Source organism: Dyadobacter sp. HNCC25DJ186 (assembly GCF_056895235.1).
In genome coordinates this window covers 115,344-230,686 of sequence record NZ_JBXHAS010000001.1, presented here as the reverse complement: position 1 = coordinate 230,686, position 115,343 = coordinate 115,344, and the positions used below count along the sequence as shown (strand labels likewise).

Here is a 115,343-nt window from a genome sequence, read left to right as displayed (position 1 = left end):
TTACTAAAAACAATACATAATTAGATTCGTTGCATTTTGGGACACACGAATAGCGCGGATTGTTTAAATTCATTACCTTATGCCTGATCATACCGACCCGATAACCAATAGCGAAAAAAGAGGAAGACTTTCTGGTCTGTTTTCATTTTTTAAAAACCCAAAAGAAACAACTATGGACGAAACAAAGCTTGTAAGTCCTACTGAAAAGGTGAATTCCCTGGTCCAGCAGAGCGATTTTATCAGTCGTGACCTTAGCTGGCTAAAATTTAACGACCGGGTATTGGATCAGGCACAAAATGAAGAAAGAAATTTATTTGACCGGTTAAAGTTTCTGGCCATTACCTCCTCCAATCTTGATGAGTTTTTGTCGATCCGTCTGGGTAGTTTGTATAATTATCTCGATTACGGAAAGGAGCGCGTGGATTATTCAGGATTGAGAGAAATTCCATTCCGGAAGATGCTCATGAAAGAACTGCACGAATTTGTCCGTTTGCAGAATGCTTGTTATACCGATAAGCTTCAACCTCTTTTCGCACAACATGGTTTTCGCGTCATTGGTATGGAGGATATCGTCGGAGAGGAAACTACCGTAATCGAGCAATATTTCGAGCGCACGGTTTATCCGATGTTGACACCAATGTTGTTTGACTATACCCACGCTTTCCCGGTTTTACTGGCCAAGGTCTTGATATTGGGCGTGATCACCCAGGTAAAAGGTACTTCCTCAGAAGAAGATCGGAAATTGTCTTTTGTACAGCTTCCACTTAATCTTCCTCGTTTTTATGTGATAGAACGAGACAATGAGATCCTTTTCCTTCCTATTGAAAAAATAGTCAGAGCGCATATCTACAAGTTGTACCGGAACGTCGATATCGTGTCGACCAACTTGTTCAGAATCATCAGAAACGGAGATTTTTCTCTGGAAGAAAGTGATGATATGGAATCTGATTTTATCGACGAGATTAAGCAAAAGATTAAAAACCGTCGCCTGGGTCGTGTTGTTAGCGTTGCGATCGAACCGGACACCAATCCCGATCTATTTAATTTAATAAAAAAGAGATGGGAAATTGATGATTACAATGTTTTTAAAGTGGAGGGACTGATCGATTATACCTCCCTTTGGGCCATTGTCAAACATCCTGAATTTAAGGATCAGATTCCGCCAATACATCCGCCGGTACCACCGCTGGGATTGGAGAGAGAAAGAATTCCTGATGTTTTTGAGGCGATGAAAGAAAGGGATATTCTTTTGCATCATCCATACAATAACTTTGAACCGGTGCTTCAGTTGCTGGAACAGGCCGCTGATGACCCGAAAGTACTCTCAATTAAGTTGACCATTTACCGTCTGGCGAAAAATTCCCGTGTTACGGACGCGTTATTGCGCGCTGCCGAAAACGGGAAACACGTAGCGGTACTGTTCGAAGTAAAAGCGAGATTTGATGAAGAGAACAACATTCGCGAAGCGCAGCGTTTGCAAAAAGCAGGCTGTTTTGTGATATATGGTATTGGTCAGTTGAAGACGCATACGAAGTTGTTGCTGATCGTTCGTAACGAAGGAAATCGTGTGTTACGTTACGCGCATTTATCGAGCGGTAACTACAATGAGGATACTTCCCGTTTATATACGGATACTGGCTTGTTGACTACCAATGAAGAATATACCCAGGATATCTCGGAGTTTTTCAATGTTATTACCGGTCATTCCAGCCCGACAGAATACCAGAATCTGATCACAGCTCCTCGTTATATGAGGAATAAGCTGATCGAGTTGATCCGTAAGGAAGCTGAGAATGCGAAAGCAGGTCTACCTTGCGGAATTTGTATCAAAATTAACTCGCTGGAAGATAAGGAAACAATTCAGGAACTCTATACGGCTTCGCAAGCTGGCGTGCCAGTGCGGCTGATCGTGCGTGGTATGTGTTGCCTGCGTCCCCGGAGAAAAGGTTTGAGCGAGAATATTTCAGTTCGTTCTTTGGTAGGAGATTTTCTTGAACATTCCAGAATATTCTATTTCCATCAGAACGGCGATCCGCTTGTTTATGGTGGCAGCGCCGATGCTATGGTCCGTAGTTTTGACCGTCGTATTGAATCGCTTTTCAAACTGGTTGATAACCGGGTAAAACAGGAGGCTATTCACATTTTGTATTTCAGTTTACTGGATAACGTGAATGCTTATGAAATGCAGGAAGATGGTACTTACATCAAATGCCTGGAACCAGATGAAGAGCCGTTAAATATTCACAAGGCATTTTTTGATGTGACGCTGGAAGATGTTTTGAAAGTAAAACTTTTTGTGCCGGATCAAAAACCGGCTGATACGATTGTTGAAGATTTAGCAAGGCAGCAACAGTCCGCCGAATCAGAACAGCAGATTTGTGAATGAAAAAATTGATAGAAGTAAACAAAAGCCGCCCAGATTTTTATTTGAGCGGCTTTGGTTTTTTTATTATTCTTTGAAAAATACCCTTTTAACCCGTTCTCCAATACCTGTCAATATTTCATAAGGTATCGTTCCAATTCGACTTGACAGATCAGTGATTGGTAGCCCGTTTCCAAAAATAATCACTTCATCTCCTTCCTCAACTTCGGCCCCGGTGACATCGATCATCGTCATGTCCATGCAAACATTACCAATCGTCGCACATAATGTGCCATTTACATAAACCTGGCCGACTCCGTTTCCCAGTCCACGGTCATATCCGTCTGCATAACCAATTGCCAACGTTGCGATGGCAGAATCATGGTTGACCATACCTCGTCTGCTATAGCCAACAGTTTCGCCGGCAGCCAGATATTTTATCTGGGAAACTACCGTTTTTAAAGTTCCTACGGGCTGTAAAAAATGTTGTTGTTGCCCCGTCGCTTCAACCCCGTATAAGCCAATACCCAGTCGCACCATATCCAGTTTGAAATCAGGGAAACGTACAATTCCGGCAGAATTTAAGATATGTTTCGTTACATTATAACCCAAGGCCTCCTCAATTTTCGAAGCGCCTTTTACGAATCTTTCATATTGCAAATGAGAGAAATTGTTGTGAACTCCTTCATCTGCGCCAACCAGATGACTAAAAACCGTGGAAACTTTTATAGAAGGATTAGCGGAAAGTTGCTTGCACAACCAATCATAATCATCTTCTACAAACCCAAGTCTGTGCATGCCGGTGTCCAGTTTCAAATGAACAGGAGAAATCTCTGACGAATTATTTTTTCGATTGACAAACTCAATCCAATCTGTCAGTACTCGTTTGCTGTATATTTCCGGTTCAAGATGATATTGCAAAAGCGTATCAAACGTGGGTGCCGTAGAATTCATCACCATAATAGGTAATGTAATTCCGCTCTGCCGCAAAGAAACACCTTCGTCCGCGTAGGCAACGCCTAGATAATCAACACGATGATATTGCAGTAAATTAGCAACTTCTGAACTTCCGCTTCCATAAGCAAAAGCTTTAACCATCACCATAATTTTTGTATCAGAACCGATTTTCGACCGGTAAAAATTTAGGTTGTGGGTCAATGCGTCAAGATTTATTTCAAGAACTGTCCCGTGTAATTTTTGCTGGATACGATGGACGATTTTTTCAAATGAAAACGTCCTGGCACCCTTAACTAAAACTAGGCTATCGACCAAAGAGCTGAATGGAAACTTTTTGAGAAAAGCTTCGGTGTCTTTGTAAAACTTGTTTTCAGAGATATCAAATTGTTTAACCTGCCTACTCATTTCCGGGCCGATTCCTATAAGGCGGTCAATCTTTTTTTCGCGCAATAATTGTGAAATAATGCCATATAATTCTTCCGGCGCTTGTCCGGATTGTAATACGTCTGAAAGTATAACAGTTCGGTGACTACGCTGTTCTTGTTGGGATAAAAAGTTAAGAGCCATTGTCAATCCCTGTAAATCATTGTTGTAAGTATCATCAATAACATAACAATTATTGATACCCTCTTTCAATTCCAAACGCATTGATACAGGGCGTAATGTCAGTATCCTTTCCTGAATAACCGACGCGGTTAATCCGAAATCAAGTAAAAAGGTGATGCAATGTGTAAGGTTTTCAAGAGAAGCCTCGTCCCGGAAACCAGTTTCAAATTGCAGTTTTCCAAAAATGCCATCAAGCTTTATTATGGCCTTTTCTTTTCCGGTTTCAAATGAAACCTGTATATCGGAGTTCGTTTTACTTCCCCAGGTAATCGTTTTCAGAAAAGGGTTGACGGGGCGAAGAATTAATTGGATCTCTTCATCGACCTCTGTATAATCCTTACAATAGATTAACGTTTTGACTTTTGTGAAAAGACGAAGTTTTTCTGTGATTTTCTGTTTGCGGCTGCGAAATCCATCATCATGTGCCGAACCGATATTGGTGAAAATTCCAACAGTTGGGTTGATTACCGGTTGTAGATATTCCATCTCATGCGAACGGGAAACTCCTGCCTCGAAAATAGCAAGCGTATGTTCTTTCTTCAAATTCCACACAGAAAGTGGGACACCTATTTGCGAATTGTAACTTTTAGGACTGGCAACAACACGTTGGCCGGGAGCGGTCAATTGTGCAAGCCATTCTTTTACAATTGTTTTACCGTTACTCCCTACAATTCCCAAAACAGGTATAAAAAAATGTCTACGATGCTCTGCAACGATTTTTTGCATGGCACGAATGCTTGAACCAACAATCCAGACGGTCGCATCTTTCCAGGACTTGATTTCTTGACGTAGATTGTCATTTAACGACGATTCTTCAACGACAAATTCCCTTACTCCTTTTAGATAAAGTTCTTTTAAAAATTGATGGCCATCGTGACGCTCGCCTTTGATGGCAAAGAAGATACTTTGTTCAGGGAAAGAAAGCTGGCGGCTATCGGTTAGCAGGTAAGTCGCCGTTGTTTGTACGGATTTGGTGGTATTTTCAGTCAGAATCATTCCAATGGTATTTGCAAAGCGCAAAGGTATTAAAGAATGACGTTTTTGTGTGGCATTTTTATATAAATCGAGCGGTTAGCAACCTGGTAAAAAGAAGACTGATTTTACATCCATTTTTTTAGTTTGAAGTACAGAATCATACCAAGAGTAACAATCGCCATAACGCCCCAGGTGTAATAATAACCGTTTGGATTTTTTAGCTCAGGCATATTGTCAAAGTTCATTCCATAGACGCCGACGATGAAAGTTAAAGGCATAAAAATAGCTGAAAAAATCGTTAGGGTTTTCATCACAGCATTCATCCGGTTGCTGATCGTTGAAAGATGAACGTCAGCCAGGCTGGCAAGAAGTTCGCGGTAAGAATCTACCGTATCTAAGGCCTGCATGGTATGATCGTATAAATCACGGTAGTAGGGTAGAACCTCTTTACTGATCATAGAATTGTCTTCGCGTATCAGTTGGTTAATCATATCGCGAAGTGGCCATATTGCCCTTCTCACGAACGTAAGTTCTCTTTTTAAAGCATACAAGTCATTCAATGATTCTCTTTTAGAACCGCTGATGATACTTTCTTCGACCAGATCGAGTTTTTCCCCAAATTTTTCAAGAACCAGAAAATAGTTATCCACGATCACATCCATCAGTGCAAATGCGAGGTAATCTGTACCATTTCGACGTGTTTTTCCGACTGAGGCGTTCAAACGATCAATTACCGGACTGAAAATGTCATTAGATCGTTCTTCCTGGAACGAAATCATATAATTTTTGCCAGCAACGAAACTTACATGCTCAGACGAAATTTCCAAGGGGTCGTCTGAATCAACATGTAGCATTTTAAGCGTCAGGAAAATATATCCGGTGTCATAAACTTCCAGCTTAGGCTTATGTTCCGTATTGACAATGTCTTCAAGAATTAACGGATGAAGGTTATATAGATTACCTATTTTGCCCACCAATGTCGTTTCATGAATACCATCAACATCCAGCCAGGTAATATGTGGCTCTATATCTGGATTCGCTGCACATTCTGCAAGACTTGTGACAGCTTCATTGCTATAGAATTTCTCATTGTACTGAATTTTGCGAATCTTCGTTTTTAACTCATTTTCAGGCCCGATGTATGTTAAAGTACCTGGTGAAGTTAATAAATTCTCCCTTTTTGGACGATGCTTCCGTTTCGACATTCTGTTACAATGAGACGATATTACCTGGATGGATTAGTGTTTTGGTCTTTGACCAAGTTATTTGCGAAGGTGATAAATAAGTAAGGGAACATGGGTATCTACAACCAGTTTTTTTGTCACACTCGGATTGATGAGAAATTCTTCAATGAACGAACGTTCTCTTGTTGACATAATCAGCAGATCCGCATTAACCTCATCGCAATAATCTTCAATACCGTCAATCACACTGTCTGCCTTTCTGTAAACAACTTCGTCTTCACCGATAGTGAACTCCCCTTTAATTTCATCAAGAAATTGATTGTCCGGTTGAATATCGGGCTGGTGTTCAGCATTGACTTTAAGCAAAGTTAATTTACTTCCCAAGTGGTTCATCAGGATGAAAACTTCACGAAGTATATCATTTTCTTCGTACTCAAATTGCGTAGCATATACAACCTTACTAAATTTTTTTGGCTCAGCCTGCGGAGGGATAATCATCACCGGGCAGGGAGAGTGTAACGCAATATCGGTTGCAGAGCTGCCAATCAGCTTATCCAGAAATCCACCAGTTCCGGTTCTTCCTGTTATAACCAAATCAGGGTTATAAGCTTCAATCGCATCTTCAACAGCGGACTGAATGCCGCCGACAGACCAAATTCCCTCGGCTCTGTATCCTTCCGCTACTATGCCAGCTACATAGCCGTCCAGTTGATGACGAAAATTTGCTTCCAGATCATCTCCGATACCGGAGTAATCAGGTGATCCTATTCCTGGTAAAACGCTACCAGGCATGACGCTAACATCAGGAATATAAGGCTGATAGGCATGTAAAATCAGTAACTCAGTTTTTTCTTTATCCGCTATAATTTTCGCTGCGGCCAGGGCGCGTTCAGCGTTTTCAGAAAAGTCAATGGGGATCAGGATTCGGTTCATAGTAGTCTGGTTTCGTGGAGTATGTTAGTTTTAGTCCAATATACCTCAATAGTTCTTATATCATATTAAGAAATTATAAAGAATAATGCCAGAACGTAACGACTGTTATCCAATTATTATTCATACTTGCGCCAAAAGCCCAAAATAAATCCAGTCAGGCTGTATACGACAACACTTACACCACCATCAATCAACGAAAGTTCAAGCGGGCGCATAGAAAACATGTCTTTAACCACGGTTTCGAAAAGAACGAAAACGGTTCCAAAAAGCAGACCAATTAAAAAACCAAAATATCCGGATTTTACAGGGATTTTAGTGAAAACCCAAGCCACTGTATACGCCATGAAGGAAGTGGCAACAATACTGGACAAATAAGGGATCGGGCTCATGGCCGAAGGCATTGGTTGTTTGTCCAGGCCATTCAGCGTAGCCCATTCTTCGGAAAAAAAGTAATACCACAAAGCAGGAATGATTTGTCCAACTACCACACAAACCAGCACAGCCCAAAGATTGACGGATTGTTTTCTCATATCAGAGTTGTTATTCAGTCATCGAACAGGAAATTATAGACCGCTCATCAGTGAAAATTAATCAGAGGTCTCCTTAATGTAACGGTTTAAGAAAGTCAATATTTCTTTTCAAACCGTCATACTTCGTTCGCTTAAGCGGCGAGCGTCTGAATAGTTCACGGAAAACTTCTTCAGTTATTTCCTCCCAGTCGTTCCTTTTGAAGTCGGCGAGTTCCTGAGGCAGAGCGAACTCCGGAATTTTTGTAGGTTGGGAAAAACGGTTCCATGGACAAACATCCTGGCAAATATCGCAGCCAAAAATCCAGTTATTAAATTTGCCTTTGGCCTCTTCCGGAATGGCATCTTTCAACTCGATCGTGTAATAACTGATACATTTACTGCCATCGACCACATACGGTTCAGTGATTGCATCGGTTGGACAAGCGTCGATACAGCGCGTGCAAGTTCCGCAATAATCTTTTACAGCTCCGTCGTAAGCCAATTTTAAATCACAGATAATTTCTCCAATAAAGAAAAAACTACCCATATCCCGGTTAAGTAAATTGGAATGACGACCAACCCACCCCAAACCACTTTTCGCCGCCCATGCCTTATCCATCACAGGCGCCGAGTCGACAAAAATTCTCCCGTTCACTTCACCGATCTCGTGCTGAATTGCTTCCAATAGTAATTGAAGTTTTTCTTTCAGCACAAAATGATAATCTTTCCCATAAGCATATTTGGAAAGTTTGAGATCGTCAGCACCTTCCGGAAGCCTTTCGGCCGGATAATAGTTTAACAAAACGGATATGACACATGCTGCTCCGTCAACAAGTTTTCTGGGATCAAGCCGTTTATCAAAATGGTTTGCCATATAGCCCATCGCACCATTATGATTTTGGTTGAGCCAGTTTTCAAGTCGGGGAGCTTCTTCTTCCAGGAATTCAGCTTTGGAAATACCGCAAAAGTCGAAACCAATTTCGGCTGCTTTCGATTTAATAAACTGGCTTCTTTCCGCGCGTATGAGTTCTTCCGTAGTCATTCTGCAAAGTTACGAAATGCAGTCGGAATGTCATCTTGTCAGTTTTTTTTGTGCTGGCAAAGTAATTTAGTATCCTCTGGTACATGAAAATTCATGGAAGTGCAGGAAAACTATGCCGAAAAATACGAAGACAACATATAAAAGGACATGGAAAACCAAATAAATGAGGATGCCAATTCAGTAAATACTGACAATGTGGAAAACGAAGAAAAAAAAGTTGCAGAAAATGGCCTTCCAATGGACAATGCGGGCGAAGTAATCGGAGAAATTGAAGAAGTAGATCCGGCCGAAGCTCATAAAACAGAAGTTGCTGAGCTTAAAGATAAATACATGCGACTGTATGCTGATTTTGAAAATTTCCGCAGACGCACAGCAAAAGAAAAACTTGAAATGATCTCGGGTGCAAGTGCTGATCTTATCAAAGCGGTATTACCTATCGTTGATGATTTTGAGCGTGCAAAAGTTTCATTCGATTCTTCAACTGAAATCGAAGCTTTGAAAGAAGGTGTTGATTTGATCTATACCAAATTATACAAAACACTTGAATCAAAAGGATTGAAACCAATGCAGTCAAAAGGTGAGGTTTTTGATGCAGAACTTCATGAATCAATCGCACAGTTTCCGGCTCCTACCGAAGATTTGAAAGGAAAGGTAATTGACGAAATTGAAAAAGGATATTTTCTTAATGAAAAAGTGATTCGCTATGCAAAAGTAATTGTTGGCGCCTGATCATATCAAATAATAATGGTAATGTATGCATTAACGGACATCCATTATTGAATTTTTACTGCGGTAAAGACTGCATACATTACTCATTGAAATATTAAAATGGCAAAGAAAAGAGATTTTTACGAAGTTCTTGGCGTGGATCGTGGCGCTGCTGCTGACGACATCAAGAAGGCTTATCGCAAGCTTGCGATTAAGTTTCACCCGGATAAAAACCCTGACGATCCAACGGCAGAAGATAAATTCAAAGAAGCTGCGGAGGCTTACAGTGTTCTGAGCGACGAGAACAAACGTCAACGTTATGACCAGTTTGGTCATGCTGGTGTTGGTGGAGCCGCAGGCGGAGCTGGAGCAGGAGGTTTCGGCGGCGGTGGTTTTTCTATGGATGATATATTCTCGCAGTTCGGCGATATTTTCGGAGGCGGCGAAAGTCCTTTCGGTGATATTTTTGGACGGGGCGGCGGAGGCGGTGGCCGTAGAGTACGTCGTGGTTCTGATTTAAGAATTAAGCTGAAACTTAATCTTGAAGAAGTCGCAAACGGTGTCGAGAAAAAAATTAAAGTCAAACGTCATGTCAGCTGTAACACTTGCGGAGGTAACGGCGCAAAACATGGTACAGCACTGACAACTTGTACGGGCTGTAACGGCACGGGTCAGGTACGTAAGGTGGTGAGTACGATGTTGGGGCAAATGGTTTCCACAACAACTTGCCCTACCTGTAACGGCGACGGAAAAATTATTAGCGAGCGTTGCGATTCATGTGCGGGTGAAGGCCGTTTGTTACAGGACGATCTGATCACGTTAAACATTCCTGGTGGTGTTGCCGAAGGCATGCAGCTTTCAATGTCAGGTAAAGGTAACGTGCCTTCAAGAGGTGGTGTTGCCGGAGATTTGCTGATCGTGATCGAAGAGGAAGAAGATCTGAACCTGAAACGTGATGGAAATAATGTGGTATTTGATATGCACATGAGTTTTATTGATGCAGCATTAGGTACTTCAACCGAGATTCCGACCATTGACGGTAAAGCAAGAATCACCATTGAACCAGGTACGCAGGCAGGAAAAATTCTTCGTTTGAAAGGAAAAGGTATCAAAGATCTGAATGGTTACGGAAAAGGGGATCAGCTGGTGCATATCAGTGTATGGACGCCACAGCAGTTATCTTCTGATGAGCGTGAAACGCTTGAATCACTTCGTAATTCTCCAAATTTCCAGCCAAAACCTGGTAAGAACGAAAAAGGATTTTTTGATAAAATGAAGGATTTCTTTCATTGATCTGTATTGAAGGATAAAATATAGAAACGAGCCGGTCAGTCATGATTCGGCTCGTTTTATTTTTAATGTAAATGTAACGTCTCATTTGAAAAATAGTCACTTTGTGATTTTACCTTTGCTGTTAGATTTAATTTAAAATTATGACTTACAAAACTTTAAAGGCAGCTGCGATAGGTCTCGCTATGCTTTGTTCAGGAATGCAGACTGAGGCACAAAACAAACCAACGGAATTGACCTTCGCTACTTACAATGTGAGTATGGAGGCCGAAAATTATGTTAAAAAAGGAACAGCAGGAATTTCTGAGAAAGTCTTAATCGGTGAACTGGCATCCGGAAATAATGCGCAGATAAAAAACATTGCCAAAATTATTCAGACCGTAAGGCCAGATGTGATTTTGCTGAACGAGTTTGACTATATCAAAGATCCAAAACAGGGTGTTCTGCAATTTGTGAAGGGATATCTTGAAAAAGGGCAGGGTGGAGCCAAAGGAATTGAATATCCATACTATTATTTTGGAACATCAAATACCGGACAGCCAAGCCCGTATGACCTGGATAACGACGGCGTAGCAAGCAAGACTGGTGCAGATGCCTGGGGATTTGGTTTATATCCGGGGCAGTATGCTATGGTATTGATTTCAAGATATCCGATTGACCTGGCCAATGTCAGGACTTTTCAGAATTTCAAATGGAAAGATATGCCAGGTGCTTTGAAAACAGTTAAGGCGGATGGCAGCGATTGGTATACGGCTGAAGCATGGGCAAATTTCCCGCTTTCGTCAAAATCGCATTGGGATGTTCCGGTTAAAGTGGGGAATAAAACAATTCATTTTCTTGCAAGTCATCCGACCCCACCGTCATTTGATGGTGCCGAAGATCGTAATGGAAAAAGGAATCATGACGAGATCAGGTTCTGGAATGACTATATCAGTGATTCAGGAAACGAATATATTTATGACGACAAAGGGAAAAAAGGAGGTTTGCCTGCCAATTCTTCTTTTGTAATTCTCGGCGACCAGAATGCTTCGCCTGTTGAAGGAAATGCGGTATCAGAAGGTATTAAAGCACTTCTGGCAAGTCCGAAAGTGAATAGTGACAATGCCCCTGAAAGTAAAGGTGGAGCAGAACACTCACCTAACAATCCTTTTGCGAAAAATCATACGGCCTTCTGGCGAATGAGAGCTGATTATGTGCTGCCTTCCCGTTCAGGTTTTAAAATGATGGATAGTGGCGTTTTCTGGCCGGCAAAAGGTGAGCCAATGGCTGAACTTGTGGAGAAAAGAGAGTCCAGCTCGGACCATCGATTGGTTTGGATAAAGGTGATATTTGAATAAATTTAATTCCAATAAAAAAAGAGAAGCGAAGGCTTCTCTTTTTTTATTGGGCGATCACGACTGAATCTTCCTTTATTTCGAGATTGTAGATGTGGTCGGTATCTTCATCATTTTTGCTGCTGAATTTTCCGAAAGTCCTGTTCCATTTCTTTTTTGAACCAATGGCTACCAGCCGGTAAAAGCCAGTCGCGGCTGGGTTTTTATTGATATCGTATGTCAGTCTGACCGCAAGATTTTCGGGAATATTGGTAATAAAAACTGAATCAATAATGCTACTTGACGAACTGTCCCCACTTTCAACAAATACTGTTAAGCGACTTATTTTGTCTGTGGATTTATTGGTAACTAAATATTGAACGTCAGATATGGCTGTTTCAGATTCATTGCAAGATTGTAACACTGTGAAGATAAACGAGAGCGTAACCAGACAATATAACTTTGGTAAAATATTTCCATGCTTGTTAGCGGTAATCATAACTTTTAGCGTAAGTTTTCAGTCGAACTCAAAGCTAGTAACAAGTTGTAGTATTTTATTATAGAATTTATTCTATAATATTAATTCTAGTATATTTTCCGGTTAAAATTTTATTGATTATTTATTTTTTACAAATATGATCAATAGATTTTACTGCATGACCTTGGTGCGTTTTTCAGAATCTATTTTTTTTCTCACTCTAAAAAAAGTCGCCAGGTTCATACGAAGATAACTTGCTATGTGCTGGTCCGCGATAAAATTCTGAATTTGACTGTACTCCCTTTCAAACTTTTGATATAATTCGTCTTCTGTGAGCATGTATAAGGCCTGCATTCGTTTTTCCAGCCTGATAAGCCTTCTCTCCATAATCTCCTGATATACTTTTTCCATATCCGGATAATGCAGGATAAGCGATCTGAAATTCTTTTTAGATATACTGTACAAAACGACGTTTGTGCATGTTTCGACGTAATCTATTGAAGGTTGATCGTAAATGAAATTTGAAGAAGTCATGATACAGTCGCCAACGGTGTCAAAACCATTGGTCCATTCCTGCCCGATACGGCTGTAATAATTACGGGTGATACCTTCTCCAATAAAATGAACCATGTCCTGCGGCTTATCCGGAGAGATTAATATGGACTTGTCAGAATGTTCGGTGGTAATTAATTTTGAGAGAACAGCTTCATAGGTTCGCTCACTTATGATGTTGTAGTTACAGAGTAACGAGAATATTTTGTGCATACGTCGGCATGAAAATTAAGCTTTTTCAAGAAATACCGATTACTGATTCTCATACCGTTGAGCTTAAAATTAGTTATTTTTACACACAAAAAATAGAAAAACTTTCGATTATAACAAAAGAGGGCTGTAAACCAGCCCTCTTTTGTTATTCAGCGGTTAATTTTACTGAGCACCATTTCCATACATGTTAAATGCGGCGAGGTGTTTCTGGAAAATTGTTTCATACTTTTTAGCGGCAACTTCCTGCTTCGCTTCACGACATTCATGGACAATAGTTTGCAGGATGTAAAGATCAACCTGGCTGTCGCGACGTTTTGTCGTCGGATTTTCTTTGGACCATGTGAGGTTTTCATCCGAGCGGGAAGCCATCGTTTCAGCAATTTCAAGTGCTTTTTTGTTTTCCCCCAGATCGAATAATGTTCCAATAAAATTGGAAGAAATCTGATCGTATGGAATGCTCTTATCAGGCATTACTGCCAGAGCTTTATTCATTGCTTTTTTAGCTTCTTCAATTTTACCATCGGCAATCAACTGCCCAGTCAAACGAAGGAAAGCGATACGTGCTGTGAAAATAGGAGAACCAAGATAAGTATTATCGTAATAAGTATTCGGGTTATCCAGATCTCTCCAGAACATTTTAGTCATCAGATTATTATACATCACGGTTGAGTTGACATAACCGTCCGTAGCACCCGGTACTTTTACAGGAAGCAAACGGTAAGCATATCCTTCCAGCTGCATATATTCTTTCAGGTTCAGATAGCTCGAACCACCCAACGTTGATGAGAAATAGATCGGACGCTTCCAGTCATTGGTTGCGATCATGTCCAGCATCATCAGGTCCGATTTATACAAATCACCTTTACCAACCGTCCAGCTAATTGAATCGCTCAAATAGGGAAGAAGGTCGCTTTTGATAATGTTCATCTTTTTAATAGCTTCCGTATCCACAGGCAGGAATAGAACAGAAGAGGGCAGGATTGAGGTCATGTCGCCACTTGTCAACGGTACCTGAATCGCCTTATTTTCCTGCTTCACAAGACCCATATATTCCTTCAAATTTATTCCGTCTTTTACACTTGGAATTTCGTAGAATGGAACAATATCGTTTTTACCAAAAGCATAGTTGTTTTTATCCAGCGAAATCGGAAGTGCCTCCGACAAATACGTTTTGCGTTTCATCTGATCGATATACCAGTCAGTACCAAGTAAGCTCAGGTTACAAACGCGAACGTCTGTTCTGAAACCTTCCACTTCCTGAACATACCAGAGAGGGAATGTATCGTTATCACCACCTGTGAAAAGGATCGCATTCGGCGCGCAGGAATTAAGCAGGTTTTTAGCAAAATCAACTGAGTGGTAACGATGATTTCTATTGTGATTATCCCAGCCTTTGGCTCCCATCATCATAGGAACGATCAAACTCAGACCTGTCGCAACGCCGGCACGTGTCACTGCACTTTTGACAAACTTATTCAATCCGTCAGCCAAAGCAATTACACCAAATCCAATCCACATACAGAAAATGTAAAATGATCCTACATAGATATAATCACGTTCGCGCGGTTCAGTTGGCGGGGAATTCAGATAAATTACCAGGGCAACACCGGTAAGGAAGAATAACAAACCCAGTACCAGCAAGTCGCGCTGACGACGGAAATACATCACAACAATTCCAAAAAGACCCAAAATGAATGGGAGCATGAAAAAGTTGTCATGCGCTTTATTGTTTTCAATTATCGATGGAAATTTGGTAAACGCATCCCATGGAAGCAGGTTTCCTGCACCTTCTTCATCACTTTCGCGACCAACAAAGTTCCAGAGGAAATAACGCCAGTACATGTGCCCGATCTGATAGGAGAACATAAAGTGCAGGTTATTGCCCATTGTCGGTTTTTGGCCTTCTGCCAAACCTGTCATTTGCTGATAAAGCTGCGGATGGCCTCCCTGCGTACTGTACATACGAGGCAAAAGCATGCTGCTTCCCGGCTCATATTCATACTCGGGACGGTAGTCGTAAATCGTATATTTTCCATCCTGTTTGCGATACATCGGAGCGCCACGTTTTTGATTGATCGGACGGGAAACAAACGATGGACCAAAAAGCAAAGGACGGCTTCCGTATTGCTCTCTCTTTAGATAAGATACAAAACTTAAAACATCGTTTGGATTATTTTCATTGATTGGAGGATTGTATTCGGCACGTACCAAAACCATCAGGTAACATGCATAACCAACCAGAATAAAAGCAAGAGAAAGAAGCCCTGTGTTCAAAAGAACTTTTGCCTTTTTCTGAGAATAAATAATTCCCCAGACCAGTGAGCCAAGGAAAAGAATAATAAAAAATATTACACCGGATTTGAAAGGAAGGCCCAGATTATTGACAAAGAATATTTCAAACTTTCCGGCCATACTCGGCAAACCAGGGATAATTCCCGAGTTGATTATTACCAGAATTACAAGACCGCCGACAAAGGCGACGATACCGCCTAATGCCGTTGGCTTTGGATATTTTTTGAAATAATAAACCAGAGCCAGCGCAGGTATCGTAACAAGGTTAAGCAAATGGACACCAATTGACAAACCTACCAGATAGGCGGTGAAAATCAACCAGCGGTTTTCGGCAGCAGGATCTTCGATTCGCTCCCATTTGAAAACAGCCCAGATAACGATCGCAGTGAAGAATGACGACATTCCATAAACCTCAGCCTCAACAGCTGAAAACCAGAATGAATCAGACCAGGTATAGGCCAGCGCGCCAACAACGCCTGAACCCATCAAAAGGATTATGTCACCTTGTGTCAGCTCTTCATCTTTTTTGCCGATCAGTTTACGAGAAAGTAAAGTGATTGTCCAGAAAAGAAAAAGAATGGTAAATGCACTGCTTAAAACCGAAACCATATTGACCCAATAGGCAACGTTGGTAAGATCACCAAAAGCAAACATCGAGAATAATCTTCCAATTAAAAGAAAAAACGGGGCTCCCGGAGGGTGAGGTACCTGTAATTTAAATGCGCAGGCAATAAATTCGCCGCAATCCCAAAAGCTGGCCGTTCGTTCAACGGTGAGGGCGTATGTAAGAAATGCAATTGCGAAAACAATCCAACCCGTAAGGTTGTTGGAACGGTTGAAACGGGTCATTATAATAATTTATGGTTATAAGTTTACAGTAAGATCCAAAAGTGAAGACGGATAATAATGGCCGCAATACTCCAAAAAATAACTGCATATTTAATCGGTGCCTCAAAATTAGCAAAATAACCTCAACGGCAAGGGTTAGGCACTCTTAAAAAGTGTTAAACAAAATACCTCCGACAGATTTCGACCATGAATTTATAGCCGGTGCGTGTCGGAGGCATACGAAAGAAGGAAATTATCGTATTGTTAAACTTTGTAAAATATCCATTTAGCGAGCTCTTTGTAAGAAACTTTTTTCCCATACATCAAAATTCCTACCCGATAGATTCTGGAAGCGACCCAGATCGTTCCCATAAAACCAAGCACAAGCAAGGCCATCGAAAGGGCGATCTGCCATGCTGGTACGCCAAAAGGAATTCGGACCATCATAATGATCGGAGAAGTAAATGGAATCATGGATGTCCAGAATGCCAGATTGCCGTCAGGATCCCGCAGCACAACCTGTGCAAAAACAAAAGAGAAAATAATGGGAAGTGTGATCGGAAGCATAAATTGCTGGGTATCCGCATCATTATCAACCGCAGCACCAACGGCCCCGAAAAGTGCGCTGTAAAATAAATATCCTCCCAGATAGTAAAACAGGAAACATCCAATAATAAGGGGGATGTTTAGGCTATTAACTGCTCCAAGAACTTCTGCAACCGGATTGTCCACGTTTCCTCCCGGCATGTTGGAAGCAGGCATACCATGCTGCATTTTGCTCATTTCCTGTTGAAGCTGCTGAGAATCTTTCGGCATTTTCGAGCTCAGAACCGTAGTCGCAAGTGTTGTTAAAGATATGGTAAGGAAAATCCACAATACAAATTGGGTCAGTCCTACCAGCGCGACACCGATGATCTTTCCCATCATTAACTGATAAGGTTTTACGGAAGAAATAATCACCTCAACAATCCGGCTTGTTTTTTCCTCAGTCACGCCCCGCATAACCTGTGTTCCATAAATGAACACAGACATGTAAATAAGAAATGCGCAAATTCCGCCTATGATCGTTGCCGCTCCGGAACTGCTTGTTTGCTCACCTTCATCGCTAAGGCTGATGGTTTCGGAGCTCACGTTGACTCTGGAATCTTCCAGAATTTTGTGCGTTATGCCAGCCTGGGAAAGTTTAATATTTTCAATTTCTTTTTCAATGACCTTTTCAATTTCCGATTTCAGGTCCATGCTTACGTTTTTCGCGGCATAAATGCGAACGCTTTTTGGAGATGCAATCACATTCGCCGGAATGTAAACCAGCGCATTGGCCTGACCATCCTTAAACTGAGCTTTGGCGGAATCGATTGAACCTTTTAAGTAAGAAAACTTCAGCGATTCGGAATCTTTAAATTCATTGGTGAAAAGCCCGCTTTCATCCACAACCTGCACGGTTTTGCTGTCAACTGAACTGATCGCCATCCATATAACCAAAGCATAACCGCCAACAAAAAGCACAGGAGCAAGAATGGTCATGATCAAGAATGACTTTTTCTTAACCCTGACCAGGTATTCTCTTTGAATAACAAGTAATATATTTCGCATGTTTTTAATTTTAGAGCGTAATTGAAGTGGCGAACGTTACGTTTTAAGCTTCCGGGATTTCGTTAACCGCCCGCATGAAAATGTCGCTCATGGTTGGGATATTTTCGCCGAAAGCACGAATTTCTATCTGCGGTAAGAGATCAGTCAAAAGTTCGTTTGCAGTAACGGAAGCCGGCAGATGAATATTGGTTCGCAGATAATCATTCTCCAGCATAGTCGTTTTTTCAAGCTGATACTTATGCTCAAAGTTGTGTAGGTGACCGCGGTATTCAACAAAAAACGTATTGGTCTTAAATTGTTCTTTGATAACCAGTTTCGGCCCGTCAAGTACTTTTTTCGCCCTGTGGATCAACGCAATGTTGTCACAAAGCTCTTCAACCGTTTCCATTCTGTGCGTGGAAAAAATGATTGTGCTGCCTTTTTGTTTCAGTTCGAGAATTTCATCACGGATCAAATTGGCATTTATAGGGTCGAAACCTGAAAACGGTTCATCCAGAATGATCAGTGCCGGCTCATGCAGCACGGTTGAAACAAACTGTACTTTTTGCTGCATACCTTTCGAAAGATCCGAAACGCTTTTGTCCCACCAGGTTTTGATGTCAAATTTAACAAACCAGATTTTTAGTTTTTCCATCGCCTCACTTTTGCTGAGGCCTTTGAGTTGTGCCAGATAAAGGAGCTGTTCACCTACTTTCATCTTTTTATACAATCCTCGTTCTTCGGGAAGATACCCGATTTTTGATATATGTTTCGGACCTAACAGCTCACCATCAAAGAAAACCTGACCGGAATCGGGACCTGTTATCTGGTTGATAATCCGGATCAAAGATGTTTTTCCCGCTCCGTTCGGGCCGAGTAGTCCGAAGATGCAACCAGTTGGAATATTGATACTAACATCATCCAGAGCACGATGATTGGAGTAATCCTTCGTAATGTTTTGTACTTCAATAATATTCATTCTTGTATAGGGTAATGGCCTGAACTGCGAATTATTCGCAATTTCTGATGAAGATTGCCAGACTATTTTAATCTGCGTTCCAAAGATGCAAAGTATCGCAGCCTTTACAAAAGCGGAAACTGACAAATGTACGTATTATGCGGATTAGTGGTAAAAAGAAAGAGTAAGCAGAATCTCCGCTTACTCTTTAAACCTGAAAGAGGTAATTTTCACAAAATATATTTATCCCTGATTTGAAATAAAACCCAAAAACCGATCACCCCGCTGATGATCGCAGAAAGAAGCGCAAGTTGTATAAGACTGGATAACAAGCTTAATAATAACGCGTAATACAAAAGATTCCATCCTGCCTTTTTTCTTGCCCGAAGTGGTGAAAAAGCCATCAGATACATAATGGCTATTATGGTGGTTATAAATAATGCAATGTACATCATAAAACCGCTGCCATAAGCCATGACTCCTATACCGATGGCAGCTGTGCCTATACCAAAAGCCGCAAGCAATCCAAATAACATAAACACGGCCCCAAAAAGTATGAGATAAGGGCCGTATTTCACCAGAAATTCTTTAATATCGTCAGGGAAAGGCGGGAATTTTCCTAGAAAAATAGGTTCTAATTCATTTTCGAGAATAAGTCGGGGGGCCATTGAGAAAGGAAGTTTAAGAAATAAGATAAACAATTGATTATTTTTAGAAAGCTAAAAAAAATAATACAAATATTCAATCAAATCGTCCAATGTATATAATAAATTTCGCGAAAGGTTGAATTTGTAAATAACTTTAATGCTAGCGTTTATCTGAATTTAGCTAAGTTTACTGATCCAAACTGTTACGTCATCTCCAAAATTCTTTTATGAAGAACAAAATTACTATTGTAAATCTGGCTCTTATCACGATTGCTGCGCTTGCCACAGTACTTAATGCCTATCAGATTATTTCCATTTCAACAGACATTTTAGTAGCGCTTCGTTGGACAGCGATAGCAGGACTGATCGTTTTTGCAGTTATCAAAAGAAATTTAACGACCTCCATTCTTATTTCCATGGTTGTCGGAACAGAAATCGGATATGATTTCCCTGAAATCGGAACAGGTCTTCACTTTCTGAGACAGATTTTCCTTCAAATGATCAAAACGGTCATCGCGCCGCTTCTTTTTGCGACTTTGGTAACAGGTATCGCAGGTCATTCAGACTTGAAGCAAGTTGGGCGTATGGGTTGGAAATCACTGGTGTATTTTGAGGTTGTTACCACATTTGCGCTTTTAATCGGTTTGTTTTTCGCTAACTGGTTCAAACCGGGTGCCGGAATTATTCCCCCTGCAAACCTGAACGCTGCACTTCCAAAAGTTGCCGACCAAACCTGGCAGGATATTATTGTCCATTCATTTCCTGAAAATATTGCCAAATCAATTTACCACGGAGAGGTTCTTCAGGTGGTTGTGTTCAGTGTGCTTTTTGGGATAAGTCTTGCTTTGATACCGGCAGTTAAGAAGGAGAAATTTGTTGCGGGAATCGAAACACTGGCGGAAGTGATGTTCAAATTTACAAAGATCATCATGCTTTTTGCTCCGATTGGTGTAGGTGCCGCTATTGCTGAGACAGTTGGTCACATGGGTATTGATGTGTTAAGAAATCTTGCGTTGATGCTTGCAACACTTTATTGTGCACTTGCTGCTTTTATTTTGCTGGTATTTGTTCCGATCATGTTGTTTGCGCGTATTCCGATTATAAAATTTGTTAAAAATATTTTTGAACCGGTTTCAATCGCTTTTGCCACAACGAGCTCAGAATCTGCCTTGCCGAAAGCGATGGAAAAAATGGAGAAATTTGGTGTTCCGCGTCAAATTGTTTCCTTCGTTATGCCGACAGGATATAGTTTCAACCTCGATGGATCTACACTTTATCTTTCTTTGGCCACTGTATTTGTTGCGCAGGCTACCGGGACAGAAATGTCAGTAGGACAGCAGCTTTCCATGGTTTTCTTATTGATGTTAACCAGTAAAGGTGTAGCCGGGATCCCTCGTGCGACATTGGTAATCTTACTTGGGGCGATTGCAAACTTCGGAATGCCTGAGTGGCCGGTGTTGCTTTTAATGGGTATTGATGAGCTTATGGATATGGCGCGTACTTCTACGAACGTAACCGGAAATTGCCTTGCTACGGCTGTGATCGCGCGTTGGGAAGGGGAACTTGATGATGAGAAAATGCAGTTGTCAGACAAGGTGGTAGAGGAGGAAGTTATTGCTGCCTGATTTTGATTATTAATTGACAAAAAAAACATGTTCATTGTATACGGAATTCCAAACTGCAACACGGTAAAAAAGGCAAAAACCTGGCTGGACGAGAAGGGTATTTCTTATACCTTTCATGATTACAAAAAGAAAGGCATAAGTGCTGAAAAAATTAATAGCTGGTTTCCATATTATCCCTGGGAAAAACTGGTTAATAAGGCCGGAACTACCTGGAAGCAGTTGTCTGACGAAGAAAAGGCAACTGTGATAGATGAACAGTCGGCAACGGTTCTGATGATGTCAAAAAATTCGGTCATCAAAAGACCGCTTGTAGAAGATGCTTCCGGTAGAGCAGTCGCGCTGGGTTTTTTAGAAAAAGAATATGAAGAAATTTTCTTGTAATTAACTGAAAGTTTTAAACATTTGCTCTGGCGGACAGTATTATTGCTGTCCGCTATTTTTTTGCTATAAAAACACATGGAACAAGAAATTGATAGTATAATTTGTGATATATCTCTTTACCATGTAACCTAACCTCCCTAACAAATGCAGCTTAACAATTCCTTTGAAGGCTTGGTTGCTGATCGTGTGCAAGCCATTGACACAATAGCCGACCAACTTCCTGTCATTGTTGTCATCCAGAAAATAGTAGATTTCTCGGTATTGTATATGTCTCCGAAAGGATTGGAATTACTTGGTCTTACATTATTGGAATTGCAGGAAATAAAAACAGAATACCAACACCGATTTTTCAATATCGATGATTCTGAAGAATACTGGCCGAAATTCAGAAACTTGCTGCTTGTAAACAATCCGGATCAGAATCTTTCTTACTTACAGCAGGTAAAACATAAAGATCGCGTGGACTGGGCCTGGTATATCAGTGCTACCAGAATATTCCTGCAGGACGAAAATGGAGCTCCGTTTCTGATGATAACAACGGCAACGGCGATAGATGACATGAAACACATGCCCTCCAAGGCTGAGCGACTTTTGAAAGAGAATAATTTTCTCAGGAATAACTATCAGAAATTTTCTGTGCTGGGCAAAAGAGAGAAGGAAATTTTGAAAATGGTTGCGCTGGGGCACAGCTCTCCTGACATAGGCGAGAAATTACATATTGCCTCGGCAACAGTAGACGCTCACCGGAAAAATATCAAGCGAAAACTTTCGATCAGTTCCTATTACGACTTCGCCGAATATGCCAGGGCTTTTGATCTTATTTAGTTTTGATCATGCAAAAAAATGAGTGAGACTGTTGCCGGCCTCACTCTTCAATTATGATGTCAGAGATATTTATTTAACACGGCTCCGCGCGGCTTCCAAGGTTTTTTGTTTATTCTGCAGATCAATCAACGAATTATCTGCTTCCAGTTTTTTCTTTTCCAGTTCGGCGCGCATTTCGATGAGTTTCTTTTCCGTTTTTTCTATTTCTTTCGTAGTGTTGTCATTATCCTTGATTTGTTTCTGATAACTTTTTTCGGAGGTTGTGAAAATTTCATCAGCCACACGTGCCTCTTCCCGTACTCCTGCATAATCCGAGAAATCTTTTAAAATACTTTCTGCATTTTTATAGGTCTCATCTGAGGCATTGGTAACATATTGCCCATTGACATAGAGAGCCAGGAATACCTGCGAAAGATCTTTTCCCGAATTAATATGGCTCGTAAGCTGAACCGGCGCATTGGATATGGACGGGATGGATGCTTTTTCAATGCTGTAAATCCCGCGTTTGCTCTTCACCTTACCGAATCTGTCGAGATAACTTTCCCAATATTTGCTGAGATACTTTTCAGCAATATTCTGATTCAGATTTAAACCGAAATATTCCTGTTTATCAATCGTTTGTTTGCCCGGAGAAATCGTTTGGGCACTTAATGAAATTGTAGTCAATAACAGCGCAACGGCGATGATTGAACGAATTCGAAGTTTCATTTTCTTAAAAATTTAAAGTCAAAAATTGAATAGACATTTATAGTTTTTTTGTTACAACTACTGTCTTTTTCTGATTAAAAAGTGTTGTAGCAAAGAGGTAGATATTACCACCTTCTTTAAGACGCCACTTTTTTCTCAGGTCATCAATTTTTGCAGGAAAATTTCTAAGGGTCAGATTTGCTTTATTGTCGGTAACATAAGAATTGATTTCTTTCGCGTCAGGTTTAGACACCCCGATTATTTCAAATATTCGCCCGGGGAAGTCGGACACGAGTTTTTCTGAAGTATACAAGTGACTATGGACCGCCAGTTTTTTTACTCCGAAAGCAGCACCGAGATACTTGAATGCACCCGCTTTTAAAACGGCAGGGTGTGGTTCATATAAATAGACAAGTGGTTCGCACAGCTCGATTTCTGCTTCACGCTCTTGTTTTCTGGTAAAGGCAACACTGCTAACAACCCTGCCCTCTGAATTAATGATCTGAGCTTTTATTACAAGATCCCCTTGTTCAAAATTTTTATCAATGTTGAAAAGTAATTCTTTACACTCATGTTCGTAACCGATGACGTGTATCTCTTTCACGGATTTCAACTCCTGTGCCGCCAGGTCAATATCGAGCAGCGGTGAGGTTTTTAATAAAATATTAGACGTATGCTCAAATAGAGTCGGTAAGTGAAATTTAATATCGGGCATGCAGTCGGATAATAAAACCACTTTTTGTCTGTTGGCATCTCTGCGCGCCGGATCTGCATAAACCCAGTCAACCTTATCGTTTGTATTTGTAAGTGAGGCGATTGAATCCTGATGATGAACAGAAATGCCTTTTGCATTTAGCAAATCGAAATTGTAAGACGCTGTCTTCGCAACCTCTTCCTGTTGTTCGTAATAATGCGTTGTTTTGAAATTTTTGCTCAGGTAAAAAGAATCAACACCCATTCCCCCGGTGATATCAACGAGCGTTTTTCCGGAAATAAGGGATGATTTATATTTGGCAGTTGCTTCCGAAGAACACTGTTCAACAGATAAGGCCGGCGGAAAAATCAGTTTTTCAACGGCTGACCATTCCGGTAATTTTTTAGATGCTTTTTGACGTGAAAGAATTTGAGCGGCTAACTTTTTGACATCCAGCCCTTTAAACTGAGCGGATTTCAATACCAGTTTGGTTACATCTTCCTGCTTGTATTTTTGTATAAAATCAAGTTCAGCTTCACTGAAACCAATAGTGGGTAAGTTATTATTCAGTAAAATCTCGTCCATTAGTGCCTGCATTAACAGGAGTGAAGTCCTGTTTTAATACCCGAAAGTACTCTTTTTTTATTTATAAAAGTTCGTCTTTAATCATGCCCTCACCTAGATCCCTTTGAATCAGAGGGATATATGCTAATTCTGATCTTTTTCAGGCCTATCGGTCAAATGATTCAGTTTTGTTTTAAGTTGGACGAACCAAATGAAAATTATAAATTGTCGGTTATTATAGCAATTTCCTAAGTTAACCTTTTTTAATCATGAGAATTAAGACCTTTGAAGAGTATCAGGTTGCCTACCAGCAAAGTGTGGACGATCCCGAAGGTTATTGGGCCGAAGTCGGCCAGCAATTTCAATGGCGCAAACCATGGAAAAAAGTTTTAAGCGGAGATTTCTCCGAAGCAAGCATAAAATGGTTTGAGGGCGGTCAGCTTAACATCACCGAAAATGCGCTGGATCGGCACCTGGCCGAAAAGGGAGATCAGCCTGCCATTATCTGGGAGCCAAATGATCCGGATGACCCGTCGGTAACAATAACGTACAACCTTTTGCACGATCGTGTTTGTCGCTTTGCCAATGTTTTGAAAAAACATGGCGTGAAAAAAGGGGACAGAATATGCATCTATCTGCCGATGGTTCCGGAGCTTACCATTGCAGTACTTGCCTGCGCACGTATCGGAGCAGTTCATTCGGTTGTTTTTGGTGGTTTTTCTGCAAAATCCATTGCCGATCGTATCAATGACGCGGAATGTACCATGGTGATCACTTCCGATGGATCGTATCGCGGTCAAAAGGTGATACCGATGAAGGAGACCGTTGATAATGCGTTGGATCTATGTAAAACGGTCAAAAACGTAATTGTCATGACTCGTACCCGCACACCGGTTTCGATGCTGAAAGGCCGCGATTTGTGGTGGGAAGAAGAGGTAAAAACAGTAGATTCTGTTTGTCCCGCTGAGCCGATGGATGCAGAGGATACACTTTTTATTTTATATACTTCCGGGTCTACCGGAAAACCGAAAGGGGTTGTGCATACAATCGGCGGGTATATGGTTTTCGCAACCTATACTTTTGCTAATGTTTTCCAATATGAGCCAGGTGAAATTCATTTTTGTACAGCCGACATAGGCTGGATTACCGGACATAGTTATATCGTTTACGGACCGCTTTGTTATGGAGCCACATCTTTGATTTTTGAAGGTGTTCCGACTTATCCGGATGCTGGCCGTTTCTGGCAGATTGTTGCAAAACACAAAGTGAATATTTTGTATACGGCTCCGACCGCGATTCGTTCGCTGATGAGTTTTGGTTTATCTTATGTAAAAGACTTCGATCTGTCATCTCTGAGAAAACTTGGTTCTGTTGGGGAGCCGATCAACGAAGAGGCCTGGCATTGGTTTAAAAATAATATCGGAAAGGGGCTTTGTCCGCTGGTAGATACCTGGTGGCAGACAGAAACCGGCGGGATTATGATTTCATCACTGGCCGGTGTCACACCTGAAAAGCCTACCTACGCAACTTTGCCACTACCAGGTATTCAACCGGTTTTGGTTGATGAGAAGGGCGAAATTATTGAAGGTAACGATGTGAACGGGAATCTTTGTATCAGATTTCCATGGCCGGGAATTATCAGAACGACCTACGGAGATCATGACCGTTGTAAACAAACGTATTTTTCAACCTATCCCGGAATGTATTTTACAGGTGACGGATGTTTGCGCGATGCGGATGGATATTATCGAATCACCGGCCGTGTCGATGACGTAATGAATGTTTCCGGACACCGTATTGGGACCGCAGAAGTTGAGAATGCCATTAATATGCACCTTGGCGTTGTTGAATCAGCTGTTGTCGGTTATCCGCATGAAATAAAAGGTCAGGGAATTTATGCCTACATTATTACAGAAAACAGACCTGACGATCCTGAAATGATGCGTAAGGATATAGCGGCGACCGTATCAAGGCTGATCGGGCCAATCGCCAAACCGGATAAAATCCAGTTTGTCGCAGGTTTGCCAAAAACGCGGTCAGGAAAAATTATGCGTCGTATTTTGAGAAAAGTTGCAGAAGGAGAAATGGGAAGTCTGGGCGATACTTCGACTTTACTGGATCCAAACGTTGTTGAGGAAATCAAAGCAGGTGCTTTGTAAAATATAAATGGCAGATTATTTTGGAGTTTTACTCTGAATAATCTGCCATACTTTAAGCTATTTTTTTATCGGTACTGCATCCGCAGCCTTTGCTGCATCCACTGCTGCTATCGAACGATTTCCAGATTTTCCATCCGACGTAGCCCGTTGCTCCAAGAAATAGTACGAAAATAATCAGTTGCTGTATCATGTATTAAAAACAGATATTTAAGACCAATTGTTCCGTGCCGCCAACTGAAAAGCATGCTGATAGTGGTGCTCGCTGTGCCATGCGTAATTGGCAATAACCGCATCCAGGCGGTTAACACTCTGATTGGCCGGGTGTACATAAGTCCGCGCAAGATCCGCATCGCTTAATGAGTTTAGCAATAATACCCAGCGCAAATGAATATAACGCAGCAACTGCAACGACAATTCCACAGGCGCTTCTTTTGCATCCGGCAGTTCAGCCCAAAGCGCTTCTTCATAGGGTTTAATCGTTGGATTGTCTTCAGTTAGCGCCAACCGAAATCTTGTATATGCATTCATGTGGCTATCTGCAACATGATGTACAAGCTGGCGAACTGTCCAGCCATCAGGACGATATGGGGTATTGTACTTATCATTGTCCCAGCCGCCCAGGAGATTAATGAATTTAGATGGCAAAGCACTGATAATCTGAATATTGGTTTTTATTTCAGCTGGTGTATAGCTTTCCTTGGCTGTGAATCGGCCGATCGGAAAACGTAATTGTTCAAGTTCCATGGTTATGTCATTTTGTGGTGAAAATAGCCTCGAAACTGGGCTACTAAAAAATAAATAGAATTTAGAAATTCTCTTTAATCGTGGCGACCAGCTCGGCGTGTCCGCCTGCTGCTGCGATAATATCACCGCCAAAAAGATAATTGTCTCCTCCGTTAAAATCAGTTACCGTGCCGCCAGCTTCTTTGATCAGCAGAACACCTGCGGCCATATCCCAGGAATTGAGATTATATTCATAAAACCCGTCAAAACGTCCTGCGGCAACATAAGCCAGATCTACCGCTGCTGCCCCCATTCTCCTTATGCCATGCGTTTTTTGCATAAGCAGTTCAAGAATGTACATATAGCGTTTTTGCTTTTCAAATTTATAATACGGAAATCCGGTCGCGATCAGACTTTCCTGTAACGATGTCACCTTCGAAACGTGCATTTTGACGCCATTACACCAGGCACCACCGTCTTTCCATCCATAAAAAATTTCATCAAGGCTGGGTTCATGAATTACGCCTGCGAGCAATTCCTTGCCCTTCGCAAGTCCGACACTGACGCAGTAAACCGGAATTCCGTGAATGAAATTTGTCGTTCCATCCAGTGGGTCAATAATCCAGTTGAGTGCTTCCGGATCGGGTTCAATTCCGGTGGTTCCTTCCTCGGTGATAAAACTGGCTTCCGGTAATAATTTGCTTAACCCGGCAACCAGCAATTTTTCTGCTTCTTTGTCAACGTAGGAAACAAGGTTATTTAAATCTTTATACTCAATTTTTTCTCGTGAAAAAGATTTGGCTTCACGTTGGATAAACGCGGAGGCCTGTTTTACAATTTCAATGGTTTCTCTTGTGAGCAATTCCAGATCCATGCGTGTACTATCCTTTTTGCGGGATTTTAGAAAGTGAATTATTCATGTAATAAATCCTGATAATGATGATAAGCAATATCGGGATAACTACGAAATTATGTTTTACCAAATTAGCGGTCGCGGCCATAACCATCACAGCATAAATGATCAGAACAAACTGAAACCATACCGGTTTTTTATTTTCTGAGATATACCAAATGAGCGGCAGCCAAAGCGGAAATGCCCAAAGTATGTCATAATTCCAGGTTGTCACGCCGTGATTTGTTCCAAACCAAAGCAGTAAAATCAGCCAGCCGACCAAGCCAACAATAGTAAAAAGAATTTTATCGAATGTAAAGCTGACCTGTTCTTTTTTTGTCTGATAATAGGTATATGCTAAAACCAATACAGCCAGCGTCCAGAAGAAAACCATCGGCGTGAGCCATTCCTTTTCGGTCACTGGGGCGGCAACAAACAGATCTCTGGTCGATGCAACCAGCGGCACGAACTGATCGCCCACTTTAATTTTAGAATCGTCAAAAGCACTACTTAAATTATCAGGCAAAAAAGTCGCCTGGGCTGGCGTGGCGATGTCGTCCGAAGGTGCACCGATTGCAAGATCCATCCCAAAATCTGACCAGGGTTTCTGCTTGAATGCATACCTGTCGATCCATTGGCGGAAGCTGAGTGTATCTTTGGTATATCCCGGAAACTGTAAACTATCGCCGACCGCGGCTTTCAGGACATCAACCATCCGGGTTGAACAATTGTCATAGAAAAATTTGTACTGATATTTTCTGTTTTGTGGCAGATAATTGGTTTCGAGAACATTATACAATTTCTGTTTCTGGCTCGGCGACAGATTTAAAACCTGCTCTTTGATTGAACGGTTTTCTTCCTGCCAATACGGAGCCTGCTGTGTCAACGGAGCGACGGAAAGTGTATAGGGCAAAGTTCCTCTCAAAAATTTCACATAAAAATTGCCTTCCTTAAAGCTGAACGTTCCATAATTATAGGCGTTGTCCAGGCCAGTGACAGGATCGTAAATCCATAATACGCTGTGGCCAAATCCTGAATACAATTCTTGTCCGGGACCTATCGTAACCAAACTTATTTTGGCCTGAGGGCTCAGCGTACCAAATTGTGCGAAAGTTTTTTTACAAGAAATAGTGAGCGCAAAAATAAGTGCGAAACAAAAGGCTGTCTTTTTTAACAAAACAGTAGCGGAATGTAAGGTCATCCGATCGTAATTTTTTATAGAGGGTTTCAAATTTTTCATATCAATTTTCATCATCGTAATCTGAAGATTTTTTCTTCTCGTCAGGTTTTCCGCCGACAATGATCACGATTTCGCCTTTTACTGTTTTTTCTGAAAAATAGGTTATGATTTCCTGAACCGTTCCTCTGACATTTTCCTCATAAATTTTGGTAAGTTCACGGCTCACACAGGCCTGTCTGTCGGGGCCGAAATATTCTGAAAATTGCTGCAAGGCTTTTAGCAAACGGTGCGGAGACTCATAGAATATCATCGTCCTGTCTTCATTGACCAGATTTTGCAATCGTGTTTGTCTTCCTTTTTTATGTGGTAAAAATCCTTCAAAAGTGAACCTGTCGCTTGGCAATCCTGAATTCACCAAAGCCGGAACAAAAGCAGTCGGGCCAGGTAAACATTCAACCGTGACGCCATATTTGATACATTCCCTTACCAATAAAAAACCCGGATCAGATACCGCCGGGGTTCCCGCGTCGGAAACCAGCGCCATCGTTTCACCTTTCAGCATTCTTTCGATAATTCGGGTAATACTCTGGTGTTCATTGTGAATGTGGTAGCTGTGCATGGGTTTACTGATGCCCAGATGTTTTAGCAGTGAACCGGAAGTTCTGGTGTCTTCCGCCAATACGACATCCACACTTTTTAACACATTGATTGCACGAAGGGTAATATCTTCAAGGTTGCCAATTGGCGTAGGTACTATGTAAAGTTTCATTTAATATTTTTTGTTATAATACGACCGAGGCGACAGATCTTTCTATCCGACAGTCAGGAATCGGGACAAAAAGCTTTAAACCATGTCCGCGTAAATCGCATCGATTGATTCTGCCAGATGTTTGTCTTTTTCCGTTACTTTATCTCCTGCATCATGTGTTGAAAGCTCAAATTCAACCTTATTATAAGCATTTGACCACCAGGGATGATGATCCAGACGATCGGCAACAGCGGCTACTTTCGTCATGAATGCAAAGGCAGCGTTAAAATCCTTAAAAACGAAAGTACGTTTTAATTTATCATCTTCTTCTTTCCACATGGTTTTAGTAGTTTACTTTAGTGAATATTTAGTTTTTTAAAACACGGTATTCGACGTGTTCGTCAGGAAAATTCGCTTTTATGCAGTCAGTAGTTTCGATAAAATATAGGCTACGGTCTTTAAAATAACCATTCCCGGTCATTTTCGTAGCACCGCAGTCGTCTTCACCAGTTCCGCGGTCATAAGTAAAATTTAATCCGGTCAGATCAATACTGAAATAATGGGCGAAAGGCCGGGTTTCCGTCACTGTATATTTTGTCTCAGTATTTTTCTCAACTTTAATCGATACCGCAACAGAATCTGTCTGAGATTTATTAAAGGTTTTATATCCTTCATAAGATCCCGTTAAGTCATTATTTACAAGTTCATTATCAATTTCTGGTGCCGCCTGATCTTTATCACTTTTACAGTTAAAAGCGAAAAGTAAAACGAAAAGCAGAATAATATTTGTTCTATGCATGAGTAGTAAAATCATTAGATGAACGAATATACTAGCTTAAACGCTCATTTTAAATTTTTCCGGGAAATAGCCGTTTCGGCTACGATCCAGTATATTTGAACTTTTAAGTTGTAATATCCGTCAGAACATTATAATCTGAATAAGCAACAGAGAATCAATTAAAATTATTATGAAAGTAGAACTGGTTCGCGTGAATGATGCATTTCATTTTGAAGGCACAGGATCGTCAGAAGTGAAAGTAAATACCGATGGATCTCCTGAAATCGGAGGACATAATCTTGGTGTCAGGCCAATGGAGTTGCTGCTCATGGGATTGGCGAGCTGCAGTGCCATTGATGTCGTTTTGATTCTTAAAAAACAAAAGCAGGATATCACTGATTTTCGGATGACCGCTGACGGGGATCGGGTGGAAGAAGAAGGAACAAAACGCAGCCCCTTCCGAAATATCCATCTGACATATAAATTTGTCGGTAATGATCTGGATGAGAAAAAAATTGATCGTGCTATTACGTTATCCCTTGAAAAGTATTGTTCAGCTACGGCGCAGCTTGAACCGCTGGCAAAGATTACGCACAGCGTTGAAATTGCGACGGTATAACTAACAGATTAAAAACACGGGAAGGTTTTCCCGGACAATATTTAAAACATGCAGCAATACCACGATTTACTTCGTCATATTCTTGAAAACGGAGTTCGTAAAACGGACCGCACCGGAACGGGCACGATCAGTGTGTTTGGTTATCAAATGCGTTTCAATCTGAAAGATGGATTTCCGCTTGTTACGACCAAAAAAGTGCATACCAAGTCGATCATCTATGAACTGTTGTGGTTTTTGAAAGGTGATACCAATATCAAATATTTGAAAGACCACGGTGTTTCGATCTGGGACGAGTGGGCCGACGAGCGCGGTGATCTTGGACCAGTGTATGGAAAACAATGGAGGAGCTGGGAAGGCGCGAACGGGAAATCTTTCGACCAATTGAAGGAAATCCTTCACCTGTTAAAAAATAGCCCTGATTCGCGTAGAATCATCGTTTCTGCCTGGAATCCATCGGAGCTTTCGATGATGAAACTTCAACCTTGCCACGCCTTGTTCCAGTTTTACGTTGCACCTCCGGATTTGGTAGCCGGGGAAACAAAAGGAAAATTGTCTTGTCAACTTTACCAGCGAAGTGCGGATGTGTTTTTAGGCGTTCCATTTAACATTGCAAGTTACGCGTTACTGACGATGATGATCGCACAGGAATGTGACCTTGATCTGGGGGATTTTGTATGGACCGGCGGTGACACACATATTTATGTGAACCATCTGGAACAGGTGGAATTGCAGCTCAGCCGCGAATTTCGTCCGTTGCCTCAGATGGTGCTCAACCCTGAGGTAAAAAGTGTATTTGATTTTGAATTTGAGGATTTTTCTCTGGAAAACTACAATCCATGGCCAGGTATCAAAGCACCTGTCGCCGTTTAACGGATTAGAAAATGAGTATCCAGTATATTTTAGAGATCGTCGGAACATTTGCATTTGCCATTTCCGGCGCTCTTTCTGTAAAAGATCAGCAGCATCAGGACTGGTTTGGGGCCAGTTTTACAGCGTTTCTGTGTTCAATAGGGGGAGGAACAATGCGGGATGTTTTATTGGGAAGTTATCCATTAGTCTGGATCAGTGATATAACCATTCTTTATGCCATATTGGCAGGAATTATTACCACTTTTATTTTTTACAAATATCTGATCAAATTACGTAGAACGCTTTTTTTATTCGATACCTGTGGAATTGCCTTATTCACCATTGTTGGTACTGAAAAGGCTTTGCACCTTGGCGTGAGGCCTGAAATTGCAGCCATTATGGGGGTTTTTACGGCCATCATGGGCGGAGTTGTGCGGGATATGATGAATAACGAAATCCCGATTATTTACAGAAAAGAAGTTTACGCCACTGCTTGTCTGGCTGGTGCAGTTTGTTATCTAGTGCTCGATAAAGTAGGAGCGGAGCGAAACACGGCGTTTATCGCAGCTTCCTTAGTTATTATCGTGATCAGGATTTTGGCGGTACGTAATCAATGGTCCGTGCCAAAATTCTTTCGTTCCTAATTTTATTGATTTGATATTAAAACAAAAACGCTCGGTTCTTTTCAGAATCGAGCGTTTTTGGTATTGAACTAAACCTTATTTTTTCTTCTTTTTCCCTTTGGCTGCCGGCGTTGCAGGGAGTTTGGCCTGCATATCTGTTATGGCTTTTTCAATTTGGGTTTTATAAAAATTGTAAGCGCCGTCTGGAGCTGCCGCTCCCACTGTCAATGCTTTTTGAGCCAACGGCAAAGCCGCTGCTGTTCTTCCCAAACGATCCAGGATTTGCGCTTTTGTCCAAAGATTTGACCAGGTTTCCTTCAAACCGATTGCTTTATCCGTCAAGGCCAGTGCTTTTGGCAGATCGTGATTCTTAGATAACAAATATCCAGCCGCGCTTTGAAGTGTCTGAAGATCTTCCGGTTTGTCCTGAACGGCTCTGTCTAACGAAGCCAAAGTTAGTTGATGTGTGGAAACAGAAATTTTCACAGGCACTTTTACAGCAGCCCAATCGATGTTCAAAGTCGCTGAACTATCCGATAAATTGGAAAAATTAATTTCAAATGATTCCTTAAACTCACCGGCCAATGGCGAAACATCGACGCGCGCAACGTCTTCGCTTTCCTTATACGTTTCCGAACTGCTGTTCACGTCTTTGTTCAGGATAACTACCCATTTAGCTTTGTCAGGGATAGAATATAATGCATATTTTCCAGCGGGTACTTTTTTATCACCAAACGTAAAATCGGTTGAAGATTCGAATGTCGTTGCCTGATTTGCACCCGTGCGCCAGATTTTTCCGGTCGGGGCAAGAGGGGAACTTTCTGCAAAAACGCTTCTTCCTTTGATGCCGGGACGAGAATATTTAACTGTGAAATCAGTAATTCCAACTGCCTGAACGATACTTGCGCCAGGACTTGGCTGAGGTGTGCGTTGCGCCACGGAAGCAGTTGCGACAATAACTGCAAACGAGAAGGATAATAAATACTTTTTCATTTTAATAATGCTCTTTGTTTATTGAACTGTTAAACTTGTGGTGAAATTAGAATGAAATAATCAGATAGCCTATTAATGAAACGAAGCAATTTATTTTCCTTGTTAAATGCCTATACGCCGATCGATTCCGAGGAGCAGAAAATGTATCTTGAAACTCAGAAATTTGTGAACGAAAATCCGGATTGTTTCGAAAGGACACTCCAGATTGGGCATGTAACAGCTTCCGGCTGGATAGTCTCGTCAGACAGGAAACAGGTTTTATTGATGCATCATCGTAAACTCGACCGCTGGTTTCAGCCGGGTGGTCATTGTGACGGAGACCCTGATGTGCTTCATGTAGCTTCGAAAGAAGTGGAAGAAGAAACTGGTGTTAGTAAATTTACTTTGGCGCAGGAAGGAATTTTTGATGTGGATGTACATTTAATTCCGGCAAATTCTAAGGATCCTGCCCACAACCATTATGATATCCGTTTTGTTTTCGAAGCCAATCCCGAAGATGAACTCATCATTAATATTGAATCAAAAGATGTTCGCTGGATACCGATCGATGAAGTTGAAAAGTATAATAAATCAGAGTCGCTGATGCGAATGGTACGGAAGACGGTTTCGAGTGAAAATTAGGATTAGTTGATAATACAACTAGACCAGGTTTGTTAGAAGTCATATCCTTTCACTTCGTAATTTAAAAGATCGCCAATATCGCTCTTCTTGTAGCTAGACCAGTTTTTCGAACCAGCAAAATTCACTCCGTTATAACGATCCCAATCCGGTATGCCAATCCTGAAAGGATGATAGTATTATAGAAAATGATGCGAAATTGTCTGGATTAAACCCTGAATGGGTGACATCGTTGGTACGTTAGGCAAATCACAATTCTTTTTTATCACACATTCAGTTGTTCGGAACAGTAAATTTCACTCCGGTATTACAATCTTAAATTGGTATGACAATTCTGAAAGGATGATAGTATTATAGAAAATGGTGCGAAATTGTCTGGATTAAACCCTGAAAGGGTGACATCGTTGGGACGTTAAGCAAATCATAATTCTTTTTTACTGTACTACCCGCATTTAGGACTAGTATAAGATCACTCCGGTATGCCAATCCTGAAAGGATGATAGTATTATAGAAAATGGTGCTAAATGACTAAATCAAACCCTGAAAGGGTGACATCGTTGGGACGTTAAGCAAATCATAATTCTTTTATACTGTACTACCCGCTTTTAGGACTAGTAAAAGATCACTCCGGTATGCCAATCCTGAAAGGATGATAGTATTATAGAAAATGGTGCGAAATGACTAAATCAAACCCTGAAAGGGTGACACCGTTGGTACCTTAGGCAACTTACTGCTTAATAAATTTCAATGTCCGGCTTCGATTCAGCACATCAACTTTTATCAGATACAATCCTGCATGTAAGCTGCTTGTCGGTATTGGCTGGGTTTTGCTCAGAATTACCTGATTTGTTGAAAGGGTTTTTCCGCTTTGTGAAATAATACTGATCGTCGATTTTTTTCCAATCAAGGCAGGGGGAAAGATTAAGGTAATATCCTGTTCAACCGGGTTTGGAGAAAGAATAACAGCGTCGATTGCCTCCGGTTCTGTTCCAAGGACAACACCGTTTTTAAGTATTTCTTCCGCCAGTGCTGTATTGGGAACACCATATCCCAGGAAGTTATTGGGATTTGCTGCCAAATGCCCTGATTTCTTTAAAGCCTGGATAATTTCCTGAACGGTCAGATTTGGAAAAGCCTGCCATAATATTGTAGCTAATCCTGCAATCAACGGAGCGGAATAGGACGTGCCATTTCCGGATGTTACATTGCCAGTTCCGGTGCTATTGCCTAACACCGTGCCGGAGCCAACGGCAGATACATCCGGTTTCTGCTGTCCAATGGCATTTGGCCCGATGGAGCTGAATGCAGCGTAACTTTTATCTAATGTCGTAGCGCCAACGCTTAAAACAGAATCAACATCAGCGGGGGCGGAGACGTATTTCCATGCTTTGTTTCCTTCATTTCCGGCAGAGTTAACGACCAGCATCCCTTTTCTGGTTGCGATTCTGGCGGCACGGGAAATAATGGTGGTCTTGCCATCCATATTTTGATAGGTATAATTGTAAGCAGGTGTATTGAATTCTCCTTCGAAGGTATTGTAACCCAAAGAGGAATTAATTACATCCACGCCGATACTGTCAGCTCGCTCAGCCGCCAAAAGCCAGGTTACCTCCTCATAGGGCGTTTCCATAAAAACATTTTCAGTTCTGTATAAAACAAAATTTGCCTTGAAAGCGGCACCGATCATAGTACCTGGCTGGTTTGCCGCGATAATAGACAACACATTTAATCCATGGGTATCATCATCGTAAACGTTGCTGTTTCGACTAATAAAATCATGTGTATCCAAAACTCTGTTCTCGGCGAAAAGCGGTTTTAAGAATTCCAGCTCATTGGCCCGGTTAAATCCTCCATCAAAAACGGCGACCAGCATATTCTCTCCCTGAAAACCTGCCTGATGCAAATGTTCCACACCCATTAGTGTCAGCTGCTCGCGCATGCGTCCGTAATCCAGGTCGGCTGTTGCTTGTGTCCCATTTTCAGTAGCGCCAATTCTCAATCCCGCAGAAGGCGTGGTCAGGTTGGCAAGCGCATGATTTTGCTCGATGCCTTTATAAAAGTTAAGGTTTTGAATGGCGGCCAGTTGACCTGCAGATGCTTCGACCAAAGTACCGTTGAACCACCGGGATGAATAAATTACCGTAGCGCCGGTTTGTTTGATCGCTGTTACATAAGCCGGATTTACAGGGAAATCATTTTCTGTTATAGCAATATTTTGCTTGTTGCGCCTTGCGATAGCTTTGGCAGAAAGAAACTCCGTCGGCCTGTTGATGGAATACGGGGAGGCAGCTTTATCTTTAAATAAAACCAGATATCTCGGGTTTGTTTGCGCCTGACTGAATTCGGATAGGAGCAGTGTTAATATAGAAGTTAACAGTAAAATTTTTATTTTCATTTTCCAAAGCTATTTGTTGAGCAAGACCTACTTTCCTAAAACATACGTTTAAAAAATGGAAAGCGTTGCCCAATTTAAGCAATAGTTTTTACCGGTTCGTTTTTTCCTCCCAAATTAGAACAATCAAGTAGTTCCTGGATGTTTTTGAAAGGGACAGGTGTTTTCAGGTAACCGTAATTATCTGCCAGCGCAAGGGTTCTGTTGTTATCGCCCATTGAAATATCAATGTCGTTCATGCCAAACTGACACGGATGTTCGTAACCCGCAGCGTTCGTTATTTCTATAATTTCTTTCGCTAATGTTTTCATATAGTTATGAAAACGCTCACTTTTTAATGCAGGATCAATCCCTGATTCCAGCCATTTGTTATTGGTAGTTATCCCGGTCGGGCAGCGATTGGTATGGCAAATTTGGGCTTGGATACAACCGATAGACATCATCGCTTCACGCGCAACGTTGATCACGTCGGCTCCCATGCAAAATGCCATAACAGCCTGAGCAGGAAGTCCCAGTTTTCCAGAGGCAATAAAAGTGATTTTGTCAGTTAAGTTTCTCTTCTGGAATATTTTGTAAATGGTGCTGAAACCATAAACCCAGGGAAGTGCCACATGGTCTGCAAAAGATGGCGGGGCTGCACCCGTTCCGCCTTCACCGCCATCCACTGTGATGAAATCAGGACCTTTACCGGTCTCAACCATAATATCAGCGAGCTGTTCCCACATATCTGTTTTCCCGATTGCCGCCTTTATTCCAATAGGTAATCCGGTTGCTTCCGCCATCTCTTCGATAAAATTTACCATACTTTTTACATCAGAAAAAGCACTGTGGTATGGTGGCGAAACGACATCTTTCCCCATTGGAACGTGGCGAATGGCAGCAATTTCGGCAGTTATTTTACTTCCTGGTAACACACCACCTTTTCCTGGCTTGGCTCCCTGCGAAAGTTTCAATTCGATCATTCTGACAAATGGATTTTCCTGCGTCATCTTGACCAGTTTTTCCATGACAAAATTTCCTTCATCATCACGCACACCGAAGTAAGAAGTGCCCATGTTAAAAACAATATCAGCCCCGAATTTGTGGTAGGGTGAAAGTCCGCCTTCGCCGGTGTTGTGGTAATTCCCGAACTGCAAAGAGCCCTTGTTCATCGATTCTATTGCTCTGGCCGACAGCGATCCGTAACTCATCGCACTGATATTGACCACTGAATGAGGCCGATATGGGCGTTTTCTTTTGTGATATGCACCGATAACTTTTGCGCAGGGGATGGTATAATGATCCGGATCTTTACCATTCATGGCGTGATGCGGATGATTCAATGGTAATTGATGTGGCAGCATGGCAGGTTTGATAAAGACAAAACCTGCTTCATTCATATCCTGGTCGGAGCCAAAACCCTGATAATTATTTTCCTTTTTTGAAGAAGCGTAAATCCACGAACGCTGACGTCGGTTAAATGGCAATTCTTCTCTGTTATTTGCCACAATATATTGTCTCAATTCCGGTCCGATCTGCTCGATCATATACCTGAAATTTCCTACTACAGGGAAGTTATGACGGATCGTATGCTTTTTCTGCAAAATGTCGCGAAGCGCAAAAATCAAAATAGCAACTACAATGTAAACCCAGATGGGGATATTTGAAAGAAAAGCTAGAACAGTCATATCAGGATAGTGTTGCGGATTAAGGGGTGGGGACGTCAGCTATGAAAGTTTTCGCAGCTGAACGGCCCCTTCAAGTTCAGGATAGTTGCATTTCTTCCCAGGTAGTTACCGTCGCCAGATCTTTCCAGTATCCCGGATAGGATTTGACAACTACGCCTGGTTCTTCAATTATAATGTCCTGAACCATACCGACAGGGGCAAACGCAAGCGCCATACGGTGATCGTCGTAAGTGAAAATTGAAGGAGTCGAACTTTGTTGCCAATCAGTTTTACGAACTACCTCATATTTTTGATCTTTTTCAACTTCATTAAGTTCAGCGCCCAGTTTTTTCAGTTCTTCCTGAAGAGCAAAAACCCGGTCTGTTTCTTTTATTTTTAAACTTTCAATTCCTGTTAAAGTCAGGTGAATATTTTTTACTGCACAACATACCGCAACCGTCTGAGCAAGATCAGGGCAATTGGTGAAATCCCAGGCGATTGCTTGCGCCGCAGGAATTTTTTTCAATAAAACACCGCGGTTTGTGTAAGTGCTTTCCACTCCAAGCTGAGCCATGATATCAACAATTGCACTGTCACCTTGCAATGAGTTTTGTTTTAATCCAAGCAATTCCACTTCGGCATCGGCTGCAAGCGCAACGATGCTATACCAGTAACTGGCACCAGACCAGTCAGACTCGATGGCGTAGGGCTGCGGTTGATAAGTACCTGGTTCCACTATTAGAACATTCGCTTCCCAGTCAGCTGAATATTTGATACCAAAATGCTCCATTTGTTTTAACGTCATTTCGATATACGGACGGGATCCAACTTCTCCTTCAAGATTAATTGTCAAGCCTTCCGGAAGAGACGGAGCGATCAGCAGCAAGGCAGAAATATACTGACTGCTCACGTCGCCACGAATATTCAGCTTATTTTCTCCCGAATAATGAAAACCTTTTAATTGCATTGGCGGATATCCCGCAACATTTTGATATTCAATTTCAGCGCCCAGAATGCGCAAAGCATCAACCAAAATTCCAATCGGTCTTTCGCACATACGCGGCGTTCCGGTCATCAATTTTTGCTGATTTGTTACAGTAAAGTAAGCAGCAAGAAAACGCATGGTCGTTCCCGCATCAATGACGTCTGCAACGGCATCTTCCGATTGCAGCAAACGAAGCATTGTTTGAGAATCACGTGCTTCCGAAATATTTGAAAGATCACACTGAAAACCTGTCAAAGCATTAATGATCAGCGCACGGTTGCACTCACTTTTTGATGCCGCCAATTTAATTTCGGCACGAATTTCTTTTTGGGGTGGATGTACTAAAATGGATTTCACAGTATCAATTATTTCAGAATTATATCTTTGAACAAGCAGAAGAAGACCTTGGAAACGCCTAAAAATTTAATAAGTTTCTAATACCTTCAATTTATTCTTTCCGTTTATTTTCAGCGACGAAAAAGTCATTTTATAACAGAAAAGTCCGGCGACCATAAACGCTCCTCCAACAACAAAGGTAGAGGCGTCGGTTGTATATCGCTTATTATCAATGCCTCTATTGAAAAAATCGGCACCGATATAAATCAATCCCGCCAAAGGCAGCAAAGGTGCAGCCTGAGAAACAAAAGGAATTCTTCTGGTTGTCTTAATCAGTTTGATTTCTTTCAAAGGGATTTCCTGATACGTCATTTGGTTGAGCGCATCATTGATTACAGCTATCGCGAAAGAAGTATCGCTTATCGTTGCGATCGTTTCGTTGAACTTTATTGTCTCGTTTTTCATCCTGAATTTGATATCATCTCCTGGGAAAAAACGGTAACGGTGGAAACCACCAATGGTTGGGGATGCATCTAAAACGAGGTATTTCTGGCCCGGAGCACCGACAACGCGGTTGCCACTGCCTTGTTTGAGAAACAGTTCTTCACTTGTAAGTGCTTTTCTGGGATCGTAGTTGTCCTGAGCCCAAGCGGGAATATTCCCCAAAATAAATAAAACTAATAATGTCAGAACTTGTCTCATAAAGAAAATAGAAAGGTTCAAAGATAGGGAATCATTCTTTAAACGGGTAATTCGATTGCATTGTTGTTCCTGGATCATAACCGGATTTATCCCTCCTCGGTTATTTCTTCATGCGGCGGCACCTTCACAGAAACGCCCCCGGATACCACCATTTTCATGACATCCGTTGTGGTAGCTTCAAGTTTGATCACACTTTCGGTAGGTACTATAAAAAGCTCTCCAGACAAAGAGTACGACAATGGCATATAAACGGCGACGTGATCGTGGATATGTAAATGGCTCAGATCATTTTGTGTAATGAAGCCTATTTTTTTGATACCGGTATCCTTATACATTGTCACCAGAACAGGCTGATTAAATTTCTTTTTATCTCCAACAAAAGCTAAAACTAGGTCTTTGATTGAGTAATAAATAAGGCTGACCAGCGGAATTCTGCGCATGATACTTTCCGTAATCTGAAAAAATGACTGCGGAATGATCGTTGAAAATATAAATCCAAGCAAAATAATGCCCGATGCAATGATCAGAACGCCCAGGCCTGGAAGGTATAATGTCTGGTTATTTGATATAGGAATGTTGATCGGGATAATATTGTCAAGAAACTCCACGCCCGTCCAGATGATGATGCCGGTAACGTAAAGCGGGGCGACTAAAACCAAGCCTCGTATGAAGTAGCTTAGTACGCGTTTGAGGAAAGTATTTTTTAATTCCATTAATTATTTATCAAAGTAGACTGTATTATTTTTCCCAAAACCAAATCTCCCCAATACCTGTTGAAACTACGGTTTTTGGCGGTTTTAAGTTCAAAAAACACGATCGCCATGATTGTTTTTTGAGGGTGATTTTCCAATAAAAATCCCTTATCAGGTTAATAAGTATTGTAAGCTGGTTGTTGAATGCAGATATTTGCAGCCTTAAATGCCGCAAATCTCAAATTAATGGCATTTTGCAGAAATCTTAGCAAATTATTTAGTTAACGTATATGTATCAGGCTGATTATTTAAAGCATTTCACGGAGCAGGTTTTTTTGTCCATTGGATGCTCGCCCGAAGAGGCTGCTTTGGCATCCACCGTTTTAATCAGTGCTGATTTAAGGGGGGTTGATTCTCATGGTATTGCACGTCTGGCCGGCTATGTCCGCTTATACGATAATGGAAGGCTGAACCCTACGCCGGTTGTAAAGGTCGTTTATGAAACACCAAGTACCGCAGTAGTTGACGGAGATCGTGGTCTCGGTTTGGTTGTGGCACCGAGAGCTATGGAAGTGGCCATGGAAAAAGCTGAAAAAGTGGGTTCTGGCTGGGTTTCGGTTCGGAATTCGAACCATTTCGGGATTGCCGGATATCATGCTATGCTTGCTTTACAAAAAGATATGATCGGTTGGACAATGACGAATGCGGCTCCGCTCGTGACACCAACTTTTTCTCTTGATAAGTTATTGGGTACAAATCCTTTGGCTGTGGCCGTTCCGGCATTTGAAGAACCTGCTTTTGTTGCGGATTTTGCTTCCACAGCCGTAGCGTACGGAAAATTTGAAATATTACAAAGAAAAGGTCTTCCGGCACCGTTGGGCTGGGCGCAAGACTCAGAAGGAAATCCGACAACAGATTCCAACGCGGTGAAAAGTGGAGGAGGATTATTGCCGCTGGGTTCCGACCGGGAACATGGCAGTCATAAAGGATATGGCTTGGGGGCGATCGTGGATATTTTTTCGGGCGTACTTTCGGGTGCTAACTTTGGTCCATGGGTTCCGCCTTTTGCAACCGCCGGATTCATGTCAGCCAATGAAGGTGTAGGTCTGGGGACAGGACACTTTTTAGGCGCCATGCGTGTGGACGGATTTCGCCCTGCTGATGATTTTAAAAAGGATATGGACAAATGGATACGAGCGTTCCGTGGCGCTCGTGCCGTAGAGGGGAAACAGGTTATTATTCCCGGAGATCCTGAGCGTGAAATGGAAGCATTGCGAAGCGTTGAAGGAATTTCTTTGCTGGAACCAGTGCAGGATTCTCTTGCGGAATTGGGAAAACGTTTCAACATTTCTTTTGAAAAAAGAGTCGATTAAAATACACATATAAACTGTTGACAACGAATTGTTGTTGAAACATTCAGAAACTAAAAAACTTCACAGTACCATATGTCTCGCAATTTTAAAGTAGGATTGTTTTTAGTTATTGCAATTCTCACAACCACTTTTACATTTTATTTCTGGCAGATATTCAAAACGCCGAACCTACAGGTTGATAAAAAGGAAAGCTTTGCATTGCTCATTCCGGAAGGTGCTACTTATCAGACTGTTCTTGATTCGCTTGACAAACACCAGGTGATCAATGACAACATTTCATTCCGCTTTTTAGCCAAGCTTTTAAAATATTCTGAAAAAGTGAAACCGGGGCGGTATGTCATCAAACCTGAAACGAGTAACTATAAGGGTATAAAAAAACTTATCTCCGGAGATCAGGATGCCGTTAAATTGACTTTTAATAATATTCGTCTTAAAGAAGACCTGATCAAGAGAATAGGAAGTCGTTTTGCATTTGGAGAAACAAAATTCCGGGAGGCGCTGAACGATCAGAAAGTATGTCAGAAATATGGTCTGGACACACTTACCATTGTTTCGATGTTTTTACCCAATACTTATGACATTTTCTGGACAACCGGAACAGAGAAATTTCTTGACAGGATGCATAGTGAGTACAAAAAATACTGGAATGCAGAGCGTGTAGAAAAAGCAAAATCCATAGGCCTGACGCCTATACAGGTATCCATTCTGGCCTCCATTGTGGAAGAGGAACAGGCGCGAAAAGTGGATGAAAGACCGATGGTGGCGGGGTTATATATCAATCGGTTGAATGCGCAAATGCCTTTGCAGGCCGATCCGACCATTAAATTTGCATTGCAGGATTTTGCAATCAAAAGAATTCTGAATGAGCAGCTTCGTGTAAAATCTCCTTATAACACTTATGTGAATATCGGTTTGCCTCCTGGGCCTATCCGCGTGGCTGATTTTAAATCTTTGGATGCTGTTTTAAATTATAACAAGCACGATTATTTATACATGTGTGCAAAAGCAGATCTTTCAGGATACCATGCTTTTGCCAAAACTTATCCTGACCATTTGAACAACGCGAGAATGTATCAGGCAGAATTGAACAGACTGAAAATCATGAAGTAGATTCAGATTGACGTCTAATAAATTGTTGAAAATGTTTACCTACGAAGTCAAAGGAATCAGAGTGCGATATGCGGACACGGACCAGATGGGGTACGTGTATTACGGAAACTACGCAAGGTATTATGAAATCGGCCGCGTCGAAGCCTTACGTAGTATCGGATTTAGCTACAAAGAAATGGAAGACGCGGGGGTGATGATGCCGGTTTACGAAAACCGCTCGAAGTATCTCAGACCTGCGCGTTATGATGATGAACTCACAATCAAAGTCATCATGCAGAAAATGCCTGGTACGCGTGTCGTTTTTGAATATGAAATCCGGAATCAGGATGATGTTTTGCTTAATGTCGGAGAAACAACATTGGTTTTTCAAAAACGTGATACCGTGAAACTATGTGTCGCACCGGCTCCGCTGATACTAAAACTCAGTCCTTACTTTCAAACATTGTAATTAAAAAAATACCATGCTTGAAAAACTGTTGAAAAGCCGTCAGGTAAAGTTATTGGTCGTGTGGCTGCAAAGAAACCTTCTTTTTCGCGGAACCGTCTCGATATATGACATTCTAATCAATATCAAGCGAAATAATCACAAATACGACATAGACCAACGCGCATCAGCGGTCGCATACAGTTTGACATTGGCCTGTTTTCCAGCCATTATCTTTTTGTTCACACTGGTACCTTATATACCCATAGAGAATCTGGATGATCAGATTATGGGTGTTTTAAAAGAATTGATGCCCCGCGGAATATTTCAGGATGCGCAACAAACCATTTCGGATATTCTCAGCCGGCCCCGAAGCAGCGTACTTTCCTTCGGTTTTATTTTTGCAATGATTGCTTCTACCAACGGAATGATGTCGCTGATGCGCTCATTCGATATGGTATTTGAGGATGCCGAAACCAGGGGATTTTTAAAACAAAGAGGTGTAGCGACCTTACTGACAATGGTTTTAGTAGCCGTAATGTTTTTGCTGATCGTTTTGCTTATCGTCGGGGATGCTCTTAAAGGGATCATATCGGAGTGGGAAATTATCAGGTATAGCTGGATTGTATCTTCTCTTAATTTTAGTAGGTATCTGGTCAGTTTTGGTGCTTTGATGTTAGCGATTTCCATTATTTATCGTTACGCTCCGTCGCGAATTAACCGATACGCATTTTTCAACCTTGGCTCTATTATTGCTTCCGTCCTGATCCTGGTCGCAACATACGGTTTCTCTTTTTACCTGTCCAGATTCAGTTCCTACAATAAACTTTACGGCTCGATTGGGACAATGATCGCGCTGATGATCTGGTTTTACCTGCTGGCCTTATTATTAATTTTTGGATTTGAGGTGAATGCTGGTATCGCTTCTGCACGTAAAAAAAACCGCTCAAAGACTTTTTAAATTACCGAAAACTAAGTACCCGTCAATATACTTTTTAATCCTTTTTAATTTCGTGACTTTTGATTGGAAGAAACGTCCAAGAAGTCATAAAAGTTAAGGTGGAAGGTGAACAAACGGGTAATAAATGAGAGAGATTGAGAAACCTTTGGTGACTGTGGTTTTAACCGCTTACAATCATGAGAAATACATAGGTGAAACGCTAAGTTCCATCTTTGTTCAGACGTATGCTAAGATTCAGGTTATTGTAATTGATAATGCAAGTACTGACGGGACTATGTCGGTAATTGAAAAAATGCTTCCGGAAGGATCGGATTTTCTTCTTGTCCGAAATCTGACAAACCTGGGTTTATGCCGGGCTTTTAATCAAGGACTTTCCTTAGCCAGAGGTAAGTATATTATTGATCTGGCGGCTGATGACATCATGTTGTCGACCCGTATTGAAAACCAGGTAGAAGCTTTTGAAAAACTTGGAGAGGATTATGGCGTTGTTTTTACCAATGCACGGTACATAGAGGCAGGTGGGAAATTGCTGAATTTTCATTATCCTGTCAATAACAAAGAGAAGGCAAGGAAGATAATCCCTTCCGGCGACGTATACAAAAGTGTGCTGGAAAACTATTTTATCTGTACACCCACGATGATGATGCGCACGCAAATGCTCATCAACATGGGCGGTTATGACGAATCATTATTTTTTGAGGATTTTGATTTTTGGGTGAGATCTTCCGTAGAATTTAAATATTTCTATCTCGATGAAGTGCTTACATTGAAAAGAAATGTACCGGATTCTTTGAGCAAACAAGTATATAAAAAGGGAAATAATTTACTGGAAACCTGTTACATTGTTTGTAACAAGGCCTATGATCTAAATCGCGACCAGGAAGAGTTTGATCTGCTGGCGGCCAGAATTCGTACGTTTATCAGAAAATGTTTTTACGCAGAAGAATTTGAACTCGCAGTTCGTTTTCGCAGGCTGCTCAACTATATTGAGAATCCAGGATTTACTACGGAAATGATTGTTGCCATGTGTCGTTTACATCTTCCAGTCAATGGGTTGTATCGGTTTTATCTAAATAATTTACAAAAAAAAGTAGCCGTGCCGGAAGGATTTAGCCTTTTGAATTGTTAGTTCAGAAAAATAGTACAAACTATGCCAGCTGAATTAATCCGAATATATCCTGAAAATCCTGATGAAAGAAGAATCCGTCAGGTCGTTGATTGCCTCCGTGACGGAGGTTTAGTGATTTATCCGACAGATACTGTTTACGGTTTGGGCTGTGATATTTTTAATACAAGGGCTGTTGAAAAAATAGCTAAGATTAAGGGTATTAAACCTCAGAAAAATGATTTTTCATTTATTTGTTATGATCTGAGCCACATTGCTGATTATGCCAGAGTAGGTAACTCAGCTTTTAAATTGATGAAAAGAGTGCTTCCGGGACCTTATACTTTCATCCTCGATGCGAATAATCAGGTGCCCAAATTATTGAATACCAATAAGAAAACAGTTGGGATCCGTGTTCCTGATAATTTGATACCTCGTTTGATCGTTAAAGAACTGGGCAATCCGATTGTGACAACCTCCATAAAAGATGATGACGAGATCATCGAATATTCAACAGACCCGGAATTGATTTTTGAAAAATTTCAACATCAGGTTGATATTATCATCGATGGGGGATACGGCGGCAATATCGGTTCAACCATTGTGCTCGCTATCAATGATCAGTTTGAGGTTGTCAGAGAAGGTCTTGGCGATACGAGTCTCTTTATATAAATATTGCAATTATTTTAGTTTAGATTGTATTAAATAATTGTAGTTAAATAATTGTTATCATTTTTTTGATAATATCATCCGCCTTTCTCATATTTGATAGTGCCAGAATTTATTACCAACAATACGCCTGAAAAAATAGTAAGGATTGAATTACAGTATCTTCCATGTCTGGAATATTTTGCTTGCATTTTAAGTAACGATCTGATTTGGATAGATATTGAGGAGAGATATGTGAAGCAGACATACCGGAATCGGTGCGATGTGATGACGACGAATAAAATCGACACCTTAACCGTTCCGGTCCAGTCCTACACCCAACAATCCCTAACGAAAGACATTAAAATAGATTACAGTCAGCATTGGATCAGGCGTCATTGGGGATGTTTCAGATCAGCATATGGAAAATCTCCCTATTTTGAATTTTTTGCTGATGAGCTCGAGGCAGTTTATTTGAAAAAGCCACAATTTCTTACAGACCTGAATTATGATTTATTGACAATTTGTCTTAGATTGTTGGGCACAAGGAAAGAGATAAGGTACAATTTGTCAGTGCCATTTCAAGGCGATAGAGCGGTTATTGACGCTTTGTCTACTATTAATGATAAAAAAAATAAAAATATAAATAATTATTATCAGCCAATTACGTACTATCAGACTTTTGGGAATGATTTTGTAAGTAATTTAAGTATTGTCGATTTATTATTTAATATGGGGCCAGAGGCGAGAAGTATTTTGCTGAGATCTTGTAAGCAACAATAAATCTGCTACTTTGAACAAAGATTAAAAAAGTAGCGTTTAGAATATTAAGACACATTTTTATTGCTACACATGGAAGCAAAATTTTCAAATAGAGTAAAAGAAGTAATCTCTCTGAGTCGGGAAGAAGCTTTGCGACTTGGTCACGATTATATCGGTGCCGAACATCTGTTACTCGGAATGATTCGTGAGGGTGATGGTGTTGCTATTGGTTTACTTAAAAAGCTGGGCGTATCCCTTGATGACGTTCGACAGACGATCGAACAGGCAACCAAAGGTGCGGCGACTAATAATGTTAAAAATCTGCAGAATATCCCGCTCACAAGGCAGTCTGAAAAGGTGTTGAAAATTACATATCTGGAGGCCAAAATTTTTAAAAGCCCCTTGATAGGAACTGAGCATTTGTTGCTGTCAATCTTACGTGACGAAGACAATGTTGGTACCCAGATCCTGCATAAATTTAATGTTAACTACGAAGTCATTAAAGAGATGTTAGAATATCAATCATCAGGAACTAAACCCCACATGGGTCCGGAAACCGAGGACGGCGACGACGAGGCTAGAGGCGGCATGTTTGGTGGTGGAGGCGGAGGCGCAGCTTCCGGAAAAGAATCAAAAGGTGCAGAAAAGTCTCGTACTCCTGTGCTGGATAACTTCGGACGTGATCTTACGAAAATGGCTGAGGTTGGAAAACTTGATCCAATCGTGGGACGTGAAAAAGAAATTGAGCGCGTAGCACAGATTCTTAGCCGTCGTAAAAAGAATAACCCGATTCTTATCGGTGAGCCCGGCGTTGGTAAAACTGCCATCGCGGAAGGTCTTGCTTTGAGAATTGTTCAGAAAAAAGTATCCCGTGTTCTGTTTGGTAAAAGAGTAGTTACACTTGATCTTGCATCTCTTGTAGCAGGTACCAAATACCGTGGTCAGTTTGAAGAAAGAATGAAAGCAGTCATGAATGAACTGGAAAAATCTCCGGATGTGATCCTATTTATTGATGAGCTGCATACGATCGTAGGTGCCGGTGGTGCTTCTGGCTCTTTGGACGCTTCGAACATGTTTAAGCCAGCTTTATCACGTGGAGAAATCCAATGTATCGGTGCGACAACGCTTGATGAGTATCGTCAGTACATTGAAAAAGATGGCGCACTTGCCCGTCGTTTCCAAATGGTAATGGTGGATGCGACTTCAATAGAAGAAACGATTCAGATCCTTGAAAATATCAAGGACAAATATGAAGATCACCACCATGTAAGTTACACGCCGGAATCGATCAGCACAGCTGTGAAATTGTCTGAGCGTTATATTACAGACCGATTCCTTCCGGACAAAGCGATTGACGTTTTGGATGAGGTAGGTGCAAGAGTTCATATCAGCAACATTACTGTACCTGAAGATATCCTTCATCTGGAAGAACAGATCGAAAATATCAAACAGGAAAAAAACAGAGTTGTTAAAAGCCAGAAATACGAAGAAGCAGCTCAGCTACGTGATCGTGAAAAGAAATTGATCGATCAGCTTGACCGCGCAAAACTTGCCTGGGAAGAAGAAACCAAGCAAAAAAGATATACAGTTACTGAGCATAATGTTGCCGAGGTAGTTGCAATGATGACCGGAATTCCTGTGACAAACGTCTCTATGGATGAAGGTAAGAAATTGCTTAACATGGCTGACGAGCTTAAAGCAAAAGTAATTGGCCAGAACCCACCGATTGAGAAGTTGGTAAAAGCGATTCAACGTACACGTGTAGGTTTGAAAGATCCAAAGAAACCAATTGGTTCTTTTATCTTTCTTGGACCAACAGGTGTAGGTAAAACAGAATTAGCGAAAGTTCTAGCAACTTATTTGTTTGATAAAGACGATGCCCTTGTGCGTATCGACATGAGTGAGTACATGGAGAAATTCAGCGTATCTCGTTTGGTTGGAGCACCTCCGGGTTATGTTGGTTACGAAGAAGGTGGTCAGTTGACTGAAAAAATTCGTCGTAAACCTTATAGTGTTGTTTTACTTGATGAGATTGAAAAGGCGCACCCGGATGTTTTCAACATTCTTTTACAGGTGCTTGATGATGGTATTTTGACAGATGGTCTCGGCCGTCGTGTTGATTTCCGGAATACGATCATTATCATGACTTCAAACATTGGTGCTCGTGACCTGAAAGATTTTGGTTCTGGAATTGGTTTTTCAACAAAAGCTAAAAATGACAACCAGGATGAAATTATGAAAGGCACCATTCAAAGTGCACTTCGTAAAGCTTTCTCACCTGAATTCTTGAACCGTCTGGATGATGTGATCGTGTTTAATTCACTACAACGTGAAGATCTGCACCGTATCATCGATATCTCACTTGGTAAATTGTTTAGCCGTGTGAAAGGTTTAGGCTACGAAATTGAGTTGACGGTTCCTGCAAAAGACTTTTTGTCTGAAAAAGGATACGATCCTCAATACGGTGCCCGTCCATTGAACAGAGCGATCCAGAAATATCTTGAAGATCCGGTAGCAGAAGAAATTCTTAAAGGAGATTTGAGAGAAGGAGATGTTCTTGTAGCGACACATGTTGAGAATAGCGAAGAACTGACGATTACAGTTAGAAAAAAAGAAGAAGAAGTTGCTAATTGATTAACTGTTAGTTAATTGACTATTGCATATACAGCAAAGAGGCAGATCCTTGAGATTCTGCCTCTTTGTTTTTGGGTTATAATAATCCTGAAAATTGCACCGCGAAATCGGTATTTGTTACTTTTTGTGATAGAAGGCGTAGTATTATTTCTATCCATCTATCACCGATTAAAATCTTTCTTACTAATTTTAAGCCCGAATTAGTAAGAACTATTAGATTAGATTAATATTAATTTGCATATCCTCCATATAAAATATAAATTAATTTGAAAACCACAAAAGATAAGAATACCAACCAATATGGCTGTCAATTTACTGGAGTTAACAAAAGGGTACATAACGAAGGAAGTAGGTCTTAGTATATCGATTTTGACCGAAGCGAGTGCGAGTGATGTTCAGGTAGCTTTGCTAGGTGCTTTACCCGGGCTGATAGGCGGAACAATGAATACTGCCTCAACGTCAAGTGGGGTGCATCAATTGATCGGCCTTATGAATCTGAATAACGAGAATTATGTATTAAATAATCTTCCCGAGATTCTTGGCGACCCTCTTAAATCAAAAGACTTTATAGCCAACGGTCTTTCCATGCTTCCGATGTTGCTGGATGTTGATCTTAAAGTGGTCATTGAATCTATATCCGCTTCAAGTGGTTTAAAGGCGAGTTCGGTTTCAAATATCCTGAGCATCTCTGCGCCCATCGTATTAAGTGTTATCGCCAGACAGGTTAAGGAGAAATCAATTGAGCCATTAAAGTTGACGACGTTACTCGTAGGTCAAAAAGAATACATATATAAATACCTTCCAAAAGATCTGACTGCAGTGTGGGATTTTAAAGGCCTGGAAGACTTGAATAAAAGTCTGCAACGGAATCCTCTAAGCGAGCATCAACTCGAAAACAAGCCAGTCTCCGGAACAACAAAAATTGTATACCTTATTTTGGCATTGTTGCTTGTTGGAGCAGCGGTTTGGGGTTTTAAGAAACTCAATAAGGAAGAAGAAACGGTAGTTGTTGAGGATTTTCCTGTTGATAGCAGTGGAATAAAAGGAAAAGTAAAAGGAGCTGTGGAAAAAAATCCTGGTCAGCTGGTAACATTGAATCTTCCAAAAGATATCGTCCTTGAAATACCCGAAAACGGCACGGAAGCCAAGCTTATTAAGTTCATTCAGGATTCCAGCGCGGTTGTGGATAAGAATTATTGGATTGACTTTGATAGGATAACCTTTCAACCGAATCTTGCGGAATTGGATGAGAATTCAGAGTTGCAGATTGAGAATATTTCTAAAATTATGCGAGCCTATCCAATGGTTAATATTAAAATTGGTGGATACACTGACAATACAGGCGACGCCACGACCAATTTGATGTTATCGAAAAGTCGTGCAGATGTTGTAAAAAAAGGCATATCCAGAAATGATATTAAGGTAACACGAATTCAGTCCGAGGGTTATGGAATCGAGCACCCTATCGCTCCGAATGATACCGAAGAGGGGCGTGCTCAGAACAGAAGGATTGCAATAAATGTAACCAGAAAGTAAATTCAGAATATTTAAAGGGGCCGGATTTTAAATCCGGCCTCTTTTTTTGTACACAAAATTGTAATCTTTAATGAATATGTCTATCTATTTTTCAAAAGCGAAGGAGAACTTTATGATTTAGATTATATTTAAACTTTGTAAATTTTAATATTTGAATATGAGAGGAAAGTGCTTGCGTACTATATTTAGCATACTGATCATTTACATCGTAGCGATGTCATTTTCAGAAGCTCAAAAGTTAGCAGAAGGTCCGCAGGTAATGACCTTTTATTCAGCAGCAGACGATACTGAACAACCTTACGGATTATACATTCCGAAAAATTTCGATCCAACGAAGAAATATCCCCTGGTGATGATGCTTCATGGAGCGGGCTCCAATCACAGGCTGGCTTTGAAGAGAGTATTTGGTAAAACAAATGTTGAAGACGAAACAGACGTTGAAGCATCGCGGTATTTTCCAGCATGGGAAGATGTGGATTTTATTGTTGCTTCTGCTTTTGTGAGAGGAACAGCCGGTTATCAGGGAATTCCTGAACAGGACGTTTATGACGTGCTTTCAGATGTGAAAAAGCGATTTAAAATCGATGAAGACAGAACTTACCTGACAGGATTATCTATGGGCGGTGGAGGGACTTTATGGATTGGACTTACCCGTCCGGACATCTGGGCTGCAATCGCACCGGTCTGCCCAGCACCTCCGGCAGGTACGATTGATCTGGCTGCCAACGCCATTAATTTCCCGGTCCACTTTTTTCATGGCGACAAAGATCCGGTAGTTCCCGTTCAGTGGACGAGAGACTGGGTAGAGAAAATGCAAAATATCGGTGTGGAAGTTACTTATAAGGAGTTTGTTGATGTAAAACATGACAGCTGGGTAAGTGCTTATGATGCAGGATATATTTTCGGGTGGTTTAATCAGGTTAGAAATAAATACCCAAATGAAGTGAAATTTTCCAGTCGTGCCCACAAATATAATAAGGCATACTGGGTCGAATTAGATGGGATTACAAGCGGAGTTTTGGCAGAAATCGATGCGAGTTTAAAGAAACCAAATTCAGTAGAAATTAAAACAAAAAATCTCCAAGCTTTCACCTTGAACTTAAAGGGCCATTCTAAATTTAATTCCGCTCAGACATTGCAAGTAATTATCGACGGAGCGAAGTTAACCGGAAAGGCAGACAGTACCATCTCATTTAGTAAAAACGGTAATAGCTGGAAAATTGGCAAAGCGGTCACGGCGGACGCGCTTACAAAGAAAAAAGGAGCAGAAGGGCCAATCTTCGATGCATTCTCATCTCGTCATGTTTATGTATATGGAACTGCCGATAATCCTTCACCAGAAGAGTTGAAAAAACGTATGGACGTGGCCAATGAGGCAGCGAATTGGTCGGCTTACCGCGGACCATTTTTAGGGAGAATGATGTTTTTTCCAAGAGTTCTTGCAGATAAGGATGTCAGAAAAAGTGATTTTGAAAGTTCCAATCTGATCCTATTTGGTAACAAAGAAAACAATGCTGTTATCAATAAATTTGCTGACAAACTGCCTGTTCATTTAAATCCTGCCGACAACGATCACGGATTATTGTATATTTTTCCCGTTGACAATCGTTACGTGACTGTCAGTTCAGGACTGCCGTGGTGGACCGGTGTTGTGGACCAGGGTCTTCCTTTTGTTCCGGTTGCGCAAAGAAGTTTGCCGGAATTTAAAGATCTGTTATTGTTTAAAGGAACTGCAAAAAATATAATTGCGGAAGGATACTTTTCACAGGATTGGAAATTACCCGCAACAATAATTACGCCTTTGAATGCTTCTGGCGTTGTAACAATAGAAAAATAGTCGTTTTAATTAATCCCAATTCTCCACTTCAAATGGACTTTAACCAAAAAATCTCGCGGGGATCTTTCATCCGCACCAGTGCGTTAGCATTGTCTATTCCTTTGCTTTCCAGAATCCCTTCGATCGCAAAAGCGCCGTCAAAAATTGGTTTACAACTTTACACTTTGAGAGATTCATTAAGCAAGGATCTTGAAGGAACGTTGAACCAGGTTGCAAAAATCGGGTATAAGGAAGTTGAAACTTTCGGTTATTCTGACGGTAAGTTTTTTGGCAAAACACCGAAAGAATTTAAAGCTTTACTAAGCGGACTGGGCCTGAGTGCTGTGAGCGGGCACTATGGCGCCGGAATTGCGATGCCTGACAAAAAAGGTACTTTGTCGAATGACTGGAAACGGGCGGTTGATGATTCAGCTGAGCTTGGCCAGAAATATATGATGTGTGCTTACCTGACGCCGGATGAACGCAAATCGATTGACGATTACAAAAAGTATGCAGTACTTTTTAATAAGTGTGGTGAAACCTGCAAGGCTGCCGGAATTCAGTTTGGTTACCATAACCATGATTTCGAATTTCAAAAGCTGGGAGGAGAACTTCCTTATGATATCATCACAAAAGACACCGATGTTGCTTTGGTGAAACTGGAACTGGATTTATATTGGGCAGTGAGAGCAGGATTAGACCCTGTGGAGCTTTTTAAGCAACATCCCGGACGTTTCCCTTTGTGGCACGTGAAAGATATGGAGAAGAGCGCAGATAAAGCATTTGCAGAAGTAGGTACAGGTTCCATTGACTTTGCCAAAATCTTTGCCGCGAGAAAAACTGCTGGTATGACGCATTTCTTCGTTGAGCAGGATGTTTGCAAAAAACCTCCGCTGGAATCCATTGCGATCAGTTATGGCAATTTGGTGAAATGGAAAGTTTAGTGCTGTAACTTATAAAAAGAAGACCCGGCCGCATAGCAGCCGGGTCTTTCCACATTATGCAGATAAAAAAATCTTAACTTGCAAGTTGTAATTTCAGCTCGTTCAAACGACTGCGAAGTGAAGCGTCGATCTGACGGTCATTTACGCGGAGTAAATAACCTCCGATCAAATTCGGATCCACTTTCTCCTCTAACTCTACTGTTTTACCAGTAGCATCTGCAACAATTTTGTTAAACTGCTTGCGAAGATCTTCGGTCAAAGGCGTTGTTGTTATTACAGTTGCTTTTTGAATACCACGGTATTCGTCGTATGTTTTTATGAACTCATCAGCAATCGCATCCAGGATCGATTCCCTGTTCTTTTTTGTAATTATCTCAAATATTGAGTAGGATACCGGGTTTACCTTATCATGAAAAATTGCTTTCAGGATCGCCAGTTTCTTCTCGTGACGTACCACAGGACTTTTCAGTGCCAGCATCAAGCCACGATTATTGTCAGCAGTATCCTTGAATAATTTCATATCCTCAAATACAGCTTCAACTACATTTCTTTCTTTCGCCAGTTCGATAAGTGATTTCGCGTATCTGGCAGCAACTATACCTACTGACATAGGGAATTAATTAATTTTGAATGAATAAACTTCACAGCTTCGCAACATATTAGTTCATGCGGGCTGACGAAGCAAGGTCTGCGATTAGTTTTTCCTGAGATTCTTTATCCTTCAATTCACGGTGCAATACCTGCTCTGCGATTTCAAGAGATAAAACAGCTACTTCCTTACGCATTTTAGCGATCGCAGCATGTTGTTCGTTACGGATGGTGTCACGAGCACTGTCGATCATTTTCTGACCTTCTACAACTGCTCTGTCTTTCGACTCAGCAATCATGCGGTCAGAAGCATCTTTCGCATCACGCAGAATTCTATCGCGAACAGCGTTAGCCTCGATAATCAGTTTTTCGTTATCCGATTTCAGTTTAACCATTTCAGCCTTTGTTCTTTCAGCAAGATCAAGTGCACCCTGGATTTCGTTTTCACGGTCTTTTAAGCCTTTAATGATTGGTTTCCAGGCAAACTTTGCAAGGATAAAAACAACCAGTAAAAATACCACCAGCATCCAGAAAATAAGACCTGGGTTAGGAGTAAGCAATGACATAATATCTGAGTTTTGTGAGTTGTAAAATCTTTAAATGCGAGTAAATTTTAAATGAATATACTCCCTGCACTCTCTTTTTTGTAAAATCCGTGGAAGCCTAATGCTTCCACGGTAAGTTTTTTTGCCAATTCTCCACGCCTAATGCGAAAGAGGTCAAGCATGAGACCTAAATCTCAAATTCGTTACTAAAGCTTGAACGAGATAAGCAGACAGATAACTGCTGCGAATAGCGCTACCGCTTCGATAAGAGCAGCAATGATAAGCATTGCAGTTTGGATAGCACCAGCAGCTTCTGGCTGACGAGCGATACCTTCCATTGCAGAACCACCAATTTTACCGATACCAAGACCAGCACCGATAGCAGCAAGACCAGCACCGATAGCAGCACCGAAAACAGCTAGACCTGCACCACCTTGTTCTGTAGCCTGAAGCAAAATTTGAAGCAACATAATTGTGTTTGTTTTAAAATATAATTAATAAAAAAAGAGATTCAAATCAATGTCCGTGATCGGCGTGTCCATGCTCTTCAATAGCACTGCCGATGTACATAGACGATAACAGGGTAAAAATAAATGCCTGAATAAACGCCACCATGATTTCGATGAAGTTAAGGAACAGGGCAAATAATGAGATCACCGGAGCAATGAACATGCTCTGGAAAATAAAGATCAATCCAAAAAGACTTAACAGGATAATGTGACCAGCTGTCATGTTTGCAAAAAGACGAACCATAAGAGAGAACGGCTTCATGAACACACCCACAACTTCAACAGGAATCATAATAAGCAACAATGGAGCAGGAACGCCCGGAGGGCTCACAAGGTGTTTGTAATAATTTTTGTTTGCATTGATGTGAACAATGATGAAGGTGATCACAGCAAGCGTCATTGTGACGGCGATGTTACCTGTCACGTTCGCAGCACCCGGAAGAAGACCTAAAATATTGTTGACAAGAATAAAGAAAAACAGAGTCAACAAGTAAGGAAGGTATTTTTCGTAGTTAGGTCCAACATTGGGCTTTACTACATCGTCGCGGATGAAAAGGATAACAATTTCCATCGCAGACTGAAATCCTTTTGGCGCTTTACCCACATTGCGTTGGTAAGCCTTACCGATACTTGTGAAGATAAGCACCAAAATAATGGCACTAAGCATCATCGACGCCACGTTTTTTGTGATAGAAAAATCGTAAACCTTACGAGCCTCATCAACTGGTACGATCGTTTCTGAATCTCCGTGCACCAAATGATAACCATTGTATTCATGGTGTTCATTATGGAAATTGCTTGAAGAGAAAACTTCTATACCACGATCCTCAGAGTATAAAATAACTGGTAAAGGGATCGCTACACCGTGTGAGAACTCCCATTCATGAGAATCCGCAATGTGGTGCATGATCATTTGGCCGATATTGAATTTTTCCTCTGACTCTTCCAGATTATGTTCAATTTCGTGCTCGGCTTTATTAACACCTTCAGCAACCGTATCATGGTCGTCGTGACCCGATTCCTGGGCCGAAGCCGGAAGGGTAAAAAAGCAAGTTGCCGCAACAAGGGCAGTGGTTATAAACAGTCGTAAAGGCGTATACATAAATGCTTGAAATACTATGCTTTGTCAATCGCGGCGCAAGTTACAATACAAACCATATATTTCAAAGCATGTGTAGAATAAATACAGAGCAAAAAAATTGAGAACGAATGTAAATGAATCAGTTAGCCCTGAATATAAAAATATTCCAATGAAAATAATGCTGAGAATCAATCGCCCAACGATGGTGGAAAGATAAAAGGTAACAAATTTTTCCCGGTTGTTTCTAAGTCCGTACTCCATCAGACGATGAATCAGAAATGAGAGCATAACAAAGAACACAAGGATATACCATATATAAGGATGTATCCAGGTTGGAGCAATAAACCGCTGTACTAGAAATAATACAATTGATAAAATAATTGAAGCGATAATGGTTCGTAACATATACTGGAAAAGTCGGTATCTGAGAATGTGATTATTAGTGAAAAATTGGTGACAAAAATTACTTGATTTTCGGCATACTCCGAATTAACATATATAAGGATGCGGCGATAGAAGTCAAAGAAAGTACAAGTGTCCACACCGGTGTTTTATTCATTTGCCATTCGTCCAGTTTGTAACCGGCATAAGTAAAAACAAGTATTGTACCGAGCATCTGCATGGCCATACCAGAATATCTGATAAAATTTGAAGGAGATTTTCCAGTGTTTCGATTCCCCGGGTAAGGCTCAAATTTGCCTTTTTGTAAGTCCTTATGATCCTCTTCCATTCCTGCGATTGTAGAATTTATAGGTAAAGTTGCTTCAAATTTTGCAAATGGCGTTATCTTCGATACGTTATTAAGCAAAATACCGTTTTAGTTTCGCGATAAAAATAGATAAAACCACCCCAAAAAGTCTTTTTTGTGACTCATACACTTACCCGCTCGTTACAATTATTATTCATTTGTCTCCTGTTGGGAGGCTTAATCTTCGGCTGTTCACAATACAGCTCACGGCCGGCTGCGGTCAACTTTCATAACGTCTCCTCACACTACAATGCATACTTTATCGCAGAACAGGATATACAGGAAGCAGAGTTTACGATGCGTGCGTCTTATAAGGAAGATTATAACCAGTTAATCCCAATCCTTCTTCCATTTGATTCTGTACTTGCTTTGCCGGTCAAACCTCAATTACTGGACGCTGTAAAAAAAGCCTCCATTGTTGCAGAAAAACATCAGAACAGCAAATGGGTCGACAATAGTTATGTCATTCTTGGAAAATCACGATTGTATCTGGGAGAGTGGGCGGATGGATTAGAAGCTTTGCGCTATGTGTATGCCAACGGTAAGGATGAAAGTGATAAAAATCAGGCACTGATCGTATTGATGCGGGCCTATATCAGTCGCAAAGATTTTTCAAATGCACTCGGTGTTGCCGAATATCTCAGCCAGCAAGCTTTGACCAAAGATGCCACCAAAGATTTTTATTTAACAAAGGCATATCTCCACCAGCAAAACGGAGAGTATCTTACTGCTGTTGCAATTCTGGAAGAAACATTTCCACTCTTAAATAAATCGATTGAGACTGCCAGACTTCATTTTGCAGCAGCTCAAATGTATGACCGCCTGGGGCAGTTCGCTTTGGCCAACGAACATTATAAGCGTGTTGCCAAAAACGAGCCGGATTATGACCTCGGGTTCTATTCGTCCATGAATTCTTTGCAAAACCAGGTCATCATAGATCCCAAAGCGGATATTTCCAGCGTAGGTTTTGACCGAATGCTTCGAGATCGAAAAAATAATGATCTGCGCGACAGAATCTACTTTACGATGGGGTTATTAGCAGAACATAAAAAGCAGTTGCCGGAAGCGGTGGGATATTTACAAAAATCTGCTTCGCTGGCGTCTGGTACAAACAATGTTCAGAAGGCTTATACTTACCTGCAATTGGCACGGATACATTACGACGCATTGGAGAAGTATGAACTTGCCAAATCATATTACGACAGTGCGTTGATTATTTTGCCAAAAGACGCCGCGGAATATCGCATTGTGTCAGATCGTAAGACTGCACTGGATAATTTTGTTGGACAGCAAACGATCGTAAAAACAGAAGACAGTCTTCAGATTTTAGCAAAAATGAATCCAAAAGCATTGGATGACAAAATTGATGCGATTATTGAAGATCAGGAAAAAAGGAGATTGGAAGAAGAAAAAAAGCGGAAGGAGATACTTGCCGCTGCAATGAATCAGACAAATGTTAATGGATCAGTTCCTTCACTTTCAAGCATGACTGATCGTCGTTGGGAATTATATGATCCCGCGATGATCAACCAGGGGAAAATAGAGTTCCGTAGGGTATGGGGAAGCCGTGTATTGGAAGATGACTGGCGTCGAAGTTCGAAGCAAAACAGAGCTTTGACTGCAACCAATAAAATTGATACGACTTCTGCAAGTGCAGCTGCGCCAGTTGAAACGGCGATGACGAAAGAAAATCCGATTTGGCAGGCGAAACATGCAGCGATGAAAAAAAATGTTCCTTTGACAGATTCCACATTTTCATCTTCGCAGAAACGGAAAGAGGATGCCTTATACAATCTTGGTAAAATTTATCGCTTCGATTTAAAAGAATCGGATCGCGCGATAGCAGCTTTTAACCGTGTTCTGACCGAATATCCGCAGACGCAATACCGTGAAGAAATATTTTATCTTATGTATCTGACCCTTGCTGAAAATGACCAGAACCGGGAAGTTTGGAAAAGTAAATTGGTATCCGAATTTCCAAACTCTACCTATGCGAGACTCGTCAATAAGTCTGCAACAGACGGTAGTACGGGTGACAGAAATAATCCGGTAAAAGCGTATGAGCGTGCTTACAAATTATACGCCGACGGAAATTTTGCAAAAGCGCTGGAAGATATCGAGGCTGATCTGCCTGCTTATAAAGGAAGTATGCTGGAAGACAAATTTGCGTTGCTCCGGGTATTTCTGGTCGGAAAAATCCGTGGCAGAGAGGCGTATCTGCAAGCCATAAATGAATTTGTTCGTTTGTATCCAAACAGTCAATATTTGCCGCGACTGAAAGAAATGCAGGAATCCCGAGAAATTTCAGTGGGGAAAAGATAATTCATGGAAGTTGTATCTTTGTCGAACTGGATAACACATTTTCACACGATTCACCAATAAAATACCCCCAAATATGATTGAATTGCAGCCAGGAAAATACCGTCGCAGCATTGTCCGTGTTTATCGGTTTGCAGCAATTGGCCTGGGTCTTTTTATATTTTACGTTTTCGCCGTAAGCATGAATATTTTCTGGCTTTTCGGTGGCATGCCTGACCTTAAAACCCTTGAAAATCCCAAAAGTGAATTGGCCTCAGAGTTGATTTCTGAAGACGGAAAGTCACTTGGTAAATATTTCTTTGAAAACCGCACACCCATTGAATTCGACCAGATATCTCCTAATCTAATAGAAGCACTCGTCGCTACTGAGGATGCCCGATTTGTAAACCATTCCGGTATAGATCCACGAAGTCTGGCGCGTGTGTTTAAAGGTGTTGTTTCCGGAAATTCAAGTTCAGGAGGGGGAAGTACGCTGACACAGCAGGTTGCCAAAAACCTTTTCCAGACACGCTCAGAAAAATATGAAGGATTGTTGGGCAAAATTCCGTTGGTAAGAACAGTTATTGCAAAAACAAAAGAGTGGATTCTTTCAGTCGTGTTGGAGCGGAAGTATACCAAACGGGAGATTATGATGATGTATCTCAACACGGTATCGTTTGGTAATAATACTTATGGGATTAAAGTAGCAGCCAAAACTTATTTTGACAAAGACGCCTGGGATCTTTCTGTGAGCGAAGCGGCACTGTTGGTTGGAATGCTGCAGAATCCGACATTGTATAACCCGTTAAGATTTCCAACAAATGCACTGAACCGAAGAAATACGGTTTTGGCACAAATGGTTAAATATAATTATTTGCCACTAGATAAATTTGAAAATCTTAAAGATAAATCTCTGGGAATGAGGTTCAATGTGGATGGACATAATACAGGTCTGGCGCCTTATTTCCGGGAATCAATGCGTGGTTATCTAAAAGCCTGGGTTAAGAGATATAATGAAGAAAACGGGATGGATCTTGATTTATATACCAGTGGTCTTCGCATTTATACCACGATCGATTCGCGGATGCAGCGTTATCAGGAGGAGGCCTTGAATGATCATATGCATACGCAGCAAAAATTATTTGATGCGCACTGGAAAGACAGAAATCCCTGGGCTACACCAGACGGAAAAGAAATTCCGGGATTTATCGAAAAGGCAGTTCGCGCTCTTCCTTATTTTAATTTATTGAAGAAGGAAGTAGGCGAGAAAGAAGCATGGAAGGTGATGCGCAGGCCGTATAAGATGAAAGTATTTTCTTATGATGGAGAGAAGGAAATGGTCATGAGTCCTATGGATTCGCTGCGTTACTACAAGCGTTTCTTACATGCCGGGATGATGTCGATGGATCCTAGAAATGGCCAGATCAAGGCCTGGGTTGGCGGCATCAATTTTAAATATTTCAAATATGACCACGTAAAACAGGGCGCCCGTCAGCCGGGTTCGACCTTTAAGCCATTCGTGTATCTTTCTGCTTTGGACAAAAGTTTTCTGACACCGTGCAGCAGAATTGTAGATGCACCTGTCCATTTCGGATTGTCTGACGGTGTGCCAGGTGGCTGGACTCCGCACAATTCGGGGAACAAATTCTCATATCGACCGCTTTCGTTAAGACAGGCTCTTGGGAAATCGGTCAACTCGGTAAGCGCAAATATTATCAAGATGGTGAAACCAAACACCGTTGTTGAATATGCGCATAAACTTGGTATAACAAGTAAGTTAAATCCTAAACCGTCACTTTGTCTTGGGATCAGCTCGGTTACCGTTTTTGAAATGGTTAATGCTTATTGCGCATTTGCAAACGGTGGACACAGAACGGAAGCGATGACAATTTTGAGGATTGAAGACCGTTATGGTAATGTTTTACAACAATTTTATCAAAAGCAAAATCAGGAATTAAGCGAAAATATGGCATATAGTATGCTGTATTTGATGCGTGGAGCCGTGGAAGATGGGGGTGGTACTGCAAGTCGTTTGCGGACTTATGGCGTCACAGAAGGTAATGAAATTGCAGCAAAGACGGGGACGTCACAAAATTATTCAGATGGCTGGTTCATGGGTATGACACAACATCTGGTTTCCGGAATCTGGGTTGGCGGTGAGGATATGTCAATACATTTCCGAACCATGCAGCTGGGACAAGGCGGACATGTGGCGATGCCGGCATGGGGTTTGTATATGAAAAAAATATATGACGATCCAACTTTGGTCCAATACCGAAAGGGACCATTTAATAAGCCCGAAAATTTCGCCTTAGATTGTGGTGGTGTGGCTTCGGATAGTGCCGATACCTACATTCCGCCGTCCCGTTCGGATGACGAGGGCGTATTATTTTAAATTCAATAACCAAGGAAATATTTCATTATGATTGAACTGCAGCCAGGAAAATACCGCCGCAGCATTGTTCGCGTGTGGTTGGGTACCGCAATTGTCCTGGGGTCATTTATACTTTACATCGTTGCCGTAAGCTTCAACTTTTTCTGGTTATTCGGTGGAATGCCAGATTTGATTACCCTTGAAAATCCTAAAAGTGAGTTAGCCTCTGAGTTGCTTTCTGAGGATGGAAAATCGCTGGGGAAATATTTTTTCGAAAACCGGACACCTGTCGAATTTGAACAGGTCTCAAAAAATGTAACGGATGCGCTGATCGCTACGGAAGATGCACGTTTCGTAAACCATTCCGGCATAGATCCGCGTAGTATGCTTCGGGTTGCGAAAGGTATATTGTCAGGAAATTCCAGTTCAGGCGGCGGTAGTACGCTCACACAGCAGGTTGCGAAAAACCTATTTGAAACCCGTTCCGAAAAATATGAAGGTGTTCTTGGTAAAGTTCCGTTCGTGAGGACTGTGATTGCAAAAACTAAAGAATGGATTTTGTCGGTTACTTTGGAGAGAAAGTATACCAAGACCGAGATCATGATGATGTATCTCAATACGGTTTCTTTCGGGAATAATTCCTTTGGGATAAAAACGGCTTCAAAAACTTATTTTGATAAAGAACCAAGTGATCTGGAAGTGAACGAAGCGGCGCTTCTGGTCGGGATGCTGCAAAATCCAACTTTATATAATCCATTAAGATTTCCGACCAATGCGCTGAACCGCAGAAATACGGTTTTGGCGCAGATGACAAAATATAACTATTTGCCCGAAGATCAGTTTGCGAATTATAAAGAGAAACCGCTCGATCTGAAATTTACTGTGGACGGGCATAATACCGGGCCAGCCCCTTATTTCCGTGAGTCGATGCGCGGATATATGAGAGCTTGGGTAAAACAATATAACGAGGACAACGGAACTGATTACGACCTGTATACAAGTGGATTACGAATCTACACGACTATTGATTCCCGCTTGCAGCAGTATCAGGAAGAAGCTTTGAACGAACACATGCGCCAGCAGCAGAAGCTGTTCGATGCGCATTGGAAAGGAAGAAATCCCTGGGCTGATGAAAGTGGAAAGGAAATACCGGGTTTTATTGAAAAAGCAGTTAAATCATTGCCCTATTTTAATATTTTAAAAAGAGAACTAGGTGAAGATGAAGCCTGGAAAATTATGCGGAGACCTTATAAAATGAAGGTTTTTTCATACGATGGCGAAAAGGAAATGACGATGAGTCCGATGGATTCCATTCGATATTACAAAAGATTTTTACATGCCGGTATGATGTCGATGGACCCGAGAAGTGGGGAAATCAAGGCATGGGTTGGTGGTGTCAATTTTAAGTATTTTAAATACGATCACGTAAAACAAGGCGCACGACAGCCGGGATCCACTTTCAAACCGTTTGTTTACGTGGCTGCTCTAGACAAAAACTTTCTTACGCCCTGTGATAAGATCGTTGACGCGCCGGTTCCTGAAAATGAGTATAACCCGACAAATTCCAACGGCAAATATTCAGGGCAAGCGTTGACGCTAAGACAGGCACTTGGGAAATCTGTAAACTCAATAAGTGCTGCGATCATCCAGATGGTTAAGCCTGAAACGGTGGTTGAATATGCCCATAAACTAGGAATTACCAGTGAACTGGATCCTTATCCATCACTAGCTCTGGGCGTAAGTTCAGTTTCGGTTTATGAAATGGTAAATGCATATTCTGCTTTTGCCAACGGCGGATATAAAACTGAACCGATGACCATTTTGAGAATAGAAGACCGTCACGGTAATGTTTTGCAGGATTTTCATCAAAAGCAAAATCAGGAACTTAGTGCGACTGTTGCATACAATATGTTATATCTGATGCGCGGAGCGGTGGAAGATCCGGGAGGAACGGCCGGTAGGTTGCATTCCTATGGTGTAACAACTGGCAATGAAATCGCAGCAAAAACCGGAACAACGAATAATCAGTCAGACAGCTGGTTTATGGGTATGACACAAAATCTCGTATCAGGAATTTGGGTTGGTGGTGAAGATATGACGATACATTTCAGGACCATAGACCTTGGTCAGGGTGGACGAGCGGCGATGCCGGCCTGGGGAATTTATATGAGAAAAGTATATAATGACCAGACGCTTATCCAATATCGCAGAGGACCATTTATAAAACCGGAAAATTATGTTCTTGATTGTGGCAGCATGGTTCCTGACAGTTCAGACACCTATATTCCGCCATCAAAATCTGATGATGAGGGAGTATTATTCTGATATTTAAGATTAAATTATTTCTCCTGTTTTGTGATTCTCAATATTCACAGAACAGGAGATTTTATTTATTACCTTCATTTTAAATTCGCTTATTTAGCTAAAAACTAACCGTGTATATTCTCGTAGCCCCAGATAAGTTTCGTGGTTCGCTTGAAGCATCAGAAGTCTGCCAATCGATTTCAGAGGGAATCCGTCTGGCTTATCCGGATGCAGAAATTGTAAATATTCCACTCGCGGATGGTGGTGAAGGAACGACCAGAATTTTGACGGAGCGATCTTATGGTAAGTTTGTAACTGCCATAGTCCATGATCCACTGGGAAGATATATTGAAGCAGAATACGGAATATCTGGTGACGGCACAACTGCTTTTATAGAAATGGCAGCTGCTTCGGGACTTAATCTTTTAAAACCCTTCGAACAAAATCCGCTATTGACGAGCACAATCGGAACCGGAGAGTTAATTCTTCACGCTATTGAGGCCGGCGTCAAAGAAATTATTCTTGGAATTGGAGGAAGTGCAACGACCGACGCAGGAATAGGGATGGCGTATGCATTGGGTTATGAATTTTTTGATAAAAATAAGGAAGCAGTTACGCCGACTGGCGGGAATCTTTCCCGGATAAAATTAATCAATTCTGAAAAGGTTTATGAAAAGTTAAAATCCATTCGTTTTATAGTTGCCTGCGACGTTACGAATCCGCTTTACGGCGAGTCGGGAGCGGCTTATGTATATGGACCACAGAAAGGCGCCAGCAAAACCATGGTTTCTCAACTGGATCAGGGACTGCGAAATATTGCGTCAGTTGCGGCTGAAACTTTTGGTTATGACATCTCGGATAAACCCGGAACTGGGGCCGCAGGTGGTTTGGGAGCAGGTGTGTTATGGTTTCTAGACGCAGCGCTTCGTGAGGGAGTAGGTATTGTGATGGAACGATGTAATATCGAAAACCATATAAAAAACGCAGATCTGGTAATCACCGGCGAAGGCAAAGTAGATGAACAAACTTTGAGTGGAAAGGTTGTAAAAGGACTGGCCGATCTTTGTCAGAAATATCAGGTTCCCCTGGCCGTCGTTTGTGGAACCTTGATGATCACATCATCAGAAACAAAAGAAGCTGGGATAACTTACGCAGTATCAGTTCTCAATCGTCCAATGACCTTGGCTCAGGCAGAGGATGAAGCATATTCACTCGTTCGAGACGCAACTTTTCAATTGGTACGGTTGTTTTTTCATGGTGGCCAAAAATGACTTTTTAATTACTTCGAATTCGCTTAAACAACGTACTGATAATAAATGCCCGAATTTAATTACAAAGACGAGCTCTCCAAAATTCCCTTTGATCCGGGTGTGTATCGATATTTCGATGAAACCGGGGAGGTGATTTATGTAGGAAAAGCCAAAAGTCTCCGAAACAGGGTTTCAAGCTATTTCCTGAAATCGAATCAGCACGACCGGAAAACAAAACGTCTGGTGAGCCAGATTCGCAGGATAGAATATACCATAGTTCATACCGAGTGGGATGCTTTGTTACTTGAAAATCAACTAATTAAGCAATTTCAACCTAAGTTTAATATTCTGTTAAAAGATGATAAAACATACCCTTTCATTTGCATTACGGATGAGCGTTTTCCAAGAGTTTATGTAACGAGAGAACTGGATAAAAAGCGGGGGACTTTTTATGGTCCTTTCGCAAATCTTCGATCGATGCACACACTGCTCGATATGTTCAAATCTCTTTATACGATCAGGTCATGCCACTTGCATTTATCGAAAGAAAATGTGGAGGCAGGGAAGTTCAAGGTCTGTCTGGAATATCATATCGGGAACTGCAAAGGGCCATGCGAAGCATTGCAGGAAGAGGCAGATTATAATGTAGAGATTGAACAGATTCACCACATGCTGAAAGGAAATCTCTCGCTGCCTCAACAATATTTCAAGGAAAAGATGCTTTCCGCCGCAGAACAAATGGCTTTTGAACAAGCCCATTCCTGGAAAACGAAAATTGAGCATTTGTCTAATTTTCAGAGTAAGGCGACGGTTATAAATCCTAAAATTGGAAATGTTGATGTATTAACGATCGTTTCCGATGAAGAATCCGCCTATCTGAATTTTATGAAAATCACAGAAGGTTACATGATCGCCACGCAGACTTTCGAGGTAAAAAAGAAACTCGACGAAAGTGATGAAGACTTGCTGGCGATGATGATCGTTGAAATGCGCGATAAATATGGTACCGGAGCGAAGGAATTGATCAGTAATCTGAAACCGGATCTGGAATTAAAACTAGATCTTATCGTACCGCAAATCGGCGATAAAAAGAAACTGCTGGATATGTCCATGAAAAATGTGATGTATTTCCGTCGTGAAAAAGCCGAGCGCAGAGAAGTTGAAAATTCAGCGAGCTCTTCCAAGAAGGATCGAATTTTGATCAAACTAAAAGCCGATCTTCAAATTAAAACGCTTCCAAGGCATATCGAATGTTTTGATAACTCGAACATTCAAGGTACAAATCCTGTTGCGTCGATGGTCTGTTTCAAAGAAGGTAAAGCATCGAAAAAAGATTACAGACATTTCAATATCAAGACGGTTGTCGGGCCAAATGATTTCGCTTCCATGAACGAAATTGTCGGAAGGCGATATTTAAGACTGATCGCCGAAAACGAGCCGCTGCCAGATTTAATTATTGTCGATGGCGGTAAAGGGCAATTAAGTGCTGCCTGTGACGCCTTAAAAAGCCTCGGTATTTATGGTCAGGTTCCGATTATTGGAATCGCTAAACGTCTTGAAGAAATTTATTTCCCGGAAGATTCTCTTCCGCTCTATATTGATAAAAGATCAGAATCGCTGAAATTAATTCAGCAGATCAGGGATGAAGCGCACCGGTTTGCCATCACTTTCCACCGTGATAAAAGAAGTAAGGGCAGTCTGGTCAGCGAGTTGGATGGCGTTGTTGGTGTTGGAAAGGTAACCGCGACAAAATTGTTGAAACATTTTGGTTCGATCCGGGCGATCCGGGAAAGTTCGGTAGAGACATTAACCGCACTAATTGGTCTGGACAGGGCACAAAAGGTCAGGTCTTATTTTGATACCATGGCGCATCAGGATTGATATCTGTATATCAAACGTCAAAATTCCAGCAAAACTAAGCAGGTTTTGCTGGAATTTTTTTGACTAATCAGCCAATCCTGCCAATTTCTTTTCCTGCGACAAAGCCGGTTGTCCAGGCATTTTGAAAATTAAATCCGCCGGTAATTCCGTCTACGTCCAATACCTCTCCTGCAAAATATAATCCAGGTACTTTGTTACTTTCGAGTGTGTCTTGGTTGATTTCAGAAAGAGCAATTCCGCCGCAAGTAACAAATTCTTCCTTGTAGGTGCTTTTGCCCTTTACATCAAACTGACTATTTGTCAACAGTTCAGCCATCCGGTTCAGCACTTTATTCGTTGCTTCCGACCAACGTAATGTGTCATCGATTTCCGCTTTTTCTGTAAACGCCTTCCATAACCGTGATGGCAAACCAAACCTTGTGTGTGAATTAATCTGCTGTTTTGGCGTATTATTTTTCTCTGAGATCAAAAATTCTCTGACCTGCTGCTCGTTCAAATCTGGCAGCCAATTAATTTTGAAAGTAAAATGATAGTTCAGAGCAGCAAGGTCGCGCGCGCCCCAGGCTGATAGTTTTAGTATCGCTGGTCCACTGAATCCCCAGTGTGTCAACATGACCGGTCCGCGCCATTCATGTTTTGTACCTATTATTTTAACATGCACATCCTGAACAGCAACACCTGACAAAGGGAGTAAGTATCCATTGGGAACATTAAATGTAAAAAGCGATGGCAAAGGTTCAACAATCGTGTGCTGATGTTCGCTGAGCCAGGAAAATCCGCTGGTTTTGGGATGTCCACCTGTCGCAATGACAAGTTTATCAGCTATCATAGATTCCCCGGATTCCAGGTTTATGGAGAACTTTGGCACGCCCGACTGGTCAGTCCATCCGAAAGTCCTTACAGAGACACTTGTCTGTATGTCAATGTTAAGGTTCCTGGCTGTCCTTGTAAGGCATTCGATAACTGTATTTGAAGAATCGGTGACAGGAAACATTCTGCCATCTGTCTCCGTTTTTAGTTTTACCCCCCGCTTTTCAAACCAGTTAACCGTGTCTTGCGCATCAAACTTTGCCAGAAGTTTTCGCAGGAATTTTTCACCGCGCGGGTAATTTTTTATGAAGAAGCGCAGGTCAGAAGGTTGGTGCGTGACGTTGCAACGACCGCCTCCGGAAATCCTGACTTTATTTAAGACTGTTTTATTTTTTTCCAGAATGGTAATTTGGGCATCCGGATTTGTATCTGCGGCGGTTATGGCGGCCATAAATCCGGAAGCACCGCCGCCTATAATCACAATTTGCATATTATGAACTGTTGAAAATCCTACAAAAATGGATAGTAAGTTTTATAAAAACAGCAAATTCTTTTCCTATCTTTCAAAAGATATACTTAATCTGTAAATTTTACACTTCATCACAAATGACCGGATTATGGAAAATGTAGTTGTAATAGGACTGGGAAAAGTTGGTTCGCTTGTCGCGACTTTGTTGAGCAAAAGGTTTAACGTTATGGGCGTTGACAAAGTAAAACCTCCGATAAACGCTTCTTTTGCGTTTACCTCAGGTGATATTTCTAAAACCGAATTTTTAGAAACAATTCTCACCAATGCGGACGCAGTAGTCTCCTGCATGCCTTATAACCTCAATTTACTTATCGCACAAGTTGCGAACCGGAAAGGTATCCATTATTTTGATCTGACGGAAGATGTGGGAACAACCGCTGCAATTCGCCAAATGGCCAGAGATAGTAAGGGTGTTATGGCACCACAATGTGGTTTAGCACCGGGATTTATTGGGATTGTTGGCGCAGATCTGGCAAAACGTTTTACAAAAATCCGGGATATTGAGTTACGTGTAGGCGCATTGCCGCGATATCCCAACGGCTTGATGGGTTATTCTTTCACCTGGTCGCCGGCAGGTGTTGTTAATGAATATATCAACGATGCCGAAGTCATTCACAATGGCGTGAGAAAAATGGTGCCGTCTCTGGAAGGGATTGAAATGATTAATATTGAAGGTCAGGAATTTGAAGCATTCAGTACTTCCGGCGGTTTGGGCACCATGTGTGAGACATTCGAAGGAAAACTGGATACCCTCAATTACAAAACAATCCGTTATCCGGGCCATTGCAGTTTGATGCGCTTTTTGCTTTATGAATTGATTTTAAAGGAAAAGCGTGAACTCGTCGAGCAGATTTTGACGGAGGCTAAACCGCCGGTCCAGCAGGATGTAGTATATGTTTATGCGGTCGTGGAAGGCTGGAAGGGAAATGTTTTAGAAAGGGAAGAATTTTACCGTGCCTATCATCCGATCGAAATTGATGGTCAGCATTGGCGTGCGATTTCCTGGACAACAGCCGCATCGATTGTTTCTGTTGTGGAAATGGTTGCGGACGGGACCTTGCCAGACCAGGGTTTTATCAAACAGGAAGACATCCAGCTGGACTTGTTCTTAGAGACAAGTAATGGCAAATTATTTTACTGACGATTTTCTATTTGGTATATGATTGATATAAATGAAACACTCAGTTCGCTGGGGATCGGTTCTGAAAATAATGGAATAAGTACAGGTCAGAAATCCTGGAAGGGTGGCGGCGAAATACTGGAATCTTATTCTCCGGTTGATGGGAATTTAATAGGAAAAATAGGGTCAGCCTCAAACAGTGACTATGAGCAGGTTGTCAAGGTCTCGATGGCGGCATTCAACAGCTGGCGGATGGTCCCTGCGCCGAAACGTGGAGAAATTGTTCGTCAGATGGGCGATCAGCTTAGAAGCAATAAGCAGGCACTCGGAACTCTGGTAAGTTACGAAATGGGAAAAAGCTTACAGGAAGGATTGGGGGAGGTGCAGGAAATGATCGATATATGTGATTTTGCTGTCGGATTATCCCGGCAATTATACGGTTTGAGTATGCATAGCGAAAGGGTAAAACATCGTATGTATGAGCAATGGCATCCTTTGGGGGTTGTTGGGATTATTTCTGCTTTTAATTTCCCTGTGGCCGTCTGGTCCTGGAATGCGATGCTTGCCTGGGTTTGCGGAAATGTTTGTATCTGGAAACCATCCGAGAAAACGCCATTAACTGCAATTGCCTGTCAGAATATTATCCACTCGGTTTTGATCGATAATTATCTGCCTGAAGGCATTTCTTCGATTGTAACCGGTGGCAGAGAAATTGGTCAGTATTTGTCAGAAGATAGTCGGATTGCGTTAGTATCAGCCACTGGAAGTACCCGAATGGGAAAAGCCGTGGGAGAATCCGTTGCGAAACGTTTAGGAAAAAGTTTGCTGGAACTGGGTGGAAACAACGCGATCATCGTTACGGATTCGGCCGATTTGAATATTGCTATTCCCGGGATTGTTTTCGGTGCGGTTGGCACGGCGGGACAGCGTTGTACATCAACCCGCCGGATTATTGTGCAGGAAAATGTTTATGAAGAAGTGAAAAACCGGCTTACCAAAGCATACGGCCAGATAAAAATAGGTAACCCTTTGGATGAAAATATTCATGTTGGGCCACTTATCGACAAAGCGGCGGTTGAAAATTATTTGGATGCAGTTGAGAAAATTAAACAAGAAGGCGGACGATTTATTGTTACTGCCAAAGTTTTAGAGGGAGAAAATTATCGATCCGGATGTTATGTTGCGCCTTGCGTTGCAGAGGTAAATAATGACTATTCCATCGTACAATCTGAAACCTTCGCGCCGATTCTATATCTGATCAAGTATAGGACTTTGGATGAAGCGATAACACTTCAGAATGCTGTTCCACAGGGTTTGTCCTCCTCAATATTTACTTTGAATATGCGTGAGGCCGAGGAGTTTTTATCTCAGTCAGGATCGGATTGTGGGATTGCTAATGTCAATATCGGGACATCGGGAGCTGAGATTGGAGGGGCATTCGGAGGAGAAAAGGAAACTGGCGGAGGTAGAGAGTCCGGTTCTGATGCATGGAGGAATTACATGAGGCGGCAAACCACTACAATAAATTACAGTGCTACTCTTCCACTTGCGCAGGGAATAAAATTTGAGATTGAATAATTATTATTTCTACCTTTGTATTTAACTTAGCTGGCACACGCACATTTTCGGAACAAGTAGTTTGATATGAAATATAAATTAACATCACAGCAGATCGCGTCTAATGTAGGAGGGGAGATCGTTATCCTCAATCATAATAAGGGTGAGTATTACGGTCTTGATGAAGTTGGAGCATTAGTTTGGACCGCTTTGGAAGAAAAACCGCAGTCGCTGGATTCTCTTTGCGAGACGGTTTTGGAAGATTATGATATTGACAAACAGACATGTTTGGAGGATATTGAGTCATTGCTTAAAGATCTTATTTCCGAAAAGTTGGTAGAAGTAACCGAATAATTCCGGTGATGAGGATCGCAAATTACTGGTCAAAATGGAAGGTTTTACCGAACAATACGAAAATTTATTTTTTGTATGCGTCGGTTACACTTACTATGATAAAAATAGGATTGACGGTATTACCTTTTAATCACTTTCGTAAATTGTTTCACTGGATCAGTTCTTCTGAAAAAAAGAAGAATCTGAAAAAACAGGAAATTGACGAAATAGTCTATGCCATTAATACGTCGGCCAATATTCTACCTTTTGAGCTTTTGTGCTTGCCACGCGCTTTGGCAGCAAAGTTTTTACTTCGAAAAGTGCCATCTTTGAGCCTTGAAATAGGAATTGAAGTGAACAAAGACAAAGACTTCGAGGCGCACGCCTGGGTTGAAAAGGACGGAAACGTAATCATAGGCGACTGGTCTGAATCGATTTTTTATCAACGTTTATGGGTCTGGGAATGAATTTTATAAATCACACACATGCCTTTTTATAAAGCCTACGGGTTGACTATCTCCTCTGAAATTGATCTTCCTGAACTTAGCGTTGCAGAAAAAACTCCCGACATTGATCTTTATATCTCTCGTGGGAATATCATTTTACCGCGAATGCGTAAGACACCCATTCACCGGAGAGGCATCCAGGCTTATCAGGGAATTGATAACGAAGGTAATTTGATTTTACATTGGGATCAGGTTGCCAGTTTTAAAGCCATTGAAGCCAAACAATTGGTGGTAAGTCCCTTGACGCAAGATGCAAATTTGTTAAGCCTTTTCACGATCAGCGAAGCCCTCGGCATGATTCTTTTTCAAAAAGGTTATTTTTTATTGCACGCAAGTGCTGTAAACGTCGGAAACAAAGCCTGGTGTTTTATGGGCGTTCCGGGTGCTGGTAAATCTACGACAGCAGCAGCGTTTGTGAAGGCAGGTTGTGCTTTATTAAGTGATGATTTAACTGCGATAAAATTTGATGAAACAGGAAAAGCCTTCATCATTCCTGGCTATCCGCAATTGAAAATCTGGGATAATTCTGTTAACGGCCTTGCTTATGACAGAGCTTCTTTACAACCCGTGAGCGAAGGCGTAAATAAATTCTCATTCCGGCCGGAAGGTGATTTCAATTTAGAGCCGGTTGCTTTGGGAAATATCTTCTTTTTACATAAGGCAAAGAACCGTCCGGAACAGCAAGCTTTGACTCCCATAGAAGTTCCGATTGAAACGCTAAAAAACTTTCCCTTACCAATATCCTTTTTGAAAGGAAAATATTTGCAGGACCATTTTCAGCAAAGCTTCTTATGTGCAAAATCATCAGGTTTATGGCGCAAGAGGCGACCGAATGGATTTGATTTACTGGAAAAATGGGTGAGCGAGAGTATATCTTCACAATCAGACATACTTTTGGATGTCTTATAAAAAACTTTCTTCACAGCTGCTTTTGTTGACGCAGGCAAGCCTTGGAGGAAAGGTTAATGAAGCAATATGTCCGGAATCTGCGACAATACAGGATTGGGACGCAATTTATGAACTTTCTCAGTGGCATCAGATTGGCGCTCTGTTGTATCAGCATCTTGACCATATTGGTGCCAATACCGGAACTTCCGAATGTTTTGATAAAGTGAAAGAACAAAGTCTGAACCAGGCGGTGTTCAATATGTTGTTTTTGAAAAAGTCGATTGCCATCAGCAGTGATTTGGCAAATCATCGTGTAGATTCGTTTCTGATGAAAGGGGCCTTATGGGCCTGGCTTTTATATGAAAGTCCCGGCCTCAGAGAATTCGGCGATATTGACTTTTTCCTCAGGAAAGAAAGTATAAATGACGGCCTCAAAATACTGGCCGGTCATAATTTTTTTCCGGATACCTACCGAAAATATTTGCTTGACAACGAAAAGGTGGCAAAGTTATACTTCGAAACTGACTATCAATTGCCAATGACTCCAACCGGCAATGAAATAGTCCGGTCTCTGGAAATACAGTGGAATACGACTTATCCGAGATATCACTACGCTTTTGGCTGGAATGAGCTGACGAATAAAATGATGTCAGTCCAGGTTGCCAACACTACGCTTGAAGTTCCTTCAGCGGAAAATCAGTTTCTGATGATGATCGTGCATCATGCTGGTGTAGAACAGTGGGATAAGTTGAAATATATGGCTGACCTGGTCAGAATTCTTAGGAAGTTTGCCGGAGAAATGGATTGGACATATATCATTTCCGTGACGAAGCAAAAGGGATTTTATAAAATAATGCTTGAATCACTCGGTCTGGTAAATATTTTGACCGGCGAAAATTATCTGATTTATTGCGGTAAGGATCTTGAAAAGCAATATCCTTCAACCAGACTTTTTGAAAAGGTTGTGCTTCACTGGGAGAATACCAGATTCAAACCAGTAACAAAATCATGGCAGATTTTCTACTTCAATATGATTTACCGAGACAGGCTACGTGACAAACTTTCTATCTTATTTAGCCACATAGCCTATCTGCTGGAATGGAGGCTCATTATCCCCAAAGCGCGTTGGTATCGAAAAAAATCTTAGATCAGATTAATTTTAATCGTTCCTGAGACTGAATTGCCGGGAATAAGTGTGGTCAGTCCCTCACCATTGTTAAAGGAATTTACATTTGCAGTCAGTGGCTCAATCCCCACGCAGTCACGAGCTGGTGGCGTATATACCACCAGATAGTTAAATTTTCCTTCACCTATTTCCTGCTCGATTTGTAAAGTTACATGCTGATTTTCAGAAATCAACTGCGTGACCGCTGTTTCTCCGGCGCTTTCAACGATAAAAGCATTATCTAAGGCTTTCTTAAATAAAGGCATCGAACCTTCAATAGGAAACGGTGCTGTTTCAATTGGGCTCATTCGGTTATCAAAAACGACGATCGTATCTGATGGAATATTTATCTTCCAGGCATCAACTAATTCATTTCCAAGCTGAAAATATGGATGCCAGCCAAACATGGTAGGGCAGGGCTCTGTACCAATATTTTTCGCTTCATAGGTAAGCGAAAATGTGCCGTCAGCACTGAGTTTATATTTGACGGTGAAATCAACTGAAAATGGATAACCCTCCGGCTCTCTTATTTCATACGATAATTTGAGATAGGCGTGATCGGCTGCAACAACCTGTTCAACCAAATTGAAATTATTTTTGCGGACCAATCCATGAATCGCATTATCGTCATTATTTAAAGGCAGCTGATAGTGCTTTCCAAGAAATTTATATTTCCCATCCGGAATACGACTCGCAAAGGGAAATAGCAATTCACTGGCACTTTGTGTATCCTCTCTCAAGGCGTGAGGTGTAGCAGGAGTTTTCAGCAGTGAAAAAAGTGTAACCCCTTTTCTTAGCGATAATTGGCGTATAATTCCTCCAAGCTCCGGCACTACAACACACCGGTTCGAAGTGGCAGTTTCCTGTATAACATATTCGGTCAGGTCGCCGTATTGTTGTTTTAATATTTCAAATGACATCGTTATAAGATTTAGGATTGCGGTCAAAGACTGTCGCAAAAGTAACTTAAAAATAAAAACCGGACAGTTTCGCTGCCCGGTTTTTAAAAATTATTATCTATTCGGGGTTAAACTGCCGAAGAATCTTTATCCTCTGCAACCATTTCTCCCTTTTCTTTTTCCGTTTGTTTTACCGCTTCCTCATGGATTGCTGCTTCCTCGTTAGAACGACGATTAATATAAGCCTGATAGCTGGTTTCCTTTTCGTAAGGACGTTTGCCTATCAGTTTCTCCAGATCACTTTGGAACAAAATCTCTTTTTCTAACAATTCCTTTGCCAATATTTCCAAAGCGTCGCGTTTATCATTCAGCATGTTTTTAACAAACTGATAAGCCTGATCAATCAGTTTACGAACTTCTTCATCAATTGCCTGGGAAGTAGATTCTGAATATGGTTTAGTGAACGAATAATCACTTTGTTTCGAATCGTAGTAGGAAACATTTCCTATTCTCTCATTCATCCCATACATCGTAACCATGCTGTAAGCAACCTTCGTTACACGTTCAAGATCACTCAATGCTCCAGTTGAAATTTTGCCAAAAATCACGTCTTCCGCAGCACGTCCGCCCAAAGTCATGCACATCTCGTCAAACAACTGCTCTGTACGATACAAATACTGCTCTCTTGGCAAATACTGTGCATAACCCAAAGCGGCTACTCCACGAGGCACAATGGATACCTTAACCAAAGGATCAGCGTGTTCCAGGAACCAACCAGCAACAGCATGGCCAGCTTCGTGATAAGCAACGATTTGTTTTTCCTCAGGAGAGATAAGTTTGTTTTTCTTTTCCAAACCACCAATTACACGGTCCATCGCATCCTGAAAATCCTGCATTGTAACTTCTTCTCTGTCACGACGTGCAGCGATAAGGGCAGCTTCGTTACATACATTGGCAATCTCAGCACCGGCAAAACCAGGCGTTTGTGAAGATAATTTCTGAATATCAACATCAACCGAAAGTTTCAAAGGTTTTAAATGCACTTTGAAAATCGCTTCACGGCCAATAACATCTGGTTTGTCAATTGAAATCTGTCTGTCGAAACGTCCCGGACGCAACAAAGCTGGATCCAAAACATCAGGGCGGTTTGTTGCTGCCACGATAATAATACCCGAATCGGTAGCAAAACCATCCATTTCAACAAGCAGGGAGTTCAATGTATTTTCACGCTCGTCATTTGAACCAGGCATAGCACCACGTCCACGAGAACGGCCAACAGCATCAATCTCATCGATAAAGATGATACAAGGTGCTTTTTCTTTTGCTTGTTTGAAAAGGTCACGAACACGCGCCGCACCAACACCCACAAACATTTCTACAAAGTCAGATCCGGAAAGTGAGAAGAAAGGAACACCTGCTTCACCGGCAACTGCTTTTGCTAGCAAAGTTTTACCAGTACCCGGAGGGCCTACCAGGAGAGCACCTTTTGGAATTTTAGCTCCCAATTTCTTGAACTTGTCAGGGAATTGAAGATATTCTACAATCTCTTTAATCTCCTCCTTCGCTTCGTCAAGACCTGCAACATCGTTAAAAGTGATTTTAACTTTATTTTCAGCATCAAACAAAGTAGCACGGGAACGGCCGATATTGAATATCTGACCACCAGGACCAACGCCACCCGACATTCTGCCGAGGATAAAATACATCACCAGAATCATAATGATGAAAAAGCCCCAGGTTCCCAGGAAGCTGGTCCAGTCATTTCTGGTATCGACGACGAGTTCAATTTTATCATCGTCCGGTACCCCTTCCTGAATTTTGTCAAGATCCTTTTTAAACGTTTCTGCGGAAGTTACCTGAAACTGATAATGAGAAACTGGTTCTCCGCCAAAATAATTGCCACCGTTTTCAGATGTCAGTACCTTATATTTATCAAGTTTTAGCGCATCCGGCTTTAATGTTACTTCAACTGACTTATCATTAACTATCGTAACACGAGAAACTTCCTTATCAGCAACCATTTTCTCGAAACGTTTTTGTGTTGTTTCGCGAATTGTGGATGTCCTGTTAAGGTAAGTTATCCCCAGGATAGTAGCAATCAAAGCAGCTATGATCCATCCCTGATATCCCTTTTGCGGACTTTTAGGATTTAGTGGACCTCTTTTGTTATCGTTCTCAGACATTCTTTATAATAATTAAGAGGAAATTTAATAAACAACATTTCGCATCCGATGAATGTTCACCTGCTACGATATTTACAGGACGGAATCTTCAAAGTGCGTTACAACCGCATCTCCCCAAAGCTCTTCCAAATCATAATGCTTGCGACGGTCTTTATTAAAAATGTGAGCCACTACATCCACATAATCAATCAATATCCACTCTCCGTTGGCTTTTCCTTCTTTTTGCCAGGGGTCGGTCTTAGATATTTTATAAACTTCGTCTTCTACCGAATTGGCCAAAGCATCTATTTGAGTGTCGGAATTCCCCGAGCAAATTACAAAAAAATCTGTTATTGAATTTTTTACTTTCCTAAGGTCAAGGATTGTGATATCCTCACCTTTCTTTTCTGACATCCCCTTAGCAATAAGCTCGGACAAATCTTTTGATGATAGTTCTTTATTTTTGCGTTGTTTCATGCGTAGTTGATTCCCATTTCTATAAACCCTAAAATAAAGTAAAAAAATTGTACAACTCTATATATGATACCTTAATTATAGGTAAAAAAGTTATTTATCTGCCAACTTGTCATTCAACAAACGACATAGCGGCTGAATTAGTACGTAGTGGATCCGGAATGGAAGGTGCGATTGTCATTACTGACGAACAAACAAAAGGTCGTGGACAAAGGGGGGCAACCTGGGTGTCGGAGCCAGGGATGAACCTGACGATGTCGGTTATTGTCACCCCTGCATTTTTGCCAATTCCCAATCAGTTTCTGATTAGCCAAACCGTTGCTCTCGGGATTGCCGCTTACTTAAATGAGTATTCTGATCAGGTAAAAATTAAGTGGCCAAATGACATATATGTCGATAATAAAAAAATATGTGGAACACTCATTGAAAATTCCATTCAGGGGACACGCCTTGCCAGCTCAATTATAGGTATTGGATTAAATATCAATCAGACCAACTTTGATCGTTCCCGGACTACCTCACTGGCACTAATCACTGGGCGACAACTTAGAATTAAAGAAGAATTTTCCAAGCTTGCCCATCATCTGGACGCCTGGTATCTGAAACTCAAATCCGGGAATCATTATGAAGAAATCAGGCAACAGTATGTCAATCAATTATTTGGATATAATCGGTTACGCCATTTTCGTTACAAGAATGAAATCATCTCAGGAACGGTGACTGGCATAACCGATTATGGAAAACTATGTATCCAATTCTCAAACAACCCTGCTATTCAGGAAATTGATTTGAAAGAAATTGAATGGATATGGGATTAATCTTCAATTTTTGGAATTCCCCATTTTCCCAATATGACCATGGCAACGCAGCAGATCAACAATCCCAGGGATTCACGGGCTTCTTCAATATTGATACTCCTCATCTGAGCTTCGCCGAAGAAGATCCCTTCAAACTTTGGCGGCCACTGAAATATGGCAGCCACTAAGAATCCTGCGGCAAGGGCGTAGTAAACCCAGGATGGCCAAAGGTTATTGACGCTCATATAACAGGCGAGCGCCGCTGCGCTGTAAGTAAAGATCCATATTGTTGAATCTGGATCGTTGAACTGAAAATATGCAAATAGCATAAATATCACTCCAAATATGATTTTGACGAATTTCATGTTTTTTGTTTAGTGGGTTTGATGTCTAATATAAAGCTGATTTTAAGTTTTTATTACTATACCAGCCCTATAATTTTCGTCATTTGCAAAACTGACTTAAAGCAGTTGTCGCGTCATTATATCCAAGTTTTTCTGCTTGTTTTAAACTGGTACACCCAAGATCTTTTTCTCCTTCGTTGTATTGGGACAGACCTAAACCATAAAATGCTTTTCCATATTGAGAGTCAAGTTTAATTGTTTGACGGAAAGCAAGTGTCGCTTTTTTGAAGTCCTGGATACGGTAATAAGTATTTCCCAGATTATACCAGGCCTGTTTGTTGTCCTGATTTAATTGCGTGGCTTTTTCAAAATCGATTATCGCCGGCTCTGTTTTATCCAACAAAACATAAAGCTGCCCTCTGTTCAGGAAAACGTCGGACGTGTCCGGAGCAAGTTTGGCAGCCTGGTTGTAATCGGTAAGCGCAGAATCGAGATGATTGTCGGCGGTATATAAAAGAGCACGGTTAAAATACGGGCGATAAGAATTTGGCTGCAATTTTATTGCCTGGTTAAAATCCATAAGCGCGCTCGCATATTCTTTCATTTCGTAATAAGCCACGCCACGTGTATTTAACGCTTCGGCGTTTGAAGTATTTTTTTCAATGGCTTTATTGAGGTATTCGATGGCTTCTTTGTTTTTGCCTTCACGCATCAAATCTTTCCCTTTTTGCAGGAAAGCGTCACTGGATTGAGAACAGGAATTAAGAAAAAGTAAAAAAAATAAAAAAAATATTCGGCACATAATCACGCATTTAGAGTTGTTTCGCACAAAAGTAAGACGAAACGTTAAATGAATGTTTTCTTTTTGTCAATAAAATGTCTTTATCTTTGCATCGGCAAATCGGAACTACCAGCTCCTTCCGAATCCCCCAGGTCCTGACGGAAGCAAGGGTAGGTGGTTGATGCGGTGAGATTCTCGGTTTGCCTTTTTTTATGCCCTTTCCATTCCATTCCACATCTTTTTTTTGCTTTTAGTCAGGGTTTTCTACTTTTGTGGAACAATTAAACTATTCAATTCTTGATATGAAATTTTTTATTGACACTGCTAATCTAAAAGAAATTAAAGAAGCACATGCCCTAGGCGTACTTGATGGCGTTACAACAAACCCATCGCTTATGGCAAAAGAAGGAATTACAGGCAAGGATAATATCATGAGACACTACAAAGCGATCTGTGATATTGTTGATGGAGATGTAAGTGCAGAGGTTATTTCGGTTGATTTAGAGGGAATGATTCGTGAAGGTGAAGAATTGATCGAGATTGATGATAAAATTGTTGTAAAAATTCCAATGACCAAGGAAGGCGTTAAAGCTTTGAAATATTTTTCAAACAAAGGCGTTCGGACCAACTGCACGCTTATTTTCTCGGCAGGACAGGCATTGATCGCTGCCAAAGCTGGTGCAACTTACGTTTCACCATTCATTGGCCGTCTGGACGATATTTCAACAGACGGTATTGGTCTGATCGAACAAATCCTGACTATCTATCGTAACTATGGTTATGAAACGCAGGTATTGGCTGCTTCTGTGCGCCACCCGATGCATATTATCCAGTGCGCAGAAGTTGGAGCAGACGTTATGACCGGGCCTTTAAGCGCGATGGAAGCCTTAATGAAACATCCGCTTACTGATATCGGACTTGAAAAATTCCTTGCTGATTACGCCAAAGGAAACGCTTAACAAGAAATAGAACCAAATGAGAGGTTAGGTGTTTTAGGAAACTAAATGCCTAACCTCTTTTCTCAAAACCTGATTATTTTATTGATCAACTATGACAGATTCAACAGAGCCTATTGTAAGACTGGAACGGGCAGATATCTACCAGGGTGACCGGCCTGTTTTAAATGATGTCCATTTTGAGATAAAAAATGGTGAGTTCGTATACCTGATCGGGCGTACAGGCAGCGGAAAAAGTTCTTTGATGAAAACACTTTACGGAGATCTGTGGCTGCATACCGGTTCCGCAAAGGTGGTAGGGTACGAGCTGCATAACATCAAACGTGTTGATATTCCATTTTTAAGGCGCCGGATTGGTATCGTTTTTCAGGATTTTCAGTTACTTTCTGACCGTTCGGTTGAAGATAATTTGTCGTTTGTTTTGAGAGCAACAGGCTGGGAGCAGCAATCGAAAATTTCCAAACGTATCGCAGAAGTGTTGATGCAGGTTGGTTTGGGGACTTCGCAAAAAAGAATGCCGCATCAGCTTTCGGGCGGTGAGCAGCAGCGGGTGGTCATTGCCCGTGCAATGCTCAATGAGCCAAGAATCCTGATTGCAGATGAACCTACGGGAAATCTTGATCCGGAAGTTGGTGATCAGATCATGCAGGTTTTCAGGACGATCAATAATGCAGGTACAGCCATTTTGATGGCGACACACAATTACGAGTTTCTCAAAAAATTTCCAGCGCGTACCATTAAATGTGAAAATGGAAGTGTAACGGAAGGATAAAAATATTCAATAACACAAAAAAGAGACCTGAAAATTTATCTTCAGGTCTCTTTTTTGTTGAAATGAAGTGAAATTTTACTTAGCCGTCAAATCAATAAACGGAATAATAACCTCTTCAAGTGAAACACCGCCATGCTGGAAGGTATCACGGTAAAGGTTTACATATTGATTATAGTTGTTCGGATATGCGAAGAAGTAGTCTTCTTTTGTGAATACGTAAGAAGTCGAAACGTGCGGTTTTGGCAAGAAAATTCGCTCTGGCTTGCGGCATACCATTAAGTGGTTGTCGTCAAAGCCCAGGTTTTTTCCATGTTTGTAACGTAAGTTTGTATTGGTTTCCCGGTATCCGATAATTTTAACCGGTTTCTGAACGCGAATCATACCGTGGTCAGTCGTTAAAATTAGTCTGCACTTTTTCTCAGCCACTTTTTTGATAAAATCCAAAAGCGGAGAATGCATCAACCAGGATTTGGTGATGGAACGATACGCAGATTCGTCCGGTGCCAGTTCCTTGATCATCTGCACGTCTGTGCGCGCGTGAGAAAGCATATCCACAAAATTATAAACCACCACGTTTAACTGGTTGTTTAACAAATTGTTAAAATTGTCGATGAGCGATTTTCCCTGGTTGGTATTCAGGATTTTATTGTAAGAAGACTTGATATTAAAATGATTTGTCTCCAATTGTTTTTGAAGAAAATCAAACTCATGATTATTCAAACCTTCTTCACCATCCGGTGTGTTTTCGTCACTTACCCACCATTGCGGATGTTTGCGCTCCATTTCACTCGGCATCATACCGGAAAAAATAGCATTACGCGCATAACCCGTAGTCGTAGGTAGAATCGAGTAGTAGGAAGTTTCTTCCTCCACGTTGAAATATTCCTGAATGATCGGCTGAATCACTTTCCATTGATCATAACGGAAATTATCGATCAGTAAAAAGAAGACGGGCTCGGTTGATTGCTTCAGGTAAGGGAATACCTTCTGTTTCATCAATTGATGAGAAAGAATCGGACGATCAGCTTTCGGATCATTCAGCCAGCCTTCATATTCCTGTTCAATGAATTTACAGAAATTCGCATTTGCATCACTTTTTTGCATGCTGAAAACTTCCGACATTCCCTGGTCGTCGGAGTTTTCAAGTTCCAATTCCCAGTAAATCAGTTTTTTATAGATATCAGCCCATTCCTCATGCCCGATTCTGTCCTGATATTGCATGGCAAGATTTCTGAATTCCTGCTGATAACTTAATGTAGTCTTTTCAGTAACGAGTCTTTTATTATCAAGAATCTTTTTAACAGAAAGTAAAATCTGGTTTGGATTAAGGGGTTTTATCAAATAATCATCGATTTTTGAACCGATGGCATCTTCCATGATATGTTCTTCCTCACTTTTTGTAATCATCACAACCGGAAGCATTGGCTGCATTTGTTTGATTTGTGCAAGGGTTTCCAGTCCGGTCATACCCGGCATCATTTCATCTAAAAAAACAATATCAAACCGGTCATTTTCAATGCGGTCAAGGGCATCTGCTCCACTGTTGACAGGTGTAACATTATACCCCTTATTGGTCAAAAACATGATATGTGGTTTAAGAAGATCTATTTCATCATCAGCCCAAAGGATGTTATATTGCATAGGTTGGTTTTTCAATTAGTAATAGTTAAACAAAGAAAATTAACGTGCCAAAGAATGATCTGGTATTATAAAAACAGTGTTTTAACATAAATTAAGAAGAAAATAACAACTTCAAGGGGCGCTTTTGCTACTGGATTTGTTACTTTGAAATCTGTTAATTTAAGATAAAAATCTGCGTGTCACGCGGTCAAGATCATCAGGTGTATCCACACCATGCGAATCGTCGGAGGTAACAACCGCCTTGATCGAATATCCGTTTTCCAGCCACCTGAGCTGTTCAAGGGCTTCTGCTTTTTCAAGCGCGGAAACATCGAGTTTTGTTATCTCAGCAAGCACATCCACGCGGTAAGCGTAAATGCCGATATGTTTGTAATAGGTATGCGTTTTAAGCCAGTTTTCAGTTTCCACGCCGCGCAAATAAGGAATTGTCTGCCTGCTGAAATATAAAACTTCCCCTCGCTTATTCAATACTGCTTTCGGAACATTTACGTTAAATAAAATATCTTCCGAATCAATAATTTTCACCAGTGTGGCGAGTTCTATTATGCCGTCCAACTCTTCGGCAAGGTTATTTATAGGCTCAGGACTAATAAATGGCTCGTCGCCTTGAATATTAATCACATAATCAAATTTTCCTTGCGTTTTTGTCAAAGCCTCATAACATCTGTCTGTCCCGCTTTGATGATCAGTAGTAGTCATAACCGCTGTTCCGCCAAAATTTTCCACATGGCCAAAAATTCTTTCGTCGTCGGTTGCTACGATAACCTGACTGAGTTGTGTAGCTTTGGAAGATTGTTCATAGACACGCTGAATCATCGATTTTCCCCCGATATCGACCAATGCCTTGGCGGGAAAACGGGTAGACGCATAGCGAGCCGGTATTATACCTAGTATTTGCACGTGTTTATAGTTTGAATGATATTATCCGAAATTTTGTTTCAAAATAAAGCTAAAAATTGCAAAAAGTTTTTTCACATACGTTCTCACAAAATATTTGGCGGATACTTCCTCACCCCGACCCATATAGCAATGAATGGGCTATAGAATTGCGGGAAAGTTCGGAAAAGAAAGTGTCATTTGCGATAATTGATCTGTCTATTCCGGGATTACGCTGGCAAGTTACGCCAGAAGGCGCAGATTGGTGGACTTCGTTGACAGCATTTTCAAATCAGCATTTGTTTTTACATAATTATCGCTATCCGGATTTGCCTCAGCCAACGGATTTGCTGTCGGTCTCTGCCATGGACGGCAATTTACTTTGGGCATTGCCTAATTACGTACTGGTCCGGACGTTAGATGGAAAAGAAGTGGAGGTTGCAACCCAGCGGGGAGATAAATTTCAATATGCGATCTGCGATGCTGATTCGGCTGAATTGTCGGAGCTTTCTGGGGATATGAAACAAACTTCTCAGGAAATAATTTTAAAACAACCTGTTCGTTACAAGGAAAAGAATGTCTATTTTGAGCGACTGTCGTCCTTTTTATCGGAAACTGTGGGTATTTCCCGACCCATTTGTATCGATTATCTGGACGAAAGGCCCTATATGATGTTTTCTTATTATATTTACGAGCAAGAAAAGATAGTACAATATCTTCTTATCGTGACAGATAAAAAGGAAATCGTATTTCAGGAGCGGTTATCAGAAGGACGCGATGGCGTTGGCCAGTCGACCATGTTGCTGAAAAACGGAGTGTTGGTATATCTAAAAAATAATAATGAATTTTCGAGTTTAACATTTTCTGACTGAATGAAATACATAGTGTACCTAGCCATTTTGGCAGGTTTTTTAACAGGAGCGGTGAATGCCCGTGCGAATGGTGTTAGTGCAGTGGATTCGATAGGGTTTGAGAAGGTAGGAGGTAAGATTTATGTTTTGCATAAGGTAAATCAAGGTCAGACTATGTTTGCTGTTGTGAGGCAGTATGGTACAACCATACAGGCACTTCGTGATGCAAATCCCGGGATTAGTGATGCTGTCCAATTAGGACAAACGCTTCGAGTTCCCTACACACCGAGAGTTAGTAAAAAAGAAGCAAAAAAGGAAGAAGCTAAAAAAGAGGAAGTGAAACCTGCGGCAAAGGATGCAAAACCGTTACCTCCACCAGCGTCGACAACTTCGACGGCTGATGCTAAGGTTGCTGTTGCCCCTAACGGAATTCACAAAGTTGAAGCGGGACAAACACTTTACCGTGTTGCAGTAAAATATGGCGTTTTGATGGCAGATATCCGCAAATGGAATAATCTGAAAGATGATAATTTGACAGAAGGGCAAGAGCTGATTGTTAGCGAGAAAGGTGCAGAAAAAACGAAACCAGTTCCGGTACCGGAGCCTAAAAAGGTCGTAACAAATGTTGTGAAAGACTCTGTTCGGGCCAAGGCAGCAGTTGCAGAAAAAGTGATGAAACCGGTTGAGGAGGTTGCTCCTCCAAAAGTTGTGACAGGGAAACGGAAATCAGAATCCGGGCTGGCAGAAGTTATCGAAACAGACGAGAGTACGAGTAAATTTCTTGCACTCCACCGAAATGCTCCAATCGGCGCGTTGGTTGAAGTTTTGAACGAATACAATCAGGAAAAAATCATTGTGCGTGTTATCGGTAGAATTCCGGAAACCAGCGTTAATGATGATATCATCATCAAGTTATCGTCCCGTGCCTTTGAAAAAGTTTCGCCGAATAGTAAGCGTTTCAGGGCAGTGATCAGCTATTTGGAGACCAATTAGCGGAACGAGGAAATTTTAAGAAGGCGGATTGGTTTATCAATCAGATATCATAAGTCTCTCATCACAAATTAAATTCTGAAAATACACGTAAATGAAACATTCACCCGAGTTCAGATCAAAAAGAGAAGAAGAAAGAGCAGCACTGAAAAAGACTACCGGATATAAATTGTGGAGTGTTTTGTTTACACTCATGTATCCTTTTGTCGCTGTTTTTACTTTCGTTTTTTCTTGCATCGTCATGTTCTTCTCGGGGATTTCGAAAGCTTTGGCTTATGTGTTAGGAAAAAGTCATGCTGAACATTGAAGTTGAATTAACGCCCATATCACAATCTATTACCGATTTACTGGAATCAAAAGCTGAGGAATACAATCAGCCGGATTTTATTCCTCACGATCCCATCAGTATTCCGCATCGATTTTCTAAAAAGCAAGATATAGAAATTATGGGTTTCTGGGCCGCGGTGCTTGCCTGGGGACAGAGAAAAACGATTATTAACAAATGTCTGGAATTATCAGAATTGATGGATCACGCGCCTTATGACTTTGTTAAAAACCACCAGGACAGTGATCTTGAAAAATTTTTAAATTTCAAGCACCGGACGTTCAACGCTACGGATACGCTTTACTTTCTCCATTTCTTTCAAAATTTTTATAAACAACACGACTCTCTGGAATATGCTTTCAGCAGCCATATGTCGGCAACTGATGTTACCATCGAAAACGGACTGATAGGTTTTCATGACCTTTTCAGCGACTCAGAAAATTTCCCCATCAGAACTAGGAAACATATTGCCACGCCGGTGCGGAAATCATCCTGTAAGCGATTAAATATGTTTTTACGATGGATGGTGAGAAAAGATAACAAAGGTGTTGATTTTGGGATATGGGATACGATTATGCCATCGCAATTGGTTTGTCCCTGTGATGTTCACGTGGATAGAATCGCCAGGAAATTGGGTTTGATTCAAAGACCGATAACGGATTGGCGAACAGCAACCGAATTAACAGGATCCCTGCGCATGTTAAATCCAAACGATCCGGTTTTGTACGATTTCGCCTTATTTGGTTTGGGCATTGAAGGTTTCGCGAAGGAAGATTTTCTAATTTAAAAGCAAAAGATTTTTGATATAACACTGTCACCCTTTCAGGGTTTTGACGGTTGCTCAACTTATCGTCAACTACAATACTTTCATCCCTTCGGGATTGTATAAAAAAATCAAAAATATATTAGAATCGAAAACCGAATTCCAGAACAATCAAGACTTGGCATTAATTTGGAAAACAAACCCGAAGGGTTGAAATTATTATAGAGGATGATCCAATGAGCCGGGATCCAACCCCGAAGTGGGTGACATAACCCACTCTGGAATTCGAATTAAGCTTTGCACGCGTTAAATCCAACGATCCGGTTTTGTACGATTTCGCATTGTTTGGTTTAGGGATTGAAGGTTTCGCCAATGAGGAATTTTTAATTCGAAATGAGATTTTTGGAATTAATTCTGTCACCCTTTCAGGGTTTTGACGGTTGCTCACCTTATCGTCAACTACAATACTTTCATCCCTTCGGGATTGTATAAAAAGATCAAAAATATATTAGAATCGAAAACCAAATTCCAGAACAATCAAGGCTTGGCCATAATCTGGAAAACAAACCCGAAGGGTTGAAATTATTATAGAGGATGATCCCGTGAGCCGGGATCCAAACCCCGAAGTGGGTGACATATCCCGCTCGGGAATTCGATTTGATAGCCATGCTGGGCACTTTAAATCCAAACGATCCTGTTTTATACGATTTCGCATGATTTGGTTTTGGGATTGAACGTTTGGTTAAGGAGGAATTTTATAATTGGAACTATGTCTTAGGTATTAATATTGTCACCCTTTCAGGGTTTGGATAGTTGATTTTTCTCTTTTCTATAATAATTTCATCCCTTCGGGATTGTGCTATATCCTGATATAGCGAAACTAAAAACTATTAGTAATTCTGTCTAAAAACAAACCCGAAGGGTTGACAGTATTATAGGGATGATAGAATGAGCCTGGACCCAAACCCCGAAGTGGGTGACATAACTCGCTCGTGAAGTCGAATTAGGCTTTGCACACGCTAAATCCAAACGATTCGGTTTTATACAATTTCGCATGATTTGGTCTAGGAATTGAAGGGTTCGCTAAGGAAGATTTCCTAATTTGAAAGCAGAAGATTTTTACATAACACTGTCACCCTTTCAGGGTTTTGACGGTTGCTCTCTTCATCTTCAACTACAATACTTTCATCCCTTCGGGATTGTATAAAAAATTCAAAAATATATTAGAATCGAAACCACAAATGCCAGAATAATTTATGGCTTGCGGCCATCTGGAAAACAAACCCGAAGGGTTGAAATTATTATGGAGGATGATCCAATGAGCCGGGATCCAAACCCCGAAGTGGGTGACATATCCCGCTCGGGAATTCGATTTGATAGCCATGCTGGACACTTTAAATCCAAACGATCCTGTTTTGTGCGATTTCGCTTTATTTGGTTTAGGAATTGAAGGGTTCGCTAAGGAAGATTTTCTAATTTGAAAGCAAAAGATAATTTGATATAACGCTGTCACCCTTTCAGGGTTTTGACGGTTGTTCACTTCATCTTCAACTACAATAATTTCATCCCTTCGGGATTGTGCTATATCCTGATATATCGAAACTAAAAACGATTAGTAATTCTGTCTAAAAACAAACCCGAAGGGTTGACAGTATTATAGGAATGATAGAATGAGCCGAGACCCAATCCCCGAAGTTGGTGATATAACTCGCTCGCGAATTTTAGGCAATTCATTGTAAATAAAACGAAACAATAAAAAATCCCTGACAGCGAAACTGACAGGGATTTTTTATTGAATAATTTAAAGTCAAAACTACATGGCGTTTTCTTTGAATTCAATGGAATCAATTGCGAAAAGCGGCTTTCCGTTTGCTTGCGGATTTTTATAAACAAAAACGACTTTGTGTTTTTTGTTATCCACCGGAGCGGTCGTAGCGAGATTAATCGTGCCAGATGTTTCAACTTTTGCCTCGCCGATTTTTAATCCGGAAGGTGAATCAAGTCTTGCTTCCAAAGTTCCGCCTGCTGTTCTTTCCGAACTAACTACGGCAACGGACATGCTCGAAATTCCGGTAAGATCTATATCATCAAAAGCGATAAAACTTCCATCCGCTGAACCTAAAACAACTTCGGGGCCAGCAGGTGTTTTAAACTTCATAAAGCCCTTACCATCATCCAACGTATTTGCCTGGATTTTTGCAGGGCGTAACGCTACTGTTTTCGATCCCGTTAAAGGCCCCATCGAACCATTGCCTTTGTCGGTATAACTTGCTGTGAAAATATACGAACCGTCTTTTTTCTTGGCTTCTGTTACATACGAACTTTTCAAAGGCTTCTTCTCAACAACCTGTTTTTTAGAAAGGGACAAAATGTATTTAACCATTTCTTCAACTTCTTCCGGTTTGTGTTGCGGATGGGCAGCCATCGCTTGTTCTCCCCAAACTCCGCCTCCTCCTTTGATCACCTTGTCCGTTAGGGTTTTTAGTGAATTTCTTTCCTTTTCATATCTTTTTGCAACTTCTATATAGGCAGGACCGATGGATTTTTTGTCTACCGAGTGGCAGGCTTTGCAGTCACTTAGTTCAATAAGACGCTTTCCTGTATCAAATCCTGTATTTGCCTGGTGTCCTTGTGCGAGAACCGTTTTGTCGTAACCTTCCAGATAGTTAATTGTCAGTGTTACTTCGTCTTCGGGAATTGACTTTTTTACCAGACTTCCGTCTTCTTTGTCAATAACGGCAACTTCATAATTAACAGGCTTGTCATTCCAATAAAATGTTTTATTTCCTTTTATGGCTACGTCGACCTGTGGAATTGCATTACCAGCCTTAATTATCACTTCCGAAGTATTGCTGTTCCCGGCATTGTCTGTCACTTTCAGAATGGCAGTGTACTCACCCGCTTTGGTATATGTAAAAGTAGGATTTGGTAAAGCGCTTTTTCCTAAACCTTTACCAAACGACCATTCGTATTTTACAGGATCTCCATCATAATCAATAGACCCTTTTGATGAAAACGTTACTTTTAATGGAACAGCACCAGTCGTGTTTGTTGCTTTCGCAGCTGCGACCGGAACGCGATTTCCTGCGTTGTAAGTGATATGTGAAAGACTGGCCTCATCGTTTTGGGCAAACCAGTTCGGGCCATATTCCAATGTATACAAAGATCCATCATTGGCAAACTGCATATCGATCGGATGACTGAACTTACCGTTCGGCATGAAACGCTCCATGTTCACCAAATTTCCTTCTTTATCCATCGTCACCACATTAATATAGTCGCGAATCCAGTCGTAAGCGAAGAATTTTCCGTTGTAATAATTTGGGAATTTGCTTTTACTTTCCTGATAGTCATTAGAATAAAAGACAGGTCCGGCCATGGCATTACGGCCACCTTTTCCAACGATCGGACCAAATTCAGGCGAATCGGCGTATGGATAATAAATAAACGCAGGCTGTGCTGGCGGCAGCTTTTTCAATCCTGTATTGTGTGGCGAATCGTTGATCGGTGCGGCCGGATCGAATGGTTTGCCGGAAGTGCTATCGGCGAAATTAAACTCGATATATGGTTTATTGTCGGCTATAAATAGTGGATAACCAAAATAACCTGCTTTTTTTGCCTGGTTCACTTCATCATAACCGCGAGGGCCACGCTTTGGATCATCGTTTGAAGCATCAGGTCCAACATCACCCCAATACACATAACCGGTGTGCTGATCAACCGAAATACGATAAGGGTTACGGGTTCCCATCACATAAATTTCTGGTCGTGTTTTATCTGTGCCTGCTGAAAAGAGGTTTCCTTCCGGAATGTCATAAAGATTAGTTCCGCCTGGCATATTCGCACGACGATCGCCGTAACGAGGTTTGATACGCAGAATTTTTCCTCTCAAAGAGTTTGTATTGGAAGAAGAATGGCGGCCATCCCAGCCTTCACGCCCCAGGCGTCCATCAATTGGACCATATCCGTTGGACTGGAATGGGTTAACATCGTCGCCTGTTGACAGGTAAAGATTTCCTTTCGCATCCCAGGCGATCGAACCGCCCGTATGGCAGCAATCTGTCCTTTTAACAGGTACCGTCAATAATGTCTCCTCTGTCGATAAAAGCAATGTATCCTTCACGTCGTCATATTTGAAACGTGATAAGTGTTGTGCGGTATCTGCCTCACTTGATGGAGGAGAATAGTATAAATAAACCAATTTATTCGTTTTGAAATTTGGGTCAATATTCAAACCCATCAGACCGTATTCCTGTTTAACATAAACCGGAATTTCGGCAGCGATCTTCATTTTTCCCGTCTTAGGATTGTACAGTTTCAGCTTTCCTTTTCTTTCAGCTACCAAAACGCGCTGGTCATCCAGAACGACTAATTCCGTCGGTTCATCCAGTTTGCTTACCAATACTTTTTTAGTAAAACGGTTTTCTTCCGGGCGTGCTTTTGAATAATCAAGCGAGGAAGTCATTACGTAATTTAAACCTCCGGTCAGGTGTTTTAAAAATACAGGATTCAAAAAAGTAGCATCTTCGTGGCCGAAGTTGGTATAAAATGCTTTTCCTCCATCATATTCATGGAACCATGACATGGGGTGGTTATCTCCCATTTTGCCATCTTTATATGATTTTTCATCAATGTTCACAAGAACCGTAACCTGAGGGTTGAAGGTTTTAAAATCATAAAATTCGTCTTTAATTTTCCAGCGATCAGGAAAGCCTTCCATAGAAGGATGATTTTTATTTACAGCATATGCCTCACCTTCCTGAACATTAGGATTTCCCGGGTGACTTGCAAAATAAGCACCTGCCAGTTTGTTATACCATTGCCAGTCATATTCGGTGTCAGTCGCTGCGTGAATGCCGAGGTAACCGCCGCCAGCCTGAATATAATGTTCAAAAGCTTCCTGCTGGGTATCGTTTAGAATATTTCCGGTCGTATTAAGAAATATAACGGCGCTGTATTTTCTCAGGTTTTTTTCTGTAAAAACAGTTGCGTTTTCTGTGGTATCTACACCGAAACCGTTTTCTTTACCTAATTTAATAAGTGCGGTCCGGCCGGCCGGAATTGAAGTATGCCGGAAACCTGCGGTTTTAGAGAATACAAGAATACGTTTTTCAGGGGTGACTTTTTGAGCAATTGCGGCAAAACAAACACAAGAGGCGAGAAAAAATGCGCTCAGGTATCTCATAGGTTTTGAAGATAAATAATATTTCATTATCGGTTTATTGGGTTTTTGTAACAAGTCATGGATTACTTTGGAGTAGAGTTTTCTAGACAAAATAGTTGATTTCCCGGAAGGATACAAAGTATTAAATAAAAAAACCTATCAGTCATAAGAACGATAGGTTTTTATTATACTTGTTATTAAGACAACTATTTATTTAAAGTCCTAAAATTCTGCGGTTAAAGGCTTCATCAGCACCTGTACCTGCGAAATCGTCAAAGGCTTTTGTCGTGACTTCAATAATATGGTTCGCAATAAAGGGAGCGCCTTCCGCAGCACCCTGTTCCGGCGATTTGATGCAGCATTCCCACTCTAATACTGCCCAGCTGTCATAATCATACTGTGAAAGTTTGGAGAAAATACTCGGGAAATCCACCTGCCCATCCCCCAGAGAACGGAAACGACCAGCGCGGTCAGCCCAACCTGCAAATCCGCTGTATACACCTTGTTTTCCGGTTGGATTGAATTCAGCATCTTTCACATGGAACGCTTTGATACGGTCGTGGTAAAGATCGATGAATTGCAGATAATCGAGCTGCTGCAATACGAAATGGCTAGGGTCATAATTAATATTTGCTCTTGAATGACCGTCCAGATAATCTACGAACATTTCGAAAGTAGCACCATCAAAAAGATCTTCGCCAGGGTGAAGTTCGTAACAAACATCCACGCCGTTTTCGTCGTAAACATCCAAAATTGGTTTCCAGCGCGCTGCAAGTTCTTTAAAAGCAGTTTCAACCAATCCCGCCGGGCGCTGAGGCCATGGATAAAGGAATGGCCAGGCCAGGGCACCTGAGAATGTCGCGCTTGCTGTAAGTCCAAGATTTTTACTGGCAACAGCCGTATATTTTAGCTGCTGAACAGCCCACTCGGCTCTTGCTTTTGGATTTTTGCGTACTTCCGGAATAGCGAAACCATCATACATATCGTCGTAAACAGGATGAGAGGCCACAAGCTGTCCGATAATATGCGAAGCAAGCTCTGTAATTTCCAGACCTTTGTCTTTCAATTTTCCTTTCAGTTCGTCAGCATAAGTCTGAGATTCTGCAGCAAGTTTTACATCAATAATCCTTGGGTCCCAAATCGGCAACTGAACGCCTTTATACCCAAGATCGGCCATATAAGTCGTTAAACCGTCAAGCGTATTAAACGGAGCTTCGTCACCCAAAAATTGAGCAAGGAAAATTCCTGGTCCTTTTATAGTTTTCATGAGTTTTAATGTTGAATGATGGAATGAGTGAATTGGAGAATGATAGAATGAGTGAATGATAGAATGGGCGGATACAAACTAAGTGGCTCAAATCGTTTTTTTTTGGATTTGGAGAGAATTCTTAAATGTATTCAAAGAATCAATCCTTGTCAATCAACATCGAATGAGCCAAACATTCACTCATTCACTCATTCTATCATTCACTCATTACTATTGTCTCGAATTACTTCTCGCTTTGGATAAAATTTTTAAAATTTCTTCTGCTTCATTCATTAAATTATTTATTTTTTCAATCGGTAAGATTCCGGAATCTGAAATTATTTCGAGCCAGAATAACGATTCGTCAGCTTCTTCAACCGTAATACTTAGTTTGGCAAAAAAACTCTCTGTTACTCCGGGCTCTGCATACCGCCCGATAATTTGCTCCGACTGATGACGCTGATCTCAGAAATTGTTTTCCAATAATACGGGCTTCTTCCGAAGAAGGCAGCGCCTTAAATAACTTTATACTTCTTAGAACAAACTGCTTAGTTCTATCCTTCAAAGCACTTACAAATTCTTCCTTAGTGTGTGTCATTTTAATGTTGAAGGATAGAGTTATAGAATGTGGGAATGATAGAATGAGTGAATGATAGAATGGACGGATACAAACTAAGTGGCTCGAATCGCTTTTTTTTGGATTTGGAGAGAATTCTTAAATGTATTCAAAGAATCAATCCTTATCAATCAACATCGAATGAGCCAAACATTCACTCATTCACTCATTCACTCATTCACTCATTCTATCATTCACTCATTCAAAATTATACAGCCACCCACGCTTGTTTTTTGTTGCTTTCCAGGATTCTTTCACAGATCAGCAACTCGCGGTAACCGTCTGCGAAGGTTGGGAAAGTAGGGTTTTCAGGTTGTTTGCCTTCTGCGATGGCAGCGTAGACTTCTTTGAACATCTGTTTCGATGTATCCGGGAAGCCTTCGTTATGTCCGCCTGGGAATGTGATCAATGAACGGACATCGTCGTTCACAAGCGATGGATCACGCATTAATATTTCATTGCTCTTATCGCGGTTACCAATCCACATTTCGTTTGGCGCCTCAGAAGTCCAGTTGAATGTTTTCTTTGAACCAGAGATTTCCAGAGTCATACGGTTTTTACGACCGGCAGAAACCTGTGACACCGTGATTACCCCTTTGCTTCCGTTATCAAAACGAAGCAGCACGTTTGCGTGATCCTCTGTTGTGATAGGCACATCAGCATAATCTTCCGGCTGAAGCATTTTGCCTGAATAAGTTTCCACCGCTTTCAACGGCTTCTTCCGTGTCTTGTGGATTGTATTAAAATCTGCAAGAACTTCAACCGTTTTCAGGCCAGTGATATATTCCAGTATATCCATCAAGTGAGAACCGATGTCTGCAATGGCGCGGGAATCGCCTGATTTGTCTGGTTCAAGTCGCCAGTTATAATCCGTTTCGTAGAATAACCAATCCTGAAGATAAGAACCGATGAAAGAATAAATTTCTCCAAGCTCTCCACGCTCACGCATTGATTTCATCTGGCGTGCCAACGGGTAGTAACGCAGGTTAAAATGAACGGCATTTACCAAACCAGTTTTGGCAGCAAGCGCAACAAGTTCTTCCGCTTCAACAAGATCCTTAGCTAACGGCTTTTCACAAATTACGTGTTTGCCAGCCAATAAAGCTGCTTTTGATTGGGAAAAGTGAAGGAAGTTAGGTGTACAAATATGGATCGCCTGAATATCGTCCTGTTTAAGCAACTCATCAAATGTATAAGAACGGGCAATTCCCAATGCGTCTGCTTTTTCTTTGGCTGCCTCAGCAGTTACTTCACAGAGCGCAGCTACTTCTACATTAGGAAGTCGTCTAAGCGCTTCGATATGGGCAGGGCCGATAAAACCGGTACCAACTACACCAACTTTTATTTTAGTCATAAAAAAGGTAAAAGGATTGTGAAAAATATTTTAAAGGTATGGGATATGCTCAAAATTCAAAAAGAAGACCAGAACAAGTTCCGATCTTCAAATATAGATTTTTCCAACATCTACTCAAATGTTGTCCACTTTGTGTCAGATTTATCAGAAGCGATTACAGTTTGTACAAACTTCATTCCGCGTAAACCATCCTGAGCCGTCGGAAAATCATAAACCGGATCGGCCTTTTTACCTTCCCAGTGGGCACGGACATGAAGGGCAAAGTTGCGGTATAGATTAGCAAATGCTTCAAAGTATCCTTCCGGATGACCGGCAGGAATGCGGGTATGCACCTGGGCAGCTTTTGACAGATTACCAACTCCGGTACGGATCAGTCTGACGCCTTGCTGTGTTTTATGGATCAGCGTGTTAGGTTCCATTTGCCTCCATTGCAAACCTCCTGTTTCTCCGTAAACACGGATGTTCAGGTCATTTTCTTCTCCATTCGCAATCTGGCTGTTTTGAAGAATACCTTTTGCGCCATTGTCAAAACGAAGCAAAACGTTGGCGTCGTCATCAAGCTGGCGGCCTTCAACGAAAATGGTCAGATCTGCACAAAGTTGTGTGATTCTTAATCCTGTGATATATTCAGCAAGATTTTCAGCATGCGTTCCGATGTCCCCCAAGCCTCCACCCGCACCTGATTTGCTTGGGTCCGTTCTCCATGCAGCTTGTTTGTTTCCGGTTACTTCCACCAATGTAGACAACCATCCCTGCGGATATTCTACAATCACTTTACGAACTTTTCCAATGGCACCCGAAGCAATCATTTCTTTTGCTTCTTTCACCATAGGGTATCCGGTATAATTGTGGGTCAGGCAGAATACCAAACCGGTTTTTTCCACCAGTTCAACAATTTCTTCTGCTTCCTCAACAGTTAGTGTTATGGGTTTATCACAAACTACGTGAAAACCATTTTCGAGAGCCAGCTTTGTTGGGGCAGCGTGAACGTGATTAGGAGTTACAATGGATACAAAATCCATGCGTTCACCTTCGGGAAGCTGTTTTTCTCTAAGGATCATCTCCTCAAAATTCGCATAAACGCGGTCATCGGGTAAATAAAGGGCTCTTCCAGTTTCTTTCGATTTATCGGGAGACGAGCTAAAAGCACCGCAAACCAGTTCAATTTCTCCGTCCATGATAGCGGCACGACGGTGAACACCGCCGATAAAAGCGTCGAGCGTTCCACCCACCATACCCATCCTTATCTTTCGTGACATTCCTCTGGGTTTAAAGTTTCTAAAAAGATTTTACATTCAAAAGAGTAGTAACGGTCACTCTTACTTCTTACAAAGATATATTTAACATAGAAAAAATGTGTCTCAAAATGAAGATTGAGTAGTAGAATTAGCAATTATTTGTTTTTTTTGTGAAAATCTTACACAAAAATTATAACAATCCGTATTAACCTTTATTTCACTTAAATATTAAAACCTTTAGCTCACATGGCTCAAACTGTTAATCATTCCCGGCTGTTTCTCGCCAGTTGTCTTGCCATTATTACCACGGCCTTTTCCTTCAGTATCAGGGCAGGTATCCTTCCCCAGTTAGGAACAGAATTCGGCCTGTCAGCTGAGCAGTTAGGCTTTATCAATTCAATGTTCTTTTTCGGATTCCCGATTTCAATGATTATTGGTGGTATCGTTTATCACTCCGTAGGGCCAAAAATTATCATGCAGGTTGCAGTAGTAGCGCACACTTTGGGTATTATACTTACCATTTATGCAGGCGGTTACGCTGGTTTATTGATCTCAACATTCTTTATCGGATTTGGGAACGGTTGTACCGAAGCAGCCTGTAACCCGATGATCGCCGATATGTATACCAGCAGCAAATTAAATAAAATGCTTGGCCGGTTTCACATGTGGTTCCCGGGCGGGATTGTCATCGGTAGTTTGATCTCTAAATTCATGACCAGCGCCGGTTCATCATGGCAAACCCAAATTTGGATATTGATGCTTCCTACGGTAGTTTACGCATTCTTGTTCTTCGGCCAGGCATTCCCTAAGCCGAAAGTGGAAGGTGTAACTTCAATCGCGAAAAACTTCCAGGCGATGCTTACTCCATTATACATCTTCATATTCTGCTGTATGGCAATGACTGCCATTACCGAGTTTGGTCCTAACCAATGGGTTACAGTTGTTTTGAGCAGTAGCGGAGCAGATGCCATGTTAGTTTTAGCGTTAACCTTCGGTGTAATGACGCTTGGAAGACTTTTCACAGGACCAGTTGTGGCTCGTTTAGGACAAACAGGCGTTTTGTTTGGCGGTTCAATCCTGGCGGCGATAGGAATTTATATGTTTAGCACCGTGACAGGTCCTATTGCATATCTCGCAGCTGTGATTTTCGGTCTTGGCGTTTGTTTCAACTGGCCTATCATGATCGGGTTTGTAGCCCAGCGCGTACCTTTAAGTGGTGCCTTAGGAATGTCAATCATCGGTGGGGTAGGGATGTTGTCGACTTCGATCTTTCAACCATTTATCGGTGCTTGGATTGATGAGGCCAATGCTGAAAATGCAGCAAAAGGACTTACAGGATCGGCATTAGAACTTGCAGCTGGTCAGTCTACACTTGCAACTATGTTAACTTTCCCGCTGATATTGATCGTAGCGTTTATCATCTTATGGGCCTGGAAAGGTAATCCAAAATCTGGTGGGCATGTGGATGAAGCGCAATTGGCGCAACAGCCGCAGCTATAAATTCTTAGGTTACACTGAGGTAAAATGAGTTCAAAAAGAGGACCACAGAGAAATATAACTCTGTGGCCCTCTCTATTTTTCCTCTATGAATCTTCTTTTTAATTATGAAAATTATTTAAGTTTAACAATCGTAACACCCGCTCCACCGCGGTCCGGATGTTCGTCCTGCATACTTGAAACATGGGAATAGCCGCGCAAATGATTGCGTATGAGCGTCCGCAAAATCCCATCTCCTTTGCCATGTACGACGCGAAGTTCATCATAACCGAGCATGATTGCGTTGTCCATAAAGGAATCCAACACACCCAGCGCTTCTTCTCCACGTTTTCCGCGAATATCCAGATTGAAACTGAAATTCATCATCCGCTCATTCAGGTCAACGCCTTTGGAAGCTACTTTCAATTTCTTTTCACCTGTTGCCGCTTTGTAAGTTTTGTTGGAAACTTTTTCAAGACGGTTCAGTTTAATATTTGATTTCAAGTCACCAATACGTATTTCCGCATCTTTTCCTTTTAGCGCCAATACCTCGCCGATGGCGGTTTGCCCTGTAATTCTCACATAACTGCCGATCGTTATCGCTCCGTCCTCCGACTCAAAAACGTTATCCTCAGACGGAAGTTCTTCAACTTCTTCCAGAACAAGATTTTTCTTGCCGAACTTTTCCAGCTCTGTCCGGACTGTTTTGGTTTTTTCCTTCTCCGCCTTGTTTTCCTTGATTTCCCGAATCGTATTTTCAATCAGCTGATTGGCATCGGCAAGGAGATTTTTTGCCTTTTGTTTCGCGTCGTTAACAAGTTTCTTCTCGTTGTTTTCAAGACTGGATTTTAGTTTGGTATATTCTGAAAGTTGCTGCGCAAGTTTTCTTTCCTTAATACCCACCTCAATATTTTTCTCAGCAAAAACCTTCCGTTCAATATCCAGCTCTTTCAATAGTTTTTCAAAACTAACCTGCTGTTTTCCCAGTTTGTCTTTTGCACGATTGATCACTGTATTGGGCAACCCGATTTTCGATGCAATTTCAAATGCAAATGAACTTCCCGGTCTTCCAATTTCAAGCTGATAAATCGGTTCCAGATGTTCTCCGTCAAATCGCATCGCACCGTTTACCAAGCCTTCCGTTTTGTCTGCCAGGACCTTTAAATTTGTGTAATGCGTATTGATTACACCATAAGCACCAGACTTTGTCAGATCTTCCAGAATTGCCTCCGCAATAGCACCGCCAAGTCCCGGCTCGGTTCCCGTTCCGAATTCATCGATCAAAAATAGCGTCCTCTTATTGGCCAGCGTAAGGAAATAACGCATGTTGGTAAGATGTGAGCTGTATGTACTCAAATCATTTTCCAGTGATTGCTCATCACCGATATCAATAAAAATATTTTGAAAAAAACCAATCGAAGAACCGTCAGCCATAGGAACCAGCAACCCGCACTGAAACATGTACTGTATTAAACCAACTGTTTTCAGCGAAACAGATTTCCCTCCGGCGTTGGGTCCGGAAACGATTAAAATACGCTGTTTATCCTGCAATTCAATATTCAGCGGAACAACTTTTTTCCCTTGTTTTTGAAAAGATAAATGAAGCAACGGATGCCGGGCATCTTTCCAGTCAATGAACTGTTTGTTTACAAAAGTCGGATTTGTCGCATTCATTTGAATGGCAATTTTTGCTTTCGCCCGAAGAAAATCCATCAATCCTAAAAAAGCATAGGCCTTTTGTAAGTCCGGGACAAATGGCCGGAGCTGATCCGTAAGATGCATTAATATCCGGTTGATCTCCCGGCGCTCTTCATATTCAAGCTCACGAATTTCGTTGTTGGATTCAAAAACATCAGTCGGTTCTATAAAAACAGTTTGTCCTGTCGATGATTCATCATGAATAAAACCTTTCAATTTACGCTTATGCTCGGCTGCCAGCGGAATAACCATCCTGCCGTTACGCACAGTCAGCGAAACATCCTCGGTGATCCAGCCGCTGCTTTTAGCCGTGCGAAGCATCGTATCCAGTTTTTTCCTGATACCTGCTTGTTCTGAAATCAATTTTTTCCTGATCCGCGCTAATTCGGGTGAAGCTGTGTCGCGTATTTGTCCGCGGTCGTCAATTATTTTATCAATGGAATCTGTTATGGCTTTATCGACACGAACAGTTTTGGCGAATTCACTTAAAAGTGGAAAGGCTTCCGGTTCCTGATTTTCGAAAAAACGAAGACAAAGGCGAATGGTTTGCAGGGAAGCTTTCAAGTCTGAAAATTCTTCCAATGTTAAAAGCATACCCTCGATGGCCGCACGTTTCAAAAAAGGCGTCGCGTCCAGATAATTTTGTGATGGGAAATCTTCACCGATTTCCATCACTTTCTTCATTTCGGCGGTTTGGCTGACCAGTTTTTCAACCATCCCGAAGTTGTCTGAAAAGCGTATTTTTTCAATATAACTGCGTCCAAGCGGACTTATACAAGCTTCTTTTAAAAGTTCGCGCAGTTTGTCAAAACCTAACTTTTGTTCAATCGTATTGGGGTATAACATTTTCCTGTAATTCGAATTTTAGACGACCGGATTTTTGTTGATGATACAATCAGTCGTGATAATTATTTACTTAAATACACCCTGAACTTCCTGTTTTAAGAATGAAAGTGCATGGGTTGTAGGTTGTGTTTCTTTATTAATGACCTGCGCGAAAATCTTTTTTGCCAGCTCAGACGCCGGCGCCTCAGATTCTACTTCCGGTGCAGCCTGATTAATTACGGAGACAATCTCATTCATGGCATTTACGATATGTCCCCAGGCTTCGTCGCTAATGTAAATCTGCTGAGCAAGATTATGATTAAATTCTTCACGAATTTCGTGCAGGAGAATGTGTTGTAATTCCAGTGCGTTAGAAGCGGATGGTACTAATCTAAGCAACAAATTATTAGGCGTAATTCGTTCTAAAAACAGACACATTCGTTCATAGGCTTGCAGGCGCAGTGGCAGCGTTATTTCAGTATTTTTATTATGTAAATCAAAACGCTGTTTTTGAAAAATTTTTTCAGCAACTTGTGTAATCGTCATGTATATTCCATAGGTGAAAACGGCACCTATGATCACGACACTTAGTAACATATAAAATTCCATAGCCTGGTTAGCGGTAATTTAGTTTCGGGATGAAACGTAAAATTACAAGATAAACGAAAAAAGAAGGAAGAAAATAAATTAAATGCGAATTGAAAGGTGCAGTTTACTGTTAGCACTTAGGAAATCCTTGCCCAAGCCAGTGGTAAAGGCTATGCAGATTTTGCCACATTAAATATGACATCTTCATAAATCATACTGTCAATGGGTGATCCAGAAGAAAATTAATTGACCGAGTACATGGAAAACCCAATTCAGCTTACGGATAAAGCCAAAACTGAAATAATAACAACACTGCAAGCGAATAAAATACCCGATACATACGGGCTTAGAGTAGGCATACGCGGTGGCTCGTGCAGCGGCACATTTTTACTTGGCTTCGATACAGCTTCTGATTTTGATCAGATTTATAAAATAGATAACGTAAAAGTGATCATCGACAAAAGACATTTAATGTATGTGCTCGGCGTTCTGGTTGATTATGAAGAGGGTATGAACGGGAGCGGTTATACGGTTTCTGCCCCGGAGAAGAAATGAAAAACGACCAGAAAATTAAACAGTATTAGTCTTCAATAGTTACATGTTTCCAGTTTTCCCCTGAGCGAATTCTGTTCAATTGTGTATGCGTGATACCAAACTGCTTTGCAATCATTTTCAGGCGGTTATTGTCATTTTTAAGCAATTTTTTAATGATCCTGACCTTGCTTTCCGTCAGTTTGTAATTTTTGGTTCGGCGCGGGATTACACGATTTATAAAAGCAGGGTTTTCACGATTGTGATCGATCATCTCCGTTTTAGTTACCCATCTCAGGTTCTCGTAATAGTTATTTTGTTTTTCAAAATCTGTATGAATTACGAATGCGTGGTCGTCACTGGCTTTGTTAACAAAATGTTCTGCAACGAGCTTATGAACGTACCGGTTGATCGTCTTACCGCCAGCCGCACGAATGTTCAAAGAGCGATATCCCTGGATAACCGATCCTTTAATAATCGCACCATCTTTCGGGTTATTTTGAAAACTTTTTAACCTTCCGTAGTTGGACACTTCATAGTGAGGTGCATTTTCTATTTCGGCAAATATGATTTTAGCCCATTTCTCATTCCAAAAACTCCGGCTTATCGTTGGCTCATTCATTGGTTGACATTCGATTATTGTATTGAAAACTTTTTTAAAATATTGTAACGATCAAGTAATACCACAACGTTGAAGACTTAATACTAGTAATGAACGTTGTAAAACAAAAGTTTTTCTTATTTCTTTTTACTCATTATTGACAATGAAAATTACACTCATCATCGGCGCATCAAGTAACTCGACCAGGTATTCTTTTCTGGCGGCCCAAAAACTAAGAGCGATGGGGAATTCTGTTTTACTACTTGGTCGCAGAAAGGGATCAGTAGCGGGGCAGGAAATCCATATTCAGCCTTTGCCTTGGGAAAATATTGACACTATTACTTTGTATATCAATCCGGGTATTCAAACTACTTATTACGATTATATCGTCTCGCTGAAACCAAAACGTGTTATTTTTAATCCTGGTACAGAAAATCGTGAGTTTGAAGACATTTTGGCTTCTAAAAATATCGTACCAGTCAGAGCGTGCACTTTGGTAATGCTTTCAACCGGACAATACTGATATTAAAAAGGAGGGTAGTGGTAGAAAAGCAATAATTTATCAAAGCTCTTTTTTAACGCAAATTTACTTTTATGTGTTTTGAAATTTAAACTAAAGTAGAATTAATTTCATTCTCTGCACGTTCTCTACCATTTAATAAGCGCTGACGCCCACGTAAACCCGCTTCCAAAAGCTGCAAGGCATACAAGATCACCATCTTTGATCCTTCCAGCTTCCCAGGCCTCAGCAAGTGCAATGGGTATAGAGGCTGCAGTCGTGTTCCCAAAGCGTTGAATATTGTTGACAACTTGTTCTTCGGCAAGTCCCATCTGTTGCCTTACATACTCACTGATGCGAATATTCGCCTGGTGTGGTACCAAAATATTCACATCCGAAGATTGAAATCCATTAGCATCCAACGCTTCATTGATCACTTCCCCAAACCTGACGATGGCGTGTTTGAATACCGTGTTTCCATTCATGTGTACGTTAAATCCGCCTTCATCAATCATTTCTGTTGTGGCAGTTCTTCCCGGTCGGCTGCTGCCCGGTTCTTTCACAAAAAGATCTTCCGCGAATCTTCCATCGGCATGTAAATGTGTTGACAAAATCCGGTGACTTTCATCTGAGGTCGCCTGTAAAACTGCTGCGCCTGCACCATCTCCAAAAATCACCGCAGTATTTCTGCCGGCAGTGCTTTTGTCGATCCAGGAAGACTGGATTTCTGAACCAACGACCAACGCAGTTTTATACATTCCTGATTTGATAAACTGATCCGCGATGGAGAGCGCGTAAACGAATCCCGAACATTGCTGACGAATGTCGATCACAGGTATACCGTCCATGCCTAATTCTCTCTGCATCAAAAAGGCAGAGCCCGGGAAAAAATAATCCGGTGTGATGGTGGCGTACACGATAACATCAACCGCATCCGCAGCGATTCCTGCTCTTTCTAGTGCCTGCTTTGAAGCCGCGGCGGCCATACTGTAATTGGTATCTTTTCCGTATTCAAAATACCGACGCTCTTTTATGCCCGTCCTTTCCTGAATCCATTCATCGGACGTTTCCATCCATTTGGTCAGATCGTCATTTGTAACGATGTTGTCAGGAACATAATAACCAAGGCCGGTAATACGGGAAAATGTCATGCGGAATATAATTTGTGTATTTTAAGCAATTCACTAAAATCAGACCATTACACTTAGTATACCGATAGTTATACATCACCTGTCAGTAACTTCAAAACGGATTTGTCTGATCAAACACAAATTTGCAACAAAAAGTCTTTGTTACCAATTCACGCACTTTTTTTAGTGAGATTGGCTGTAACTGATAAAATGATATAGATTACTAAAATCAGGGGAACCGCGAGAATTTTAAAAAAGGCGAGAAGTAAAATCGTCAACAGAAGAAATGAATAGCGGAATTCATTTCCCTGCCAGCCGAAAGATTTGAATTTTAATGCGATAAGTTTTATCTCCGCGATGAGCAGATAAGACATTACAACTGTCAGGAGCAGTAAATTGTTTGTATTGACAATTAATGTTTTCCAATATTCGTCCTGCGTTAGGACAATGACGGGAAGTGAGGCAATTAATAAAGCGTTCGCCGGCGTTGGCACTCCGATAAAGGAATCGCTCTGGCGTGGATCGTTGTTGAACTTTGCGAGGCGGATGGCAGAGAAAATTGCAATTAAAAAAGCAGGATATGCTTTCCAGATCCCCGGCAGGTCGGGGATGCTCTGCATTAATAACTGGTAAATAATAATGGATGGCAAAAGTCCGAAGGTGACCATATCAGCAAGAGAGTCCAGGTCTCGGCCAATGGGCGAACTTACTTTCAGGATTCGCGCAACGAAGCCATCAAAAAAATCGAAAATGAGCGCAACTCCAATCAGACCGCAGGAAATAATAATGTTATTGTGAAACGCCTCCACCACACCAATACAACCGCAAAGCAGATTAAGGCAAGTAAGTACGTTTGGAATATGACGAAGAAACATTTTATAATTTTTCAATACAGGGTTGAGATTCGGGTACTTAATCGAAAATCCAATCAGGGCAACTTTTTTGTAAAGCTATTTTAGAAATGGATTATTCTTCTTTTCAAACCCAATGGTCGTTGGCTCCATGTGGCCCGCGTAAACAGTGTAACCATCTGCCAGCGTAAAAAGTTTGGATTTGATACTATCAATTAGTGTATCGAAATCACCACCCGGGAGATCCGTCCGGCCAATACTTTGTCTGAAAAGTACATCACCACCAATTACAAATTGCTGTTCATCATTTACAAAAGCTACATGACCGGGAGCATGACCGGGCACGAAGATCAGGCGAAGGGAAGAATTTCCAAAAGTTACAACATCGCCTTCATCAAAATATGAATCAATTTCCGGTTCATCAAATCCTGAAAAGCCATAATTTGATGCATAGGTTTTCACCGCTTTCAACAATGGTTCATCGATTTTATGCAGTGAAAATGGAATATCATATTTTGCTTTGACCGCAGCCACTCCCAGCACATGATCAATATGCGCATGGGTATTGACAATTCTGACCGGTTTTAAAGCATTGGATTCAATGAAATCGTAAAGTTGCTGATATTCCGCTTTGTCGTAACAGCCCGGATCGATAATGATCGCTTCGTTGGTTTCATCATACAATAAATAAGTATTTTCCGAAAAAGGATTGAAGACAAAAGACTTGATCTGTATCATTATTTCAAACGTAAAAGATGGGAGAATTCCCGGCAGTATATCTGTGCGAAGTTACGAAATGGAATGTAAACAGCGTCTAATAGTCGCGTTTTTCACTTACGGCTGCATATATGCGGTCAAAAAATAGCAAAATTTGACCTTTGTATTTTGTTTCAGTACCTACACACAGCCAGATTTCTCCGGCAGCATTTGGTTTTACTTCCACGGCGAGATTTGCATTATCCCTGACAATGCTTCGATAAGCGACAGAATCTAATTTATTTCCTGCATTTCCCAAAAGAAGCATTTCTGTTCCGTTTCTGCCAATGGCACCTTTCAGGATCGATGTATTGTAATAACCTGACGATAATACTTTTTTAGGTTCCTCCGTTGACGCACCTGCTTTTATATAGGTGATTCTGCCGGAGCTGCCAACAGTATCGGGGTAGCTTGTTGATAAATTTATTCTATATGCAACCTTGTAAGTAAGGGTGGGATCCAGGCCTGTTATTTTCCGTTTGATAAACCAGAAAAGACTGTCACCTGTATTGGTTCCCTCAACCCGCAGACCACGTAAAGTGCTATCAGTTCTGAAAGGTATGTTGGCGAGGGAGATATTGAATTTTACCGAGGAGTCTTGTCCTGATTCATAGTAAGCAAAATCTCCGGTCCAATCATCTGTGGCCTCCTGAAAGGTGCTGTCAAAGAATGTGATAGGCAGCGGATCCGCGGCGTTATTACACGCAACAAAATAAATGGCTATAATCAAACCCACCAATACGATCCACTTTTTCATGCTTTGCAATCTACTTTTAAATCAATTATTGTTCCCGAACTGTAACTTTTATCATATCATAATAGAGAACGGTTCTTCCTTTGTAACGCGTGTCTTCGCCGATGCAAACCCAGATTTTTCCATCGCTGCCTGGTTTTACAGAAATATTTTTTGAACTGCTGTTACGATTGACCAACTGATATACCGGTCTTGCAGAATTATTCACCAAATTACCAATAATAGACATTTCTGCACCATCCTGATTCCATAGTCCCTTTTTTATGGAAAGGTTATAAAATCCGTTTAAGAGCCTTTTCACGGGTTCCGAAGCGGACGCGCCAGCTTTCAAATTAATTGTGGTACCAACAGCACCGGGAAGATCCGGGAAATTTGTGGCGAGGTTGATATCGAAAGATACGTCATAAGTTTTTTCCGGATTAAGGCCGGCGATTTCCTTTTTGAGAAAAAGAAAAATGCTGTCGCCCACATTTGTTCCTTCCAGCCTGAGACTCCATTTCAGGGAATCTATATCACTTGGCAGAGAATCGCGCTCCATGGCAAACGCCACTTTTGTGGTATCGGCCCGGTTGTAAAGTGCATAGTCGCCAGTCCATCCTTCCACGCCTGACTGGAATTCCGAGGTCATGGTCCTGACTGGATCCACGTTATTTCTTTCCTCACTGTTGCAGGCTGACAGGCTTAACAATATGACCAGTTTTGCCCACGTCAAATATTTCTTCATCAAATTTATTTTCTTTGCGTAGACAAAACTAGTCGAATTATGGAGACGACGGACTAATTAATTACCTTTTCAGCAATGGTCGTTTTGATTTTGTCGTAGTATAATCTTGTTAAACCTTCATATCCCGAATCAGTTCCAACGCATAGCCAGATTTCTCCGTTGGCATTTGCCTTTACTTCCAGAGGTTTTGCCATGTTGTCACGCTGAACAATTTTGTAATCCTCCTTTTCCAGGCCGTTCGCAATGTTACCAAGGATCAAAAAATCTTTTCCTTCCTGCGACTGCGCTCCTTTATCCAGATTGAAATGGTAAAAACCGTCTTCCAGTTTTTTTGCCGGTTCAATCGTCGAAGCGCCGGCTTTCAAATAAACCGAACTGCCTGGGGAACCACCGGCACCAATGCCGTTGGCGGGATAACTTGTTCCCAGGTCAATATTGAATACAACCGTATAAGTCTGGTTGGCTTTCAAACCATTTACTTTTCTTTTCAGAAACATAAACATATCATCGCTCCTGTTGTGGCTTTGCAGCATAAATGCCGAACGCTTTTTGTCCAGGGGTTCAGGAAGCGGTGTTCTGCCTGACCTGAATTCAATAATCGATGTATCAGTGGCTGTGCTGTACTCTGCCAGATCTGCTTCCCAGTTGTTTGTGTTTTGTTCAAAATCAGACTCAATAATAATTCCTGAACGAATTATTTCTCCATTGTCATCACAGGCGGACATACTCACTATCAAGGCCAAACCACCTAAAACAAACCAATTTTTCATAGCTTTAAATTGCATTTTGATAAATAAAATTAATTAACTGTCGCTAATCAAGATTCAAAATGCGGGCGGTTGGTTGGAAAAATGGGCGATCATTTTTCTCTTCCGACCATTTAACGCTGAGGCTAAGCAGGTTTGTATAAAAATTAGCCGATCAAAAATATTGTTGGTTGCTTATGCAAATCCGGCTTGTTTTTTCGCCAATATTTTATCGGGTGAGTTTCGATAAATTGTTCGTCGGAGGTGATATTGGAAGCGATACAAAGCAAGGTGTCAATTTGGCACGAATCCAGCAGGGCGTCCAGAAATGAATTATTCCTGAAAGGTGTTTCCATGAAAATCTGCGTCTGATTTTTTTCAAGAACATCGTGTTCCAACTGTTTCACAGCCTTTTTTCTTTCCGTTTTGTCAATGGGCAGATACCCGTGAAAAACAAACGATTGTCCGCTCATTCCCGATGCCATCAGTGCAAGTAATATGGATGACGGCCCGACAAGCGGCACAACCCGGATACCCACCTGGTGTGCAAAGTCGACAGCGACAGCGCCCGGATCGGCTATGCCCGGACACCCGGCTTCTGAAATAATTCCCGCGTTTTGCGTCAGACTTTTTATCTGGTCTCTTGTTTCTCCGCGTGGGGTATCTTTTGTCAATTCAAAAAATGTGATATTATCGATCACTTTTCCGAGTTTCAGGCTGCTGATAAACCGACGGGCAGTCCGTATATCTTCAACAAAAAGCACGTCTACGTTTGTAATCACATCTTTTATTTGAGGGCTTAATACATTATCGCCCGTTCCTTCTGCCAGAACGGTCGGTATTAAATATAAAGTTATTTCTGACTGACTCATTTGATGCTTTTTTGATTCTATGGTCATCCGTTGTCCGGAAACAGAACCTGTAAATAAAATGCAAAGCTATGAAACGCCGCTTTACTTTGCGCTATTTCAATCAGTTTATGGAAGCTGAAAACGAAATTGTGCTGTGGTTTTCCGGGTGAGTTCCAACCAATCAGGTCAAAAACGCATCTTTAAGAAAAAGTTAACCTATGAAACGATTATTCTATATTCCACTATTTTTGATCATTGGCTTTGCGTGTGCCGACAATCAAGATGCGGTGCAACCAGATTTTTTTGCACCTGCTTCTGATACCAAATGGCTTTTGATAGAAACGGAACAATCCGTTAACGGGAAAAAAACCTGGACGGCCGTTAACACATTACAACCGGAATACCTTATTTTCAGGAACGACGGTGTGATACTGAATGGTGACGGCAAAGCCAGTTGCTGTTCTCCGAAAAGTTTATTGATCAATAATCAAACTTATGAAATCAAACCTCAATCAGCAGTGGTTTATGTCAATGATTGTACAACAGTGATTTGCGCACCGTGCCCGGTTTGGGATATTGAGATGAATGGCGACGAAATGATCATTGCACAATGCCAGAATCCACGGAATAAATACAGGAGGGAATAGATTATAATAAACAGGCGAAACGTTCGAAATGTTTTTCAAAATTACCCGGGTACTGCCGATTCAGCAGTGACCGGGTATTTTAAGTATATGGAAAAAGCTTTCACTATGAAAATCAGTTTTCCGGAAGATTAGTTATTCAGGAAATTCAACAAATGTTTAACAAAGAGCTTAGGCTGTTCGGCCTGTACCCAATGTCCTGCGTTTTCGATTGTTTCCAATTGTGCGTTCGGGAAAATTTTTAAAATATCTTCCCAGTCTTCATCCAGAATATAATGTGATTTTGCGCCGCGAATAAATAGTGTAGGCGTTTCCACCGGAGTTGCACTTATAATCTCTGCACCGACATTTGCCATATCGGTCGTCAATATGGGCAGATTGAACCGCCAGTCAAAACCGCCTTCTTCTTTCCTATATAGATTTTTCAGTAAAAACTGTCTTACAGCCAGGATCGGTTCATAAGTGCTTAAAAAATCATCTGCCTGCTGACGAGTTTCAATTTCTTCGACCGGTATTGCATTTAAACCTTCCAGAAGCCTTGTATGGTGTACCGGATACTGCTTTGGCGCAATATCAACAACAATAAGCTTTTCAAAAGTTTCCGGATTGTTAACAGCATATTCCATAACCGTTTTGCCGCCCATGGAATGACCCATTAAAATGGGATTGTCCAGATTTTGCTGACTTAAAAATTCTTTTAGATCTGCGGCAAGGGTAGGGAAGTCCAGCGATCCTTCATGTGGGGAACGTCCATGGTGTCTTTGATCAACCAGATAAACAATGAAGCCCTGCTCAGAAATCGTCTTACCGATGGTAAGCCAGTTATCTAAAAAACCGAAAACGCCATGAAGTATCACAAGCGGTTTTCCCGTATCTCCTATTTTTTTGTAGTTAAGCTCCATTTTTTTTACAAAAATTAAAAAAATCTAGTTTTCAATAATTCTGCCGAAGATAATAAATTAGGCAGCCATCAGCCTAGTAACCAAATGTGACATTTTTGCCGATATGTAAGAAGTATTGCAAAGATCGTCAGGATTTTTTTGACAGAAAAAAATAAAAGCCTGAAAAAGTTAACAAAATCTTAACATTGGAAATGTTTCAATTTTTAGTTGCTAAGGTGCATGTTTTCAATGAATCAGGTAGTTGTAATTACAAGTATAGTATTTTAGTAGGATTACAAATATTGTTTTACAACTTAAAAAACTATTATTTTACGGTCAATATCAGCTATCACTACATAGTGAATCTACTATTAAGTCTCAACAAATATCTAATTCTATGAACAGGAAAAGTTTACTTTTCCGAGCAGCAAGCCTTTTGCTGTTCGTATTTTCATTGTCTTTCCTAAGCGGAAAAGTACAAGCGCAGGTTACTTCATCAACAATCAGAGGACAGGTGACCGATTCAAAAGGAGAAACACTCCCCGGGGCAACCGTGGTAGCTATTCACGTTCCGTCTGGTACAAAATATGGGACATCTACTAATGAAAGTGGTCGTTTTAATTTTCCTGTTGTACGCATTGGTGGCCCTTATTCTGTTACGGTGTCATTCGTTGGATTTAACCAACAGTCCAAAGAAAATATTTCGGCTGATCTAGGTTCAACATCTGTTGTTGATTTCAAACTTACAGATGAAGGAACCCAACTAAGCGAGGTTGTTGTAAGTATTGGCCGCGGCGACGTTTTTAATAATGAAAGAACCGGCGCAGCAACCAATATTAATGCCAGGCAATTGACAACACTTCCAACTATAAGTCGCAGTTTGACAGATTTTACGCGATTAACACCCCAGGCAAATGGAACAAATTTTGGAGGGCGTGACGGACGTTTAAATAGTGTCCGCATTGATGGTGCAGTCCTTAATAATGGTTTCGGTCTGAGCAGTGACTTATTACCTGGCGGAGAGGCGCAGCCAATATCTTTGGATGCGATCCAGGAAGTTCAGGTTAATATAGCACCGTATGATGTTCGTCAAACAGGTTTTACAGGTGCAGGCGTAAATGCAGTGACAAGAAGTGGTACAAATGAATTGACAGGTTCGGTATACGGTTTTTACCGCGATCAAAGTTTTAATGGCAAAAAAGTAGATGGCAGAGAACTTAACGTTGCCGAGTCATCAAACAAAATTTTTGGAGCCCGATTAGGGGGTGCTATTGTTAAAAATAAATTGTTTTTCTTCGGAAATTTTGAACAGGAAAAATATGTGTATCCGGGAAATATTTGGGTTGCCAACCGTGGAAGTAACGCAGGGCAACCAGGCGTTGCAAGAACAACAGTTGAAGATCTCGAGGCTGTTAGTTCGCTTTTGAAAAGTAAGTACGGATATGACCCGGGAGCCTACGAAAATTATGCAAACAAATACACCAACGAGAGTACCAAATTTCTTGCTCGTCTGGATTGGAATATCAATGATAAGAATAAATTCACTATTCGCTATAATCAAGTTGTAGGGACTAGTGATCAGGCAACCAATGGAAACTCCGGGCCAAACCCGCGTTCAGGAGTAAACCGGATCAGTAATGAATCAATGGCGTTTGAAAATGCGAATTACGCACAGAAGAATATCGTAAGATCATTAACTGCTGAATTAAACACGAGTTTTAGTTCAAAATTATCAAACCAGTTCCTGGCAACTTACTCATACATTGAGTCTACACGTTCGACTCCTGGATCACTTTTTCCATTTGTTGATATCTGGGAAGGTGGTAAAAATTATATGAGTTTTGGTACGGAATTGTTTTCGTACAATAATGGTGTAAAAAATAACAACTACACCTTCCTTGATAATGTGACTTACCAAGCTGGAAAGCATACATTGACTGGTGGTGCGAGCTTTGAGATTATGAAGTTTTCGAACAGTTATGTACGTCTTGGAACTTCTTATTACCGCTTTAATTCGGTACAGGACTTTTTGAACGATAGAGCTCCATCGGCATATGGTGTAACGTATCCTTTGCAAAGCGACACATGGGCAAATATCAATTTTGGAATGGCTGGGCTTTATGCTCAGGATAAATTCGCAGTAACTGATCGATTGAATCTTACATTAGGTCTTCGTGCAGATCTTCCAATTTTTATGGATGATCCATTATACAATCCAGCAATTGACAACCTGAAATTGTTGGATAAGGATGGCAACGAAACCTCCTATTCAACGAAGACATGGCCGAAATCTAGAGTATTGCTTTCTCCGCGTCTAGGCGTTAACTACGATGTTTTTGGAGATCGCTCATTGCAGCTTCGTGGAGGTACTGGTATTTTTACAGGACTTATACCTTTTGTATACTTTACTAACCAGCCTTCTAATTCTGGTGTTCTTCAAAATACGTTGGAACCTGTAAACGCGGCTACGCTCGCAGAGATTAAAAACTTTAACGCTGATCCTTTGTATTGGGTAAATGCCCTTCCAAATCGTTTCCCAAAAACCGCCGGCACTACGGCTCCGGGAACAGTAGCGCTAATCGATAAAGATTTCAAAATGCCTCAGGTATGGAGATCAAATATTGGAGCGGACTACAAGATTCCGGGAACTCCGCTAGTAGCAAGTTTCGATTTCCTTTATACAAAAGATATTCAGGCTACATACCAGTTTAATGCCAATCGCAAACCGGCAACTGCAACAATGAACTATGCAGGTGACGATCGCGATTTTTGGGGTGGGGCTGCAAACGCAACATATAACACTGGCACAGGAGCTATTGTGCCAGTCTTGAGCAATACAAATAAAGGTCGCTCAATGGCCATCACGGCTGGTCTTTCTCTTCCTGCTAGAAAAGGATTTTACGGGTCTTTATTCTATAACTATACAAATGCAAGAGACATTAGTGGAAATCCTGGTTCTGCTGCGAACTCTGCATGGTCTAACAATTACTCAATCAATGATCCAAACGAACAATTGCTTGGGCAATCACAATTTGGTATTCCGCATCGCGTAGTTGGTAATGTTTCATATAGAATAGCTTATGCAAATCACCTGGCAACAACCGTGTCTCTTTTCTATCAGGGACAAAATGCAGGTCGCTTTGCCTACACGACAAATGGTGATTTAAACCGCGACGGTGTGTCTCTTGATCTGCTTTATATTCCTGAAAGCGCTTCTGAATTGAACTTTGATCCTATCAGAAATTCGGCGGGCGAAGTACTGTTCTCGGCTGATCAGCAACGTGAGGCATTTGATAAGATCGTAAATGATACAAAGGAACTTAAAAGTGCAAAAGGTGGATACATCGAGCGGAATGCCGGATTACTTCCTTGGTTGAATCGCTTTGACTTTAAATTGGTACAAGATATTTTCACAAATATCGGTAAAAAACAAAATAGCCTTCAGATCAGTCTGGACATTATGAATGTGGGAAATCTGTTAAATTCTGCATGGGGCGTAAGACAAGAACTGGATGCGGGATCGCAATTTAATTATGCACTTCTTGATGTTGCCAGCGTAACATCTGCCGGTGTTCCTACCTTTAAGATGTTGACGGTAAGTGGTGCTGAAAATACTGTGAAATTACCAACGACTCCTTATAGAAACGCATTTAATGCAGCGAACACTTGGAATATGCAGCTTGGTCTTCGTTACAGTTTTTAGTATGATCTGATATTTGAAACCCATGCTGAAAGGCATGGGTTTTTTTATATTTAGCCTAGTTAGACGAGTACTTTCTCACAAATTATTCCAGTATCGAATTTTTAATTTCCAAGAAATCTTACAAAAATCTAATTTTCACAAATTGGATCCTTCCAATTTTAACTTTCTATTATTTCTTTCTAATCATTTTGAAAGGAAAAATTAACACTGATCGAGTAAATTTGGTATTTTATATGATTATTAAAATTTTATTCGTAATTATTTGAATAACCTAGTATGATGTATACGTAAGTATACAATTTAAGTAGGGAGTTGGACATTGTTTTGTAATCAAAAAAACCATTATTTTGCGGAAACATTCATTCAAAAAATCTGAATGATGCATCTAACTCCATTACCAAAATCCCCGAAAATTTATGAATTTGAAAAGTCTACTTTTCAGAGCAGCGTGTTGTACGCTGTTCGTGATTTTATTGTCCTTAGTGAGCGGGCAGGTACAAGCTCAGGTAACGTCTTCTGCGATTAGCGGACAGATCACAGACAGCAAAGGTGAAATGCTTCCCGGCGCAACGGTTGTAGCCATTCACGTTCCATCAGGATCTCGATATGGTTCGATTACCAATGAAAAAGGTTTTTACACCATTCCATCCGTACGTGTTGGTGGCCCTTACACCGTTTCGGTTTCCTTCATTGGTTTCAGCGATCAGACAAAGGAAAATATCTACGCAAACCTTGGAACAGTAGCCAACGCTGACTTTGTTTTAAACGACGGTGGAACGCAGCTGGAAGAAGTGGTGGTTTCAGGTTCGGGTAGTGACATTTTCAGCTCAGACAGAACCGGTGCTGCGACAACCTTTAACAAAGGGTTGATTACCAGCTTGCCAACACTTGGACGTACTTTAAATGA

At 41.2% G+C, this 115,343-nt stretch carries 103 protein-coding genes (1 of these 103 only partly in view); 47 read left to right on the top strand and 56 right to left on the bottom strand.

Annotation, left to right across the window (positions count from 1 at the left end; translation table 11 throughout):
• Window positions 1-79: 79 nt before the first annotated feature.
• Window positions 80-2,386, top strand: a complete 2,307-nt coding sequence (ppk1, locus tag AC1XUO_RS01075; protein WP_483327909.1) for a polyphosphate kinase 1 — start codon at window positions 80-82, stop codon at window positions 2,384-2,386.
• A gap of 63 nt (window positions 2,387-2,449) precedes the next feature.
• Here ppk1 and AC1XUO_RS01070 read toward each other — a convergent pair whose 3' ends face one another.
• From AC1XUO_RS01070 to queG, 5 genes are all read right to left on the bottom strand, one after another.
• Window positions 2,450-4,921 carry a bifunctional UDP-N-acetylmuramoyl-tripeptide:D-alanyl-D-alanine ligase/alanine racemase gene (locus AC1XUO_RS01070; protein WP_483327908.1) on the bottom strand — a complete coding sequence of 824 codons (2,472 nt, stop codon included), beginning with the start codon at window positions 4,919-4,921 and terminating at the stop codon, window positions 2,450-2,452.
• 104 nt (window positions 4,922-5,025) lie between these two features.
• Window positions 5,026-6,105: a magnesium/cobalt transporter CorA gene (corA, locus tag AC1XUO_RS01065; RefSeq protein ID WP_483327907.1), complete on the bottom strand. Its 1,080-nt coding sequence runs from the start codon at window positions 6,103-6,105 to the stop codon at window positions 5,026-5,028.
• A 57-nt stretch (window positions 6,106-6,162) separates the two neighbouring features.
• On the bottom strand, window positions 6,163-7,017 hold the full coding sequence (locus AC1XUO_RS01060; protein ID WP_483327906.1) for a universal stress protein: 855 nt from the start codon (window positions 7,015-7,017) through the stop codon (window positions 6,163-6,165).
• Between the two features lie 116 nt (window positions 7,018-7,133).
• On the bottom strand, window positions 7,134-7,547 hold the full coding sequence (locus tag AC1XUO_RS01055) for a DUF1761 domain-containing protein (protein WP_483327905.1): 414 nt from the start codon (window positions 7,545-7,547) through the stop codon (window positions 7,134-7,136).
• Window positions 7,548-7,620: 73 nt separating this feature from the next.
• Entirely contained in the window at window positions 7,621-8,568 is a 948-nt protein-coding gene (gene queG, locus AC1XUO_RS01050) for a tRNA epoxyqueuosine(34) reductase QueG (protein WP_483327904.1), read from the bottom strand.
• Between the two features lie 147 nt (window positions 8,569-8,715).
• Between queG and AC1XUO_RS01045 the strand changes: the two genes are divergently transcribed.
• The 3 genes from AC1XUO_RS01045 (at window position 8,716) to AC1XUO_RS01035 (ending at window position 11,903) form a co-directional block, all read left to right on the top strand.
• Complete coding sequence (locus AC1XUO_RS01045; RefSeq protein WP_483327903.1) at window positions 8,716-9,297, top strand: nucleotide exchange factor GrpE; 582 nt, start codon at window positions 8,716-8,718, stop codon at window positions 9,295-9,297.
• Window positions 9,298-9,396: 99 nt separating this feature from the next.
• A complete protein-coding gene (dnaJ, locus tag AC1XUO_RS01040; protein ID WP_483327902.1) occupies window positions 9,397-10,569 on the top strand; it encodes a molecular chaperone DnaJ in 1,173 nt (390 codons plus the stop codon).
• 140 nt (window positions 10,570-10,709) lie between these two features.
• Window positions 10,710-11,903: an endonuclease/exonuclease/phosphatase family protein gene (locus AC1XUO_RS01035; RefSeq protein ID WP_483327901.1), complete on the top strand. Its 1,194-nt coding sequence runs from the start codon at window positions 10,710-10,712 to the stop codon at window positions 11,901-11,903.
• A 43-nt stretch (window positions 11,904-11,946) separates the two neighbouring features.
• On the opposite strand, the gene AC1XUO_RS01030 is transcribed toward AC1XUO_RS01035, so the two are convergent.
• The 6 genes from AC1XUO_RS01030 to AC1XUO_RS01005 form a co-directional block, all read right to left on the bottom strand.
• Window positions 11,947-12,378, bottom strand: a complete 432-nt coding sequence (locus tag AC1XUO_RS01030; protein ID WP_483327900.1) for a hypothetical protein — start codon at window positions 12,376-12,378, stop codon at window positions 11,947-11,949.
• Between the two features lie 150 nt (window positions 12,379-12,528).
• Window positions 12,529-13,122, bottom strand: coding sequence for a Crp/Fnr family transcriptional regulator (locus tag AC1XUO_RS01025; RefSeq protein WP_483327899.1), 594 nt, complete (start codon window positions 13,120-13,122; stop codon window positions 12,529-12,531).
• A gap of 162 nt (window positions 13,123-13,284) precedes the next feature.
• Window positions 13,285-16,263, bottom strand: coding sequence for a glycosyltransferase family 117 protein (locus tag AC1XUO_RS01020; protein ID WP_483327898.1), 2,979 nt, complete (start codon window positions 16,261-16,263; stop codon window positions 13,285-13,287).
• A gap of 243 nt (window positions 16,264-16,506) precedes the next feature.
• Window positions 16,507-17,835, bottom strand: coding sequence for an ABC transporter permease (locus tag AC1XUO_RS01015; protein ID WP_483327897.1), 1,329 nt, complete (start codon window positions 17,833-17,835; stop codon window positions 16,507-16,509).
• Between the two features lie 43 nt (window positions 17,836-17,878).
• Window positions 17,879-18,793, bottom strand: a complete 915-nt coding sequence (locus AC1XUO_RS01010) for an ABC transporter ATP-binding protein (protein ID WP_483328652.1) — start codon at window positions 18,791-18,793, stop codon at window positions 17,879-17,881.
• A 209-nt stretch (window positions 18,794-19,002) separates the two neighbouring features.
• Window positions 19,003-19,440 (bottom strand): hypothetical protein, encoded by a 438-nt coding sequence (locus AC1XUO_RS01005; RefSeq protein WP_483327896.1) that lies wholly within the window; start codon window positions 19,438-19,440, stop codon window positions 19,003-19,005.
• A 206-nt stretch (window positions 19,441-19,646) separates the two neighbouring features.
• Between AC1XUO_RS01005 and AC1XUO_RS01000 the strand changes: the two genes are divergently transcribed.
• The 3 genes from AC1XUO_RS01000 to AC1XUO_RS00990 all read left to right on the top strand — a co-directional run bounded on the left by AC1XUO_RS01000 (window position 19,647) and on the right by AC1XUO_RS00990 (window position 22,250).
• A complete protein-coding gene (locus tag AC1XUO_RS01000; RefSeq protein WP_483327895.1) occupies window positions 19,647-21,044 on the top strand; it encodes a dicarboxylate/amino acid:cation symporter in 1,398 nt (465 codons plus the stop codon).
• Between the two features lie 27 nt (window positions 21,045-21,071).
• Window positions 21,072-21,425, top strand: a complete 354-nt coding sequence (locus AC1XUO_RS00995; protein ID WP_483327894.1) for an ArsC family reductase — start codon at window positions 21,072-21,074, stop codon at window positions 21,423-21,425.
• A gap of 144 nt (window positions 21,426-21,569) precedes the next feature.
• Window positions 21,570-22,250 (top strand): helix-turn-helix domain-containing protein, encoded by a 681-nt coding sequence (locus AC1XUO_RS00990; protein WP_483327893.1) that lies wholly within the window; start codon window positions 21,570-21,572, stop codon window positions 22,248-22,250.
• 69 nt (window positions 22,251-22,319) lie between these two features.
• Here AC1XUO_RS00990 and AC1XUO_RS00985 read toward each other — a convergent pair whose 3' ends face one another.
• Together AC1XUO_RS00985 and AC1XUO_RS00980 are read right to left on the bottom strand one after the other, a co-directional pair.
• The gene (locus tag AC1XUO_RS00985) at window positions 22,320-22,958 is read right to left on the bottom strand and encodes a hypothetical protein (RefSeq protein ID WP_483327892.1); all 639 of its coding nucleotides are present in this window, start codon (window positions 22,956-22,958) and stop codon (window positions 22,320-22,322) included.
• Between the two features lie 37 nt (window positions 22,959-22,995).
• Complete coding sequence (locus AC1XUO_RS00980) at window positions 22,996-24,216, bottom strand: THUMP-like domain-containing protein (RefSeq protein ID WP_483327891.1); 1,221 nt, start codon at window positions 24,214-24,216, stop codon at window positions 22,996-22,998.
• A gap of 248 nt (window positions 24,217-24,464) precedes the next feature.
• On the opposite strand from AC1XUO_RS00980, the gene acs reads away from it, so the two are divergent.
• On the top strand, window positions 24,465-26,354 hold the full coding sequence (gene acs / locus AC1XUO_RS00975; protein WP_483327890.1) for an acetate--CoA ligase: 1,890 nt from the start codon (window positions 24,465-24,467) through the stop codon (window positions 26,352-26,354).
• A 52-nt stretch (window positions 26,355-26,406) separates the two neighbouring features.
• On the opposite strand, the gene AC1XUO_RS00970 is transcribed toward acs, so the two are convergent.
• The 7 genes from AC1XUO_RS00970 to AC1XUO_RS00940 form a co-directional block, all read right to left on the bottom strand.
• The gene (locus tag AC1XUO_RS00970; protein WP_483327889.1) at window positions 26,407-26,544 is read right to left on the bottom strand and encodes a FeoB-associated Cys-rich membrane protein; all 138 of its coding nucleotides are present in this window, start codon (window positions 26,542-26,544) and stop codon (window positions 26,407-26,409) included.
• A 17-nt stretch (window positions 26,545-26,561) separates the two neighbouring features.
• Window positions 26,562-27,098, bottom strand: coding sequence for a YfiT family bacillithiol transferase (locus AC1XUO_RS00965; RefSeq protein ID WP_483327888.1), 537 nt, complete (start codon window positions 27,096-27,098; stop codon window positions 26,562-26,564).
• A gap of 61 nt (window positions 27,099-27,159) precedes the next feature.
• Window positions 27,160-27,951 (bottom strand): inositol monophosphatase family protein, encoded by a 792-nt coding sequence (locus AC1XUO_RS00960; RefSeq protein ID WP_483327887.1) that lies wholly within the window; start codon window positions 27,949-27,951, stop codon window positions 27,160-27,162.
• A 7-nt stretch (window positions 27,952-27,958) separates the two neighbouring features.
• Window positions 27,959-29,170 carry an Lnb N-terminal periplasmic domain-containing protein gene (locus AC1XUO_RS00955; protein WP_483327886.1) on the bottom strand — a complete coding sequence of 404 codons (1,212 nt, stop codon included), beginning with the start codon at window positions 29,168-29,170 and terminating at the stop codon, window positions 27,959-27,961.
• Window positions 29,171-29,210: 40 nt separating this feature from the next.
• A complete protein-coding gene (rsmI, locus tag AC1XUO_RS00950) occupies window positions 29,211-29,918 on the bottom strand; it encodes a 16S rRNA (cytidine(1402)-2'-O)-methyltransferase (RefSeq protein WP_483327885.1) in 708 nt (235 codons plus the stop codon).
• A gap of 75 nt (window positions 29,919-29,993) precedes the next feature.
• The gene (locus tag AC1XUO_RS00945) at window positions 29,994-30,236 is read right to left on the bottom strand and encodes a 4a-hydroxytetrahydrobiopterin dehydratase (protein ID WP_483327884.1); all 243 of its coding nucleotides are present in this window, start codon (window positions 30,234-30,236) and stop codon (window positions 29,994-29,996) included.
• Between the two features lie 28 nt (window positions 30,237-30,264).
• Complete coding sequence (locus AC1XUO_RS00940) at window positions 30,265-30,696, bottom strand: hypothetical protein (protein WP_483327883.1); 432 nt, start codon at window positions 30,694-30,696, stop codon at window positions 30,265-30,267.
• A 169-nt stretch (window positions 30,697-30,865) separates the two neighbouring features.
• On the opposite strand from AC1XUO_RS00940, the gene AC1XUO_RS00935 reads away from it, so the two are divergent.
• The 3 genes from AC1XUO_RS00935 to AC1XUO_RS00925 are packed head-to-tail and all read left to right on the top strand — an operon-like array spanning window position 30,866 to window position 32,787.
• On the top strand, window positions 30,866-31,294 hold the full coding sequence (locus AC1XUO_RS00935; RefSeq protein ID WP_483327882.1) for an OsmC family protein: 429 nt from the start codon (window positions 30,866-30,868) through the stop codon (window positions 31,292-31,294).
• 48 nt (window positions 31,295-31,342) lie between these two features.
• Window positions 31,343-32,164 carry a thymidylate synthase gene (locus tag AC1XUO_RS00930; RefSeq protein WP_483327881.1) on the top strand — a complete coding sequence of 274 codons (822 nt, stop codon included), beginning with the start codon at window positions 31,343-31,345 and terminating at the stop codon, window positions 32,162-32,164.
• Window positions 32,165-32,175: 11 nt separating this feature from the next.
• Complete coding sequence (locus AC1XUO_RS00925) at window positions 32,176-32,787, top strand: trimeric intracellular cation channel family protein (RefSeq protein WP_483327880.1); 612 nt, start codon at window positions 32,176-32,178, stop codon at window positions 32,785-32,787.
• 75 nt (window positions 32,788-32,862) lie between these two features.
• On the opposite strand, the gene AC1XUO_RS00920 is transcribed toward AC1XUO_RS00925, so the two are convergent.
• Window positions 32,863-33,759 carry a DUF2911 domain-containing protein gene (locus AC1XUO_RS00920; protein WP_483327879.1) on the bottom strand — a complete coding sequence of 299 codons (897 nt, stop codon included), beginning with the start codon at window positions 33,757-33,759 and terminating at the stop codon, window positions 32,863-32,865.
• Between the two features lie 75 nt (window positions 33,760-33,834).
• On the opposite strand from AC1XUO_RS00920, the gene AC1XUO_RS00915 reads away from it, so the two are divergent.
• Window positions 33,835-34,380 (top strand): NUDIX hydrolase, encoded by a 546-nt coding sequence (locus tag AC1XUO_RS00915; RefSeq protein WP_483327878.1) that lies wholly within the window; start codon window positions 33,835-33,837, stop codon window positions 34,378-34,380.
• Window positions 34,381-35,104: 724 nt separating this feature from the next.
• Here the strand turns inward: AC1XUO_RS00915 and AC1XUO_RS00910 are convergent.
• The 5 genes from AC1XUO_RS00910 to AC1XUO_RS00890 form a co-directional block, all read right to left on the bottom strand.
• On the bottom strand, window positions 35,105-36,772 hold the full coding sequence (locus AC1XUO_RS00910) for a S8 family serine peptidase (protein ID WP_483327877.1): 1,668 nt from the start codon (window positions 36,770-36,772) through the stop codon (window positions 35,105-35,107).
• Window positions 36,773-36,846: 74 nt separating this feature from the next.
• Window positions 36,847-38,436 carry an FMN-binding glutamate synthase family protein gene (locus tag AC1XUO_RS00905; RefSeq protein WP_483327876.1) on the bottom strand — a complete coding sequence of 530 codons (1,590 nt, stop codon included), beginning with the start codon at window positions 38,434-38,436 and terminating at the stop codon, window positions 36,847-36,849.
• Window positions 38,437-38,512: 76 nt separating this feature from the next.
• Window positions 38,513-39,757 carry a 3-phosphoshikimate 1-carboxyvinyltransferase gene (locus AC1XUO_RS00900; protein WP_483327875.1) on the bottom strand — a complete coding sequence of 415 codons (1,245 nt, stop codon included), beginning with the start codon at window positions 39,755-39,757 and terminating at the stop codon, window positions 38,513-38,515.
• Between the two features lie 66 nt (window positions 39,758-39,823).
• Window positions 39,824-40,438, bottom strand: coding sequence for a hypothetical protein (locus AC1XUO_RS00895; RefSeq protein WP_483327874.1), 615 nt, complete (start codon window positions 40,436-40,438; stop codon window positions 39,824-39,826).
• 86 nt (window positions 40,439-40,524) lie between these two features.
• Entirely contained in the window at window positions 40,525-41,151 is a 627-nt protein-coding gene (locus AC1XUO_RS00890; protein ID WP_483327873.1) for a DUF502 domain-containing protein, read from the bottom strand.
• Window positions 41,152-41,420: 269 nt separating this feature from the next.
• On the opposite strand from AC1XUO_RS00890, the gene AC1XUO_RS00885 reads away from it, so the two are divergent.
• From AC1XUO_RS00885 to AC1XUO_RS00835, 11 genes are all read left to right on the top strand, one after another.
• Window positions 41,421-42,503: an Ldh family oxidoreductase gene (locus tag AC1XUO_RS00885; protein ID WP_483327872.1), complete on the top strand. Its 1,083-nt coding sequence runs from the start codon at window positions 41,421-41,423 to the stop codon at window positions 42,501-42,503.
• A 72-nt stretch (window positions 42,504-42,575) separates the two neighbouring features.
• Complete coding sequence (gene mltG, locus AC1XUO_RS00880; protein WP_483327871.1) at window positions 42,576-43,613, top strand: endolytic transglycosylase MltG; 1,038 nt, start codon at window positions 42,576-42,578, stop codon at window positions 43,611-43,613.
• Between the two features lie 31 nt (window positions 43,614-43,644).
• Window positions 43,645-44,061 carry an acyl-CoA thioesterase gene (locus AC1XUO_RS00875; RefSeq protein WP_483327870.1) on the top strand — a complete coding sequence of 139 codons (417 nt, stop codon included), beginning with the start codon at window positions 43,645-43,647 and terminating at the stop codon, window positions 44,059-44,061.
• A 13-nt stretch (window positions 44,062-44,074) separates the two neighbouring features.
• Window positions 44,075-44,998 carry a YihY/virulence factor BrkB family protein gene (locus AC1XUO_RS00870; protein ID WP_483327869.1) on the top strand — a complete coding sequence of 308 codons (924 nt, stop codon included), beginning with the start codon at window positions 44,075-44,077 and terminating at the stop codon, window positions 44,996-44,998.
• A gap of 124 nt (window positions 44,999-45,122) precedes the next feature.
• On the top strand, window positions 45,123-46,127 hold the full coding sequence (locus AC1XUO_RS00865) for a glycosyltransferase family 2 protein (protein WP_483327868.1): 1,005 nt from the start codon (window positions 45,123-45,125) through the stop codon (window positions 46,125-46,127).
• A gap of 21 nt (window positions 46,128-46,148) precedes the next feature.
• Window positions 46,149-46,775 (top strand): L-threonylcarbamoyladenylate synthase, encoded by a 627-nt coding sequence (locus AC1XUO_RS00860; RefSeq protein WP_483327867.1) that lies wholly within the window; start codon window positions 46,149-46,151, stop codon window positions 46,773-46,775.
• A gap of 99 nt (window positions 46,776-46,874) precedes the next feature.
• Window positions 46,875-47,534, top strand: coding sequence for a WbqC family protein (locus AC1XUO_RS00855; RefSeq protein ID WP_483327866.1), 660 nt, complete (start codon window positions 46,875-46,877; stop codon window positions 47,532-47,534).
• 69 nt (window positions 47,535-47,603) lie between these two features.
• Entirely contained in the window at window positions 47,604-50,147 is a 2,544-nt protein-coding gene (locus AC1XUO_RS00850; RefSeq protein ID WP_483327865.1) for an ATP-dependent Clp protease ATP-binding subunit, read from the top strand.
• A 300-nt stretch (window positions 50,148-50,447) separates the two neighbouring features.
• A complete protein-coding gene (locus AC1XUO_RS00845; RefSeq protein WP_483327864.1) occupies window positions 50,448-51,683 on the top strand; it encodes an OmpA family protein in 1,236 nt (411 codons plus the stop codon).
• 214 nt (window positions 51,684-51,897) lie between these two features.
• Window positions 51,898-53,520: a carboxylesterase family protein gene (locus tag AC1XUO_RS00840; RefSeq protein WP_483327863.1), complete on the top strand. Its 1,623-nt coding sequence runs from the start codon at window positions 51,898-51,900 to the stop codon at window positions 53,518-53,520.
• 32 nt (window positions 53,521-53,552) lie between these two features.
• The gene (locus AC1XUO_RS00835) at window positions 53,553-54,443 is read left to right on the top strand and encodes a sugar phosphate isomerase/epimerase family protein (protein ID WP_483327862.1); all 891 of its coding nucleotides are present in this window, start codon (window positions 53,553-53,555) and stop codon (window positions 54,441-54,443) included.
• 73 nt (window positions 54,444-54,516) lie between these two features.
• Here the strand turns inward: AC1XUO_RS00835 and atpH are convergent, their stop codons facing one another.
• The 5 genes from atpH to AC1XUO_RS00810 all read right to left on the bottom strand — a co-directional run bounded on the left by atpH (window position 54,517) and on the right by AC1XUO_RS00810 (window position 57,974).
• Window positions 54,517-55,053, bottom strand: coding sequence for an ATP synthase F1 subunit delta (atpH, locus tag AC1XUO_RS00830; RefSeq protein WP_483327861.1), 537 nt, complete (start codon window positions 55,051-55,053; stop codon window positions 54,517-54,519).
• Window positions 55,054-55,102: 49 nt separating this feature from the next.
• Window positions 55,103-55,597, bottom strand: coding sequence for a F0F1 ATP synthase subunit B (atpF, locus tag AC1XUO_RS00825; protein WP_483327860.1), 495 nt, complete (start codon window positions 55,595-55,597; stop codon window positions 55,103-55,105).
• 185 nt (window positions 55,598-55,782) lie between these two features.
• Window positions 55,783-56,046 (bottom strand): ATP synthase F0 subunit C, encoded by a 264-nt coding sequence (gene atpE, locus AC1XUO_RS00820; RefSeq protein ID WP_090335138.1) that lies wholly within the window; start codon window positions 56,044-56,046, stop codon window positions 55,783-55,785.
• A gap of 46 nt (window positions 56,047-56,092) precedes the next feature.
• Entirely contained in the window at window positions 56,093-57,187 is a 1,095-nt protein-coding gene (gene atpB, locus AC1XUO_RS00815) for a F0F1 ATP synthase subunit A (RefSeq protein WP_483327859.1), read from the bottom strand.
• Between the two features lie 442 nt (window positions 57,188-57,629).
• Complete coding sequence (locus AC1XUO_RS00810; protein WP_483327858.1) at window positions 57,630-57,974, bottom strand: AtpZ/AtpI family protein; 345 nt, start codon at window positions 57,972-57,974, stop codon at window positions 57,630-57,632.
• A 57-nt stretch (window positions 57,975-58,031) separates the two neighbouring features.
• On the opposite strand from AC1XUO_RS00810, the gene porW reads away from it, so the two are divergent.
• From porW to uvrC, 5 genes are all read left to right on the top strand, one after another.
• Complete coding sequence (gene porW, locus AC1XUO_RS00805; protein ID WP_483327857.1) at window positions 58,032-60,236, top strand: type IX secretion system periplasmic lipoprotein PorW/SprE; 2,205 nt, start codon at window positions 58,032-58,034, stop codon at window positions 60,234-60,236.
• Between the two features lie 73 nt (window positions 60,237-60,309).
• The gene (locus tag AC1XUO_RS00800) at window positions 60,310-62,607 is read left to right on the top strand and encodes a penicillin-binding protein 1A (RefSeq protein WP_483327856.1); all 2,298 of its coding nucleotides are present in this window, start codon (window positions 60,310-60,312) and stop codon (window positions 62,605-62,607) included.
• 27 nt (window positions 62,608-62,634) lie between these two features.
• Window positions 62,635-64,911, top strand: a complete 2,277-nt coding sequence (locus tag AC1XUO_RS00795; protein WP_483327855.1) for a penicillin-binding protein 1A — start codon at window positions 62,635-62,637, stop codon at window positions 64,909-64,911.
• A 110-nt stretch (window positions 64,912-65,021) separates the two neighbouring features.
• A complete protein-coding gene (locus AC1XUO_RS00790) occupies window positions 65,022-66,161 on the top strand; it encodes a glycerate kinase (RefSeq protein WP_483327854.1) in 1,140 nt (379 codons plus the stop codon).
• Window positions 66,162-66,206: 45 nt separating this feature from the next.
• A complete protein-coding gene (gene uvrC, locus AC1XUO_RS00785) occupies window positions 66,207-68,021 on the top strand; it encodes an excinuclease ABC subunit UvrC (protein ID WP_483327853.1) in 1,815 nt (604 codons plus the stop codon).
• A gap of 67 nt (window positions 68,022-68,088) precedes the next feature.
• On the opposite strand, the gene AC1XUO_RS00780 is transcribed toward uvrC, so the two are convergent.
• Window positions 68,089-69,321, bottom strand: a complete 1,233-nt coding sequence (locus tag AC1XUO_RS00780) for a BaiN/RdsA family NAD(P)/FAD-dependent oxidoreductase (RefSeq protein ID WP_483327852.1) — start codon at window positions 69,319-69,321, stop codon at window positions 68,089-68,091.
• 127 nt (window positions 69,322-69,448) lie between these two features.
• Here AC1XUO_RS00780 and AC1XUO_RS00775 point away from each other — a divergent pair, with 127 nt between their 5' ends.
• From AC1XUO_RS00775 to AC1XUO_RS00750, 6 genes are all read left to right on the top strand, one after another.
• Entirely contained in the window at window positions 69,449-70,501 is a 1,053-nt protein-coding gene (locus tag AC1XUO_RS00775; RefSeq protein WP_483327851.1) for a saccharopine dehydrogenase family protein, read from the top strand.
• An 18-nt stretch (window positions 70,502-70,519) separates the two neighbouring features.
• Window positions 70,520-72,058, top strand: a complete 1,539-nt coding sequence (gene amaB, locus AC1XUO_RS00770) for an L-piperidine-6-carboxylate dehydrogenase (protein WP_483327850.1) — start codon at window positions 70,520-70,522, stop codon at window positions 72,056-72,058.
• A 66-nt stretch (window positions 72,059-72,124) separates the two neighbouring features.
• Window positions 72,125-72,391 carry a PqqD family protein gene (locus AC1XUO_RS00765; RefSeq protein ID WP_483327849.1) on the top strand — a complete coding sequence of 89 codons (267 nt, stop codon included), beginning with the start codon at window positions 72,125-72,127 and terminating at the stop codon, window positions 72,389-72,391.
• Between the two features lie 8 nt (window positions 72,392-72,399).
• The gene (locus tag AC1XUO_RS00760) at window positions 72,400-72,837 is read left to right on the top strand and encodes a lasso peptide biosynthesis B2 protein (RefSeq protein ID WP_483327848.1); all 438 of its coding nucleotides are present in this window, start codon (window positions 72,400-72,402) and stop codon (window positions 72,835-72,837) included.
• Between the two features lie 18 nt (window positions 72,838-72,855).
• Window positions 72,856-73,785 carry a serine kinase gene (locus tag AC1XUO_RS00755; RefSeq protein ID WP_483327847.1) on the top strand — a complete coding sequence of 310 codons (930 nt, stop codon included), beginning with the start codon at window positions 72,856-72,858 and terminating at the stop codon, window positions 73,783-73,785.
• Window positions 73,775-74,911, top strand: coding sequence for a nucleotidyltransferase family protein (locus tag AC1XUO_RS00750; RefSeq protein ID WP_483327846.1), 1,137 nt, complete (start codon window positions 73,775-73,777; stop codon window positions 74,909-74,911). The genes AC1XUO_RS00755 and AC1XUO_RS00750 overlap by 11 nt, the downstream gene beginning before the upstream one ends.
• On the opposite strand, the gene AC1XUO_RS00745 is transcribed toward AC1XUO_RS00750, so the two are convergent.
• The 3 genes from AC1XUO_RS00745 to rsfS form a co-directional block, all read right to left on the bottom strand.
• A complete protein-coding gene (locus tag AC1XUO_RS00745; RefSeq protein ID WP_483327845.1) occupies window positions 74,908-75,849 on the bottom strand; it encodes an aldose epimerase family protein in 942 nt (313 codons plus the stop codon). The genes AC1XUO_RS00750 and AC1XUO_RS00745 overlap by 4 nt on opposite strands.
• 107 nt (window positions 75,850-75,956) lie before the next feature.
• Window positions 75,957-78,011 (bottom strand): ATP-dependent zinc metalloprotease FtsH, encoded by a 2,055-nt coding sequence (ftsH, locus tag AC1XUO_RS00740; RefSeq protein WP_483327844.1) that lies wholly within the window; start codon window positions 78,009-78,011, stop codon window positions 75,957-75,959.
• Between the two features lie 72 nt (window positions 78,012-78,083).
• On the bottom strand, window positions 78,084-78,467 hold the full coding sequence (gene rsfS / locus AC1XUO_RS00735) for a ribosome silencing factor (protein ID WP_235149091.1): 384 nt from the start codon (window positions 78,465-78,467) through the stop codon (window positions 78,084-78,086).
• Window positions 78,468-78,514: 47 nt separating this feature from the next.
• On the opposite strand from rsfS, the gene AC1XUO_RS00730 reads away from it, so the two are divergent.
• Window positions 78,515-79,282: a biotin--[acetyl-CoA-carboxylase] ligase gene (locus AC1XUO_RS00730; RefSeq protein ID WP_483327843.1), complete on the top strand. Its 768-nt coding sequence runs from the start codon at window positions 78,515-78,517 to the stop codon at window positions 79,280-79,282.
• Here AC1XUO_RS00730 and AC1XUO_RS00725 read toward each other — a convergent pair.
• Entirely contained in the window at window positions 79,279-79,626 is a 348-nt protein-coding gene (locus tag AC1XUO_RS00725; RefSeq protein WP_483327842.1) for a transmembrane 220 family protein, read from the bottom strand. The genes AC1XUO_RS00730 and AC1XUO_RS00725 overlap by 4 nt on opposite strands.
• Before the next feature lie 79 nt (window positions 79,627-79,705).
• Entirely contained in the window at window positions 79,706-80,407 is a 702-nt protein-coding gene (locus AC1XUO_RS00720) for a tetratricopeptide repeat protein (protein WP_483327841.1), read from the bottom strand.
• 281 nt (window positions 80,408-80,688) lie between these two features.
• Here AC1XUO_RS00720 and fsa point away from each other — a divergent pair, with 281 nt between their 5' ends.
• Complete coding sequence (fsa, locus tag AC1XUO_RS00715) at window positions 80,689-81,345, top strand: fructose-6-phosphate aldolase (RefSeq protein WP_235149095.1); 657 nt, start codon at window positions 80,689-80,691, stop codon at window positions 81,343-81,345.
• A 91-nt stretch (window positions 81,346-81,436) separates the two neighbouring features.
• Window positions 81,437-82,114 (top strand): cell division ATP-binding protein FtsE, encoded by a 678-nt coding sequence (locus AC1XUO_RS00710; protein WP_235149096.1) that lies wholly within the window; start codon window positions 81,437-81,439, stop codon window positions 82,112-82,114.
• 75 nt (window positions 82,115-82,189) lie between these two features.
• Here AC1XUO_RS00710 and porX read toward each other — a convergent pair whose 3' ends face one another.
• Window positions 82,190-83,755, bottom strand: a complete 1,566-nt coding sequence (gene porX / locus AC1XUO_RS00705; RefSeq protein WP_235149097.1) for a T9SS response regulator signal transducer PorX — start codon at window positions 83,753-83,755, stop codon at window positions 82,190-82,192.
• Window positions 83,756-83,914: 159 nt separating this feature from the next.
• The gene (kdsB, locus tag AC1XUO_RS00700) at window positions 83,915-84,655 is read right to left on the bottom strand and encodes a 3-deoxy-manno-octulosonate cytidylyltransferase (protein ID WP_483327840.1); all 741 of its coding nucleotides are present in this window, start codon (window positions 84,653-84,655) and stop codon (window positions 83,915-83,917) included.
• Window positions 84,656-84,711: 56 nt separating this feature from the next.
• Between kdsB and AC1XUO_RS00695 the strand changes: the two genes are divergently transcribed.
• The 4 genes from AC1XUO_RS00695 to AC1XUO_RS00680 all read left to right on the top strand — a co-directional run bounded on the left by AC1XUO_RS00695 (window position 84,712) and on the right by AC1XUO_RS00680 (window position 87,584).
• Window positions 84,712-85,503 (top strand): DUF4905 domain-containing protein, encoded by a 792-nt coding sequence (locus AC1XUO_RS00695; protein WP_483327839.1) that lies wholly within the window; start codon window positions 84,712-84,714, stop codon window positions 85,501-85,503.
• Window positions 85,504-86,475, top strand: coding sequence for a septal ring lytic transglycosylase RlpA family protein (locus tag AC1XUO_RS00690; protein WP_483327838.1), 972 nt, complete (start codon window positions 85,504-85,506; stop codon window positions 86,473-86,475).
• A 91-nt stretch (window positions 86,476-86,566) separates the two neighbouring features.
• A complete protein-coding gene (locus AC1XUO_RS00685) occupies window positions 86,567-86,779 on the top strand; it encodes a hypothetical protein (protein WP_483327837.1) in 213 nt (70 codons plus the stop codon).
• On the top strand, window positions 86,766-87,584 hold the full coding sequence (locus AC1XUO_RS00680) for a TIGR02757 family protein (RefSeq protein ID WP_483327836.1): 819 nt from the start codon (window positions 86,766-86,768) through the stop codon (window positions 87,582-87,584). The genes AC1XUO_RS00685 and AC1XUO_RS00680 overlap by 14 nt, the downstream gene beginning before the upstream one ends.
• A 1,789-nt stretch (window positions 87,585-89,373) precedes the next feature.
• Here AC1XUO_RS00680 and AC1XUO_RS00675 read toward each other — a convergent pair.
• The 6 genes from AC1XUO_RS00675 to AC1XUO_RS00650 all read right to left on the bottom strand — a co-directional run bounded on the left by AC1XUO_RS00675 (window position 89,374) and on the right by AC1XUO_RS00650 (window position 97,181).
• Window positions 89,374-92,745 carry a ThuA domain-containing protein gene (locus tag AC1XUO_RS00675; RefSeq protein ID WP_483327835.1) on the bottom strand — a complete coding sequence of 1,124 codons (3,372 nt, stop codon included), beginning with the start codon at window positions 92,743-92,745 and terminating at the stop codon, window positions 89,374-89,376.
• A 193-nt stretch (window positions 92,746-92,938) separates the two neighbouring features.
• Window positions 92,939-93,991, bottom strand: coding sequence for a sugar phosphate isomerase/epimerase family protein (locus tag AC1XUO_RS00670; protein WP_483327834.1), 1,053 nt, complete (start codon window positions 93,989-93,991; stop codon window positions 92,939-92,941).
• Between the two features lie 210 nt (window positions 93,992-94,201).
• Window positions 94,202-94,354, bottom strand: a complete 153-nt coding sequence (locus AC1XUO_RS00665) for a four helix bundle protein (protein WP_483328651.1) — start codon at window positions 94,352-94,354, stop codon at window positions 94,202-94,204.
• Entirely contained in the window at window positions 94,344-94,568 is a 225-nt protein-coding gene (locus tag AC1XUO_RS00660) for a four helix bundle protein (protein WP_483327833.1), read from the bottom strand. The genes AC1XUO_RS00665 and AC1XUO_RS00660 overlap by 11 nt, the downstream gene beginning before the upstream one ends.
• 226 nt (window positions 94,569-94,794) lie before the next feature.
• Window positions 94,795-95,940 carry a Gfo/Idh/MocA family protein gene (locus AC1XUO_RS00655; RefSeq protein WP_483327832.1) on the bottom strand — a complete coding sequence of 382 codons (1,146 nt, stop codon included), beginning with the start codon at window positions 95,938-95,940 and terminating at the stop codon, window positions 94,795-94,797.
• A gap of 110 nt (window positions 95,941-96,050) precedes the next feature.
• On the bottom strand, window positions 96,051-97,181 hold the full coding sequence (locus AC1XUO_RS00650; RefSeq protein ID WP_483328650.1) for a Gfo/Idh/MocA family protein: 1,131 nt from the start codon (window positions 97,179-97,181) through the stop codon (window positions 96,051-96,053).
• Between the two features lie 243 nt (window positions 97,182-97,424).
• Between AC1XUO_RS00650 and AC1XUO_RS00645 the strand changes: the two genes are divergently transcribed.
• Window positions 97,425-98,678 carry an MFS transporter gene (locus AC1XUO_RS00645; protein WP_483327831.1) on the top strand — a complete coding sequence of 418 codons (1,254 nt, stop codon included), beginning with the start codon at window positions 97,425-97,427 and terminating at the stop codon, window positions 98,676-98,678.
• A 111-nt stretch (window positions 98,679-98,789) separates the two neighbouring features.
• Here AC1XUO_RS00645 and AC1XUO_RS00640 read toward each other — a convergent pair whose 3' ends face one another.
• Both AC1XUO_RS00640 and AC1XUO_RS00635 read right to left on the bottom strand, forming a co-directional pair.
• Window positions 98,790-101,198 carry an endonuclease MutS2 gene (locus tag AC1XUO_RS00640; RefSeq protein WP_483327830.1) on the bottom strand — a complete coding sequence of 803 codons (2,409 nt, stop codon included), beginning with the start codon at window positions 101,196-101,198 and terminating at the stop codon, window positions 98,790-98,792.
• Between the two features lie 66 nt (window positions 101,199-101,264).
• Window positions 101,265-101,786 (bottom strand): DUF7935 family protein, encoded by a 522-nt coding sequence (locus tag AC1XUO_RS00635; protein WP_483327829.1) that lies wholly within the window; start codon window positions 101,784-101,786, stop codon window positions 101,265-101,267.
• A 237-nt stretch (window positions 101,787-102,023) separates the two neighbouring features.
• On the opposite strand from AC1XUO_RS00635, the gene AC1XUO_RS00630 reads away from it, so the two are divergent.
• Window positions 102,024-102,320 carry a HesB/IscA family protein gene (locus AC1XUO_RS00630; protein WP_483327828.1) on the top strand — a complete coding sequence of 99 codons (297 nt, stop codon included), beginning with the start codon at window positions 102,024-102,026 and terminating at the stop codon, window positions 102,318-102,320.
• Between the two features lie 25 nt (window positions 102,321-102,345).
• On the opposite strand, the gene AC1XUO_RS00625 is transcribed toward AC1XUO_RS00630, so the two are convergent.
• Complete coding sequence (locus AC1XUO_RS00625) at window positions 102,346-102,918, bottom strand: HNH endonuclease (RefSeq protein ID WP_483327827.1); 573 nt, start codon at window positions 102,916-102,918, stop codon at window positions 102,346-102,348.
• Between the two features lie 142 nt (window positions 102,919-103,060).
• Here AC1XUO_RS00625 and AC1XUO_RS00620 point away from each other — a divergent pair, with 142 nt between their 5' ends.
• A complete protein-coding gene (locus AC1XUO_RS00620; protein WP_483327826.1) occupies window positions 103,061-103,420 on the top strand; it encodes a CoA-binding protein in 360 nt (119 codons plus the stop codon).
• Window positions 103,421-103,545: 125 nt separating this feature from the next.
• Here the strand turns inward: AC1XUO_RS00620 and AC1XUO_RS00615 are convergent, their stop codons facing one another.
• The 7 genes from AC1XUO_RS00615 to AC1XUO_RS00585 form a co-directional block, all read right to left on the bottom strand.
• The gene (locus tag AC1XUO_RS00615; protein ID WP_483327825.1) at window positions 103,546-104,547 is read right to left on the bottom strand and encodes a 3-oxoacyl-ACP synthase III family protein; all 1,002 of its coding nucleotides are present in this window, start codon (window positions 104,545-104,547) and stop codon (window positions 103,546-103,548) included.
• Window positions 104,548-104,696: 149 nt separating this feature from the next.
• Window positions 104,697-105,401 carry a CDP-diacylglycerol--serine O-phosphatidyltransferase gene (gene pssA, locus AC1XUO_RS00610; protein WP_483327824.1) on the bottom strand — a complete coding sequence of 235 codons (705 nt, stop codon included), beginning with the start codon at window positions 105,399-105,401 and terminating at the stop codon, window positions 104,697-104,699.
• Between the two features lie 75 nt (window positions 105,402-105,476).
• Complete coding sequence (locus tag AC1XUO_RS00605; protein WP_483327823.1) at window positions 105,477-106,115, bottom strand: MBL fold metallo-hydrolase; 639 nt, start codon at window positions 106,113-106,115, stop codon at window positions 105,477-105,479.
• Window positions 106,116-106,191: 76 nt separating this feature from the next.
• Window positions 106,192-106,890, bottom strand: coding sequence for a hypothetical protein (locus AC1XUO_RS00600; RefSeq protein ID WP_483327822.1), 699 nt, complete (start codon window positions 106,888-106,890; stop codon window positions 106,192-106,194).
• A 25-nt stretch (window positions 106,891-106,915) separates the two neighbouring features.
• Window positions 106,916-107,611 carry a hypothetical protein gene (locus AC1XUO_RS00595; protein ID WP_483327821.1) on the bottom strand — a complete coding sequence of 232 codons (696 nt, stop codon included), beginning with the start codon at window positions 107,609-107,611 and terminating at the stop codon, window positions 106,916-106,918.
• A gap of 53 nt (window positions 107,612-107,664) precedes the next feature.
• Window positions 107,665-108,381, bottom strand: a complete 717-nt coding sequence (locus tag AC1XUO_RS00590) for a hypothetical protein (RefSeq protein ID WP_483327820.1) — start codon at window positions 108,379-108,381, stop codon at window positions 107,665-107,667.
• Window positions 108,382-108,524: 143 nt separating this feature from the next.
• Window positions 108,525-109,229 carry an SAM-dependent methyltransferase gene (locus tag AC1XUO_RS00585; RefSeq protein ID WP_483327819.1) on the bottom strand — a complete coding sequence of 235 codons (705 nt, stop codon included), beginning with the start codon at window positions 109,227-109,229 and terminating at the stop codon, window positions 108,525-108,527.
• Window positions 109,230-109,426: 197 nt separating this feature from the next.
• Between AC1XUO_RS00585 and AC1XUO_RS00580 the strand changes: the two genes are divergently transcribed.
• Window positions 109,427-109,855 (top strand): hypothetical protein, encoded by a 429-nt coding sequence (locus AC1XUO_RS00580; protein WP_483327818.1) that lies wholly within the window; start codon window positions 109,427-109,429, stop codon window positions 109,853-109,855.
• A 128-nt stretch (window positions 109,856-109,983) separates the two neighbouring features.
• Here AC1XUO_RS00580 and AC1XUO_RS00575 read toward each other — a convergent pair whose 3' ends face one another.
• Window positions 109,984-110,754, bottom strand: coding sequence for an alpha/beta fold hydrolase (locus AC1XUO_RS00575; RefSeq protein WP_483327817.1), 771 nt, complete (start codon window positions 110,752-110,754; stop codon window positions 109,984-109,986).
• A 376-nt stretch (window positions 110,755-111,130) separates the two neighbouring features.
• Between AC1XUO_RS00575 and AC1XUO_RS00570 the strand changes: the two genes are divergently transcribed.
• Window positions 111,131-114,436, top strand: a complete 3,306-nt coding sequence (locus tag AC1XUO_RS00570) for a TonB-dependent receptor (RefSeq protein ID WP_483327816.1) — start codon at window positions 111,131-111,133, stop codon at window positions 114,434-114,436.
• 416 nt (window positions 114,437-114,852) lie between these two features.
• Window positions 114,853-115,343 carry the beginning of a TonB-dependent receptor gene (locus AC1XUO_RS00565; RefSeq protein WP_483327815.1) on the top strand. It continues 2,863 nt past the right edge of the window, so 491 of the gene's 3,354 nt are visible here — the first part of the coding sequence; the start codon lies at window positions 114,853-114,855; its stop codon lies beyond the right edge, outside the window.

Coding starts and splice junctions, on each gene's coding strand:
- ppk1 (WP_483327909.1), top strand. CDS start 80: ATGCCTGATCATACCGACCCGATAACCAATAGCGAAAAAAGAGGAAGA.
- AC1XUO_RS01070 (WP_483327908.1), bottom strand. CDS start 4,921: ATGATTCTGACTGAAAATACCACCAAATCCGTACAAACAACGGCGACT.
- corA (WP_483327907.1), bottom strand. CDS start 6,105: ATGTCGAAACGGAAGCATCGTCCAAAAAGGGAGAATTTATTAACTTCA.
- AC1XUO_RS01060 (WP_483327906.1), bottom strand. CDS start 7,017: ATGAACCGAATCCTGATCCCCATTGACTTTTCTGAAAACGCTGAACGC.
- AC1XUO_RS01055 (WP_483327905.1), bottom strand. CDS start 7,547: ATGAGAAAACAATCCGTCAATCTTTGGGCTGTGCTGGTTTGTGTGGTA.
- queG (WP_483327904.1), bottom strand. CDS start 8,568: ATGACTACGGAAGAACTCATACGCGCGGAAAGAAGCCAGTTTATTAAA.
- AC1XUO_RS01045 (WP_483327903.1), top strand. CDS start 8,716: ATGGAAAACCAAATAAATGAGGATGCCAATTCAGTAAATACTGACAAT.
- dnaJ (WP_483327902.1), top strand. CDS start 9,397: ATGGCAAAGAAAAGAGATTTTTACGAAGTTCTTGGCGTGGATCGTGGC.
- AC1XUO_RS01035 (WP_483327901.1), top strand. CDS start 10,710: ATGACTTACAAAACTTTAAAGGCAGCTGCGATAGGTCTCGCTATGCTT.
- AC1XUO_RS01030 (WP_483327900.1), bottom strand. CDS start 12,378: ATGATTACCGCTAACAAGCATGGAAATATTTTACCAAAGTTATATTGT.
- AC1XUO_RS01025 (WP_483327899.1), bottom strand. CDS start 13,122: ATGCACAAAATATTCTCGTTACTCTGTAACTACAACATCATAAGTGAG.
- AC1XUO_RS01020 (WP_483327898.1), bottom strand. CDS start 16,263: ATGACCCGTTTCAACCGTTCCAACAACCTTACGGGTTGGATTGTTTTC.
- AC1XUO_RS01015 (WP_483327897.1), bottom strand. CDS start 17,835: ATGCGAAATATATTACTTGTTATTCAAAGAGAATACCTGGTCAGGGTT.
- AC1XUO_RS01010 (WP_483328652.1), bottom strand. CDS start 18,793: ATGAATATTATTGAAGTACAAAACATTACGAAGGATTACTCCAATCAT.
- AC1XUO_RS01005 (WP_483327896.1), bottom strand. CDS start 19,440: ATGGCCCCCCGACTTATTCTCGAAAATGAATTAGAACCTATTTTTCTA.
- AC1XUO_RS01000 (WP_483327895.1), top strand. CDS start 19,647: ATGAAGAACAAAATTACTATTGTAAATCTGGCTCTTATCACGATTGCT.
- AC1XUO_RS00995 (WP_483327894.1), top strand. CDS start 21,072: ATGTTCATTGTATACGGAATTCCAAACTGCAACACGGTAAAAAAGGCA.
- AC1XUO_RS00990 (WP_483327893.1), top strand. CDS start 21,570: ATGCAGCTTAACAATTCCTTTGAAGGCTTGGTTGCTGATCGTGTGCAA.
- AC1XUO_RS00985 (WP_483327892.1), bottom strand. CDS start 22,958: ATGAAACTTCGAATTCGTTCAATCATCGCCGTTGCGCTGTTATTGACT.
- AC1XUO_RS00980 (WP_483327891.1), bottom strand. CDS start 24,216: ATGGACGAGATTTTACTGAATAATAACTTACCCACTATTGGTTTCAGT.
- acs (WP_483327890.1), top strand. CDS start 24,465: ATGAGAATTAAGACCTTTGAAGAGTATCAGGTTGCCTACCAGCAAAGT.
- AC1XUO_RS00970 (WP_483327889.1), bottom strand. CDS start 26,544: ATGATACAGCAACTGATTATTTTCGTACTATTTCTTGGAGCAACGGGC.
- AC1XUO_RS00965 (WP_483327888.1), bottom strand. CDS start 27,098: ATGGAACTTGAACAATTACGTTTTCCGATCGGCCGATTCACAGCCAAG.
- AC1XUO_RS00960 (WP_483327887.1), bottom strand. CDS start 27,951: ATGGATCTGGAATTGCTCACAAGAGAAACCATTGAAATTGTAAAACAG.
- AC1XUO_RS00955 (WP_483327886.1), bottom strand. CDS start 29,170: ATGACCTTACATTCCGCTACTGTTTTGTTAAAAAAGACAGCCTTTTGT.
- rsmI (WP_483327885.1), bottom strand. CDS start 29,918: ATGAAACTTTACATAGTACCTACGCCAATTGGCAACCTTGAAGATATT.
- AC1XUO_RS00945 (WP_483327884.1), bottom strand. CDS start 30,236: ATGTGGAAAGAAGAAGATGATAAATTAAAACGTACTTTCGTTTTTAAG.
- AC1XUO_RS00940 (WP_483327883.1), bottom strand. CDS start 30,696: ATGCATAGAACAAATATTATTCTGCTTTTCGTTTTACTTTTCGCTTTT.
- AC1XUO_RS00935 (WP_483327882.1), top strand. CDS start 30,866: ATGAAAGTAGAACTGGTTCGCGTGAATGATGCATTTCATTTTGAAGGC.
- AC1XUO_RS00930 (WP_483327881.1), top strand. CDS start 31,343: ATGCAGCAATACCACGATTTACTTCGTCATATTCTTGAAAACGGAGTT.
- AC1XUO_RS00925 (WP_483327880.1), top strand. CDS start 32,176: ATGAGTATCCAGTATATTTTAGAGATCGTCGGAACATTTGCATTTGCC.
- AC1XUO_RS00920 (WP_483327879.1), bottom strand. CDS start 33,759: ATGAAAAAGTATTTATTATCCTTCTCGTTTGCAGTTATTGTCGCAACT.
- AC1XUO_RS00915 (WP_483327878.1), top strand. CDS start 33,835: ATGAAACGAAGCAATTTATTTTCCTTGTTAAATGCCTATACGCCGATC.
- AC1XUO_RS00910 (WP_483327877.1), bottom strand. CDS start 36,772: ATGAAAATAAAAATTTTACTGTTAACTTCTATATTAACACTGCTCCTA.
- AC1XUO_RS00905 (WP_483327876.1), bottom strand. CDS start 38,436: ATGACTGTTCTAGCTTTTCTTTCAAATATCCCCATCTGGGTTTACATT.
- AC1XUO_RS00895 (WP_483327874.1), bottom strand. CDS start 40,438: ATGAGACAAGTTCTGACATTATTAGTTTTATTTATTTTGGGGAATATT.
- AC1XUO_RS00890 (WP_483327873.1), bottom strand. CDS start 41,151: ATGGAATTAAAAAATACTTTCCTCAAACGCGTACTAAGCTACTTCATA.
- AC1XUO_RS00885 (WP_483327872.1), top strand. CDS start 41,421: ATGTATCAGGCTGATTATTTAAAGCATTTCACGGAGCAGGTTTTTTTG.
- mltG (WP_483327871.1), top strand. CDS start 42,576: ATGTCTCGCAATTTTAAAGTAGGATTGTTTTTAGTTATTGCAATTCTC.
- AC1XUO_RS00875 (WP_483327870.1), top strand. CDS start 43,645: ATGTTTACCTACGAAGTCAAAGGAATCAGAGTGCGATATGCGGACACG.
- AC1XUO_RS00870 (WP_483327869.1), top strand. CDS start 44,075: ATGCTTGAAAAACTGTTGAAAAGCCGTCAGGTAAAGTTATTGGTCGTG.
- AC1XUO_RS00865 (WP_483327868.1), top strand. CDS start 45,123: ATGAGAGAGATTGAGAAACCTTTGGTGACTGTGGTTTTAACCGCTTAC.
- AC1XUO_RS00860 (WP_483327867.1), top strand. CDS start 46,149: ATGCCAGCTGAATTAATCCGAATATATCCTGAAAATCCTGATGAAAGA.
- AC1XUO_RS00850 (WP_483327865.1), top strand. CDS start 47,604: ATGGAAGCAAAATTTTCAAATAGAGTAAAAGAAGTAATCTCTCTGAGT.
- AC1XUO_RS00845 (WP_483327864.1), top strand. CDS start 50,448: ATGGCTGTCAATTTACTGGAGTTAACAAAAGGGTACATAACGAAGGAA.
- AC1XUO_RS00840 (WP_483327863.1), top strand. CDS start 51,898: ATGTCATTTTCAGAAGCTCAAAAGTTAGCAGAAGGTCCGCAGGTAATG.
- AC1XUO_RS00835 (WP_483327862.1), top strand. CDS start 53,553: ATGGACTTTAACCAAAAAATCTCGCGGGGATCTTTCATCCGCACCAGT.
- atpH (WP_483327861.1), bottom strand. CDS start 55,053: ATGTCAGTAGGTATAGTTGCTGCCAGATACGCGAAATCACTTATCGAA.
- atpF (WP_483327860.1), bottom strand. CDS start 55,597: ATGTCATTGCTTACTCCTAACCCAGGTCTTATTTTCTGGATGCTGGTG.
- atpE (WP_090335138.1), bottom strand. CDS start 56,046: ATGTTGCTTCAAATTTTGCTTCAGGCTACAGAACAAGGTGGTGCAGGT.
- atpB (WP_483327859.1), bottom strand. CDS start 57,187: ATGTATACGCCTTTACGACTGTTTATAACCACTGCCCTTGTTGCGGCA.
- AC1XUO_RS00800 (WP_483327856.1), top strand. CDS start 60,310: ATGATTGAATTGCAGCCAGGAAAATACCGTCGCAGCATTGTCCGTGTT.
- AC1XUO_RS00795 (WP_483327855.1), top strand. CDS start 62,635: ATGATTGAACTGCAGCCAGGAAAATACCGCCGCAGCATTGTTCGCGTG.
- uvrC (WP_483327853.1), top strand. CDS start 66,207: ATGCCCGAATTTAATTACAAAGACGAGCTCTCCAAAATTCCCTTTGAT.
- AC1XUO_RS00780 (WP_483327852.1), bottom strand. CDS start 69,321: ATGCAAATTGTGATTATAGGCGGCGGTGCTTCCGGATTTATGGCCGCC.
- AC1XUO_RS00775 (WP_483327851.1), top strand. CDS start 69,449: ATGGAAAATGTAGTTGTAATAGGACTGGGAAAAGTTGGTTCGCTTGTC.
- amaB (WP_483327850.1), top strand. CDS start 70,520: ATGATTGATATAAATGAAACACTCAGTTCGCTGGGGATCGGTTCTGAA.
- AC1XUO_RS00765 (WP_483327849.1), top strand. CDS start 72,125: ATGAAATATAAATTAACATCACAGCAGATCGCGTCTAATGTAGGAGGG.
- AC1XUO_RS00760 (WP_483327848.1), top strand. CDS start 72,400: ATGAGGATCGCAAATTACTGGTCAAAATGGAAGGTTTTACCGAACAAT.
- AC1XUO_RS00755 (WP_483327847.1), top strand. CDS start 72,856: ATGCCTTTTTATAAAGCCTACGGGTTGACTATCTCCTCTGAAATTGAT.
- AC1XUO_RS00750 (WP_483327846.1), top strand. CDS start 73,775: ATGTCTTATAAAAAACTTTCTTCACAGCTGCTTTTGTTGACGCAGGCA.
- AC1XUO_RS00745 (WP_483327845.1), bottom strand. CDS start 75,849: ATGTCATTTGAAATATTAAAACAACAATACGGCGACCTGACCGAATAT.
- ftsH (WP_483327844.1), bottom strand. CDS start 78,011: ATGTCTGAGAACGATAACAAAAGAGGTCCACTAAATCCTAAAAGTCCG.
- rsfS (WP_235149091.1), bottom strand. CDS start 78,467: ATGAAACAACGCAAAAATAAAGAACTATCATCAAAAGATTTGTCCGAG.
- AC1XUO_RS00725 (WP_483327842.1), bottom strand. CDS start 79,626: ATGAAATTCGTCAAAATCATATTTGGAGTGATATTTATGCTATTTGCA.
- AC1XUO_RS00720 (WP_483327841.1), bottom strand. CDS start 80,407: ATGTGCCGAATATTTTTTTTATTTTTTTTACTTTTTCTTAATTCCTGT.
- fsa (WP_235149095.1), top strand. CDS start 80,689: ATGAAATTTTTTATTGACACTGCTAATCTAAAAGAAATTAAAGAAGCA.
- AC1XUO_RS00710 (WP_235149096.1), top strand. CDS start 81,437: ATGACAGATTCAACAGAGCCTATTGTAAGACTGGAACGGGCAGATATC.
- porX (WP_235149097.1), bottom strand. CDS start 83,755: ATGCAATATAACATCCTTTGGGCTGATGATGAAATAGATCTTCTTAAA.
- AC1XUO_RS00690 (WP_483327838.1), top strand. CDS start 85,504: ATGAAATACATAGTGTACCTAGCCATTTTGGCAGGTTTTTTAACAGGA.
- AC1XUO_RS00685 (WP_483327837.1), top strand. CDS start 86,567: ATGAAACATTCACCCGAGTTCAGATCAAAAAGAGAAGAAGAAAGAGCA.
- AC1XUO_RS00680 (WP_483327836.1), top strand. CDS start 86,766: ATGCTGAACATTGAAGTTGAATTAACGCCCATATCACAATCTATTACC.
- AC1XUO_RS00675 (WP_483327835.1), bottom strand. CDS start 92,745: ATGAGATACCTGAGCGCATTTTTTCTCGCCTCTTGTGTTTGTTTTGCC.
- AC1XUO_RS00670 (WP_483327834.1), bottom strand. CDS start 93,991: ATGAAAACTATAAAAGGACCAGGAATTTTCCTTGCTCAATTTTTGGGT.
- AC1XUO_RS00660 (WP_483327833.1), bottom strand. CDS start 94,568: ATGACACACACTAAGGAAGAATTTGTAAGTGCTTTGAAGGATAGAACT.
- AC1XUO_RS00655 (WP_483327832.1), bottom strand. CDS start 95,940: ATGACTAAAATAAAAGTTGGTGTAGTTGGTACCGGTTTTATCGGCCCT.
- AC1XUO_RS00650 (WP_483328650.1), bottom strand. CDS start 97,181: ATGGGTATGGTGGGTGGAACGCTCGACGCTTTTATCGGCGGTGTTCAC.
- AC1XUO_RS00645 (WP_483327831.1), top strand. CDS start 97,425: ATGGCTCAAACTGTTAATCATTCCCGGCTGTTTCTCGCCAGTTGTCTT.
- AC1XUO_RS00640 (WP_483327830.1), bottom strand. CDS start 101,198: ATGTTATACCCCAATACGATTGAACAAAAGTTAGGTTTTGACAAACTG.
- AC1XUO_RS00635 (WP_483327829.1), bottom strand. CDS start 101,786: ATGGAATTTTATATGTTACTAAGTGTCGTGATCATAGGTGCCGTTTTC.
- AC1XUO_RS00630 (WP_483327828.1), top strand. CDS start 102,024: ATGGAAAACCCAATTCAGCTTACGGATAAAGCCAAAACTGAAATAATA.
- AC1XUO_RS00625 (WP_483327827.1), bottom strand. CDS start 102,918: ATGAATGAGCCAACGATAAGCCGGAGTTTTTGGAATGAGAAATGGGCT.
- AC1XUO_RS00620 (WP_483327826.1), top strand. CDS start 103,061: ATGAAAATTACACTCATCATCGGCGCATCAAGTAACTCGACCAGGTAT.
- AC1XUO_RS00615 (WP_483327825.1), bottom strand. CDS start 104,547: ATGACATTTTCCCGTATTACCGGCCTTGGTTATTATGTTCCTGACAAC.
- pssA (WP_483327824.1), bottom strand. CDS start 105,401: ATGTTTCTTCGTCATATTCCAAACGTACTTACTTGCCTTAATCTGCTT.
- AC1XUO_RS00605 (WP_483327823.1), bottom strand. CDS start 106,115: ATGATACAGATCAAGTCTTTTGTCTTCAATCCTTTTTCGGAAAATACT.
- AC1XUO_RS00600 (WP_483327822.1), bottom strand. CDS start 106,890: ATGAAAAAGTGGATCGTATTGGTGGGTTTGATTATAGCCATTTATTTT.
- AC1XUO_RS00595 (WP_483327821.1), bottom strand. CDS start 107,611: ATGAAGAAATATTTGACGTGGGCAAAACTGGTCATATTGTTAAGCCTG.
- AC1XUO_RS00590 (WP_483327820.1), bottom strand. CDS start 108,381: ATGAAAAATTGGTTTGTTTTAGGTGGTTTGGCCTTGATAGTGAGTATG.
- AC1XUO_RS00585 (WP_483327819.1), bottom strand. CDS start 109,229: ATGAGTCAGTCAGAAATAACTTTATATTTAATACCGACCGTTCTGGCA.
- AC1XUO_RS00580 (WP_483327818.1), top strand. CDS start 109,427: ATGAAACGATTATTCTATATTCCACTATTTTTGATCATTGGCTTTGCG.
- AC1XUO_RS00575 (WP_483327817.1), bottom strand. CDS start 110,754: ATGGAGCTTAACTACAAAAAAATAGGAGATACGGGAAAACCGCTTGTG.
- AC1XUO_RS00570 (WP_483327816.1), top strand. CDS start 111,131: ATGAACAGGAAAAGTTTACTTTTCCGAGCAGCAAGCCTTTTGCTGTTC.